The sequence below is a fragment of the Shewanella putrefaciens genome (assembly GCF_016406325.1).
Taxonomy (GTDB): Bacteria; Pseudomonadota; Gammaproteobacteria; order Enterobacterales; family Shewanellaceae; genus Shewanella; species Shewanella putrefaciens.
The window spans coordinates 922,743-1,038,085 of the sequence record NZ_CP066370.1 but is presented as its reverse complement, the minus strand read 5'-3'; the positions used below and the strand labels follow the sequence as shown (position 1 = coordinate 1,038,085).

100 protein-coding genes, 3 tRNA genes, 2 rRNA genes and 1 pseudogene (2 of these 106 cut by a window edge) are annotated in these 115,343 nt (G+C 45.0%); 53 read left to right on the top strand and 53 right to left on the bottom strand.

Annotation, left to right across the window (positions count from 1 at the left end):
• The 3 genes from JEZ96_RS04745 to pssA all read right to left on the bottom strand — a co-directional run.
• Window positions 1-2,035 (bottom strand): 23S ribosomal RNA (locus JEZ96_RS04745) (it extends 858 nt beyond the left edge of the window).
• A gap of 326 nt (window positions 2,036-2,361) precedes the next feature.
• Window positions 2,362-3,904 (bottom strand): 16S ribosomal RNA (locus JEZ96_RS04740).
• The 16S and 23S rRNA genes sit together here, the layout of an rRNA operon.
• A 777-nt stretch (window positions 3,905-4,681) precedes the next feature.
• Window positions 4,682-5,500 carry a CDP-diacylglycerol--serine O-phosphatidyltransferase gene (gene pssA, locus JEZ96_RS04735; RefSeq protein ID WP_128090153.1) on the bottom strand — a complete coding sequence of 273 codons (819 nt, stop codon included), beginning with the start codon at window positions 5,498-5,500 and terminating at the stop codon, window positions 4,682-4,684.
• A 95-nt stretch (window positions 5,501-5,595) separates the two neighbouring features.
• Here pssA and JEZ96_RS04730 point away from each other — a divergent pair, with 95 nt between their 5' ends.
• Window positions 5,596-6,063, top strand: coding sequence for a DUF4124 domain-containing protein (locus JEZ96_RS04730; RefSeq protein ID WP_011790405.1), 468 nt, complete (start codon window positions 5,596-5,598; stop codon window positions 6,061-6,063).
• Window positions 6,064-6,166: 103 nt separating this feature from the next.
• Here the strand turns inward: JEZ96_RS04730 and clpB are convergent, their stop codons facing one another.
• The 3 genes from clpB to rluD form a co-directional block, all read right to left on the bottom strand.
• The gene (gene clpB, locus JEZ96_RS04725; RefSeq protein WP_011790406.1) at window positions 6,167-8,740 is read right to left on the bottom strand and encodes an ATP-dependent chaperone ClpB; all 2,574 of its coding nucleotides are present in this window, start codon (window positions 8,738-8,740) and stop codon (window positions 6,167-6,169) included.
• A 198-nt stretch (window positions 8,741-8,938) separates the two neighbouring features.
• On the bottom strand, window positions 8,939-9,673 hold the full coding sequence (gene pgeF / locus JEZ96_RS04720; protein ID WP_025008580.1) for a peptidoglycan editing factor PgeF: 735 nt from the start codon (window positions 9,671-9,673) through the stop codon (window positions 8,939-8,941).
• Window positions 9,674-10,648 (bottom strand): 23S rRNA pseudouridine(1911/1915/1917) synthase RluD, encoded by a 975-nt coding sequence (rluD, locus tag JEZ96_RS04715; protein ID WP_011790408.1) that lies wholly within the window; start codon window positions 10,646-10,648, stop codon window positions 9,674-9,676.
• A 122-nt stretch (window positions 10,649-10,770) separates the two neighbouring features.
• Here rluD and JEZ96_RS04710 point away from each other — a divergent pair, with 122 nt between their 5' ends.
• The 5 genes from JEZ96_RS04710 (at window position 10,771) to JEZ96_RS04690 (ending at window position 13,909) form a co-directional block, all read left to right on the top strand.
• Window positions 10,771-11,532, top strand: coding sequence for an outer membrane protein assembly factor BamD (locus JEZ96_RS04710; protein ID WP_061783010.1), 762 nt, complete (start codon window positions 10,771-10,773; stop codon window positions 11,530-11,532).
• A 218-nt stretch (window positions 11,533-11,750) separates the two neighbouring features.
• Window positions 11,751-11,826: transfer RNA gene (locus JEZ96_RS04705), tRNA-Phe, on the top strand.
• Window positions 11,827-11,880: 54 nt separating this feature from the next.
• Window positions 11,881-11,967: transfer RNA gene (locus JEZ96_RS04700), tRNA-Leu, on the top strand.
• Window positions 11,968-12,035: 68 nt separating this feature from the next.
• Window positions 12,036-12,122, top strand: a tRNA-Leu gene (locus JEZ96_RS04695).
• A gap of 161 nt (window positions 12,123-12,283) precedes the next feature.
• Entirely contained in the window at window positions 12,284-13,909 is a 1,626-nt protein-coding gene (locus JEZ96_RS04690; protein WP_061783011.1) for a methyl-accepting chemotaxis protein, read from the top strand.
• A gap of 21 nt (window positions 13,910-13,930) precedes the next feature.
• On the opposite strand, the gene JEZ96_RS04685 is transcribed toward JEZ96_RS04690, so the two are convergent.
• Together JEZ96_RS04685 and JEZ96_RS04680 are read right to left on the bottom strand one after the other, a co-directional pair.
• On the bottom strand, window positions 13,931-14,641 hold the full coding sequence (locus tag JEZ96_RS04685; protein ID WP_025008578.1) for a pseudouridine synthase: 711 nt from the start codon (window positions 14,639-14,641) through the stop codon (window positions 13,931-13,933).
• Window positions 14,642-14,702: 61 nt separating this feature from the next.
• The gene (locus JEZ96_RS04680; protein WP_025008577.1) at window positions 14,703-15,335 is read right to left on the bottom strand and encodes a helix-turn-helix transcriptional regulator; all 633 of its coding nucleotides are present in this window, start codon (window positions 15,333-15,335) and stop codon (window positions 14,703-14,705) included.
• A 146-nt stretch (window positions 15,336-15,481) separates the two neighbouring features.
• Between JEZ96_RS04680 and JEZ96_RS04675 the strand changes: the two genes are divergently transcribed.
• From JEZ96_RS04675 to JEZ96_RS04665, 3 genes are all read left to right on the top strand, one after another.
• Window positions 15,482-16,096 carry an NADPH-dependent FMN reductase gene (locus JEZ96_RS04675; protein WP_128090154.1) on the top strand — a complete coding sequence of 205 codons (615 nt, stop codon included), beginning with the start codon at window positions 15,482-15,484 and terminating at the stop codon, window positions 16,094-16,096.
• A 56-nt stretch (window positions 16,097-16,152) separates the two neighbouring features.
• Window positions 16,153-16,569, top strand: a complete 417-nt coding sequence (locus JEZ96_RS04670; protein ID WP_011790414.1) for a VOC family protein — start codon at window positions 16,153-16,155, stop codon at window positions 16,567-16,569.
• Between the two features lie 194 nt (window positions 16,570-16,763).
• Entirely contained in the window at window positions 16,764-17,234 is a 471-nt protein-coding gene (locus tag JEZ96_RS04665; protein WP_025008576.1) for a YcxB family protein, read from the top strand.
• 53 nt (window positions 17,235-17,287) lie between these two features.
• Here JEZ96_RS04665 and JEZ96_RS04660 read toward each other — a convergent pair whose 3' ends face one another.
• Window positions 17,288-17,851 carry an acetate uptake transporter gene (locus tag JEZ96_RS04660; RefSeq protein ID WP_011790416.1) on the bottom strand — a complete coding sequence of 188 codons (564 nt, stop codon included), beginning with the start codon at window positions 17,849-17,851 and terminating at the stop codon, window positions 17,288-17,290.
• Window positions 17,852-18,613: 762 nt separating this feature from the next.
• Here JEZ96_RS04660 and JEZ96_RS04655 point away from each other — a divergent pair.
• The 5 genes from JEZ96_RS04655 (at window position 18,614) to JEZ96_RS04635 (ending at window position 22,503) form a co-directional block, all read left to right on the top strand.
• Window positions 18,614-18,850, top strand: coding sequence for a hypothetical protein (locus JEZ96_RS04655; protein ID WP_011790417.1), 237 nt, complete (start codon window positions 18,614-18,616; stop codon window positions 18,848-18,850).
• Between the two features lie 376 nt (window positions 18,851-19,226).
• Complete coding sequence (locus JEZ96_RS04650; RefSeq protein WP_128090155.1) at window positions 19,227-20,093, top strand: MipA/OmpV family protein; 867 nt, start codon at window positions 19,227-19,229, stop codon at window positions 20,091-20,093.
• 5 nt (window positions 20,094-20,098) lie between these two features.
• Window positions 20,099-20,512 (top strand): DUF3019 domain-containing protein, encoded by a 414-nt coding sequence (locus tag JEZ96_RS04645; RefSeq protein ID WP_011790419.1) that lies wholly within the window; start codon window positions 20,099-20,101, stop codon window positions 20,510-20,512.
• Complete coding sequence (locus JEZ96_RS04640) at window positions 20,512-21,225, top strand: response regulator (RefSeq protein WP_011790420.1); 714 nt, start codon at window positions 20,512-20,514, stop codon at window positions 21,223-21,225. The genes JEZ96_RS04645 and JEZ96_RS04640 overlap by 1 nt, the downstream gene beginning before the upstream one ends.
• 9 nt (window positions 21,226-21,234) lie before the next feature.
• Window positions 21,235-22,503, top strand: a complete 1,269-nt coding sequence (locus tag JEZ96_RS04635; RefSeq protein ID WP_025008575.1) for an ATP-binding protein — start codon at window positions 21,235-21,237, stop codon at window positions 22,501-22,503.
• A gap of 86 nt (window positions 22,504-22,589) precedes the next feature.
• Here the strand turns inward: JEZ96_RS04635 and JEZ96_RS04630 are convergent, their stop codons facing one another.
• Window positions 22,590-22,895 (bottom strand): DUF1289 domain-containing protein, encoded by a 306-nt coding sequence (locus JEZ96_RS04630; protein WP_025008574.1) that lies wholly within the window; start codon window positions 22,893-22,895, stop codon window positions 22,590-22,592.
• A gap of 174 nt (window positions 22,896-23,069) precedes the next feature.
• Between JEZ96_RS04630 and JEZ96_RS04625 the strand changes: the two genes are divergently transcribed.
• A complete protein-coding gene (locus tag JEZ96_RS04625; protein ID WP_014610043.1) occupies window positions 23,070-23,606 on the top strand; it encodes a DUF4136 domain-containing protein in 537 nt (178 codons plus the stop codon).
• A gap of 75 nt (window positions 23,607-23,681) precedes the next feature.
• On the opposite strand, the gene cysM is transcribed toward JEZ96_RS04625, so the two are convergent.
• Window positions 23,682-24,560, bottom strand: coding sequence for a cysteine synthase CysM (cysM, locus tag JEZ96_RS04620; RefSeq protein ID WP_128090156.1), 879 nt, complete (start codon window positions 24,558-24,560; stop codon window positions 23,682-23,684).
• A gap of 211 nt (window positions 24,561-24,771) precedes the next feature.
• Here cysM and cysP point away from each other — a divergent pair, with 211 nt between their 5' ends.
• The 8 genes from cysP to JEZ96_RS04580 all read left to right on the top strand — a co-directional run bounded on the left by cysP (window position 24,772) and on the right by JEZ96_RS04580 (window position 36,188).
• A complete protein-coding gene (gene cysP / locus JEZ96_RS04615; RefSeq protein WP_011918827.1) occupies window positions 24,772-25,779 on the top strand; it encodes a thiosulfate ABC transporter substrate-binding protein CysP in 1,008 nt (335 codons plus the stop codon).
• A 186-nt stretch (window positions 25,780-25,965) separates the two neighbouring features.
• Window positions 25,966-26,811, top strand: coding sequence for a sulfate/thiosulfate ABC transporter permease CysT (gene cysT / locus JEZ96_RS04610; RefSeq protein ID WP_025008573.1), 846 nt, complete (start codon window positions 25,966-25,968; stop codon window positions 26,809-26,811).
• Window positions 26,812-26,820: 9 nt separating this feature from the next.
• Window positions 26,821-27,687 carry a sulfate ABC transporter permease subunit CysW gene (gene cysW / locus JEZ96_RS04605; RefSeq protein WP_014610041.1) on the top strand — a complete coding sequence of 289 codons (867 nt, stop codon included), beginning with the start codon at window positions 26,821-26,823 and terminating at the stop codon, window positions 27,685-27,687.
• The gene (locus tag JEZ96_RS04600) at window positions 27,684-28,814 is read left to right on the top strand and encodes a sulfate/molybdate ABC transporter ATP-binding protein (protein WP_011790428.1); all 1,131 of its coding nucleotides are present in this window, start codon (window positions 27,684-27,686) and stop codon (window positions 28,812-28,814) included. Before cysW ends, JEZ96_RS04600 begins: the two co-directional genes overlap by 4 nt.
• Before the next feature lie 324 nt (window positions 28,815-29,138).
• Window positions 29,139-30,314, top strand: a complete 1,176-nt coding sequence (gene purT, locus JEZ96_RS04595; protein WP_061783014.1) for a formate-dependent phosphoribosylglycinamide formyltransferase — start codon at window positions 29,139-29,141, stop codon at window positions 30,312-30,314.
• 250 nt (window positions 30,315-30,564) lie between these two features.
• Window positions 30,565-32,289: an RluA family pseudouridine synthase gene (locus JEZ96_RS04590; RefSeq protein ID WP_061783015.1), complete on the top strand. Its 1,725-nt coding sequence runs from the start codon at window positions 30,565-30,567 to the stop codon at window positions 32,287-32,289.
• Between the two features lie 154 nt (window positions 32,290-32,443).
• Window positions 32,444-33,925, top strand: coding sequence for a DUF3142 domain-containing protein (locus tag JEZ96_RS04585; RefSeq protein WP_128090157.1), 1,482 nt, complete (start codon window positions 32,444-32,446; stop codon window positions 33,923-33,925).
• The gene (locus JEZ96_RS04580) at window positions 33,915-36,188 is read left to right on the top strand and encodes a hypothetical protein (RefSeq protein ID WP_025008570.1); all 2,274 of its coding nucleotides are present in this window, start codon (window positions 33,915-33,917) and stop codon (window positions 36,186-36,188) included. Before JEZ96_RS04585 ends, JEZ96_RS04580 begins: the two co-directional genes overlap by 11 nt.
• 69 nt (window positions 36,189-36,257) lie before the next feature.
• Here JEZ96_RS04580 and JEZ96_RS04575 read toward each other — a convergent pair whose 3' ends face one another.
• From JEZ96_RS04575 to JEZ96_RS04555, 5 genes are all read right to left on the bottom strand, one after another.
• Window positions 36,258-37,211, bottom strand: a complete 954-nt coding sequence (locus JEZ96_RS04575) for a D-2-hydroxyacid dehydrogenase (protein WP_061783017.1) — start codon at window positions 37,209-37,211, stop codon at window positions 36,258-36,260.
• Between the two features lie 24 nt (window positions 37,212-37,235).
• Entirely contained in the window at window positions 37,236-37,874 is a 639-nt protein-coding gene (locus tag JEZ96_RS04570; protein ID WP_011790436.1) for an outer membrane beta-barrel protein, read from the bottom strand.
• Window positions 37,875-37,915: 41 nt separating this feature from the next.
• Window positions 37,916-38,704 (bottom strand): co-chaperone DjlA, encoded by a 789-nt coding sequence (gene djlA, locus JEZ96_RS04565; protein ID WP_061783018.1) that lies wholly within the window; start codon window positions 38,702-38,704, stop codon window positions 37,916-37,918.
• 66 nt (window positions 38,705-38,770) lie between these two features.
• Window positions 38,771-39,448: an N-acetylmuramate alpha-1-phosphate uridylyltransferase MurU gene (murU, locus tag JEZ96_RS04560; RefSeq protein WP_011790438.1), complete on the bottom strand. Its 678-nt coding sequence runs from the start codon at window positions 39,446-39,448 to the stop codon at window positions 38,771-38,773.
• Window positions 39,449-40,528 (bottom strand): aminoglycoside phosphotransferase family protein, encoded by a 1,080-nt coding sequence (locus JEZ96_RS04555; RefSeq protein WP_025008568.1) that lies wholly within the window; start codon window positions 40,526-40,528, stop codon window positions 39,449-39,451.
• A gap of 116 nt (window positions 40,529-40,644) precedes the next feature.
• Between JEZ96_RS04555 and lptD the strand changes: the two genes are divergently transcribed.
• The 7 genes from lptD to JEZ96_RS04520 all read left to right on the top strand — a co-directional run bounded on the left by lptD (window position 40,645) and on the right by JEZ96_RS04520 (window position 49,700).
• Window positions 40,645-42,942, top strand: a complete 2,298-nt coding sequence (gene lptD / locus JEZ96_RS04550; protein ID WP_014610034.1) for an LPS assembly protein LptD — start codon at window positions 40,645-40,647, stop codon at window positions 42,940-42,942.
• A 243-nt stretch (window positions 42,943-43,185) separates the two neighbouring features.
• Window positions 43,186-44,490, top strand: coding sequence for a peptidylprolyl isomerase SurA (surA, locus tag JEZ96_RS04545; protein ID WP_011790441.1), 1,305 nt, complete (start codon window positions 43,186-43,188; stop codon window positions 44,488-44,490).
• 6 nt (window positions 44,491-44,496) lie between these two features.
• Window positions 44,497-45,483 (top strand): 4-hydroxythreonine-4-phosphate dehydrogenase PdxA, encoded by a 987-nt coding sequence (pdxA, locus tag JEZ96_RS04540; RefSeq protein ID WP_011790442.1) that lies wholly within the window; start codon window positions 44,497-44,499, stop codon window positions 45,481-45,483.
• Window positions 45,484-45,498: 15 nt separating this feature from the next.
• Window positions 45,499-46,305 carry a 16S rRNA (adenine(1518)-N(6)/adenine(1519)-N(6))-dimethyltransferase RsmA gene (gene rsmA, locus JEZ96_RS04535; protein WP_011790443.1) on the top strand — a complete coding sequence of 269 codons (807 nt, stop codon included), beginning with the start codon at window positions 45,499-45,501 and terminating at the stop codon, window positions 46,303-46,305.
• Between the two features lie 51 nt (window positions 46,306-46,356).
• Window positions 46,357-46,737 carry a Co2+/Mg2+ efflux protein ApaG gene (gene apaG / locus JEZ96_RS04530; RefSeq protein ID WP_025008566.1) on the top strand — a complete coding sequence of 127 codons (381 nt, stop codon included), beginning with the start codon at window positions 46,357-46,359 and terminating at the stop codon, window positions 46,735-46,737.
• Between the two features lie 21 nt (window positions 46,738-46,758).
• Entirely contained in the window at window positions 46,759-47,583 is an 825-nt protein-coding gene (locus JEZ96_RS04525) for a symmetrical bis(5'-nucleosyl)-tetraphosphatase (RefSeq protein WP_011918815.1), read from the top strand.
• Window positions 47,584-47,678: 95 nt separating this feature from the next.
• On the top strand, window positions 47,679-49,700 hold the full coding sequence (locus JEZ96_RS04520) for a methyl-accepting chemotaxis protein (protein WP_128090158.1): 2,022 nt from the start codon (window positions 47,679-47,681) through the stop codon (window positions 49,698-49,700).
• Between the two features lie 183 nt (window positions 49,701-49,883).
• Here JEZ96_RS04520 and JEZ96_RS04515 read toward each other — a convergent pair whose 3' ends face one another.
• The 7 genes from JEZ96_RS04515 to rplU all read right to left on the bottom strand — a co-directional run bounded on the left by JEZ96_RS04515 (window position 49,884) and on the right by rplU (window position 54,249).
• The gene (locus JEZ96_RS04515) at window positions 49,884-50,300 is read right to left on the bottom strand and encodes a DUF3718 domain-containing protein (protein ID WP_011790447.1); all 417 of its coding nucleotides are present in this window, start codon (window positions 50,298-50,300) and stop codon (window positions 49,884-49,886) included.
• Window positions 50,301-50,515: 215 nt separating this feature from the next.
• On the bottom strand, window positions 50,516-50,998 hold the full coding sequence (gene folA, locus JEZ96_RS04510; RefSeq protein WP_061783020.1) for a type 3 dihydrofolate reductase: 483 nt from the start codon (window positions 50,996-50,998) through the stop codon (window positions 50,516-50,518).
• A gap of 29 nt (window positions 50,999-51,027) precedes the next feature.
• Entirely contained in the window at window positions 51,028-51,501 is a 474-nt protein-coding gene (locus tag JEZ96_RS04505; protein WP_011790449.1) for a threonine/serine exporter family protein, read from the bottom strand.
• The gene (locus JEZ96_RS04500) at window positions 51,498-52,259 is read right to left on the bottom strand and encodes a threonine/serine exporter family protein (RefSeq protein WP_011790450.1); all 762 of its coding nucleotides are present in this window, start codon (window positions 52,257-52,259) and stop codon (window positions 51,498-51,500) included. The genes JEZ96_RS04505 and JEZ96_RS04500 overlap by 4 nt, the downstream gene beginning before the upstream one ends.
• Window positions 52,260-52,286: 27 nt before the next feature.
• The gene (gene cgtA, locus JEZ96_RS04495) at window positions 52,287-53,453 is read right to left on the bottom strand and encodes an Obg family GTPase CgtA (protein WP_128090159.1); all 1,167 of its coding nucleotides are present in this window, start codon (window positions 53,451-53,453) and stop codon (window positions 52,287-52,289) included.
• A 215-nt stretch (window positions 53,454-53,668) separates the two neighbouring features.
• Window positions 53,669-53,923 (bottom strand): 50S ribosomal protein L27, encoded by a 255-nt coding sequence (gene rpmA, locus JEZ96_RS04490; RefSeq protein ID WP_007650346.1) that lies wholly within the window; start codon window positions 53,921-53,923, stop codon window positions 53,669-53,671.
• A gap of 14 nt (window positions 53,924-53,937) precedes the next feature.
• A complete protein-coding gene (gene rplU / locus JEZ96_RS04485; RefSeq protein ID WP_011790452.1) occupies window positions 53,938-54,249 on the bottom strand; it encodes a 50S ribosomal protein L21 in 312 nt (103 codons plus the stop codon).
• 275 nt (window positions 54,250-54,524) lie between these two features.
• On the opposite strand from rplU, the gene ispB reads away from it, so the two are divergent.
• Window positions 54,525-55,496 carry an octaprenyl diphosphate synthase gene (ispB, locus tag JEZ96_RS04480; protein ID WP_041408450.1) on the top strand — a complete coding sequence of 324 codons (972 nt, stop codon included), beginning with the start codon at window positions 54,525-54,527 and terminating at the stop codon, window positions 55,494-55,496.
• Between the two features lie 62 nt (window positions 55,497-55,558).
• On the opposite strand, the gene ung is transcribed toward ispB, so the two are convergent.
• Window positions 55,559-56,224 carry a uracil-DNA glycosylase gene (gene ung, locus JEZ96_RS04475; protein ID WP_011790454.1) on the bottom strand — a complete coding sequence of 222 codons (666 nt, stop codon included), beginning with the start codon at window positions 56,222-56,224 and terminating at the stop codon, window positions 55,559-55,561.
• A 183-nt stretch (window positions 56,225-56,407) separates the two neighbouring features.
• Here ung and JEZ96_RS04470 point away from each other — a divergent pair, with 183 nt between their 5' ends.
• Together JEZ96_RS04470 and JEZ96_RS04465 are read left to right on the top strand one after the other, a co-directional pair.
• Window positions 56,408-56,950: a pilus assembly FimT family protein gene (locus JEZ96_RS04470; protein WP_011790455.1), complete on the top strand. Its 543-nt coding sequence runs from the start codon at window positions 56,408-56,410 to the stop codon at window positions 56,948-56,950.
• A gap of 73 nt (window positions 56,951-57,023) precedes the next feature.
• Complete coding sequence (locus JEZ96_RS04465; RefSeq protein ID WP_011790456.1) at window positions 57,024-57,347, top strand: DUF3144 domain-containing protein; 324 nt, start codon at window positions 57,024-57,026, stop codon at window positions 57,345-57,347.
• A gap of 65 nt (window positions 57,348-57,412) precedes the next feature.
• Here the strand turns inward: JEZ96_RS04465 and JEZ96_RS04460 are convergent, their stop codons facing one another.
• Window positions 57,413-58,027, bottom strand: a complete 615-nt coding sequence (locus tag JEZ96_RS04460) for a LysE family translocator (RefSeq protein ID WP_011790457.1) — start codon at window positions 58,025-58,027, stop codon at window positions 57,413-57,415.
• Window positions 58,028-58,248: 221 nt separating this feature from the next.
• Here JEZ96_RS04460 and JEZ96_RS04455 point away from each other — a divergent pair, with 221 nt between their 5' ends.
• The 4 genes from JEZ96_RS04455 to JEZ96_RS04440 all read left to right on the top strand — a co-directional run bounded on the left by JEZ96_RS04455 (window position 58,249) and on the right by JEZ96_RS04440 (window position 64,217).
• Complete coding sequence (locus JEZ96_RS04455) at window positions 58,249-58,809, top strand: thioredoxin family protein (RefSeq protein WP_025008563.1); 561 nt, start codon at window positions 58,249-58,251, stop codon at window positions 58,807-58,809.
• A gap of 214 nt (window positions 58,810-59,023) precedes the next feature.
• On the top strand, window positions 59,024-60,490 hold the full coding sequence (locus JEZ96_RS04450) for a sigma-54 interaction domain-containing protein (protein ID WP_011790459.1): 1,467 nt from the start codon (window positions 59,024-59,026) through the stop codon (window positions 60,488-60,490).
• Window positions 60,491-60,660: 170 nt separating this feature from the next.
• Complete coding sequence (gene ccoG, locus JEZ96_RS04445) at window positions 60,661-62,124, top strand: cytochrome c oxidase accessory protein CcoG (RefSeq protein WP_011918812.1); 1,464 nt, start codon at window positions 60,661-60,663, stop codon at window positions 62,122-62,124.
• 491 nt (window positions 62,125-62,615) lie between these two features.
• Window positions 62,616-64,217 carry an AMP-binding protein gene (locus tag JEZ96_RS04440; protein ID WP_025008562.1) on the top strand — a complete coding sequence of 534 codons (1,602 nt, stop codon included), beginning with the start codon at window positions 62,616-62,618 and terminating at the stop codon, window positions 64,215-64,217.
• Window positions 64,218-64,317: 100 nt separating this feature from the next.
• Here the strand turns inward: JEZ96_RS04440 and JEZ96_RS04435 are convergent, their stop codons facing one another.
• From JEZ96_RS04435 to JEZ96_RS04420, 4 genes are all read right to left on the bottom strand, one after another.
• Window positions 64,318-66,168, bottom strand: coding sequence for an ABC transporter transmembrane domain-containing protein (locus JEZ96_RS04435; RefSeq protein ID WP_049789522.1), 1,851 nt, complete (start codon window positions 66,166-66,168; stop codon window positions 64,318-64,320).
• 182 nt (window positions 66,169-66,350) lie between these two features.
• Window positions 66,351-66,908 (bottom strand): heme utilization protein HutZ, encoded by a 558-nt coding sequence (gene hutZ / locus JEZ96_RS04430; RefSeq protein ID WP_011790463.1) that lies wholly within the window; start codon window positions 66,906-66,908, stop codon window positions 66,351-66,353.
• 35 nt (window positions 66,909-66,943) lie between these two features.
• Window positions 66,944-67,495 (bottom strand): heme utilization cystosolic carrier protein HutX, encoded by a 552-nt coding sequence (gene hutX / locus JEZ96_RS04425; protein ID WP_082785950.1) that lies wholly within the window; start codon window positions 67,493-67,495, stop codon window positions 66,944-66,946.
• A 47-nt stretch (window positions 67,496-67,542) separates the two neighbouring features.
• A complete protein-coding gene (locus JEZ96_RS04420) occupies window positions 67,543-69,633 on the bottom strand; it encodes a TonB-dependent hemoglobin/transferrin/lactoferrin family receptor (RefSeq protein ID WP_025008560.1) in 2,091 nt (696 codons plus the stop codon).
• Between the two features lie 232 nt (window positions 69,634-69,865).
• On the opposite strand from JEZ96_RS04420, the gene JEZ96_RS04415 reads away from it, so the two are divergent.
• The 7 genes from JEZ96_RS04415 (at window position 69,866) to JEZ96_RS04385 (ending at window position 75,420) form a co-directional block, all read left to right on the top strand.
• Entirely contained in the window at window positions 69,866-70,717 is an 852-nt protein-coding gene (locus JEZ96_RS04415) for an energy transducer TonB (RefSeq protein ID WP_061783023.1), read from the top strand.
• Between the two features lie 62 nt (window positions 70,718-70,779).
• Complete coding sequence (locus tag JEZ96_RS04410; protein WP_025008558.1) at window positions 70,780-71,514, top strand: MotA/TolQ/ExbB proton channel family protein; 735 nt, start codon at window positions 70,780-70,782, stop codon at window positions 71,512-71,514.
• Entirely contained in the window at window positions 71,514-71,948 is a 435-nt protein-coding gene (locus JEZ96_RS04405) for an ExbD/TolR family protein (protein ID WP_041420639.1), read from the top strand. The genes JEZ96_RS04410 and JEZ96_RS04405 overlap by 1 nt, the downstream gene beginning before the upstream one ends.
• Before the next feature lie 85 nt (window positions 71,949-72,033).
• Entirely contained in the window at window positions 72,034-73,080 is a 1,047-nt protein-coding gene (locus JEZ96_RS04400; RefSeq protein WP_025008557.1) for a hemin ABC transporter substrate-binding protein, read from the top strand.
• Window positions 73,081-73,091: 11 nt separating this feature from the next.
• Window positions 73,092-74,123 carry a FecCD family ABC transporter permease gene (locus JEZ96_RS04395; protein WP_128090160.1) on the top strand — a complete coding sequence of 344 codons (1,032 nt, stop codon included), beginning with the start codon at window positions 73,092-73,094 and terminating at the stop codon, window positions 74,121-74,123.
• 12 nt (window positions 74,124-74,135) lie between these two features.
• Window positions 74,136-74,960: a heme ABC transporter ATP-binding protein gene (locus JEZ96_RS04390; RefSeq protein ID WP_011790480.1), complete on the top strand. Its 825-nt coding sequence runs from the start codon at window positions 74,136-74,138 to the stop codon at window positions 74,958-74,960.
• A 115-nt stretch (window positions 74,961-75,075) separates the two neighbouring features.
• A complete protein-coding gene (locus JEZ96_RS04385) occupies window positions 75,076-75,420 on the top strand; it encodes a DUF2956 domain-containing protein (protein ID WP_025008555.1) in 345 nt (114 codons plus the stop codon).
• A 462-nt stretch (window positions 75,421-75,882) separates the two neighbouring features.
• Here the strand turns inward: JEZ96_RS04385 and JEZ96_RS04380 are convergent, their stop codons facing one another.
• The 4 genes and pseudogenes from JEZ96_RS04380 to JEZ96_RS04365 all read right to left on the bottom strand — a co-directional run bounded on the left by JEZ96_RS04380 (window position 75,883) and on the right by JEZ96_RS04365 (window position 81,218).
• On the bottom strand, window positions 75,883-76,392 hold the full coding sequence (locus tag JEZ96_RS04380) for an SF0329 family protein (protein ID WP_025008818.1): 510 nt from the start codon (window positions 76,390-76,392) through the stop codon (window positions 75,883-75,885).
• 378 nt (window positions 76,393-76,770) lie between these two features.
• Window positions 76,771-77,559 (bottom strand): annotated as a pseudogene (locus tag JEZ96_RS04375) (transposase); the annotation flags it as partial.
• A 278-nt stretch (window positions 77,560-77,837) separates the two neighbouring features.
• Window positions 77,838-78,815, bottom strand: coding sequence for a hypothetical protein (locus JEZ96_RS04370; RefSeq protein ID WP_025008817.1), 978 nt, complete (start codon window positions 78,813-78,815; stop codon window positions 77,838-77,840).
• Between the two features lie 864 nt (window positions 78,816-79,679).
• Entirely contained in the window at window positions 79,680-81,218 is a 1,539-nt protein-coding gene (locus JEZ96_RS04365; protein WP_025008816.1) for a M17 family metallopeptidase, read from the bottom strand.
• A 219-nt stretch (window positions 81,219-81,437) separates the two neighbouring features.
• Here JEZ96_RS04365 and JEZ96_RS04360 point away from each other — a divergent pair, with 219 nt between their 5' ends.
• The 3 genes from JEZ96_RS04360 (at window position 81,438) to JEZ96_RS04350 (ending at window position 85,436) form a co-directional block, all read left to right on the top strand.
• The gene (locus JEZ96_RS04360; RefSeq protein WP_061783027.1) at window positions 81,438-82,898 is read left to right on the top strand and encodes an aminoacyl-histidine dipeptidase; all 1,461 of its coding nucleotides are present in this window, start codon (window positions 81,438-81,440) and stop codon (window positions 82,896-82,898) included.
• A 241-nt stretch (window positions 82,899-83,139) separates the two neighbouring features.
• Complete coding sequence (locus JEZ96_RS04355) at window positions 83,140-83,694, top strand: cache domain-containing protein (protein WP_025008815.1); 555 nt, start codon at window positions 83,140-83,142, stop codon at window positions 83,692-83,694.
• Window positions 83,695-83,789: 95 nt separating this feature from the next.
• Window positions 83,790-85,436: a methyl-accepting chemotaxis protein gene (locus JEZ96_RS04350; RefSeq protein ID WP_025008814.1), complete on the top strand. Its 1,647-nt coding sequence runs from the start codon at window positions 83,790-83,792 to the stop codon at window positions 85,434-85,436.
• A gap of 103 nt (window positions 85,437-85,539) precedes the next feature.
• Here the strand turns inward: JEZ96_RS04350 and JEZ96_RS04345 are convergent, their stop codons facing one another.
• Window positions 85,540-86,472 carry a DMT family transporter gene (locus tag JEZ96_RS04345; protein WP_025008813.1) on the bottom strand — a complete coding sequence of 311 codons (933 nt, stop codon included), beginning with the start codon at window positions 86,470-86,472 and terminating at the stop codon, window positions 85,540-85,542.
• Window positions 86,473-86,564: 92 nt separating this feature from the next.
• Between JEZ96_RS04345 and JEZ96_RS04340 the strand changes: the two genes are divergently transcribed.
• Window positions 86,565-87,464, top strand: a complete 900-nt coding sequence (locus JEZ96_RS04340) for a LysR family transcriptional regulator (protein WP_025008812.1) — start codon at window positions 86,565-86,567, stop codon at window positions 87,462-87,464.
• Window positions 87,465-87,506: 42 nt separating this feature from the next.
• On the opposite strand, the gene dinB is transcribed toward JEZ96_RS04340, so the two are convergent.
• The 17 genes from dinB to JEZ96_RS04255 form a co-directional block, all read right to left on the bottom strand.
• Window positions 87,507-88,583: a DNA polymerase IV gene (dinB, locus tag JEZ96_RS04335; protein WP_011790489.1), complete on the bottom strand. Its 1,077-nt coding sequence runs from the start codon at window positions 88,581-88,583 to the stop codon at window positions 87,507-87,509.
• A 133-nt stretch (window positions 88,584-88,716) separates the two neighbouring features.
• Window positions 88,717-90,720: a methyl-accepting chemotaxis protein gene (locus JEZ96_RS04330; protein WP_014610006.1), complete on the bottom strand. Its 2,004-nt coding sequence runs from the start codon at window positions 90,718-90,720 to the stop codon at window positions 88,717-88,719.
• 295 nt (window positions 90,721-91,015) lie between these two features.
• Entirely contained in the window at window positions 91,016-91,483 is a 468-nt protein-coding gene (bfr, locus tag JEZ96_RS04325; RefSeq protein ID WP_011918791.1) for a bacterioferritin, read from the bottom strand.
• A 9-nt stretch (window positions 91,484-91,492) separates the two neighbouring features.
• On the bottom strand, window positions 91,493-91,966 hold the full coding sequence (bfr, locus tag JEZ96_RS04320) for a bacterioferritin (protein ID WP_011790492.1): 474 nt from the start codon (window positions 91,964-91,966) through the stop codon (window positions 91,493-91,495).
• Between the two features lie 244 nt (window positions 91,967-92,210).
• Window positions 92,211-92,435: a (Na+)-NQR maturation NqrM gene (gene nqrM, locus JEZ96_RS04315; RefSeq protein WP_007645837.1), complete on the bottom strand. Its 225-nt coding sequence runs from the start codon at window positions 92,433-92,435 to the stop codon at window positions 92,211-92,213.
• Window positions 92,436-92,446: 11 nt separating this feature from the next.
• Window positions 92,447-93,490: an FAD:protein FMN transferase gene (locus JEZ96_RS04310; RefSeq protein WP_011918790.1), complete on the bottom strand. Its 1,044-nt coding sequence runs from the start codon at window positions 93,488-93,490 to the stop codon at window positions 92,447-92,449.
• A gap of 99 nt (window positions 93,491-93,589) precedes the next feature.
• Window positions 93,590-94,846, bottom strand: a complete 1,257-nt coding sequence (gene nqrF / locus JEZ96_RS04305; protein ID WP_011790494.1) for an NADH:ubiquinone reductase (Na(+)-transporting) subunit F — start codon at window positions 94,844-94,846, stop codon at window positions 93,590-93,592.
• 46 nt (window positions 94,847-94,892) lie between these two features.
• A complete protein-coding gene (gene nqrE, locus JEZ96_RS04300; RefSeq protein ID WP_011790495.1) occupies window positions 94,893-95,501 on the bottom strand; it encodes an NADH:ubiquinone reductase (Na(+)-transporting) subunit E in 609 nt (202 codons plus the stop codon).
• Between the two features lie 5 nt (window positions 95,502-95,506).
• On the bottom strand, window positions 95,507-96,139 hold the full coding sequence (locus JEZ96_RS04295; RefSeq protein ID WP_011790496.1) for an NADH:ubiquinone reductase (Na(+)-transporting) subunit D: 633 nt from the start codon (window positions 96,137-96,139) through the stop codon (window positions 95,507-95,509).
• Window positions 96,139-96,927, bottom strand: a complete 789-nt coding sequence (locus JEZ96_RS04290; protein WP_011790497.1) for a Na(+)-translocating NADH-quinone reductase subunit C — start codon at window positions 96,925-96,927, stop codon at window positions 96,139-96,141. The genes JEZ96_RS04295 and JEZ96_RS04290 overlap by 1 nt, the downstream gene beginning before the upstream one ends.
• Complete coding sequence (locus tag JEZ96_RS04285) at window positions 96,920-98,119, bottom strand: NADH:ubiquinone reductase (Na(+)-transporting) subunit B (RefSeq protein WP_011790498.1); 1,200 nt, start codon at window positions 98,117-98,119, stop codon at window positions 96,920-96,922. The genes JEZ96_RS04290 and JEZ96_RS04285 overlap by 8 nt, the downstream gene beginning before the upstream one ends.
• Complete coding sequence (locus JEZ96_RS04280) at window positions 98,119-99,453, bottom strand: Na(+)-translocating NADH-quinone reductase subunit A (protein ID WP_011790499.1); 1,335 nt, start codon at window positions 99,451-99,453, stop codon at window positions 98,119-98,121. Before JEZ96_RS04280 ends, JEZ96_RS04285 begins: the two co-directional genes overlap by 1 nt.
• Window positions 99,454-99,854: 401 nt before the next feature.
• Window positions 99,855-101,906: a TonB-dependent receptor gene (locus JEZ96_RS04275; RefSeq protein ID WP_025008810.1), complete on the bottom strand. Its 2,052-nt coding sequence runs from the start codon at window positions 101,904-101,906 to the stop codon at window positions 99,855-99,857.
• A gap of 165 nt (window positions 101,907-102,071) precedes the next feature.
• The gene (gene luxS, locus JEZ96_RS04270; RefSeq protein WP_011790501.1) at window positions 102,072-102,581 is read right to left on the bottom strand and encodes an S-ribosylhomocysteine lyase; all 510 of its coding nucleotides are present in this window, start codon (window positions 102,579-102,581) and stop codon (window positions 102,072-102,074) included.
• A gap of 131 nt (window positions 102,582-102,712) precedes the next feature.
• Window positions 102,713-103,822, bottom strand: a complete 1,110-nt coding sequence (locus JEZ96_RS04265; protein ID WP_128090161.1) for a TRAP transporter substrate-binding protein — start codon at window positions 103,820-103,822, stop codon at window positions 102,713-102,715.
• A gap of 198 nt (window positions 103,823-104,020) precedes the next feature.
• The gene (locus JEZ96_RS04260) at window positions 104,021-104,341 is read right to left on the bottom strand and encodes a BolA family protein (protein WP_011790503.1); all 321 of its coding nucleotides are present in this window, start codon (window positions 104,339-104,341) and stop codon (window positions 104,021-104,023) included.
• A 125-nt stretch (window positions 104,342-104,466) separates the two neighbouring features.
• Complete coding sequence (locus JEZ96_RS04255; RefSeq protein ID WP_011918786.1) at window positions 104,467-105,081, bottom strand: alpha-ketoglutarate-dependent dioxygenase AlkB family protein; 615 nt, start codon at window positions 105,079-105,081, stop codon at window positions 104,467-104,469.
• Between the two features lie 83 nt (window positions 105,082-105,164).
• Here JEZ96_RS04255 and JEZ96_RS04250 point away from each other — a divergent pair, with 83 nt between their 5' ends.
• Together JEZ96_RS04250 and JEZ96_RS04245 are read left to right on the top strand one after the other, a co-directional pair.
• Window positions 105,165-106,301 (top strand): methyltransferase, encoded by a 1,137-nt coding sequence (locus JEZ96_RS04250; protein ID WP_041412309.1) that lies wholly within the window; start codon window positions 105,165-105,167, stop codon window positions 106,299-106,301.
• A gap of 204 nt (window positions 106,302-106,505) precedes the next feature.
• The gene (locus JEZ96_RS04245) at window positions 106,506-109,697 is read left to right on the top strand and encodes a DUF2339 domain-containing protein (protein ID WP_061783029.1); all 3,192 of its coding nucleotides are present in this window, start codon (window positions 106,506-106,508) and stop codon (window positions 109,695-109,697) included.
• A 119-nt stretch (window positions 109,698-109,816) separates the two neighbouring features.
• Here the strand turns inward: JEZ96_RS04245 and JEZ96_RS04240 are convergent, their stop codons facing one another.
• On the bottom strand, window positions 109,817-111,115 hold the full coding sequence (locus JEZ96_RS04240; protein WP_011790507.1) for an O-acetylhomoserine aminocarboxypropyltransferase/cysteine synthase family protein: 1,299 nt from the start codon (window positions 111,113-111,115) through the stop codon (window positions 109,817-109,819).
• A gap of 123 nt (window positions 111,116-111,238) precedes the next feature.
• The gene (locus JEZ96_RS04235) at window positions 111,239-112,678 is read right to left on the bottom strand and encodes an aminotransferase-like domain-containing protein (RefSeq protein WP_014610000.1); all 1,440 of its coding nucleotides are present in this window, start codon (window positions 112,676-112,678) and stop codon (window positions 111,239-111,241) included.
• Between the two features lie 158 nt (window positions 112,679-112,836).
• Here JEZ96_RS04235 and JEZ96_RS04230 point away from each other — a divergent pair, with 158 nt between their 5' ends.
• From JEZ96_RS04230 to JEZ96_RS04220, 3 genes are all read left to right on the top strand, one after another.
• Window positions 112,837-114,171: a cytochrome ubiquinol oxidase subunit I gene (locus JEZ96_RS04230; protein ID WP_025008452.1), complete on the top strand. Its 1,335-nt coding sequence runs from the start codon at window positions 112,837-112,839 to the stop codon at window positions 114,169-114,171.
• Between the two features lie 60 nt (window positions 114,172-114,231).
• Entirely contained in the window at window positions 114,232-115,239 is a 1,008-nt protein-coding gene (cydB, locus tag JEZ96_RS04225) for a cytochrome d ubiquinol oxidase subunit II (RefSeq protein WP_011790510.1), read from the top strand.
• A 101-nt stretch (window positions 115,240-115,340) separates the two neighbouring features.
• Window positions 115,341-115,343, top strand: the start of a protein-coding gene (locus JEZ96_RS04220) for a DUF2474 domain-containing protein (RefSeq protein WP_014609997.1). Its footprint extends 132 nt past the window's final position; only the first 3 of its 135 coding nucleotides appear in the window; the start codon lies at window positions 115,341-115,343; the stop codon falls past the right edge of the window.

The following is a 115,343-nucleotide window of genomic DNA, read 5'->3' as shown; positions in this document are numbered from 1 at the left end:
CGGGTATACGGCATCTTCACCGCAATTTCAACTTCACTGAGTCTCGGCTGGAGACAGCGTGGCCATCATTACGCCATTCGTGCAGGTCGGAACTTACCCGACAAGGAATTTCGCTACCTTAGGACCGTTATAGTTACGGCCGCCGTTTACCGGGGCTTCGATCATGAGCTTCTCTTGCGATAACCCAATCAATTAACCTTCCGGCACCGGGCAGGCGTCACACCGTATACTTCCTCTTGCGAGTTTGCACAGTGCTGTGTTTTTGATAAACAGTTGCAGCCACCTGGTATCTGCGACTCCCGTCAGCTTAGAGAGCAAGTCTCATCACCAACAGGAGCGTACCTTCTCCCGAAGTTACGGTACCATTTTGCCTAGTTCCTTCAGCCGAGTTCTCTCAAGCGCCTTGGTATTCTCTACCCGACCACCTGTGTCGGTTTGGGGTACGATTCCCACTAACCTGAAGCTTAGAAGATTTTCCTGGAAGCATGGCATCAACTACTTCAGTCCCTTAGGACCTCGTCATCAGCTCTCAGTGTATAGCAACCCGGATTTGCCTAAGTCACCCACCTACCACCTTAAACGCGGACTACCAACGCCGCGCTAGCCTAGCCTTCTCCGTCTCTCCATCGCAGTTAGCGGAAGTACAGAAATATTAATCTGTTTCCCATCGATTACGCCTTTCGGCCTCACCTTAGGGGTCGACTCACCCTGCCCCGATTAACGTTGGACAGGAACCCTTGGTCTTTCGGCGAGGGGGTTTTTCACCCCCTTTATCGTTACTCATGTCAGCATTCGCACTTCTGATACCTCCAGCGTGGGTTACCCCTTCACCTTCAACGGCTTACAGAACGCTCCTCTACCGCGCAACCCTAATGGGCTGCACCCGTAGCTTCGGTGGTATGTTTAGCCCCGTTACATCTTCCGCGCAGGCCGACTCGACTAGTGAGCTATTACGCTTTCTTTAAATGATGGCTGCTTCTAAGCCAACATCCTAGCTGTCTAAGCCTTCCCACATCGTTTCCCACTTAACATACACTTTGGGACCTTAGCTGACGGTCTGGGTTGTTTCCCTTTTGACGACGGACGTTAGCACCCGCCGTCTGTCTCCCGAGTAGTACTCATTGGTATTCGGAGTTTGCAAAGGGTTGGTAAGTCGGGATGACCCCCTAGCCTTAACAGTGCTCTACCCCCAATGGTATTCGCTCGAGGCGCTACCTAAATAGCTTTCGAGGAGAACCAGATATCTCCCGGTTTGATTGGCCTTTCACCCCCAGCCACAAGTCATCCGCTAATTTTTCAACATTAGTCGGTTCGGTCCTCCAGTTGATGTTACTCAACCTTCAACCTGCCCATGGCTAGATCACCGGGTTTCGGGTCTACACCTTGCAACTAAACGCGCAGTTAACACTCGGTTTCCCTACGGCTCCGCTATTCGCTTAACCTCGCTACAAAATGTAAGTCGCTGACCCATTATACAAAAGGTACGCAGTCACGGTCTCAAGAACCGCTCCCACTGCTTGTACGTATACGGTTTCAGGTTCTATTTCACTCCCCTCACAGGGGTTCTTTTCGCCTTTCCCTCACGGTACTGGTTCACTATCGGTCAGTCAGGAGTATTTAGCCTTGGAGGATGGTCCCCCCATATTCAAACAGGATGTCACGTGTCCCGCCTTACTCGTTTTCATCTACGGTTAGTTTTCGTGTACGGGGCTATCACCCTGTGCCGCTGGACTTTCCAGACCATTCCACTAACACCCCATAGACTTAAGGGCTAATCCCCGTTCGCTCGCCGCTACTAGGGGAATCTCGGTTGATTTCTTTTCCTAAGGGTACTTAGATGTTTCAGTTCCCCTCGTTCGCCTCATGTAGCTATGTATTCACTACATGATGACCGCTTATGCGGCCGGGTTCCCCCATTCGGACATCGTTAGCTCAAATGCTTGTTACTAGCTCGCCAACGCTTTTCGCAAGTTACTACGTCCTTCATCGCCTCTGACTGCCAAGGCATCCACCGTATACGCTTAGTCGCTTAACCATACAACCCAAATGAGTTTCACTTGAATTGTTGCGACCAGCTGGTTTTACTTGTCTCACTTCTGACCAAAGAAGTGGACGCGCCTTAGACTTGAATATTCAAGACACTTAATAAAGTGTTTGAGAACTCAATGTTTAATGCTTTCGCATTAAACTTTTTTCGTATCAACACAACGACAGACATCATTGTGTTTAATACTATCAGCTTTCCAAATTGTTAAAGAACTACATCGACCTGCTAGAGGGATGTTTCGCTCTACCCGTCCTAAGACAGGATAAACAAGCAATCTGTGTGAACACTCAAAAGCATCGAGCTAGTCGTATAGGTAAGGAGGTGATCCAGCCCCAGGTTCCCCTAGGGCTACCTTGTTACGACTTCACCCCAGTCATGAACCACAAAGTGGTGAGCGCCCCCCCGAAGGTTAAGCTACCCACTTCTTTTGCAGCCCACTCCCATGGTGTGACGGGCGGTGTGTACAAGGCCCGGGAACGTATTCACCGTGGCATTCTGATCCACGATTACTAGCGATTCCGACTTCATGGAGTCGAGTTGCAGACTCCAATCCGGACTACGACGAGCTTTGTGAGATTAGCTCCACCTCGCGGCTTTGCAACCCTCTGTACTCGCCATTGTAGCACGTGTGTAGCCCTACTCGTAAGGGCCATGATGACTTGACGTCGTCCCCACCTTCCTCCGGTTTATCACCGGCAGTCTCCCTAGAGTTCCCACCATTACGTGCTGGCAAATAAGGATAGGGGTTGCGCTCGTTGCGGGACTTAACCCAACATTTCACAACACGAGCTGACGACAGCCATGCAGCACCTGTCTCACAGTTCCCGAAGGCACCAATCCATCTCTGGAAAGTTCTGTGGATGTCAAGAGTAGGTAAGGTTCTTCGCGTTGCATCGAATTAAACCACATGCTCCACCGCTTGTGCGGGCCCCCGTCAATTCATTTGAGTTTTAACCTTGCGGCCGTACTCCCCAGGCGGTCTACTTAATGCGTTAGCTTGAGAGCCCAGTGTTCAAGACACCAAACTCCGAGTAGACATCGTTTACGGCGTGGACTACCAGGGTATCTAATCCTGTTTGCTCCCCACGCTTTCGTGCATGAGCGTCAGTCTTTGTCCAGGGGGCCGCCTTCGCCACCGGTATTCCTCCAGATCTCTACGCATTTCACCGCTACACCTGGAATTCTACCCCCCTCTACAAGACTCTAGTTCGCCAGTTCGAAATGCTATTCCTAGGTTGAGCCCAGGGCTTTCACATCTCGCTTAACAAACCGCCTGCGCACGCTTTACGCCCAGTAATTCCGATTAACGCTCGGACCCTCCGTATTACCGCGGCTGCTGGCACGGAGTTAGCCGGTCCTTCTTCTGTAGGTAACGTCACAGATATAGCGTATTAAACTACACCCTTTCCTCCCTACTGAAAGTGCTTTACAACCCGAAGGCCTTCTTCACACACGCGGCATGGCTGCATCAGGGTTTCCCCCATTGTGCAATATTCCCCACTGCTGCCTCCCGTAGGAGTCTGGGCCGTGTCTCAGTCCCAGTGTGGCTGATCATCCTCTCAGAACAGCTAGGGATCGTCGCCTTGGTGAGCCATTACCTCACCAACTAGCTAATCCCACCTAGGTTCATCCAATCGCGGAAGGCCCGAAGGTCCCCTCCTTTCCCCCGTAGGGCGTATGCGGTATTAGCAGTCGTTTCCAACTGTTATCCCCCTCGACTGGGCAGATCCCTAGGCATTACTCACCCGTCCGCCGCTCGCCACCTCAGAAGTAAACTCCCTTGTGCTGCCGCTCGACTTGCATGTGTTAGGCCTGCCGCCAGCGTTCAATCTGAGCCATGATCAAACTCTTCAATTAAAGTTTTGTTGCTTCCGTCTTACGACTTCAGCTGCTCAATGAATTCTGATTTTTTGTTTCTCGCACTCCTTATAAAAGAAGCACTGAAACAAACTGTACATATTGCTATGAACACTCATTGTTACATTGATTTAATTCTTTGACTGCCAACCCTAAAGCTAAGCAGTTTCGATTAACTCAACACCTGTGAGTGTCCACACAGATTTCTTGTTTTATCTTGTTAAAGAGCAACTCAACCTCGTAAGAGAAGTTGAGTACCACACTGAGCATCGAACGCTTCCAGTTGGCTAGGGCTGCGTATTTTACGCATTTCCCGTTTCGCGTCAAGGAGTATTTTTCAACTTCTTGCTGCGCTTGAATTAAGTGCTTAAAAGCTACTTAATCCAACCTAACTCGTCAGCTTGCTTTCGCTGCCAGCCGTGTCAGTGGATGCGCATTATAGGCAGCAGAAGATTTTGTGCAAGGGCTTTTTTAACAATCTCCGCCAAGCGAACAAATAACCACCCAAAAGAGGAGGAGTGCTGCAATATCCTACTATTTTACCTCTTTGGGTTGATAAGTTTGGCAGAAGAAATCATCTATTGCAGAAATTTGGATAGATCGAATGGGTATAAACAGAAGTTGATAAATGTTTTTCGCTATATCATCAAACGTTCATAAGTGGTTATGGACTGTGTGACGCTTCACTGGTTACCCAATTCGCTATGATAACCAATGGCAGATAGTCAATAACAACAGATAAGCAATAATGAGTCGGGCGGTTTAACGCACTAGCAACTAAGATTTATCTTCTTGCTTCTCTGTATCAGTGCTGATCTCAATTTTGGCAGTGACTTCAGTAGCAACATCATCCCCTACAACATGTGCGACTTTCAGTTTTCTCACGGTTCGGATTGTAATTATCGGGCCTGAAATCGCATATAAGTAAAAGCCGACACATAAGATCAAAGCAGGTTGAACAGACACCACCACAAACACACCGACGACCAGTAAGATCACGATAAAGTTAACCTTGCCACGCCAGTCAATTTCTTTAAAAGAGTGATAGCGGAAATTGCTGACCATCAATAGACCCGTTGCCGCAGTCACAAGGGCTGCAATCCAACTGATATTTTTTCCATCGAGACTGTATTGATTACCAAGCCAGATACTGCCAGCAATAACAGCCGCGGCGGCCGGACTTGCGAGTCCCTGAAAATAGCGCTTATCGGCAACGCCAACTTGTGTGTTAAACCGAGCAAGTCTTAATGCGGCACCAGCACAGTAAATAAATGCCGCTAGCCAGCCTATTTTACCTAAATCAGCTAGTGCCCAATTATAGGCAAGTAATGCTGGCGCCATCCCAAAGGACACCATATCTGCCATACTGTCGTACTCGGCCCCAAAATCACTTTGGGTATTGGTCAGTCTTGCGACTCGACCATCGAGACCATCACAGATCATGGCTATAAAAATGGCTATTGCAGCAGCTTCAAAGTTAGCATTCATGGAAGCAATCACGGCATAAAAGCCAGAAAATAATCCTGCTGTCGTAAAAAGATTAGGTAGTAAATAGATACCTTTATTCTTTACTGCTTGATTTGAAGAATTTTGCATACACTTAATTACGCTAGTTCAGTGAAGAGAAGTTAGCTTTCAAGATAACATATTTTATTATCATGTCGATGAGAGACCAGTTAGGGATAATTTCGATGTTAAAAGTGAACATGTTCAGAACAATACTGTATCGATGGCTCTGGCTCGGTCTTTTCATTGGCCCCGTTTCTGCGGGCGTTATCTATACTTGGGTCGATGAAAATGGGGTAACGCATTACAGTCAACAAGCACCACAACAAGAAAAAATCAAAGCAGAAAAACTCTACAGTGAAGATTTAGAGCAAGCGAAAGTCGGTTTTATCGGGCCGATAAAAAAAGCAGATCCCACTTCTGAAGCCAATGAATTAGAAAAGTCAGCGGCGCTGATTAAAGAAAAAGACGTCAAACAGGCTAAATCCATTTGTGAGAGTGCAAAACACAATTTAGAAATACTCACAACGCATACTAAGCTTATCCGCCAAACTTCAGACTCGGGTGAATCTGTCGCTATGACTGAGGAAGACCGCCAAGCCTCGATTGCCCAGCAGCAGGAAAGAATCAAACTCTTCTGTGATAAGAAATAGCCATTAACGAAGAATGATTAATGCTAATGCAATAAAAAGAGCCGAGTTTTTAACTCGGCTCTTTTCGTTTAGTGCTTGAAGCGGGAACGATACTGACTACTGGTTATTGCTCGAACACTAACTCGCCACCCGCACAGCTGACCTTGATCGGTTTACCCGGCAACAAGTCACCACGCAGTAATTTCTGCGCCAGCGGGTTTTCGACTTCTTGCTGCAATGCCCGTTTCAACGGTCTTGCACCATACACAGGATCGAAACCAATTTCCGCAATCAATGATAATGCCTCGTCGGTGATCTCCAATGTATAGTCCTTTTCAGCCAAACGTTGGCGTAAGGAAGCAATTTGTATCGAAGCAATACGCTTGATATTGGCAGCATCCAATGGATGGAACACCACAGATTCATCGATGCGGTTTAAAAACTCGGGTCTGAAACTGTGAGTCACCACATTCATTACCGCTGCTTTCATCTCTGCATAGGTCACTTGACCAAATCCTTCTTGGATAATGTCGGAGCCTAAGTTCGAGGTCATGATGATCACTGTATTTCTAAAATCGACAGTACGACCTTGACCATCGGTTAAGCGTCCATCATCAAGCACTTGCAGTAAAATGTTAAACACATCGGGATGCGCTTTCTCGACTTCGTCGAGCAATATCACCGAATAAGGTTTACGACGAACGGCTTCCGTTAAATAACCGCCCTCTTCATAACCCACGTATCCTGGAGGCGCACCCACTAAACGCGATACTGAGTGTTTCTCCATAAACTCAGACATATCAATGCGCACTAAAGCCGATTCGGTATCAAATAAGAACCTCGCCAGTGATTTACACAGCTCAGTTTTACCTACACCCGTTGGGCCTAAGAACAGGAACGAGCCAATCGGGCGATTTGGATCCGCCAGACCCGCGCGGCTACGACGAATCGCATTCGCGACCGCATCGACGGCTTCGTTTTGGCCGATCACTCGTTCATGCAGCGCCACTTCCATTTGCAGTAATTTTTCGCGCTCGCCTTCAAGCATTTTCGATACGGGTATTCCCGTCGCTTTCGACAATACTTCGGCGATTTCGAACTCAGTAACCTTGTTACGCAATAACGTCATATCCTGCATTTCAGCTTGTGACGCCAAATCGAGCTGTTTTTCAAGCTCAGGAATACGACCGTATTGCAACTCAGACATCCGGGTTAAATCACCCGCACGACGCGCCACTTCTAAGTCCATTCGAGCCTGTTCGAGATCGGCTTTAATATGCTGAGTGCCCGCTAATGCGGCTTTTTCAGTACGCCAGATTTCGTTCAACTCTGACGCTTTCGCTTCAACGTCACGCAATTCCTCTTGCAGATGGTCAAGCCTGCGACGACTCGCCTCATCATTTTCTTTGGCTAACGCTTGCTCCTCCAGTTTGAGCTGGATAGCACGACGTTCGAGCCTGTCGAGTGACTCAGGTTTTGAGTCCATCTGCATACGGATGCTCGAGGCCGCTTCGTCGATCAAATCGATCGCTTTATCGGGTAACTTACGGTCCGACACATAACGGTGCGACATAGTCGCTGCGGCCACAATCGCCGGATCGGTAATTTCCACATGGTGATGCAGCTCGTAACGTTCTTTCAGTCCACGCAAAATGGCGATAGTGTCTTCAACGCTTGGTTCATCCACCAGCACTTTTTGGAAACGTCGTTCAAGCGCCGCATCTTTTTCAATATACTGACGATACTCATCGAGCGTTGTCGCACCCACACAGTGCAAGTCACCACGCGCTAACGCAGGTTTGAGCATGTTACCCGCATCCATTGCGCCTTCACCTTTACCGGCGCCGACCATAGTATGCAGTTCGTCGATAAAGAGGATCACTTGACCTTCTTCCTGTGACAACTCATTAAGTACCGCTTTTAAACGCTCTTCGAACTCACCACGATATTTAGCGCCCGCAATCAATGAGCCCATATCGAGGGATAAGACACGCTTATTTTTAATCCCCTCAGGGACTTCACCATTAACGATACGCTGGGCAAGTCCTTCAACAATCGCCGTTTTACCCACGCCTGGTTCACCGATAAGAACGGGGTTGTTTTTACTGCGACGTTGTAACACTTGGATCGTGCGGCGAATTTCATCGTCACGGCCAATCACTGGATCTAACTTGCCTTGTTCGGCTCGCTCAGTGAGATCGATAGTAAACTTCTTCAACGCTTGGCGTTGATCTTCGGCATTGGGATCATCGACATTTTGGCCGCCACGCACTTGTTCAATGGTTTGCTCCATTAACTCTTTCGTTGCTCCGGCTTTTTTCAACGCCTGAGCAAGGGCATCGCTGCCTTCTAATGCCGCCAACACAAATAGCTCGCTAGAGATATATTTGTCTTTACGCTTTTGCGCTAACTTATCACACAGGTTTAATAAACGGATTAACCCTTGGGATAACTGCACATCGCCGCCAGTTCCTTCGACTTGAGGTAAGCGTTCTAACTCTTGACTCAAGAGCGATCGCAGCGCACTGACACGAATACCCGCTTGGGTTAATAAGGGATGGATTGAACCAGAATCCTGGTTAAGCAGTGCCATCATCAAATGTAGCGGTTCGATAAACTGATGATCACGCCCAAGAGCAAGTGATTGGGCATCTGAGATGGCAAGCTGGAATTTATTGGTCATACGATCGAGTCGCATACAGCCTCCTAAAACTCACATATTAGATATATGCCAATCCACCAGATACCTTACCAAATGAACGGCTTTGAATTAGCGTGTCAAATGGAGAGTTCAAAATAGGATTGGTATTACATTTCGTTAGTTAAAAGATGGGGGCTATTTAGCCAAATTCAAGCGAATAACACGCAAATAAATAGAAGCTGTAAGGGAATTAGCTTAAGACTTAAGCCAGATCAATGAAGCCATGCGTCCCGTCACCTTATCGCGACGATAAGAAAAGTAATCCGTGTCGCTGACTGTGCAGATATCTGCGCTATAAATAGGGTTTATCCCGAGTAAACTCAAGCGTAATTTAGCCAAGCCAATAATATCGGCAAGATACTTGTTACCACTTGGAATAAAACACGCTGCCGCCTGTGGATGCAAAGCACAGAATGCTTGCTTTACTTCAACACCGACTTCAAATTTTTGTGGACCAATAGCCGGGCCGAGGTAGGCAATCAACTCATCCATAGGTGAACTAAACTGCGCCGCAGTGGCCTCAATCACGCCATCACACAAACCACGCCAACCAGCATGAGCCGCAGCCACTTCGGTTCCCGCTTGATTACACAGCAACACAGGCAAACAATCGGCGGTCATCACTGCGCAAACTCGTCCAGCGGTTCGGCTGTAACTAGCATCGGCAATCGGTGTATCCGCAGTATGAGCTAAGCTCAGCGCGTCTAAATTAAGCACATGAGTACCATGCACTTGCTCGAGCCAGACAGGCTCGGCGGTTAACGCTAATTGTTTGCAGAGTAAGTCACGATTAGCCATCACCCGCTCTTCAACATCACCGACATGCAGCCCAAGATTGAGACTATCATAGGGATGTACGCTCACACCGCCATGACGATTTGTCATTGCGATGCCAACATTAGCAGGAACAGGCCAATCGTGATTAAACATTTACAAATACTCGATCGGATGTTCGACCGTGTCTTGACGCAGTGCTTTCGTTAAAATCACCATGTCTTCAGGAATTGGCGCTTGCCAACTCATGATTTCACAGCTCACTGGGTGCGCTAATTCAAGACGCACAGCGTGTAGCGCTTGGCGTTTAAAGTTTTTCAAAATTTCAAAAAACTCTGGGCTCGCGGCCTTTGGTGGTTTTGGACGACCGCCATAAACAGGATCGCCCACTAATACGTGGCCAATGTATTCCATGTGCACACGAATTTGATGCGTACGACCCGATTCAAGGCGCAATCTTAAACGCGTGTGATTACGGAACTTTTCGGCAACCCGATAATGGGTAACGGCTGGTTTGCCAGAGTGATGCACCGCCATATGAGTGCGTTTGGTTGGATGACGGCCAATCGGCTCATCAACAGTACCGCCACCTGTCATAGTCCCCATCACAATCGCTTCGTATTCACGAGTGATTTCACGGGCCTGCAAAGCAGCCACTAAATGGGTTTGTGCTTCAACCGTTTTGGCCACTACCATCAAACCAGTCGTGTCTTTATCGAGACGGTGCACAATACCCGCACGCGGCACATGCTCAATATCGGGACAATGGTGTAAAAGCGCATTCATTAGCGTACCATCAGCATTACCAGCACCAGGGTGCACAACTAATCCTGCTTGCTTATTGATAACAAGGATATGATCGTCCTCATAGACAATATTTAGCTCGATGGCCTGTGCTGCTGCATGCACTTCTTCCTCAAGAGTTGCAGCAATTTCAATCTGTTGTAGCTCGAATACTTTCTCGCGAGGCTTATTAACAATTACCCCGTCAACATAAACTGCATCAGATAGGATCCATTCCTTGATGCGCGTGCGCGAGTAATCTGGGAACAACTCAGCTAGTGCCTGATCTAATCTCAGGCCAGTTTGTGTTGCCGAAATCTCGCTTTTTAGATTAATCTCTTGTGTCATAGGAACCGTATCCCCATTTAGGGGTCAAAAAATGTGTGCTATCTGTTACAATCGGATGTTTTCTATTTTATAGTGAAATGGAAAAATTCTTAACTACAACTTAAAAAGAATTGAATTCAAGTATGTATAAATTTTCCAAAGGCGTTACCTTAGTCCTATTTTCACTAGCGTTATCAGCCTGTAGCAGCAGCCCTGATGATAGCGATATTGCAGCCAAAACCTCACCTGATGTGCTTTATTCTCAGGCAAGAACCTCCATGGAGCTTGGTAATTACGCTAAAGCTGTCCGTTCTTTGGAAGCGCTAGACTCTCGCTTCCCTTTCGGACCGCATAAAACCCAAGTCCAATTAGACTTGATTTATGCTTATTACAAAATGGATGATGTCGCTTCTGGTATCGCCAATATAGACAGATTTATCCGTCTTAACCCAACCCATCCTAATATCGACTATGTCTACTATATGCGAGGACTGGTCAACATGCAGGCTGATAACTATCTATTCCATGATATGTTGAGTATTGATAGAACTGACCGCGATCCTAAAAATGCCCAAGATGCCTTTAAAGATTTTGACCGTTTAATCAAAACCTATCCTAACAGCAAATATGCTGCTGATGCACAAAAGCGCATGTTATCGCTGAAAAATCGCTTGGCAAAATATTCCATTCAAGTTGCCGAATATTATCTCAAAATGAACGCTTGGAGCGCCGCGGCAATCCGAGCTCAATCAGTACTAGAAACATATCCTGGCACCCCTTCAACAGAGCGGGCCTTAGAAATAATGATAGAAGCTTACGGCGAATTAGGTCAGAACCAGCTGAAGCAAAACGTGCTCATGGTAATGCAAGCTAACTTCCCAAACAATGAAATCTTATCAAACTAGTTAAGAATGCCCCTTTGAAGGGGCATTCTTTTTAGATATGTTCATCCTTTCTAACTAACGAAGTCTTGCGTCTTTATCGATTTTTAATCGGCCCGAATGAGTAATAGTACAGCGTAATCCCTTATTCGAGTAAAACTTATGCAACTACACCCATTTTTAGGTTATTTAGTAAAAATCTATTGACTCAAAACCCGAAAAGCCTTTAAATTGCGCCCGTCGCCCGAATAGCTCAGTCGGTAGAGCAGAGGATTGAAAATCCTCGTGTCCCTGGTTCGATTCCGGGTTCGGGCACCATCTTTAAATAGGTTGCGATAGCGACTTATGTTAGAGAACTGCGATAGATACAGTGCAGGTGTGGTGGAATTGGTAGACACGCCAGCTTCAGGTGCTGGTGCTCGCAAGGGCGTGGAGGTTCAAGTCCTCTCACCTGTACCAAATTGCAGTTCAAAAGTTAAGATTCACAGTGTTAAGATTGTCAATTCGATGAAATATCGAATAGCCATGCAGATGTGGTGGAATTGGTAGACACGCCAGCTTCAGGTGCTGGTGCTCGCAAGGGCGTGGAGGTTCAAGTCCTCTCATCTGTACCAACATTAAACCTCGCTAAGCGAGGTTTTTTTGTATCTAAAATAAAATTTTCCTCCATTTCTCTTTAACTCCCGCAAGTTTGCTATAACTAATCTTACAGACTCATCATAGGGATAGCTTGAGCTCTGCCCAAAGGACTCATTTAGTTCACAGAGGCATCCATATGAACGGCCTACAAATTAAACAAAAAATGTTTATCGGTATTTTAGTTCCACTAATCATGCTCCTTATGATCGGTTTTATTGCCGTAAATATGATGGGAAAAATTGAGGTTGGTGTCGAACGTATCTACAACGACAGAGTGGTTCCACTTGATGACTTAAAAGTCATTGCTGATAAATATTCGGTAGATGTAATTGATGCCGTCAATAAGACCAATGCTGGCGGTTTGAGCGCATCGGATGGTGCAAGTGCACTTGAAAATGCAAAATCAACCATTACTCAATATTGGCAAAAATATTTAGCGACGGAGCTTACTTCAGAAGAATCAGTCTTAGCAAAACAAGCTGAGGCACTCTTTGCGCCTGCAAACCAACAGATAAATACCCTTACTGCACGCTTAAGAAGTTTAAACGGTAATATCACAGGCCAACTGAACGACAATATTATGCCGCTCTACCACGCGATAGACCCCATCAGTGGCAAAATATCGGAGCTAATTGCACTACAGATCAAAATTGCAGGACAGGAAAAAAATACCGTTAAAGACATTTATCAATCGTCTATTACGATTTTCATCATCTTATCGGCTATTGCCATGTTAATCAGTATTTTAATTGGCCTATGGGTTAACCGCAGTGTCATGAACCCTATCAGCGATATAGTAAATAAGTTAAGGACCATCCATCAACATTCCGATCTCACCATTAAGTTTAAGACCTTCAATAATGATGAACTTGGGCAAATCTCAACTAGCCTAAGCCAAGTGATTGAGCACTTAAGAGGTATTTTGAATTCCATTGCCGAAGCGGCAAATACCGTTAATCACTCAGCAACCGATCTTAGTAGTTTTACTCAAGCAACCAATAAACGTATGCAACAGCAACAAGCGGAGACAGAGCAAACTGCCACAGCAATGAACGAAATGACGGCAACCGTTGCAGAAGTCGCCCAAAGTGCGGCTGCAGCAGCCGATTCAGCCAAAGATGCAGATACCTATGCTGCCAACGGTAATAGTATTGTGATGCAATCCATTGACAGTATGTCGCAGCTTTCCGATCAAATTCAAAAAACGGCAAAAGTTATCGGCTTTTTGGCTAATGAAAGCCAAAATATTGGCCGAGTGCTCGATGTGATTAAAAGTATTGCGGAGCAAACTAATCTACTGGCATTAAACGCCGCCATTGAAGCCGCTCGCGCGGGGGAACAAGGTAGAGGCTTTGCTGTCGTGGCCGATGAAGTAAGAACTCTTGCCCAACGTACCCAAAAATCAACCCAAGAAATTGAAGCCATGATAGCGACACTACAGCAAGGCGTAAAAGAAGCGGTAAGTGCCATGGAAATAGGTATTCATCAGGTGGATGATGCCAATGATAAAGCTAATCAAGCAGGTCAAGCGCTCAAAGAAATTGTCACTTCTGTTGATAGCATCACAGAATTAAATACCCACATAGCGACCGCAGCAGAAGAGCAAAGCAGTGTAGCAGAGAGCATTAATCGCAGCATTATTGCCATTAGCGATATTGCCGAACACTCTACAACGTCGGCGGCTGAGTTAAGTGAGTCGGTGATAAATTTAACAAAACTCGCCAGCAGTATGCGCAATCAAGTCAGTGCCTTTAAACTCTAATTTAGAGAACAGTCTCTGAGTTTAGATTTTTATGCAAGCAATCTCAGCCGCGGTGAGAGTTCGACTCTCACCAGGTTGAAGCTGTTCATCTAACACTATGTCACCAATGGATAACCGATGTAGACCAATCACAGGATTACGAAATCGGCCAAACATACGCTTTATTTGATGGTATTTACCTTCTTTTAACGTCACTTCAGCCAAATGGGAATCGAGGATAACCAGTTTTGCGGGTTGAGTCGTGATATTTTCAAAACCAAAATACATACCTTCAGCAAATGCTGTTACATAATCATGTGTTAGTGGATTTGCAAGCGTCACACGATACACTTTATCGACTTTTTCTGTTGGTGACATAAGCGCCTCGGACCATCGACTATCGTTAGTCAGGAGCAATAATCCAGAAGAATTTAAATCCAGTCGACCCGCGATATGCAATTCGTGCCGATATTCATTATCAAGTAGGTCGATTACCGTCTTATGTTGGTTATCCTTAGTCGCACTCACCACGCCAACAGGCTTATGTAACATCATATAAACCGGAGTATTGGCCTGTAAAACTTGATCATCGAGTTGGATATGGGAAAACTCATCCACTTGTCTGTCCATCTCTTTAACAATCTGCCCATCCACTTGCACACGCCCAGATAGCAGTAAATCACGCACTAATTTGCGGGGCATCTGCATCTTCGCGCTTAAATATCTATCGAGTCGACCACGTTTAGATTGCATGTTGCCTCAAACATCATAAAAAGAACAAACGCTCACTGAGTATACCGTCTTAACAAGGCGTTTATGGTACTTGTGGGGTGAGTGACACAATTCGATATGCACAACGGCGTGCACCTTCGATAATATGCTCTTCTCGATTCACGGTGGCGATATCTGCAAATAGTTGCTGAAATAATTGCAACTCTGAGCGGCAAAAATTTAAACAATGTGTTGCAGCAGCGCAGATAGGACAATGATTTTCGAGTAGAAAATACACTCCATCGATTTGCTCCATCGTCGCCATATAACCTTCGTTCGAGCGTAATTTCGCAAGTATGGCCAAACGTGTCGGAATATCAGTAGCACCTTCCATTGTGGCACGATATTGGACTAACGCACTTTGCTCCCTGTGACCGATAAGCTTATCCAAGCCTTGGTCGCCAAAGATCATTTTTACCGAGTCAATCAGCTGTACCGTTAATTCCTCATGGCGATCGGCAAAGTGAGTGCGGCTTTGCTCAGTCAAGCCCCAGTAACGTGTTGGGCGACCGCGACCTTCAACTCTATCCTCAATATCCACATCACCCATATCTTCCAAAGCCTGAAGATGTTGACGCACCCCCATAGTTGTTAACGCCAATTCCTCCGCTAAGGTTTTAGCGGTGAGCGGGCCATGCAACTTGAGTAGTTGAATAATCTTATCAGTGGTTTTCATTTGAAATCTCCAGTCTTCGCAACGGATTATCCCCCATTCGCCCGCTCTTTAACAGATTAAATAAACTTTTTTATTTACTTTATCCTTTACAAGATTAAATAAAGCAATTACCTTACAAATAATTTATAAACAAATAGGTTTACTTAATGAAGTTACTCATCATCAGCACCAGCCAAAGACCCGATTCACAAAGTGCTAAAGTCGGTCGTTATATCGCGGAAAGCAGTTTCTCATCGCCCCATACTATGGGTTACGACACGATACATCACTTAGAACTATGCCTGTTTAATCTGCCCTTTTGGGACGGAGAAGAAAACAACAAAGGTGAACACTGGCCCGAAATAGAGCACAGAGTCGATGAAGCCAATGCGCTAGTGCTGATCACCCCGGAATGGGGCGGTATGGCATCACCATTACTGAAGAACTTTTTGTTGATGTGTACTCGTGAAGAAACCGCCCATAAACCCACCTTGTTAGTCTCAATATCGGATGGTATTAGCGGTACCTACCCTATCGTTGAACTAAAAATGAATGCACTTAAAAACAATAAATTAGTGCCCATCCCCGATCACTTAATCATTCGCAATGTCAGCCATGTACTCAATGCCATCCCTGAGAGTGCCCGCGATATCGCGCTTAGGGAAAGAGTGCAATACAGCTTATATATGCTGCATCAATACGCCCAAGCATTAGCCCCCATTCGTGAACAACATGCCAATCAAGCGTACCCCAAACAGCAGGAATACTGTTACGGTATGTAAGCGGCTTGAGATTTTAACCACCAACGACAGACTAAAATCATTACAAGGAACGCATTATGATCCATTTAGAGCATATCAATTTAGTGGTAGACGACATCCCTGCAGCACTTCGCTTTTATCAAGCGGCTTTTCCCCACTGGCGCGTACGCGGGGGTGATAAAGGCACTTGGTACGGCAAACCGCGTAATTGGATTCATTTTGGCGATGATTATCAATACATTGCTTTTAGTGACAATGGTGAAGGTGAAAACCGCGATTTAACGGGTCACCAAATAGGCCTAGCGCATTTTGCCTTTGTGACCGACGACTTAGATGCTGTGATAGCAAGACTGACCCAGGCAGGTTTCCCTATTGCCAAAGATGGCATGGAAGACCCCTATCGACGCAATATTTACTTCTTCGACGCCCATGGGTTTGAAGTGGAATTTGTGGAGTATTTAAGCGATATCCCTGCAGAGCGCAATCGTTATTGATGCATAACAGCGGAGGATCTATATCAACTTTCGGCTCAAATCATAAATAATTTATCGATATGATTGGGCTTTATCGGCATAAGTGGATAAAAAGGTCCACTTTGCCATCATGCACTCACGCTTAAAGTCGTTACTTTGAAAGCGGAAATCGCTACACTAGCCGCCACAAAGCGAGTTTCTAATTAGATAACACTATGCCTACGCCTTATTCCTATTCCACAACTTATATCCTAGATAAAGCGCATTTTGATGAATGTTATACTCAATCTGTCACCCCAGCTCCCACACTTAAACCCTATTACAAAGGGATTGGGCTGGTACTCATAGGTATCGCGCTTATCTTCACCGACATTAGCCTGTATTTAGCTTACTTCTTCGTAGGGTTAGGCGTTATTGAGGCGCTGAATGTGAAATACCATAAAGCTTGGTGGCTGATGCGGCAAATGATGAGTAAAGCGGCCAGTAATGACGTTACCCTAACCATTGATGAACAGGGTATTCGCACTCAATCACAATATGTTAATAGCCAAATACTGTGGACGGATATATACCGTATTAACGAAACTGAAAAAGGTTTTTTGATCACCCATAAAGCAGGCACCAGTTATATCTCTTCAAGCTGTTTAGATGACTCAGCTATCGCCTACATAAAAGCCAAAAACTGAACAAAAAAGGCTGATTTTCATCAGCCTTTTGTCGATAGCCTCGGATCGAAATATTATTTTCTCAACTCACCAATCGGCAATATAGTACGGCCATATTCATTGTTCAGTACTTGTGCCATCGCAAAATAAATCGCGCTAGCACCACAAATAATGCCCTCAAACCCTGCAATAGTGCCAATTAGGGCATTACCCGTAAAATCTCGAGCGGCGAGTAGGAAGAACAATACCGTGAGTGAAGCAAAAACAAATTGCTTAGCCCTTGGGTATCGTAATGAACCCACAAACATAAACGCTGTAAAAATGCCCCAAAGCGTCAGATACCATCCCATAAAATAGGTTGGGCTCGCCGCAACGCCCGCATTCGGCATCAAAATTAATCCAACAAGGGTTAACCAAAACAAGCCATAGGATGTAAAAGCCGTGGTCCCAAAGGTATCCCCACGCATAAAACACATAATGCCAACAATGACTTGACCAATACCACCATAGAATATTCCCATGGCTAAGATCATAGAGTCTATCGGGAAATATCCCGCATTATGAATATTTAACAGAATCGTCGTCATACCAAAACCCATTAAACCTAATGGGGCTGGATTAGCCAGTTTTGTCGACACTACCGTTCTCCTAGAGAGTCACTAAATTGATTAAAATCAAAATATTAATAAAATACATCACACTTATCTGTTTCTGTGAGCGGCGCATTTTAGTAGACATAAACATGACTCGCAACGTAAAGTTTAAAACATCAAGAAAATCAAAAATAATCAATAAATATCAATCAATTACGAAATAAATAAAATAAAAATTAGCATTTCAACATTCTAATTAATAAATATTCTTTTTAGATTCAAATAACTACCGTAAACCCTAGTCAGAACGTGCTTTAGATCGCGATTATTACGCAATATTTGCATTGGTTCAAAATTTACTTTTTTAGCGATACCAAATATAAGATCAAGCGTTTCTATAAACAGGGATATTTATTAACTTCATCCCAATAAAGTAAGAAAAACGACATAAACCGCACTTTTGACAAAATAGTAACCATTGAATAACGAGTGCAGATGGAACTTTTCGCATGCTACTAACTCAATAGCTTAAAGACAGCGAATGCATAAAAATGAATTATGGGTATAGTCAATTGGAATAAGGTAGATGTGGCAGTATGATGACAACAGCCTGTAAATAGTCTGAGAAATACCCCAAAGTATGATATCGACTTACGAGCACAGCACGGAAAAATTCACTCACCAAATTAGCTAAAAATTATTTATATCTAAAAAATAATAGCAGTGATAAATTGCTGCTGTTGGCACATTGAATTAAGAGAACAAATCTTAGTCTGTTGTTAACAATCAATAACTAAAGGAAATAAAATGAAGAAGTTATCAGCTCTTATCACTCTTTCGGTATTCGTTAGTTTTGCACCATTTGCCAATGAATCCCCGCTCCCCCCAGCCCCTGCGTCCGACGTTGCCCAGTTGACAGAGGTATGTCAACAGATGGCATCTGAAGATCAAATAGACAATGCTGAATTACCACAATATGTGCTCGATTGTGTAAACGATCAATTGACTGAAATGGGCTATCAAACGATTAAAGAACTCAACTAAACTTGACTCATTCGCTTCCTTTAGCGTGATCCTATACATTTAGCTTTCACTGCTTACTACCGTGCCATTCATCCTATTGAATGGCACAATATTTTGTGAAACAGGCGCATTTTACACAATTATCACATCAATAACGCCTCGAAAAGACACAAAACAACAACAAAAATTAACATTCAGGGCTAACGACATCACCACGTAAAAATGGGTGGGGTTATATTTTTACATTTATATACAGTGAGTTACAAAAATTTCATTGCTACTATTCATCTGACATCTGTATCATTTTGCATCCATACTAGCTAAACCTCTGTCGAATGAAGCATAAAATGCTAATCTCTTTTCTACTTATCACGACTTCGACCCATAACGCTTAATCATGTATCGTATTTTACTTATCCTGCTAATCACCCTCGGCATCCCCTTAGTAGGAATGGCGAAAGAGACATGCTCTACGAAACATGAGTGTATCGAAATGCGGAATTGGGATTTAGGCATAGCTATCGGATGGGGGCAAAAAACCAATCCATTAAAGGATTTTGACGATATCCCAGCATTTTTCATCCCAACAGTCGCTTACTACGGCGAGCGTTGGTTTTTCGATAATGGCAATATTGGCTACAGTTTAACTGAACAAGAATATTTTAGTGTTAATGTAGTGACAAGTTATAGCTTGGACAGAGCCTATTTTTATCGCTGGGATCCTTCAAATGTCTTTCTTGCTCGCAGCTCGCAAACTGCAACCAATTTTACAGATCGTCCTGCACTGAGTATTAGCAGTGAGCCTGAGCCTGTCTTTAATTCATTAGAATCGCGCCACTTTACTATGCTCGGTGGTATAGAAGCCTTTATTTATAGTCAATTAGGTACAATCAGATTGGCATATTCCCACGATATGTTCAGTGTGCACTCTGGCTCAGAGGCACAAGTAAAGTGGACTTATGGTTGGCATGTAAATCAATGGATTCTCGATTTATCCTTAGTCTTGGATTGGAAAAGTCAAAATGTCGTGGATTATTACTATGGTATCCGTCCAAGCGAAAATGCCTATTGGAGCCAGAAATATCAAGCCAGTTCAGGTTGGAATAAAGGTGCTGAAGCCACGGTACGCTATATATTAACAGATAATTGGGATCTGCTATTGGCAGTTCGTTATACTCAAATTTCCGATGAAATTGCCGCCAGTCCCTTGCTTGATAAAGACTACAGCAGCACGTATTTTGTTGGCGCAGCCTATAGGTTTTAACATTAGTGACTCCCCCTCAGATTAACTTGCTTTGTGTGTTAACTCTCTGCTTGGGTTTAATTGGGAGTAATAACGCACAGGCAAAATCTGATAAGCACAATAATCTGAAAGTGACACCAGAAATTTGTATTACCAGCAATGATGAGCAAACTTGTGAGATCACGCTGGAATTACAGTGGGAACTCTCTAACGATGAGCTCGTTTGCATTTTATCCGACAATCCAGCTTATCCAAAATGGTGTAATGATTCGCTCAATCAGCGCACTGTCAATATTAAGGTAAGCACCTCGACTGATATTCAATTTGTCATGGTGAGTAAAGAGAGCAATCAAACCTTGGCAGGTGCCAAACTTAAAATCACGTCAGCTTCACAGCCTCAGGTGCGCAGACGTTACCGTAACCCTTGGAGTTTATTTTAATGACCAGCCCACAAGCATCCCACAGAGTGTTATTGGTTGAAGACGATGTCCGTCTGGCAAATTTAATCGTCGATTACTTAAAATCCCACGGCATGCATGTCGAAGTGGAACGCCGCGGCGATACTGTTTTAACGCGTTTAATCAACTATAAGCCCGATATCATACTGTTAGATATTATGCTGCCAGGCATGGATGGCCTGAGCCTGTGTGAAAAATTACCTGACTATTTTGCAGGTCCAATACTGTTGATGAGCGCGCTTGGTTCGACTGAAGATCAAATCAAAGGATTAGAATTGGGTGCCGATGATTATGTGGTCAAGCCCGTTGATCCTGCACTATTAGTGGCAAGAATTCACAACTTACTACGCCGTCAAAATCAACCACCACAGGCCGAATCCCATTGTTTAACCTTTGGCAAACTCAGTATCGATCCGCATACCCATGCCATTAGACTTGACGATAAAGAAGTCGATTTAACCAGCCACGAATTTGAGCTGCTATGGTTGCTGGCCTCACAGGCGGGACAAGTGCTAAGTCGCCAGTACATATACCAGCTACTGCTCAATATTGACTTTGACGGTAAAGATCGAAAAATCGATGTTCGGATCTCAAGACTTCGTAAAAAACTCAACGATAATATTGAGACACCTTTTAGAATTAAAACCGTTTGGGGACAAGGTTATCTATTTGCCCCAGAAGCTTGGAATAACTAAGTTACTACAGTGAAACGTCTCTTTATCAGCTTATATTTATTATTAAGCCTGAGCATTCTTGGCATCGGCTGGACACTCGACAGTCTGTGGCAAAAAAATGTGGATGACAATAATGCCCTCGATGCGCCGTTAGTGGCATTAGCGCAATTATTAGCTCAATTGCCTCCCGATACCCGCCAACGGTATCTGGAGGCGATCCCAGCGAATCCGGTGATGCCACTGCAATTACTCAATGCAGATCAAGTCGCGCTGGCAGATAATCAAGCGTTAAGCACAAGCAAGGTGTTCACCACCACGGCCAATGATGATAGCTTGCTGCAATTTATTCGAGTAGACGATCAAGTCTTAATGGCGGGGCCGCTGGACATCGATCCCAGAGCCAACCTTCGCAGCCTGTTCACTCTGTTCTTTTATTTATCACTCGCCCTTGTTGCGCTAATTTGGGTCGGCCCGCTTTCACGGGATTTGAGCATACTGCGTAAGGCCACCAAAGAATTTGGCGAAGCCAAATGGAACACTCAGATTAGCCTGTCAAATCGATCACAAGTCAAACCATTAGCCGATACATTTAACGAAATGGCGCGCCATATCAGCGCCTTGATTGAGAACCAAAAACACCTCTCTAATGCGGTTTCCCATGAGATCCGCACGCCTCTGGCGAGGCTCAAATTCGCTCTTGCACTTATGCCTATGTATTGCCAGCCAGATTCGGACGAACAGAAGCGACAAGACTTTCTCGACGAAATGCAGCTCGACATCAAAGAAATGGAAGACTTACTTCAAGAACTGCTAACCTACGCCAGCTTAGAGTCCCAGCGAGAAGGAATTCAATTAGACGAATACGATTTAATTAATCTTATTAATCAAAGTATTAAGCGTCTAGAAACCTTAAGTCCAACGCCTATAACGCTCAAGGCCGAAGTCGAAAAACTCCCCTTATTCGGAGAACCCGCATTAATCGAACGGGCGCTACAGAATTTACTGACCAATGCACAACGCTTTGCCCGCACTGAAATCATCATTGAGGTTAAGCAGACCCTGCATAGGGTCAATTTAAGTGTGAGTAACGATGGCGAATCTATCCCTGCGGTGGATTTACCCAAAGTGTTCGAGCCATTTTATCGCAGCCAATCGGTGCAGAATGGTAATAAAGGGCACGGTTTGGGACTGGCGATCATCAAACGTATTATGCAGCGCCATCAAGGGGATGTAAGCGTCGTCAGCGATACGCAACATACCCGCTTTAGTTTAATCTGGCCAAAGAAACGTAAGCAGTGATAAGCAATAGGATTAGATAAACAAAAGTCACTCATGCATCTCACTCGCAAATGTAAAAAGCGAGTTAAACAAGTTAATTCAACCTATTAGTCTAGCTCGATGTCCCCAAAATCCAGATCGGCTTCGGGTTCAGGCTCAAAATTCAACTGTGGGTTTAACACTGCCCTTTCTTGCTCTATTTGTGCTTGCCTTGCTTTCATCATCGCTAACTGGCGACGGCGTTTACGTTGAGTACACAGGCGAATGACATCATACTTTTGCGCATCTGAAAAGGTTAACCAATTGAATCTTTCGTCACGGCTTCGCAGGCAACCATTACAGTAACCGCGCGCATCGGTGGCACACACTCCGATACAAGGACTGGGGATATCAAAAAAGGCTAACTGTTCCATCACCTGCTGCGATTCCTCACTAAAAATCAACCATACTCAACACAGCGCGCTAAGACGATGCCGTTTTATTGCATTCAAAGCGATTCAAATACAACATGCTTATCTAAAAGTACTTGCAGTAACAACCTTAATCAAGGCACATTGAACAGAGTTTGTACAACTTGGAGTTCTATCATGGGATACCGTTACCTTGCCATACTATTGAGTGCTTTAGTGTTATTAAGCGCTTGTAGCAGTAAACCGAAAAACGATTACGATCTCAATTACGACTTCGCCGCACTACGCAGCTTTACCCAGCTCACACCACAGCCAACGGACGATCCGCTAAGTGCCCAGCGTATTCAAACAGAAATCAATGATCAATTGACTCAAAAGGGTTTTGTTGAAAATACAACATCACCCGATTTTAATGTCACCTACGCCTTACTGACCCAAGATAAGCCCAAAGATTCAGGACTATCCATTGGATTAGGCACAGGTACATTCGGAAGTTCGGGCGGGATTGGAATAGGTACCAGTGTTGGCGTTCCACTGGGGAGTGATACTGCTAAAATTCAAACCATTCAGATAGATATTGTGGACCCTAAGACAAAAAAGTTGATTTGGCGTGGGAGCGATAGTTTTGATTTTGATACTGGTGGCGATAAAAAAGCTCAAGATACGGCCAAAGCCGTCAGCCGAATTTTGGCGCAGTTCCCACCCCAAAAATAATCAGGTTAAAATGGGCGTATCTCCGCCCATTTTTATTTCATATCACTTAATATTTTTGGAGTAAAAGTCTAGAACTCAGGAAAAAAGCCCTGACGAAAGATAACGATCGCCCCTGTCACAAACAATCGCTACGACTACAGAATCCGGATATTGTTTAGCTATCTCCAGTGCTGCAAACACAGCACCGCCCGAACTGACCCCTGCACAAATCCCTTCTTCCCGCGCTAAAGTCCTCGCCATGGCTTTTGCATCTTGCTCTTCAATATCCATGACGACATCAACACGGGATGCATCAAAAATACCCGGCAAATACGCCTGCGGCCAACACCTAATCCCAGGAATAGCACTGCCATCGGCGGGCTGAAGGCCGACGATAGTGATATCAGGATTACAAGTTTTAAGGTATTTAGACACGCCCATTATGGTGCCCGTTGTCCCCATGCTGGACACAAAATGGGTAATCTTGCCTTGGCTTTGTTGCCAAATCTCAGGGCCTGTCGTGAGGAAATGCGCATTAGCGTTATCTTGGTTATTAAATTGATCCAGCACCTTACCTTTACCCTCGGTTTGTAACCGCAATGCCAAATCCCGCGCGGTTTCCATATTATCCACCAGCATGAGTTCTGCGCCATAGGCTTGCATCGCATCCTTACGCTCCTGAGTCGAGTTTTCCGGCATAATCAGGATCATCTTGTATCCTTTGATGGCCGCCGCCATCGCGAGCGCAATACCTGTATTACCACTCGTTGCCTCAATAAGCGTATCACCAGGGCTTATCTCTTGGCGAAGTTCGGCCTGAATAATCATATTAAGTGCAGCGCGATCTTTTACCGAACCTGCGGGGTTATTGCCTTCCAACTTTAACAACACAGTGGAAGTACCACAGTCAAGCCGCTGCAAGCGAACTAACGGAGTTTGCCCAATACAGGCTTCAATTGTCGGGAAGTCAGACACAAGGGTTATCCTTTACTTGATAAAACAGCTAAGCAATAGCCTATTCTAAGTGGGTTATCTCTCACAAACACGGTGAATATTGTTTATAGCATAAAATAAATCGCTCATAGTTATTCAAAAAAGTTCTATATGAATGGCTTTTTATAATTAATTAATTCTACTAATCTACAAGTCATCACGCTGATCAAGTTGCCAGATTAAGGAGTTTAAAATGTCCGTAAAATTGATAAAGGCCCTGCTGGGGACCCTCGTTCTGGGAACCTCGCTCAATGTAACCGCCGCAGATCAAACCCTGCTTAATTCCTCTTATGATATCGCACGGGAATTATTCAATGCCTACAATCCCGTTTTTGCCAAACATTGGGAAGAGAAAACAGGTAAAACCATCGAGATTAAACAATCCCATGCAGGATCATCTGCACAGGCACGCTCGATTCTGCAGGGATTACCCGCAGATGTGGTGACCTTTAATCAAGTGACAGACGTACAAGTGCTACACGATCGCGGTAAATTGATCCCCGAAAATTGGCAACAATTACTGCCTAATGCCAGTTCACCTTACTATTCCACCATTGCCTTTTTGGTGCGTAAGGGTAACCCAAAGCAAATCAGCGACTGGGGCGATTTAGCGAAAGATGACGTTAAGCTGGTATTTCCTAACCCAAAAACCTCTGGTAATGCTCGCTACACTTATCTAGCCGCATTAGGTTATGCCCAGAAAAGCCATGGTAAGGATAATCAGGCGGAACTGGATCAATTCCTGAAAAAGTTCCTCGGCAATGTGGCTGTATTTGATACTGGCGGCCGCGGTGCAACCACTTCCTTTGTTGAACGTGGGATCGGTGATGTATTAATTACCTTTGAATCGGAAGTGAACAATATTCGTCAGCAATATGGTACGGATGATTACCAAGTGGTTGTACCCAAAACCTCAATTCTGGCAGAGTTTCCCGTTGCTGTGGTTGAAAAAAATGCTAAGCGTAACGGTACATTAGAGATAGCAACTGAGTATTTGAACTATCTCTATAGTGAAGAAGCACAGCGACTACTGGCAGGATTCAACTATCGCGTACACAACGAAAAGGTTCAGGCAGAATTTGCTAAGCAGTTCCCTACGGTTGACCTTTTAACCGTTGAGCAAATCATCGGTGGTTGGGATAATGCAATGGAGACTCAATTTGCCAATGGTGCCAAACTGGATCAGTTATTAAAGCGTTGATATCACCTTTAATATAGTAAGATATCAACCTAGAACCCGGGCAAAGTCCCGGGTTTATCGCTAATTGGCATTTATCAATCAGTGTTAGCCGTAAAATAGTGGCTTACATATGGCTTGAGCCAGTAATGAGCGAACACTATATAGAATATTGGTTTAACGCGATTAACCTTTTCGGGTGATTATTCTGTGATTTTTAATAACGGGCGTTTACGCCATAAGCGGGTTCTTCCCGGTTTTACCATCAGCCTAGGTGTATCCCTACTGTTTGTCAGCCTGATCCTATTATTGCCGACCACAGGCCTAATCATGCAGACCAGTTCAATGAGCTGGTCCGAATACTGGGGCGTGATTGCCGATCCCAGGGTGGTTGCCAGTTACCGAGTCACCATACTATCGGCACTCACGGCATCATTATTTAACTGCCTTTTCGGATTATTACTCGCATGGGTACTCGTGCGTTATGAATTTCCCGGCAAACGCATTTTAGATGCCTTGGTAGACTTGCCCTTTGCCTTGCCGACCGCCGTTGCCGGTATCACCTTAGCGACCCTTTATGCGGAAAATGGCCAAATCGGTAGTCTATTAGCAGAATGGGGCATAAAAGTTGCCTACACCCCGCTAGGCATAGTGGTCGCGATGATTTTCACCAGCATTCCCTTTGTGGTTCGTACAGTACAACCCGTTCTCGAAGAGTTATCCCACGAGGAAGAAGAAGCGGGAATGACGCTTGGCGCCTCGGATATTTCGGTATTCTGGCGGGTTATTTTACCCTCCCTTTGGCCAGCATTAATGATTGGAACGGCACTGTCTTTTACCCGCAGTCTAGGTGAGTTTGGTGCAGTGATCTTTATCGCTGGAAATATGCCCTATATCAGCGAAATCACTTCGTTAATGATCTTTGTCCGCCTGCAAGAGTTTGATTTTGCAGGTGCCAGCGCCATTGCATCAGTGGTTCTGATGACCTCACTATTGCTATTACTGCTGATAAACCTGTGGCAGGCGCGTTACCTGCGCCGCATTCATGGGCGATAAGGAGCGAATATGAACTCATTTAAACCCTTAAGAGTCGGTGAAGCGCCCCTAATCAAATGGAGCCTTATTACCCTCGCCGTGCTCTTAGGCTTGCTATTGTTACTATTGCCGCTGGTGAGTATTTTTCAGCAGGCGTTTGCTGGAGGTTTGGAGCGCTATATTGGGCACCTAACTCAGCCGGATTCGCTACATGCGATTGGTTTAACGCTGATGGTGGCAGCACTGACAGTGCCCATCAATTTAGTGTTTGGCGTCATGCTGGCGTGGAGTGTGACTCGCTTTGAATTCCCCGGTCGCAAGTTACTGATCACGCTAATTGATATTCCATTTGCGGTCTCCCCTGTCGTCGCAGGTTTGCTCTATTTGCTGCTCTATGGCAACAGTGGCTGGCTGGGCGAATGGCTATATGAGCACGATCTGCAGATCATGTTTGCTTGGCCGGGAATACTATTAGTGACCATTTTTGTCACTTGCCCCTTTGTAGCCAGAGAACTGATCCCATTGATGCAACAACAGGGCGCATCGGAAGAAGAAGCCGCAGTGATCCTCGGCGCGTCATGGTGGCAACTCTTTCGCCGCGTGACCTTGCCCAATATCAAATGGGCACTGATTTACGGTGTGATCCTCACCAATGCCAGAGCCGTAGGAGAATTTGGTGCTGTTGCTGTAGTATCAGGTAACATTCGCGGCGAAACCAATACCTTACCTTTACATGTGCAATTACTGTACGAAGATTATCAGGCCGAAGCCGCCTTCGCGAGCGCGTCACTACTGGCCCTGATCGCCCTATTTACCCTAATGCTAAAAGCCGTAGTGGAATGGCGGCAACAACGCAGTTTAACCGCCAATGACAATAAAGAGCAGAGCCAATTATGAGTATTCGTCTTACTAATATTTCCAAGAAATTTGGCCAATTTCAGGCGCTTTCCCCCCTTAATCTCGATATTCAAGAAGGGGAAATGATAGGTCTACTGGGGCCATCTGGTTCAGGCAAAACCACACTGCTGCGGATTATTGCTGGTCTTGAAGGAGCCGATAGCGGACAAATTCAATTCGGCAACCGAGATGTCACCCAAGTGCATGTGCGTGAAAGACGCGTGGGTTTTGTGTTTCAAAACTATGCGCTGTTTCGCCATATGACGGTCGCCGATAACGTCGCCTTTGGGCTCGAAGTTATTCCTAAAAAACAAAGACCTTCGGCGGCAGAAATCCAAAAACGGGTCAGTCATTTACTCGAGATGGTACAACTCGGTCACTTGGCACAGCGCTATCCCGAACAACTTTCGGGTGGACAAAAACAGCGCATTGCGTTGGCCCGTGCATTAGCAACCCAGCCAGAAGTCTTGCTACTGGATGAACCCTTTGGCGCTTTAGATGCTAAAGTGCGTAAAGAACTACGCCGCTGGCTACGCAGCCTGCATGACGAATTAAAATTCACCAGCGTGTTTGTAACCCACGATCAGGATGAGGCGCTTGAGCTTTCAGATAGAGTGGTTGTGATGAGCAATGGTCATATAGAACAGATTAATACACCTGCTGAGCTATACTCGCACCCCAATAGCCGCTTTGTGTTTGATTTTCTGGGTAACGTCAATGTCTTTGAAGCCAGTTGGCAACAAAAACGCTGGGAAAATGGTCAAGCATTTTTAACACCTCCAGAACAGCAAGCACTGCAGCAAGATGGCGCGCTCTATGTCCGCAGTCACGAATTGGCGCTATCAGACAAGCCTAACAGTCAGGCCAATTTGCCGTTCAATATTGTTGCCATGACCCCCATTGGCGCCGAAGTGAGACTGGAATTAGCCCCACTCGGCTGGCATAGCGAAGAACCATGGGAAGCCAAATTTACCCACCATCATCTGCAGGAACTCGGGTTGCAAAAAGGCAGTGTGGTTTACGCTACCCCAAGAACAGGTTACTTCTTTGGCGCGCAGGGTGAGAGTTCACCTATTCGTCAAAGCTGGCCATTCCTACCACCAGGTAGCCTTGCTTTTGATATCTAAGCCTTTATAGCCATATTCATTCGATGACCGCGTTGGTCTATCACAGTGTTATGATGCGACCAACGCCATCGGTATTAGTTAATATAATGCCTATGTGTTTTCGGTTTTCATTATCTGTTATGAAACGAAAAGTGAACATAAACAGCCCAGTGAATCAGATTCTTACGACTTCCCCCCCAAATAAGCCCGCCGTTAATCCCTTAAATAGCTTGATCAAAAACACAGTTGTCAATTTCAGTCTCATGTTTTGCCAGCAATCGAGGTAAACTATGGCGCAAGAACGTCCTCAGGCGTCAATTATCCCAATATGAAAGGTACCCACACATGATAGGCACTCCCTACACAGAGGGCGCACGACGCGCCATGTTGCTCGGCTGCGGTGAACTTGGCAAAGAAGTCGCCATTGAACTGCAACGCTTAGGCGTTGAAGTAATTGGTGTTGACCGTTACGCCAACGCCCCTGCCATGCAAGTCGCCCATCGATCCCATGTGATCAATATGCTCGATGCTAAAGCGCTGCGTGCAATCATCGAATTAGAAAAACCACACTTAGTCATCCCAGAGATTGAAGCCATCGCCACCCAAACCTTAGTGGAAATGGAAGCCGAAGGCGTGAATATTATCCCCACTGCCCGCGCAACTAAACTCACGATGGACAGAGAAGGTATTCGCCGCCTCGCCGCCGAAACCTTAGGTTTACCGACTTCACCCTACTTTTTCTGTGATACCGAAACCGAATTTAATCAAGCCATTCGCGAAATTGGTGTGCCTTGTGTGGTTAAGCCGGTCATGAGCTCATCGGGCAAAGGCCAGAGCGTTATTCGCGATATCGCCCTAAGCCATAAAGCGTGGCAATATGCCCAAGAAGGCGGCCGCGCTGGCGGTGGTCGTGTGATAGTCGAAGGCTTTGTTCCCTTCGATTATGAAATCACCCTGTTAACGGTCAGCGCTGTGAACGGCATTCACTTTTGTGCCCCCATTGGTCACAGACAGGAAGATGGCGATTACCGTGAGTCATGGCAGCCACAAGCCATGTCCGATGAAGTGTTAGCAAAATCCCAAGCGATTGCGAGCAAAGTCGTCGAAGCCCTTGGCGGTTATGGATTATTTGGCGTAGAGCTATTTGTTAAGGGCCATGAAGTGTATTTTTCTGAGGTCTCACCAAGACCCCACGACACAGGCCTAGTCACACTCATCAGCCAAGATTTATCGGAATTTGCCCTGCATGTTAGAGCGATTCTCGGCCTGCCTATTCCCAATATCCACCAGCATGGCCCAAGCGCCTCGGCGGTGATTTTGGCCGAAGGCACCTCAAGCAATATTCGCTATCAAGGGATTGGTGCGGCATTAGAAGCGGTCAACACTCAGCTTAGATTATTCGCCAAACCCGATATTGATGGTCGCCGCCGTTTAGGTGTCGCGCTTGCCCGTGATATCGATATCGACAGCGCAATCTGCAAAGCACTCGATAGCGCCAGTAAAGTGAAAGTCATCTTTTAAGCGGGTTTAACCGTTTAAAATTGGCTTTAAGCACAAGCGACACATCAAAGGGAAATGCGCTTTAATGCCATTTCCCTTTTTCAACACAGAGCCGCACTAATAAAAAGTGACGGCCCAAAATCGACAGTCCCAAATCGACAGAGTAAACTAACGCCCTTTCTTGCTAGCCCTCATCTTAAGTTGTGGCTTAACTCAGATAATTAACTCCGATAATTAACCCAGACAAGTAAAACCAACAGTAGACCCCAATATGCATCTTCAGCCTTCTTGCTTTACCTCTTTCACACAAGCCATTGATGCCTATGCCCTACCGCAGCGTTTTACCTTTCCTTTCTATTACGAACCGCATCCACTGTGCGTGATCGCTGCCAACGAATTACAACGCCACCTTGAGACGCAAAACGACTGGCAACATAACTTTGGCCTCACGGGTGAGTTAACCGGTGCCATAGGTAAAATGTTTGGTGTGCTTTTAGTACAAGATCCGCAGGGCGAAGTAGGCTATTTGTCGGCATTTTCGGGTAAGTTAGCCGAGCAAAACCATTGGCCACGCTTCGTCCCACCCGTGTTTGATATGCTGGCTAAGGATAATTTTTTCCACGCCGAAAATCTGCAAATCAACCAAATTAACGAGCAGCTACTTGCAGTAGAAAATCACCCCGATATTCCTCGGCTATCGAGCGAACTCAACGCTGAGCAAGCTCAAGCACAAGCCAAGCTTGCCGCCCACAGGCAAGTGATGATCGACGGCCGTCAATCGCGCAAGACGCAACGCCATCAACTCGCAGTGCAATGGGCTGCCAATCCAACTGATGAGACATTGCGTGAAAACGCAGTAACTGAAGCCAAGCTCAGCCAAGAAAGTATCAATGAAAAGAATCAGTTAAGAGATATTAAACACTATTGGGATGAACGCATTAATGCCGTTAGCCAAGCGTTAACTCAACTCACAGATAAACGTGACGCATTAAGACTACAGCGTAAACAGCTCTCGGCGGCGCTGCAGCAAAAGCTGTTTGAGCAGTATCGTTTTTTGAATATTCGCGGCGCAGAAAAAAGCCTTAACGGCATATTTAACGGGACGGTTGAGTTAACCCCGCCCGCAGGCTCGGGAGAATGTGCTGCCCCTAAGTTGCTACATTACGCTTTTAAACATGGTCTTAAACCATTGGCGATTGCCGAATTTTGGTGGGGCGCACCGCCAAAATCAGAAATTCGCCAACACAAACAGTTTTATCCCGCCTGCCTGCGTAAATGCCAACCTATCTTGGGGCATATGCTCGACGGGCTCGTCGTCGATGATAATCCTCTACTGACGAACCCCGCCGAAGGCAAAACCTTAAGCATCCTCTACCAAGACGAGGCGATGGCGATTGTGAACAAACCCGCCGAGTTTTTATCCGTGCCCGGAAAAGAGATTGAAGACTCAGTGTATTCGCGCATGCGGCAAACCTTTCCTAATGCCACCGGGCCGCTTATCGTCCACAGGCTCGATATGTCGACCTCGGGATTAATGGTGATCGCACTGACAAAAGACGCCCATAAACAGCTGCAAAAACAGTTTATCCAGCGCACAGTGACTAAGCGTTATGTGGCACTTTTAGCAGGAATTCCTACAGCAATGGCAGATAAGCAGGCTGCGGGACAAATCTCTTTACCCCTACGTGGCGATTTAGACGATAGACCGAGGCAACTGGTTTGCCATGAGTTTGGCAAAGCGGCCCAAACCCATTGGGAATTAAGCCATATCGATGAAATGGCATGTACAGCCCGCGTGTATCTATTTCCTAAAACAGGCCGAACCCATCAACTCAGAGTGCACTGCGCCCACTCTGAGGGGCTAAATACCCCCATTGTGGGTGATGATCTCTATGGCACGCGTGCTAATCGGCTGCATCTCCATGCGGATTTATTGATGCTTCAACATCCCGTCACCCGTGAACAGATGCGCTTTCAAGTCGATCCCGAGTTCTGATTTTTACCTTACGAGAAAACCAAGCTTAAGATGTGATATCAAATGATTGAAGTTTAAGATTTGATGTTTAATGCAGGATCTTTGACCACAATGTACAAGCGGCATTTTTCAGGCATAGTAATGCCTCATTCAACATGGAATTCATAGCAGTAGCATGGAATATCTGATTAAAAAAATTAAGCAAAATCAGTGGCTATTATGTGCTTTGTTGTGCGCTTCAGTATTTGTAAGCGCCTGCCAGCCTACATCGAACTCCAATGAAATCACGGCTAGCCCAAATACTAGTGCCGCAGCAAAAGCCGCTGCAGAAGCAACAACGCTTCGAGCGCCACTTTCGCAGGAAGTCTATATCTGGCAGCGCCAATGGCGCCCCGCCAATCAAACGGCATTAGTGCAAAGCCAAGGTATATTCCAAGGATTACGTATTTTAGCATTGCAGGCACACCCTAAACCCAATGGCGCAGATATTTGGTTTGAAGTCGCGGTCAACCATGCTTGGCTGCAAGCCGATCCTAGGCCTAAAATCGCTGTGGTGCGTTTAGATGGCCAATTCATCCATTTAAATGATGAAGAAGTGATTAATAAAATCACCCAAGTACTCGCAAATTGGCAGGCAAAAGGTACGCACATCGCGGGCGTTGAAATCGACCACGACAGTGCCAGTAGCAAACTCCCCGCTTATCACTACTTTCTTAAAAAGCTGAAAGCGCAGCTACCCGCAAAACTCAAACTCAGTATTACCGCTTTGCCCGCTTGGCTCAGTAGTGCCGATTTCCCCGCATTATTCAGCAGTATTGATGAACTGGTGCTGCAAATTCATAGCGTAAGCGACCCTCGTTTGGGATTATTTGATGCTGAACAAGGTTGGCAATGGGTACAACAACTGTCAAAAATTAGCGCTGTGCCTTACCTTATTGCACTGCCCGCCTATGGTTCTGCTGTCATCAGCACAGCTTCTGGTTATAAAGTTGAGAGTGAAACACCACTGCGCGATCAACGCCAATCAGCCAATGCAGTACAGGAACTGATGGCCGATCCTCAAATGTTACAAGCCTTTGTGCAAAAGCTTCAAAACCAAACAGATGAAAAGCTCAAAGGCATTATCTGGTTTCGCTTACCGCTCGAAGGGGATAAAAGAGTCTGGCCACTTAGCACCTTAATCGCCGTTGCACAGCAAGGTGTACTTACACCTAATATTGAGCTTGAGATCAGAGGGAAAACCACGGCATCCAACTTCATGGAGCCTAACCTTAATGATGGGAACACGCCCAATAAAGACGAAGCGCAGTTATATCAACTGATCCTGATTAACAAAGGAAATATTGCCGGCTCGCTCCCTCGTATTTTGTCTCTAGCGGCGCAAGCTTGCAGCGGGTATGATGCGCAAAATGGCTACAGTGTCAGCAAGATGCAAGGACAACTCTCATGGCAGTTAACAACTGAGCTTGCAGAAACGCCTAAAAATAAAAGTTCGCCAATCGAGAGTGCTGCGCCTTCAATATCAACACAAGCCCACTCACTCTCTAAAATACCTAATACAGAAATTCAACAGTACATGCTCAATCCTGGCGGCCAAAAAGTGATCGGTTGGGCACGTTGTGAGTCATTACATTTACAGGGAATTTATGCGCCATAAGCTAAATACATCATCTAAAGTGGCAAAACAAAACCGCGCTTTTATGCTAAAAAAAACCACACTCCTGTGCTTGAGCCTGTTTTCTCCTATGCTCTTGGCCTGCGGCCCCGATTTTCCTTTGCAATTAACGCAGGACAGACAGGGGAATTTAATTTATCTACCGCAAACCTCTTTTAGCCAACAACTAACATCGCTTGCTAAGCCTTTACCTTGGCAGTATCAAGATGCCGCAGCATCGCAAGAGTATCTCTGGGATGAGGTTAATCATCGCTACCTATCTCAAACTCGCGCCTTTGAACATACCGAGTTAAGCGAGGCCCACTTAGCCCAAGTAAACACGCTACGTAATGCACAAGGTCCTGTAGAAGCGGAGCAAATGGCGACAGAGCTAGATCAAATGCTGCCTCAAGCACTCATCTGGTACACCTTAGGTGCAGTGGCATTTGATGCAAAAGATTATGATCGAGCGAGCCGTTATTTTACCAAAGTGATTGAGTTGCCGGAGCAAGAACGTGCCTCACGAAGCCTATGGGCGCTCTACTCCCTTTCACGGATAGAGCTTATCTTAAGTAAAACCTCGTCCGATCCTGAGCATTTTAATCGTGCTAACGCTTACCTGATGCAATTGCAAACCGAAGTGGCCCAAGGCGCTGCCGATCCGCTTCGTTTAAGTTTATCGAGCCTAGGTGAGCAGGCCTATATTTTACTGCATCAAGGCCAAGCCTTATCCCAAAGTGCAGATACTGATGAACCCCATACGACTCGACAAGTCACCCTTGATCCTGCGGCCTTGGATAAGGCCATTGCGCTTTATGCAACACAATCGGCGCAAGGTGATAGCAGCGGTTATGATTCATTATTGATGCTAAGCCGTACACTGATGACTAAGGAAACGGCAGAACTTAAACCACTCTTACAACAAGCTAGTATTCAGCAATTATTGATTGCCTACTGGCAAAGCAGCACCAATGAATTTGCCTATGATGGGCAATTGTCTGAGATGGGATTAAAGATAGCGAGCATCCTTAAAGTCTTTCCAACGGATGGATTACAACTGACTCAGGGCGATAAATTAGCGGCGATTTATTACCAACTAGGTGACTATGCAAGTGCCGAACGTTTATTGGGGCTTGCCCCCAAAAGTGGTCTCAGTTGGTGGCTCACGGCAAAATTAATGCTGCAAAAAGGCGATAAAACTGAAGCGGCTAAAGCCTATGCTCAAGCTGTACACCACTTCCCAGCGCAAAACACGCCAATAGCGACGGATACCCAAGAGACTCAGCAGCAAGCCATTCATGCCGATGAAGAGCAAGCCACTTATTGCCGAATTCGTGCAGAACAAGGGGTATTATCGCTAGAGCGCGGTGAATATATCGATGCCTTACAACAACTGCTCGCAAGTGGTAACGAATACTGGCAAGACATTGCCTATGTCGCCGAGCGTGTGCTGACCACGGCTGAACTTAAACAATTTATCGATAAACAAGTGCCGTCTATCGCATTCGACTATCCCAAAGATAGCGACTGGTACGACAGTATAGAGCCGATTAATAACCAATTACGTTATTTACTTGGTCGCCGCTTATTACGTGAGGGTGCACTAAAAGAAGCACCTGCTTATTTCCCAAATCCCAATATGAATGCGAGCGCGCAAGCCTATGGCAAGGCACTCACGACAGCCCAACATGCAAAAGGGATAGAAAGTGCTAAAGCCTACTGGACAGCGGCAGAACTTGCTCGCCACCAAGGGATGGAAATCTTAGGATTTGAATTAGCACCAGACTACGCTATTTACCAAGGTATGTTTGACTTAACAGGTTGGAATGAGGCCGCAAAACTGGCTGAGCAAGAACAACAACGCATCAATGCCAGCCAAGCGATTCCCGATAAACGCTTCCATTATCGTTATCAGGCCGCAGAGCTGGCAAACAAAGCTGCAGACTTAGTGCCCCATAACAGCCAAGCCTATGCCGCACTGCTTTGCCAAGCCACAGGTTGGATATTGTATCGGGATAATGAACTGGCCCTGCGCTACTACCAAAAGTACGTCGCCAATGGCCCCTTTGTACCTTGGGCTGAGAACTTTGGTTTACAGTGCCAAACGCCCGATTTCGACAGTGCCATAAAACGAGAACAAGCGAATCAAGCCGCCAAATGGAATGCGCTGTACCACAAACTGAAAAAGCCAGTCGTATTTGGTCTATTGACAATCACAGGCTTGATGGGTGTTTGGTGGATACGTAGAAGAAAGACGAAACACTAAAAGTTTATTGACGTCTTTCTCTCTTTAAATGCCGAGCTCATGGCAAAAGAGAGAAAGACGTATATTGCTTTACCTGTTTACACAGTTAATCACTTCACCCTTTAAAAAACCGTTCACATTCGCCACGGCAATATTGAGTAGATTTTGCCGTGCTTCTTTTGTTGCCCAAGCATTATGCGGACTGATGCTGATATTAGGCACATGCAACAATGGATTATCTGCGCTGGGTGGCTCAGTCGATAACACATCGACACCTGCAAATAACTTGCCTTGCATCAGTGCATTAGCCAGTGCAGGCTCATCAATTAATCCGCCGCGCGCTGTATTAATCAGCAGTGCTTTAGGTTTCATCAAGGCGAGAGTTTGCTGATTGATAAATTGCTCAGTTTGCGGCGTGAGCGGACAATGGAGCGAAACAATATCAGACTCACTAAGGACGGTATCACGTTCTGCCCACATGACACCTAAAGGTAAATCCTCACGCACCGTTCGGGTATGCACGAGCACTTTCATACCAAACGCAAGGGCAATTTCCCCAACCTGCTGACCTATATCCCCATAACCTATCAAGCCTAAGGTTTTACCCTTTAAGGATTGCAGCGGCATTAAGGTAAAGCAAAAATCCTGACAATTTGCCCACTGACCATCGACCACTGCCTGATGATGAGCCGCTACCGCTTGGGTATGGTGCAATATATGGGCAAAAACCATTTGGGCTACTGCATCAGGCCCATAGGCTGGCACGTTAGTCACCACTATGCCTTGCGCCTTTGCAGCGGCTAAATCCACTACATTTGTGCCCGTTGCCAACACTCCGATATATTTAAGCGCTGGAAGCTGCGCAAGAATATCGGCATTGAGCGGGGTTTTATTCGTCAACACCACCTCGGCATCTTTAGCCCTTGCGACTATATCTTGTCTCGCTGTACGAGGAAAACATGTCAACTCACCTAATTCACTTAAGGCATGCCAGCTCAAGTCGCCAGGATTAAGGGTTTCACCATCAAGTACGACTATCTTCATAGCGCTCTCCTATTAAATCTGTTTTTAAAAACTCACTTTTATGCCCAAGTTAGCTTGCACTTGCCACATCACATCCGAGGTAATATGCCAAAGGCATTCATCTTCATTACAAAAAAGTGACGAATCACTGTCGATAAACGTCGCATAGCCACGCACATCGGCAAATAATCCCAAATGTGATGTGACTTTATATTCAACTCCGCCGCCAATTCCCATCGAAAAACGCGTCTCAGTCGACCAACCATCAGGCATCATGCGGGTAATACCAGCACTGGCGGTAATGTAGGGCTGAACATCGCCACGGGGAAAATATAAAGTCCCCCCTAAATGGATGTAATCTAAATCGAGTGATGTTAGATAGTCAGGGCTAAATAGACCGCCACTTTTTAATTCAGAGGCTTGGCGGCTATATAAGAGATAAATATTACCAGGATCATTCGTGCCAATACCGAGCATGAGGCCGTAATGACTAGACTCTTCAATGCGAACACTCCGCTTATCTCCCGTCTGGTCTTTATTAACGTCAATTTGATTAACATCAAATTGACCACCACCGAGGCTATACCCACCATAGGGAGCAACAAACATGTCAGTATCAGCCTTAGCAGATAAGGCCATAGGTAATAAGCTTGCCAACAGCAACACACTACGAGTGTTTATCATTATGAATTCCTTATCTTTTATAAAACCGAATTCAATCAAGGCTAACGCATACCACGCTCAGTCTTGACTCTGTCATACGCTGCCTGAATATCCTGCGCCTTACGGTTTGCCAACTCCATCATCTCAGGGGGTAAACCTTTGGCTATCAACTTGTCAGGGTGATGTTCATTCATCAATTTACGATAAGCCCGTTTTACCTCTTGATCACTGGCCTCTTGGGTGATGCCAAGCAAATGATAGGCATCGGTGATAGAGGTTTTATTGCCATTTGAGGTTTGATGGAAACGATATTCCGCCTGCCAACGCTTTAATAATTCATCTAATTGTCCACGACCATAACCGAGTTCTTGGGCGAGTGTCATCAAAATCCCATGTTCTGCGGCATCCAATTCACCATCTGATAACGCAGTTTGAATTTGGATTTCCATAAACATCTGTACCAACTCTTTGCGTCCCATGGTCACAGCACGGAAAGCTTGTAGGCTGCTACGTAAATCAAAATCGGCGGCCTTACCCTCACGAAACGATTGCTGAGCCTCCTTACGCGCTTCCCCCGTAAGACGTAATTGATCCATCAATAATGTGGCAATACGAATATCGGTTTCAGTCACATGACCAGAAGCCTTAGCCACATGCCCCATCACCGCGAAGGTAGTATTAAAGAAGATACTTTGCCGGTTTTTGGCTTGCCCAAGGATCTGGCTTAAACTTCCCCCAGAACTGGCACGTTTATCATAAAGATGACCAAGCCATAGACCGAGCAGCGCACCGAAGAACCGACCAAACATAAATCCAATCACAAACCCAAAAAACTTACCCCAAAGACGCATCTTATTTCCTGATCTTAATAATATATTTTTGTGTCAGCCTGCACCAAAGGAGCAAAGCCTATTAATTTACTTGCTATCCAGCAAGGTTAACTCGAGGGCTTGTAAACGCGGCACAGTGCCTACATCACACCAAAATCCTTCGAACATAGCACCACTCACTCGGCCTTGGGCCATATGTGATCGCAATAACGGTCCTAAAGCAAAGGCCCCTTCTGGGGTCCCATTAAATAAGCTAGGACGATAAATACCTAGGCCAGAAAAAGTGAACTTTGTGCTCCCTTGTTCACTGACCCTATTCCCACTTAAAACAAAATCACCTTGGGGGTGCTGCTCAGGATTGGGGACTAGCCATAGGTGAGCAAAAATATCGTTCTCAAGCACTGGTAAAGGCGGTAAAGCATCGATAAATACATCACCGTTAATCACTAAAAAGGGCGCATCACTTCCGTCTTCGCACAAAAAAGGTAAAGCGCGTTTAATACCGCCTCCCGTTTCAAGTGCATTATCTTCCGCGCTATAACGGATATTGGCGCCAAGGGCACTCCCATCCCCCAGCGCTTCAACTAATTTATGTCCGAGCCAAGCATGATTAATCACTATATCGGTAATCCCCAACGCTACCAATTTTTCAATGTGATAAACAATGAGAGGCTTACCTAATACTGGCACTAATGGTTTAGGTACAGTGTCAGTTAATGGTCTTAAGCGCTCGCCCCTTCCTGCCGCTAGGATCATGGCTTTCATTCATTGCTCTCTCTTAGAATAAGCCGCATCGAATGCAGGTAAAACTCGCGCCTGCAGCCATAGTGCAAAGGGCGTTAGTTCAGGATAAATATTTGCAATGTCAACGATGTAGGTAAGTGTTAATGGAATATCTGCCATATAAGCAGGTTTATTATCACGATAATGTAAGCGAGCAAATATTCCCACCGCTTTGATATGGCGTTGCAACCCCATCAAATCAAACCAGCGTTGGTACTGACTCAAAGGTGTACCAACAGGTATAAACCCGTGCGCTAAGGCTTGCTGATAATGCTGCACCATTAACTCTGCCACTAAGGTCTGTGGCCAGCGAATATAACAATCACGCAGGAGTGAAACAGCATCATAGGTCACAGGGCCTATAACGGCATCTTGAAAGTCGATAACAGACAATGCCTCACCTTGGAGCATTAAATTGCGGCTATGGAAATCACGGTGCATCCCCACCTTAGGTTGAGATAAAGCATTGTCCACTAGAATATCAAAGCTTTTATTGAGTAATAGAACCTCATCATCATTGAGTGAAAGCTGTAGATGAGTCCCAAATAACCATTCAGTGAAAATATGTAATTCCCGACGTACAAAAGCCTCGTCATACAGCGGTAAGGGTTGAGTTAACCTCGTATCAGGACAGGTACATTCAACCACCGTCGCAATCTTTGGTAATAAACTAAGTGCACTCTGGTAATAATCACTCACATTATCCAATGTAAGTACCGATAACAGTTGGATATCCCCAAGATCGCTCAATAACATAAACCCTTGAGTTTCATCAGCGACAATCACTTTTGGAACTGTCAATCCCACTGCACTGTAGGCCTGCGATAACGCAATAAAAGGGGCAATAGGCACAAGATTTGGTGGAGAATCGGCGGCAATAAAGCTCGCGTCTGCGGTTGTTACCCGAAAGTAACGTCGAAAACTCGCATCACCAGAAATCAACACAGGTGTGACATCATAGGAAAAATAACGATTCAGCCACTGATTAAGGGAAATAAATCTCGGATCGGATAAAGTCATTTCATGGCTCTTAAAGAAAAATTGCTTTATTATAGCTGGCATATAATTTGGAAACAGCTAAGAAATTGAGAGATTTATTTAGCCGTGTTGCACTTGTACTTTGCAACTTTCCCCATCGATACTTGTCCAGACTAAGAAATCATTATTATTGACCTAAGATGCAGATCCGTTACTTTCTGGCCCTGAGCCTGTTACCGCAATTAGTCCTGGCAGACGAATCTCCTACTACGACCGCATCCCAATGCGTCATTGAACCGCCAGTACCAAGAATTGAATCCCACACTGAGGGAATGAGTGCGGCTGAACTCAATAAAATTCGTATTATTTCTGACAGTTCCAATGCAGAAATGAACAAACAAGCCATTTTTAGTGGCAATGTCGTCTTTAGCCAAGGAGACCGACATATCGCTGCTGATGAAGCGATTCTGAACCAAGAGACTCAGCAATTTGATGCCAATGGCAATCTCGTGTTTCAAGACAGTAACTTCACTGTTACAGCACAGTCCCTACAAGCTCAGATGCGCTCTAATCGCGCCACGTTGGAAGGCGCTAAATACTGGCTACATGGACAACAAGTGAATGGTGATGCTGAAAAATTGCAAATCACCATCAACAATAATCTTATTTTAACCAATACTAATTTTACCACTTGCCCTCCTGACAATGTATCTTGGCTGCTTGAGGCCGAGAAAATCAAAATCAACAGTGAAGAAGAGTGGGGGGAAATTTGGAATGCCAAAGTAAGAATCGCGGGGGTACCTGTATTCTACATTCCCTACATGACAATCCCTGTTTCTGATAAACGTAAATCGGGTTTTCTCTATCCTAGCTTTAGTACAAGTACGACGAGCGGTTTTGAAGTTTCAGCCCCTTATTACTGGAACATTGCGCCAGAATACGATCTCACATTCACGCCTAATTATATGTCTAACAGAGGGATATTCACTAAGACTGAGTTCCGCTATCTGGCCGGAGATGCTCAAAATGGCCGCTTAAACTTAGAATATTTAGGCAATGACCAATTACTCAGTAGCCGACCTAATCGTTATTTATACAACTGGCAGCACCAAGGCGCTATTGATAAGCATTGGCGGGTAATGAGTAACTTTACTGAGGTGTCAGATAACAACTATTTTAATGATTTGAAGTCAGATGTTAACCGTGCGACCGATAATCAACTATCCCGAATTGGGGAAGTGAGTTACTTTGAAAACAATTGGGATTTAAGTACCCGAGTCCAAGATATTAAAGTCCTTGGTGAAGAAGAAAAGCCTTATCAAGTCATGCCACAGGTTAACTTTAACTTCAGAGCGGCTGATTTTTGGAGCAACCTAGATTTTGGTTTTAATTCTGAATTAACTAATTTTGCCCATCAGGATAATGACGTTAACACCGCGACACGTTTGCATATGGCCCCCAGTATCACCTTACCTATCCATGGTCCCTCTGGCTCACTGACTAGCCAAGTCAAATTAATGCAAACCAATTATTGGCAAACGAATCTCGATCCAAATAAAAATCTGGATGACAGTATTAATCGAACCATTCCACAGGTACGGATTAATGGTCAGATCAACTTTGAACGTTTTACTGAGTTATTTGAGCAAAATTATCGCCAAACACTTGAACCACAATTTCAATACCTCTATGTAGGATATGAAGATCAACGAAATATCGGCATTTACGATACTGCCCAATTGCAAGACGACTACTATGGTCTATTCCGTGATCGCCGCTTCTCAGGCCTTGATCGCATCGCAGATGCCAATCAGATGACGCTCGGTGTGACCACCCGTCTCTTTGATGACCACAACCAAGAAGTCACTAAATTCAGCCTTGGGCAAATTTTTTATTTAGAAGACAGTAAACTCGGCCACGAAGATAGTATTTTTGAGCAAAATCAATCGACTTCTATACTTGCTGCCGAATTAGATACTCGTCTCACTCAAGACTGGTACTTAGGTGCTGCAATTCAGTACGATACCAATACCAGCGATAATAAAAAAACAGAGGCAACCCTAGACTTTAGGCCCGAAGCCAACAAATTACTGCAGCTTAGTTACCGCTACGTACCCGATTTGCTGAACTCAAATACCAACGATCTCGCCAATATCTCCCAAGCGGGAGTACGTGCAGCTTGGCCCATCAATGACAGTCTCTATTTTGTGGGTAACTGGTACTATGATCTCAATGAAAACCGCAGCGTCGAAACCTACACAGGTTTTCAATATGAGTCTTGCTGCTATGCACTTCGACTCAGCTACCACTATCGAATAAAAACTAATTACGACGACAATATAGGCTCATCTGCTATCGACAGTCGCGAACTGTTTGAAAGTGGTGTGTATTTTAATGTCATCATTAAAGGACTCGGAGGCTCTGGCCCACTCGGTGTCACCGATATGCTCAATGATGGCCTGTTTAACTACAGAAAACCGCTTTACCTGAGGAATTAGCAAAGAATTGTGATAGATTGCTGAACCTCAACAAGGACTGAGAGTCCAACTAGGTTACTAAGAGATAGCGACGGTATTAGTCAAGCTTGGCCTAGCGCCAATTTCAGCAGACAATGTCGTACTCTTTATCGAGTTGTCAGCAGATAAACATTTAGGCAACTCAATGTAATTTCGATATAAATGGTAAAGTTAACCCAAATAAGTTGTCGAACCTGACTTTAGAACGTGCCAAGGATTTTGTGGATGAAACCCAGTAAACATCTGATTTTTGCTTTATTTGCACTTGCGATTAGCCAACCTACATTGGCCGCACCTCAACCACTCGATCGTGTCGCAGTCCAAATTAACGATGGAATTGTGCTCGAAAGTGAAATCGTCAGCATGATTGGCACAGTAAAAGCCAATGCCAAAGCGGCAAATCAATCGTTACCTTCTGATAGTGCACTGCGTACTCAGGTTATTGAACGCTTGATTTTAACCCGTCTACAACTGCAAATGGCCGATCGTATTGGCTTACATATCGGTGACTTACAATTAGATCAAGCGATTGAAAACATCGCTCGTGAACAGAAAATGTCAGTCGCGCAAATGCAACAAAAAATTGAAAGTGAAGGCTTAAGTTTTAGTCAGTACCGTGAACAGCTACGTGAAGAAATCACCCTAGGTGAGATTCAACGCATTCAAGTACAACGCCGTATTCAAGTATCACCGCAAGAAATATCCAGCTTAGTGAAACTGATCCAAGAACAAGGTATGAAAGATGTGGAATATCAAATTGGCCATATCCTAATTGACGTACCCAACAACCCGACAAGTGAACAACTCGAAGCATCCAGCAAACGAGCCAATATCGTCCTTGAGCGTTTGAAAAATGGGGAAGATTTTCGCCGTACCGCTATCGCATCATCATCAGGGCCTAAAGCCCTTGAAGGCGGTATCTGGGATTATATGAACATCAACGAAATGCCAACGCTTTTCGCCGAAGTCCTTAGCGGAGCGAAAACCGGTGACATTATCGGCCCAATTAAAAGTGGCGCGGGGTTTCACATCATTAAGATCATGGATTCCCGCGGTTTACAAACGAAAGAAATAGAAGAAGTCAGAGCGCGACATATTCTGCTTAAGCCATCGCCAATTTTATCCGATGACCGTGCAAAAGCGATGCTTGAACAATTCCTAAAACAAATTCGTGCTGGAGAAGCTAAATTTGAAGATCTCGCCCGCCAGTATTCAGAGGATCCGGGCTCTGCGGCTAAAGGAGGCGAATTAGGTTGGGCGGATCCCAATATCTATGTGCCAGAATTTGCTCAAACGCTTAGCAGTTTAGCCATAGATCAAATCAGTGAACCTTTCCGCACAACCCACGGTTGGCATATCACTCAATTAGAAGAAAGAAGAAAAACCGATGCAACGGATCAGTTCAATAGCAACCGCGCGCACCAGTTGATCTTCCGTCGCAAATTTAATGAAGAACTGCAAAACTGGCTAGACGAAATGCGTTCAGACGCATACATTGAAGTCTTTCAGCCTGAGACTAACCGAGGTTAAGTAAAATTGACCACTAAACGCATTGCCGTTACCCCAGGAGAACCTGCAGGTATCGGCCCCGATTTAGTCGTACAACTCGCTCAACAGGCTTGGCCTGTTGAGTTAGTCGTTTGTGCCGACCCAGAATTACTCGCTAGCCGTGCAAAGCAGCTCGGTCTAACGGTCTCTTTTCGACCGTATCTACCAGATCAGGCTCCCCAACCTCAAGAAGCAGGCACGTTAACCATAGCCCCATTCAAATTGGTGAGTGCTGCGGTATGTGGCAAACTTGATGAACAGAATAGTCCTTATGTAGTCGAAACCTTGCGCTATGCGGGCGAAAGAAACATGAGCGGTGAATTCGATGCCGTAGTCACAGGCCCTGTACACAAAGGGATTATCAACCAAGCGGGTATTTCTTTTAGCGGACATACGGAATTTTTTGCCCATCAAGCCAACTGCCCAGATGTCGTGATGATGCTAGCAACACCCGGGTTACAAGTGGCGCTAGTCACCACCCACATCCCACTTGCCTATGTAGCAAAAGCCATTACTCGCCAACGGTTACAGCATATTATCAAGATTTTACATGCTGACCTTATCAGTAAATTTGGTATTGTTTCACCGAAAATTTATGTGTGCGGTTTAAACCCACATGCAGGTGAAGATGGACATTTAGGACGGGAAGAAATTGATGTGATCATTCCTGCACTTAACGAGTTGCGCGAAGAATATCAGATGAATATTGTCGGTCCATTACCAGCGGACACACTGTTCCAACCCAAATATTTACAGGACGCAGATGTCGTCTTGGCCATGTACCATGACCAAGGACTTCCCGTTCTCAAGTCACAAGGATTTGGCAAATCGGTAAACATTACGTTAGGTTTACCCTATATCCGTACCTCGGTTGACCATGGTACAGCGCTCGATCTCGCGGGCACAGGCAAGGCCGATATCGGCAGTTTTGTCTGCGCTCTGAATAAAGCCATTGAGTTATCCTCAAAAAACTAAACGATTACATTATTAATGAGCAACAAAGTACATTTAGGCCACACGGCCAGAAAGCGTTTTGGACAAAACTTTTTAACCGACGGCAATGTGATTAATCGTATTGTCGGCGCAATTGCACCTGATAATAACCATGTCATGGTGGAAATTGGTCCCGGTTTAGGCGCCTTAACCGAGCCCGTTGCAATGGCGGTCGATAATCTCACCGTAGTAGAACTGGATCGTGATCTGGTTGAACGCTTACATAAACACCCCGTCCTCAAAGACAAACTGACCATTCATCAGGGTGATGCCCTGCAATTTGATTTTAGTCAGCTCGTTGTTCCGGGTAAAAAGCTCAAAGTATTCGGTAATTTGCCCTATAACATTTCGACGCCATTAATGTTCCATCTGTTCGAGTTTGCCGAACAGATTGAAACGATGCACTTTATGCTACAAAAAGAAGTCGTCCTGCGTCTATCGGCAAGTCCGGGTTGCAAAGCCTATGGCCGTTTAACCGTTATGGCGCAATATTTTTGCCAAGTTGTCCCTGTACTCGAGGTTCCCCCCCATAGCTTTACGCCAGCCCCTAAAGTTGACTCTGCGGTTGTGCGTCTTTTACCCTATGCGGAAAAGCCATTCCCCTGTAAAGATGTTAATGTACTACGCCAACTCTGTACCACCGCCTTTAACATGCGCCGTAAAACGCTGCGTAACAATCTCAAGCATATGCTGAGCGATGCCGAGTTCGAACAGTTAGGGATTGATCAAAGCCAACGTCCTGAACAAATCAGTGTCGAGCAATATGTTGCAATGGCAAATATGATCTGCGATAGAAAGGCTTAGTAGTGTTATGTGTGGGCACACCCTGTGCCCAATATCATTGTAGGAATAAGAATGAGCGCATTGGACGCCTCAATTCGAGTTGAAGTTAAAACTGAATATATTGAGCAGCAATCCTCCCCCGAGGATGAAAAATACTTATTTAGCTACACTATCACGATTATCAATTTGGGCGAGCAAGCGGCAAAACTCGAGACTCGTCACTGGATAATTACAGATGCAAATGGCAATACCAGCGAGGTTCAAGGTGCAGGTGTCGTTGGCGAAACGCCCACCATTCCTCCCAATACGGCTTATCAATATACCAGTGGTACCCTACTTGATACTCCTCTTGGCATCATGCACGGTACTTATGGTATGGTCAGCGAGTCAGGGGAACGCTTTGAAGCGATAATAAAACCCTTCCGCTTAGCGACTCCAGGTTTATTACATTGATTTAACTGTAGAAAGGATATTGTGGCTCATTATTTTGTTGGTGATGTTCAAGGCTGTTTTACCGAATTACAAAAGGTACTTGAAAAAGTTGATTTTAATCCATCCCAAGATGAACTCTGGGCGGTGGGAGATCTTGTTGCTCGAGGCCCCGATTCTTTAGCCACATTAAGATTCTTCAAATCACTTGGTGATTCGGCTAAGACCGTATTGGGTAATCATGATCTGCATTTGATGGCAATTCACGGTAAGCTTAAACGTGATAAACCAAGTGACAATCTGAAAGCCCTTCTAAAAGCTGATGATATTAATGAGTTAATTGATTGGCTCAGGCAACAGCCGCTCATGCGTGAATTACCTGAGCAACAACTGATTATGACCCATGCTGGTGTGCCTCCGCAGTGGTCATTAGAAACACTGAGACAAGAATCAGCACTCGTTAGTCATGCACTCAAGCAAGATGACTATCTAGAGGCTTTAATAAGCCAAATGTACACAGATAGCGCAGAGCGTTGGGAACCAACGGCATTAGGCATAGCTCGATTACGTTTTTGCATTAATGCTCTGACTCGAATGCGTTATCTCTATGTCGATGGCCACCTCAATTTTGATTGTAAACAACCACCACAGGATTGTACTGATCCACAGTTACGCCCATGGTATGAATACACTTCTCCATTACGTCAAAGCCACACTCTAGTCTTCGGCCATTGGGCTGCACTGATGGGAAATGTCAACGATAAAAAATTAAAGGCTTTAGATACAGGGTGTTGCTGGGGCGAACACTTAACCCTATGGCATCTTGAAAAAGACCAAAAAATTACCCAAAAAAGGTTAAAAAAGAGTTAAACTAAAACGGCCTATGGTCGATAAACGATTGTGCACAGCCCTGAATTTAATCCCCTTTTCATTTGGAAAAAATATAATAATAATTGGAGTATCCTATGAAAGTTAATGTAGCCACCAGAGTTATTGGCGGATTTAGCATTGTTACACTTTTACTTTTATTGCTAGGATTTACCTCCTACTTAACGAATACCAGCCTTAAAGATAGTTCAGCGTTGATGCAAGAGTTAAGCTTACCAGCACTCAAAGCAACCAATCGTTTAACAGAAAGTTTAAGTGAGCAACAACGCCAAGTGTTAATCGCTTTTCATACTCAAAAATCAACGAACATCCCCAATATTCATAAAATCTTTGATGGTCATAGTACCCAATTTAAAAGTGAAATTAGCAATCTCACTCAATTAGTTCAAAGGCAAACCAATCTATCATCACTGATAACTCAACTGAGTAGTAGCTTCTCAACCTTCGAACATAACAGTTTAGCGATGTTTTCTGAGCGAGAGTCAGCTCTGAGTAAACAAGAGTTGCTTATCAACCTAAAGAAAAAACTCGAAAATGCGGCAGATGACGCTTCATCGACGCTACTCGATGTGATTGACCTTGAGAGCAGCCAAAATCCAGATATGCAAAGTATTGCAGCCTCTGCCAGCGCCATAGACACTAGCCTAGGCAATATTATTACCACCATCGCAGATTTAGTCACGAATGAAGAAACAAGTAAGCATGAGCTTATAGCTAAAGAACTCGATTACATTATCAGTGAAACAAAAAATAAACTTGAATATGTTAATCGTCACGCTCAAGGCATAGTCGAAGCCGATACATTACAATCCATAAATAATGATATTGGCAAAGTCTTAGCATTAGTCGAAGGCAAAGATTCAATGGTGGATCTTAAATCTAGCCAGTTAATTCATACTCAAGAGTCAATTAATAAACTCGCGATTATTGAAAAAGATGGAAAGATCATTGATGCCAATATGGAAGACGTTAGCAATAATATCGAACTTATCGCTACCAATACGAGTCAAGCAACGATGGCAGAAATTGATGCTGCCAGCCTGCGTATTGTTATCGTTGTGTTAATCGCTATAGTGGCAGCAATTATTATTAGCTTCGCTGTAGTCAATCCATTGAAACGCTCACTTCAGCAAGTTAATCATGCACTTAATGTCTTAGCCTCTGGCAATTTAACCCATAAATTGGACGATTCCGGCCACGATGAATTTGCAGAGCTGGCTAAAAACTGTAATAGACTTGTCGACAGCCTACGTAGTTTGATCATTGGTATTTTGGACCGTTCGAACCAACTTGCAGCAGCAGCGGAGCAAACATCAGCCATCACAGCGCAAACAACTTCGGGCATACAAGAACAAAAAAGTCAGGTTGATCAAGTTGCTACCGCAACTACTGAACTTAGTTCTAGTGCCCAACAAGTATCACAAAGTGCCGATGAAGCACTTGAGCAAATCAAACAGGCAGATCTAGAAACCCAACATATGCGCGCTATTGCGCAAGAGAATAAATTAACTATCTTAGCCTTAGCTGATGAGGTATCTAAAGCGGGATTAGTCATCAATAAAGTGCAATCGGATAGCGCCTCTATTGGCTCCATTCTTGATGTGATCCGTGGCATCGCAGAGCAAACCAACCTATTAGCGTTAAATGCGGCTATTGAAGCGGCAAGGGCTGGTGAACAAGGGCGCGGGTTTGCGGTTGTTGCCGACGAAGTGCGTAACCTAGCCTCTCGAACTCAAGTCTCTACCCGTGAAATTCAACAAATGATAGAAGTGTTACAACAGGGCGCGGAGCAGGCTGTAGCAGCCATGGATATGGGTCGTGCCCAAGCTAATGCTTGTGTTGAAAAAACCGAACAAGCAAATTTGGCATTAGAAACGATAAGTCAGTCTGTTCATAAAGCCTATGACTCTGGCACCCATATCGCGCATGCCGCACAGGAGCAAAATTTAGTCAGCCAACAAGTATCAGAAAAACTAGAACATATTGCTGCAATATCTGAAGAAACCGCTATCGGGGCAGATCAAACGGCTCAATCTAGCCACCAAGTCGCAAAATTAGCTGAGGAGCTTCAAGCTTCAGTGGGTGAGTTTAGAGTGTAACTAAGTCAGCCTTAATAAGGGTCGCACAAGCGACCTTTAATATTGCAGCCAACATAAAGCCTCAAAAATACACTATAACGGTTAATCCGCTACATGTTTAAGTAACAAAAATGCCGAATTGTAGTTCGGCATTTTTGCTTTAACACTCGTCAATCAGAATTCAAATTCAGCTAGTTAAGAGAATTAATCCTCTTCACCACCCGCTGAACCACCAAGACGATCTTTTACTGCAGCAGTGATAGGGCTTGCACTATGCCCATTAGCCTCTGCCCAAGCATGAATAGTCATACCGTCTGATTCTGGCACACTTAACTCAGTCACAGACAAACGCTTAGCGACAAATTCTCCTGCATCGCTTGCATTGGCGCTATAAGCCGTTCGTAACAGACTTTGACCATCACAATTAATACCGCTGTAGATCTGACGTAATTTAACGCGACTCTCTTTCAATTTCTTACGTAAGCGGTTTTTATCATTCGCTTTCACATAATCACAAATACTTGCTACAAGTGGATCTGCATCAGCCGCAGCAGCTTGTGTTGGAACAGAAACATAACTAAAACCGATTAACGCAGCCAAAGCCACAGGCATAAGACGCATCCGATACTCCTTAATACTTTCTTATAGTTTTATTATCAATTTTGTATGGGATGCAGCAATATCTAAAGGATACTAGCCACTATGGCCTTAGTTTTCGGCTAGATTTTGCAACGCCATCTGGGTTAGCTCACATCACCACTAAGTCGCCAAAATGATCAATACTTTAGACATATTGACAATCCATACGCACAGGATACACAACTGAACAACCTAATTTAACATTTTTTTGTCAAATTGATAAAGCGATATTCCAGTCCATCGGCATTTATACAGGATAGTGATTCGGTTTCTTGCCAATCACGAGCGTCCCATTCAGGAAAATAGGTATCACCTTCAACATCAAGGTTAATTTGGGTTAAATAGAGGATATCGGCCTGAGGTAATAGTTCCCGATAAAGCTGACCACCACCCATAATCACTAACTCTTCACACTCACCAGCAGCTTGTTTGGCTGCATCAAATGAGGTCACACTGGTCACACCTTCAATCACAAGATCAGCTTGGCGGGATATCACAATGTTATGACGACCAGGGAGAGGGCGACCGATTGACTCAAAGGTCTTACGTCCCATCACGACTGGCTTGCCTAAAGTCATCGCCTTAAAGTGTTTAAGATCCTCAGGAAGATGCCACGGCATTTTATTATCTTTTCCGATGACTCGATTATTTGCCATCGCGGCTATCATAGCAATGCGCATGCTCACTCCAGTGTTGTAGATATAAAGAATTACCGAATAACGGGGCGGGTTCTAAAATACAATAGACTCGGCAATGCAAGCCCAACCGCTAATGCTCCAAGAATAAAGACGGTTTTTAAACCATTGCTGATCACTTGGCCGGTTAACTCTTGGCTCACCTGAGACTGAGCAGTTAACTGCACTAAAGCAATCACAGTATTAAATGCGTAAGTACCGGGTATCATCGGAATAATAGCGGCCACAGCATACATTAAAGGTGGCGCTAAATGGCGCTTCGCAAACCCTATTGTTATCATCCCCACTAAAGCTGCAGCAGCAAATGTCGCCCATTCGATAGGAAGGCCAAAGTGAAGCATCAAGGTACGCGAGCTATGCCCTATCGCGCCAGCTAAAGCGCAGTAAGGTAAAAAACGCTTGGGCACATTAAACACCATGGCAAAACCAACGGCAGGAATTGCTGAAAAAAATGCATCATGTAAAAGCATATTCAGTAGTTCTATCATAGAAAGATACCACCGAGCTGCATGGCAATGGTTATGCCAATCACAGACGATACAGTCAACAGTGTTGCATGTCCCCAGCGTGAAATCCCCACGTTCATATGGCCTTTCACCATATCGGAAATCGCATTAATCATAGGGAAACCGGGCACCAACATGAGCACACTCGCCGCCATTGCCGACTGTGGTGTTTCACTGAGTGAAAATACGTAACCTGTTTGCGCAATCATACTAATCACAAATGCAGTCGTAGCAAAATTCACCAATAAATTAAAATGGCGTTTGGCAATCGCTAAACGAACGGACATGCCTACCGCAGAAGCAAAAAAAGTGATCACACACGCGGCTAAATCGCCATTAAAGAGATGGCAAAAACTGGCACAGGACAGCCCTATCATTAACACAACTAAAGCAGGTGGATAGGTTTTAGGCTCAATACGAGCGAGACGTTTACGAACTTCATTAGGTCCATAAAGCCCTTTTTCAGCTAATAAGCAGATCCGCTGCAATTCACACACTATGGTCATATTGATGCCATGTTCACGAATTCGACGGGTAGTGGTAATACAGCGGCCATGAACCAAACTGGTCAAGACGAGGGAATTTGAGGAAATAGAAAGCTCTACGCTAGCAAGGCCTAAAGCCTGGCCTAAACGCTGACTGATTTCTTCAACGAGATCAGATTCAGCGCCATAGGCCAGTAGCAGTTGTGCAACACGCACAACCTGCCGAGTAATATCATTTTGAGTATCAGCGTACACGGGACTCTCAAAACTCAGACATTAATATTATCTTTGGTAAATGACTTCTACGTCGTAGTCATCATCATCAAAGTCGTCGTCGAAATCATCATCATAATCTTCATTGACTGAATCAAGATTAGCTTGATGATAATTGTCCCATTTGAATTCCACTTCATCGTCTGGATTAACAACATTGTCTTCTGGTGGCAGACTCGCAATGTAATCCAATAACTTCAGAGCTAATTCTTTAGTGCCTTCGCGATTATAGGCGGAGATAGTATACACATCTCCTTCCCATTCTAGCTCTTTAACAATGCACTCAACTTTTTCTTGCAACTCTTCTTCAAGTAACAAGTCGGTTTTGTTAAAGACTAGCCAACGAGGCTTACTCGCCAATTTAGGAGAATACTTTTCAAGTTCACCAACAATAGCGCGCGCAGATTCAACTGGATCGGTTCCATCGATAGGTTCAATATCAATGATGTGCAATAAAATACGGCAACGCTCAAGATGCTTTAAGAAGCGAATACCTAAACCCGCACCTTCAGCTGCACCTTCGATCAAACCGGGAATATCGGCAATGACGAAACTCTGGCCAGGACGCGGATTGACCACACCTAAATTGGGGACCAAAGTTGTGAAGGGATAATCAGCAACTTTAGGCGTTGCGCGGGATACAGCACGAATAAAGGTCGATTTACCCGCATTTGGCATACCGAGTAAACCCACATCGGCAAGCAGTAATAGCTCAAGCTTCAGGCTACGAACTTCGCCGGGCGTCCCTAGGGTTTTCTGACGTGGTGCACGGTTAGTACTGCTCTTAAAACGGGTGTTACCTAAACCATGGAAACCACCCTTAGCCACCAATAGCTTTTGACCGTGGGTTGTCAGATCACCAAGTACTTCCTCGGTATCATGATCAATCGCGCGTGTTCCAACAGGCACCTTTAAAATCAAATCCTTACCACTATGACCAGTACAGTCACGGCCACGACCATTTTCACCGCGCTCAGCCATGTGAAAACGCTCAAAGCGAAATTCAATCAAAGTGTTGAAGTTTTCGTCGGCCTGCAGATACACACTGCCGCCGTCGCCACCATCACCACCATCAGGACCACCATCAGGTACATATTTTTCGCGTCTAAAACTGACACAACCGCTACCGCCGTCGCCCGCTTCGACCCTAATTACTGCCTCATCGACAAACTTCATACTTACTCCTGGCATCACTGAATGAAGGAATTATACCGTCTAACTTCATCGGTCGCCAAAAAACTCGAGATACTTTGCTCCCAATCTTACCTGCCAACGCCCTCAATTTGGTAAAAATTTACCAAACTCATCATTGATACAGCGTAAATAGAAGCATAAAAAACAGAAAGCCCCACCAAAGGCGGGGCTTTAACAGTATAAGCTAGATTCGAAAATTAAGCTTCGATGCTAATAAACTTGCGGTTATTAGGACCTTTAACTTCGAATTTAACTTTACCGTCAGTCAATGCAAACAGAGTGTGGTCACGACCAATACCCACGTTTACACCAGCGTGGAATTTAGTACCACGTTGACGAACGATAATGTTACCAGCTAGAACTGATTCACCGCCAAAGCGCTTAACACCTAGACGTTTACTTTCTGAATCGCGGCCGTTACGAGTAGAACCGCCAGCTTTTTTATGTGCCATGAGTTAGACTCCTATTATGCGTTGATAGCAGTAATTTTAACTTCAGTGAACCACTGACGGTGGCCCATTTTCTTGTCGTGGTGCTTACGACGACGGAACTTAACGATAGTTACTTTCTCGCCACGACCATGACTCACTACTTCAGCAACGACTTTACCGCCAGCTACTAAAGGAGCACCAACGTGCACTGTTTCACCATCAGCGATCAGTAAAACTTGATCGAACTCAACAGTTGAACCAGTAGCAACTTCTAATTTTTCTAAACGAACTGTGTGGCCTTCAGCTACACGGTGTTGTTTACCACCACTTTGAAAAACAGCGTACATAGCTATTTTACTCCGATATTCCTAACACGCTGGCTCGCACTTTTGGGGAGGCAGGGTGCTACAAAAACTTTATTGACAATGGGCGCGGAGTTTACGCGAAGAATCCATTTCTGACAAGCCCTAATTAGGAAAGAATAAAAAAAGGCCGGAATAACTCGCACATTAGTTGTCCGAGTGCTGTCATATGTCAGAATTTTAGGTAAAATTCATTCTATATAACACGTGAGCCTAAAATAGAGGCCGGGTACGTAATGGCCCCACAACCAGAGTCTATTATGGATTTAAACGCTATTCGTCAACTGGCTGACACTGATATGCAAGCAGTCAATCAGCTGATATATAAACAGCTTGAGTCAGATGTCGCCCTGATCAACCAGCTAGGTTTCTACATTATCAATGGTGGCGGTAAGCGTCTTCGTCCTTTACTGTCAGTGCTTGCTGCACGTACGGTAAGCTACGAAGGTGATGCACACCTCAAGCTCGCGGCTATCATTGAGTTTATCCATACCGCCTCATTACTCCATGATGATGTTGTTGATGAATCGACACTTCGCCGTGGGCGCGAAACCGCGAACGCCCTATTTGGAAACAGTGCAAGTGTGCTTGTGGGTGATTTCCTTTACACGCGCTCATTTCAGATGATGACAGAACTCGATAATATGAGAGTGCTGCGGGTCTTAGCGGATACGACCAACGTACTGGCTGAGGGTGAAGTATTGCAATTAATGAATTGCAACGATCCTGACACCACTGAAGAAAGCTATATGCGTGTCATTTACTGTAAAACAGCTAAGTTATTTGAAGCGGCGACCTTGCTTGCAGCAGTATTAGCGGGAGCAAGCACTGAGCAGGAAACCGCTCTTGGTAATTATGGGAAATATCTCGGAACCGCTTTTCAATTAACTGATGATTTGCTCGATTACACCGCTGATACTGAAGAGTTAGGAAAGAATATTGGTGATGATCTCGCCGAGGGCAAACCGACGCTACCTTTAATCTACGCCATCGCCCACGGCACCAATGAGGAAAGGCAACTTATTCGCCAAGCCATTGAGCAAGGTGATGGTACGCAGGCAATTGATAAAATTGTGGCCGCATTACATCACTGTGGTGCATTAACCTACACTCAGCAAAAAGCGATTGAAGAATCGGAAAAAGCCATTGCAGCACTGGATGTATTGCCAGATAGCGAATTTAAAGAGGCTTTAGTGTCACTGGCTAAAATATCAGTTGATCGCAATCATTAATTGTTTGCACTCAACTTAGAATAAAAAAGGTCTTACTATGTAAGACCTTTTTTATTGAGTCATTAAACTTGCCACTGTATAGGGATTTCACCCCGCGCTGTCAGCAATTGGTTCACCTTTGAAAAATGCCCACAACCAAAAAATCCACGATAGGCGGATAAAGGGGATGGATGCGGCCCACACAACACTTGATGCTGCGGCGCAGTAATGACTGCACCTTTCTTTATTGCATGGCTACCCCACAGCACAAAAATAATCGGCCTAGATTGCTCGTTTAACAATTTTAATACTGCGGTAGTAAATATCTCCCAGCCAGCATTGGCATGTGAGTGAGCTTGGCCTTGCTCAACTGTTAATACCGTATTGAGCATTAAGATCCCTTGTTCGGCCCAGTAGCTTAAATCACCATGGTCAGGAATATGGAAACCAGGAATATCATTAACCAGTTCTTTATACATATTAGCCAATGATGGTGGTGGCTTAATACCACGCCTAACGGAGAAGCATAATCCATGCGCCTGATTTGGGCCATGGTAAGGATCTTGTCCAATGAGTACGACTCGAACATTTTCAAGGGGAGTCATCTTGAAAGCGTTAAAAACATCCTCTTTAGGAGGATAAATGACTTTGCCCAATTGTCGTTCTTTGTTCACAAATGCGATTAACTCTTGGTAGTAAGTTTGTGCACGCTGGTTATCAATAAAATCCTGCCAAGTTGAAAAAGTCACAATAATTATCCTCAAATTACAATGTGGCTAGCTTAAAAGTCATGGCTAACATTCACAAGCCAAGTGTGAGATTAATGTGCTCACTCGGCCCACAATAAAACCATTTTAAGTTAATTAGGCCGATTTTAAATGTTATAGTGCCTACACATTTTAAACTCACCTCGTCGCTTCATATTCACCATAATGAGATCAAAATACCCACAAGCAGGTTTTACCTTAATAGAACTCGTGGTCGTAATCCTATTGCTTGGCATTCTCGCTGTCGTGGCGTTACCCAAATTCGTTAACATACAACAGGACGCACAAATAGCCAGCGTAAAAGCGAGTGCCGGAGGTTTTAAAACGGGGCTCAATTTGGCTCGTTCTGTATGGGCAGTAAAAGTAGGTTCAGGTCCAAGCGAAGATTTACCAGTATTTGGTACAGCACAGTCTGAACAAGTTGATTTCAACGCTTTTGGCTGGCCTGCCCAGCACTATATTTACGGCAATGAAGCCTCACCCGTATTGGATAACGTAGAAGACTGCGTTTCTGTATGGCAAGTGCTGTTTCAGAATGCACTACCTAGCGTTTCGCGTTTAAATATTGATGCCGATGACACCGATTATAAAGCCAGTTACATCTCCCCTAGTCAGTGTAAATATTCCTATCGAGCTAATGACAAATTGGCCGTTTACTATGACTCCCGCGATGGAACCGTTACGACCGACTTAGATCCCAATAGTTGATGTTTAACGATTCCTTCTTAAGCTAATTAGGATAGAATCGGCCATTGATTTGTTATTTTCCAGAGTGAGCACCATGACCGAAACGAGCAACACCACCATTTTTGAACTTGCCGATCAATTTATTGCTTTAGCCAATCAGCTAAGCCAGCAAGAAGGCGATGTCGGTAAAGTCGGTACAGCCCTGCGTTTTGCAGCAGCACGTTTTAATGCCTTTGAAGCAGCCATAAAATCTGCTGATTTAGGCGCAGAAAAAGATAGCGCCCTAGAATGGTTTAGTTCTGAATATCGTGAAATGCTGAATGATAATTTAGAAGATCATATCGCTAATCCCCCGGTTATTCAGGAAGAATCAGCGCCAGCAGAAGCGGATGACTCCGTGCAAATATTTAAAAGCTAATTAAACCGCGATCCTAAAATCCGAATAATAACGCCATCAACTGATGGCGTTATTATTCATGCGGTTTAAAGCGTATAAATCACTCGAATAGCTAACAGTATTAAGACGATACCAGTTAATTTATCAATCAAACCCGCCTTTTCTCGAAGTTTAGGTAACACCCGCGAATGAGACAACATTAACGCAACTAAGCTATACCAGAGACCGTCCACGATTAAAGGGGTCAAAACAATCAAGGCCTGCCCTGTCATGCTATCTGCCACCATGACAAACTGGCTAAACAGCGCCAAAAAAAACAGTAGGATTTTGGGGTTAAAAAGAGAGATAGCTAATCCATCCCTCGCCGCAGTGAATGTATCAGTTGCTTCTCCGGCGGCAAGTTTTGCTTGCACACCACCATTTGAGCGCAGCGACTGAATACCAATCCAGGCTAGATATAAAGCCCCCATAATTGCAATTCCATTAAATAGTAAAGGGGCTTTTTTTAGGGCTACGGCTAGACCCAATAACGTGATCAAGGCATAAAAACCGATCCCGATAGAATGCGCCCATGCACAAACAATCCCTTTACTACGTCCACCCCCTAACGTATGACGTACCACCATGGCTAAACTTAGCCCCGGAGACATAGCTCCCAAACAACAAATTGCCAATAAACCAAACCAAGTACTCAAACTCATGTATATGTCCTAAAAGGGATAAATAAACTCAACGGGTTTTCGCATAGCGACATTCTAACATCGGCAGAGTAAGGCGTTAATGTTAATACTCGGCTTTAGAGCATGGAGCAGCAACTAACATGATACAAGTGGGATAAATATCCTAAATTCACGTAGTTTTAAGCTGTTAGCGACTAAGATAAATACCAACTTGTTTTAGATATTCTCAAGCGGAAGCGTTTATGGGCACAATCACCCTCATCAGTTTTATTCTTCTTAGTTTACTAATCGGTGTCATTCTGCTTTTGTTATGGCAAAAGAGAAAAGGTAAAAACATCCCATTATCAGTGATTTTTACCTTAGGATTTTTTGCATTAGGTTTAGGCAGTATTATCGGATTTGTACACAAAGGAGAAGATTATCAGGCTTACCAAAAACTCCAATGGCATACCTTAGCACCCGCCGAAATTGCTCCTCTGGTCGCACAGGGTTATACGGTTTTTGTCGATATCACTTCAGATTGGTGCACGATTTGCCAAACGAATAAAGCCGATGTGACCCACAGAGAACAAATTGTAAATGCCCTAATGGCAGAAAATATTATTTTAATGCAAGGCAATTGGAGTGAAGCCAACAGCACAATTGAATCATATATGCGCCATGAGGGAGTACCAGGCACGCCTTACAATAAAATCTATGGGCCAAGTTTACCTAAAGGCATTGTGTTACCAGCAAAATTGAGTATCAATGATGTGCTTAATGGCCTTGCAGCGGCCCAAGGTCGTCCAGCATACTCATACTGAATTCTAATCAAAGCATCTTTAAAGGCGTTTTAATTCATACGTATCACATCGATGACTACAACAAAATATCTAACAAACTGCATCTCACGCTAAGAAAGAGCATTGAATGTAAGATACCGAATCATGCTGTAAGCCAAACATCAAAGTCACGATATATCGCCAAGATATAAAGTGTATAATCAAGCTATCTGCTTGCTACCTCGGTAATCTGTGTATGACTAAGACCCCCTCCCCTAAAGAACCATTAGACAAACATTTTCTGCCGGAAAATCAGTTGCTACTCAATGCCGTGGGTGAAGGTATTTATGGTTTTGATTTAAATGGAAATGCCGTTTTTATCAATCCAGCAGCTGAACGGATGACAGGCTGGAAAAATGCAGAGTTACTGGGCAAAAATATCCATAATTGCCACCATCATAGCCATGCGGATGGCAGCCATTATCCCCAAGAAGATTGTCCAATTTACAATACCTTAAAGGATGGTATCACCCGCGAGATCACCCACGATGTGTTTTGGCGTAAAGATGGTAGCAGCTTCCCAGTGCATTACAGCTCTACTCCTGTTTATCGAGACAATCAACTTATTGGCGTAGTCGCGATATTTCGTGACATTAGTATTCAAAAACAAACTGAGCACTCATTACGCCAAGCCTTAATCCAAGTGCAAGCACTATCCGAACGTCTTGCATCAGAAAATCACTACCTGCAAGCCGAATTAGCAGATAAAACAGGTGATGTGGATATTTCTGGTAATAGCAGTGTTATCCGCCACATGATCCAGCAACTACACATGGTTGCCAACACCGACAGTACAGTGTTGATTTGTGGTGAAAATGGCACAGGAAAAGAATTAGTTGCCCGCAACTTACACAAACTCAGTCACCGCAAAGATAAACCTATGATCAGCGTTAACTGTGCCGCCTTCTCAGCCTCTTTACTGGAAAGTGAACTCTTTGGTCACGAAAAAGGAGCATTTACCGGTGCCACCAGCCGCCGAAAAGGTCGATTTGAACTTGCACATCAGGGAACGCTGTTCCTCGATGAAGTCGCAGAACTCAGTTTGGAAGCCCAATCAAAATTACTACGAGTTATTCAAGAGCAATCCTTTGAACGTCTCGGCGGTAGTGAAACCATCCAAGTGGATATTCGCTTAGTCGCAGCCAGCCACCATGATTTACTCAAACGAGTCGAGCTGGGATTATTTCGTATGGATCTCTATTACCGTTTGAATGTATTCCCAATTAAAGTTCCGCCACTCCGATCGAGGCTGGATGATATCCCCGAACTAGTCAGCCATATACTCCATAACTTGAATCGAAAACTGGGTAAAAAAATCCGCGGGGTCAGTCAAAAAGGCCTACAAAAACTGATGGCCTACACTTGGCCCGGCAATGTACGTGAGCTACAAAATATCCTTGAGCGTGAAGCAATTCTTACCCAAGGAGATATTTTACACATCCATGCAATGCCAACCGATAACCTAAATGCGCCACATTTATCACTGCAGCATCAAACCCTAGCTGAAGCAGAAGCATGGCATATAGAACAAACACTTAAACGCTTAAATTGGCGTATATCAGGGCCTTCTGGCGCAGCTAATATCTTAGGGGTACCGCCGAGCACGCTCAGATCGCGGATGAAAAAATTGGGGATCCAACGTCAAATGAATGAAACGAATTAGCGCCCTACTATCTAAATTACACGATATATCGCCAATTCGCGATATATCGTGAGAATGCATAATCAGTTCATTAATTTTAACCATAAATATCAGTACATTAAACTCACAACATATTGGCCTAACGCTTGCTAATAGGGGATAAATCTTATTAAAGCCGTTAGGACTCTCTTATGCCAAAGAGCGACATAACCCCAATTACAAACGCAAAACCTGCCTTAGCAGAGCAATTTATCCCCATTAAAAATATTTCAACCGCCCCGAAAGCAAACTCCTCGCTCGAAAATGCCACTGCCTCAAGCAAAATTCATTTTCGTGAACAAAAGGGGTATTTCCAACGCTTAAGAACCATGATGAATAGCCTGTTAATTGTGCTATTTTTCGCCCTGCCGTTTATATCTGTTAATGGCCGCCAAGCAATATTGTTGGATGTCAGTCAGCAGCAATTTTTCTTTTTTGGGTTAACGCTCTGGCCGCAGGATTTTACGCTATTAGCATGGATTTTTATCGCAGCGGCTTTTGGTTTGTTTTTTGTCACCGTATTCTGGGGACGCGTTTGGTGTGGCTATCTTTGTCCGCAAACTGCATGGACCTTTATCTATGTATGGATAGAAAACCGTATCGAAGGTAATAGCAACAAACGTAAATTACTCGACAAAGCCCCTTGGACAGCAAATAAAATCGGCAAAAGAACCGTAAAACATAGCCTATGGGGACTCGCAGCCTTACTTACTGGTTGCGGTTTTATTGGCTATTTTATCCCCGCACGCGAACTCTATTTAGATATATTCACAGGTAATGCTAGCTTCTGGGTGACTTGTTGGGTCTGGTTCTTCGCCATTTGTACCTATCTCAATGCGGGTTGGATGCGCGAGCAAATGTGTCTGCATTGCTGCCCTTATTCCCGTTTCCAAGCGGTAATGTTCGATGCCAATACTAAAACAGTAACCTACGATGCACAGCGTGGTGAATCCCGCGGTCCACGTAAACGTAAGCAAGCAACGAATCTAGCTGACCCTACTTTGGGCGACTGTGTTGATTGCCATTTATGTGTCGAAGTGTGCCCAACGGGGATCGATATTCGTAACGGCTTACAATATGAGTGCATCAACTGCGGTGCCTGTGTTGATGCTTGTAACGAAACTATGTTGAAATTCGATTACAAACAAAATCTTATCGGCTATATGAGTGAAAATGATCTCAAAGGAATATCCCATTCCTATTGGCGATCTCCCCGTTTCTTAGGCTACGGTGCAGCGGTCATTATTATGTTCATCGTCATAGGCTTAGATCTAAATAACCGCAGCGAAATTCAGCTTAACGTGATACGCGATCGCCAAAGCCTGTACCGTGAAACCTCGGATAATAAAGTTGAAAATACCTATCAACTGAAGATCCGCAACAAGACACAAGACACTAAGCAATATCAACTTGCCGTTGACAGTGAAATGCCTTTTAGCTTGATTGCGGCTCCCATTATCACCTTAGCCGCGGGCGAACAAATTGACTATCCCGTAACGGTTCTTGCCGATAAAGATAATGTCCCTTCAGGGCGAAAATTGATCCGATTTTCAGTCACAGATATTAAAGAACCAAGGCAGCAAGTAAGCCAAGAAACAGGATTCTTTAGCCCTTAGAGTGATAATTTAACTTCTATATTTAAGACTTAATTGACGCTTGAAACATAACACCACGCGTCAATTTAAGTCTTACATTCATCAACAAAATAACTGACACTCCTTGCAACAGCTTTATCTATTCATCCGCCGAACTCAGTTCCTAAAATCGCGGCAAGAAAATTCATCATCGAAATGCACTGATACTAAGTACACTGGCACTCAGTAAACAAAGAGCAGTCAACCACATAATAAATACATAACACTAACAAAATCTAAATCACTTTCTAATTTACGTTTATTCCGCTTTATAAATGATAGGGTAGTTAAGCTATAGTTAAGTCCTATGGTTTACAGTAAAAAGACTTTTGTTACATAAAGATACCCTTATTGACGTTGTGATGTTTTTCACGATAAGCATTGACCTCTAGTGCTCACACCCTCTAATCTAAACATATGTTTGATTTCAAAATAATAACAACGAATAAACATCATCTTTGAGGTAGTTCAGCATGGCATACGATCAAGACTCCCAACTCAAACTAGGCTACTCATCATTGGTCGATCTTATTGAGAAAACCAGCTTACGTTATGGTGATAAACCCGCCTATGCTTGCTTGGGTAAAACCAGCAGTTTTAACGAGATAGAGCGAGACTCCCGTTACTTTGCCGCCTATTTGCAAAACAAGACCCAACTCAAACCTGGCGATCGTATTGCAATTCAATTACCCAATATCACGCAATTTGTTATTGCAGCCTATGGTGCTATTAGGGCTGGGCTCATTCTAGTCAACACCAACCCTCTCTATACAGAGCGCGAACTTATCCATCAGTTTAATGATTCAGGAGCCAAAGCCTTAGTTGTACTATCGGATTTGCTGCCAACCTTAGCAAAAGTGGTCGCCACTACCGAGATTGAATTAGTTATCTCAACCCATGCTCTGGATTTAATAGAGCCTCAAATTCAGCCTAAAACGGGCCTGAAAAATATCGCGTTCTGCGATATTTTAAAGCAAGGCGCAGAACTGACCTTTACCCGCCTAGCGCCCACACTCAATGATCTCTGTGCATTGCAATATACAGGCGGTACAACGGGATTATCTAAAGGAGCCATGTTGACCCACGGCAATATGCTCGCCAATGCCGCGCAGGTAAAATCCCGCATTGGTAGCGTGATATCTGAAGGCGAAGATATCTTCGTTGCGCCATTACCGATTTACCATATTTATGCTTTTATGGTGAACCTAGTGCTGTATTTTGAGTGCGGAGGTTGCTCTGTTCTGATCCCTAATCCGCGGGATATCAGCGGCTTGATAAAAACCTTAGCTAAATACCCTTTTACTGGCTTTGCCGGACTGAACACGCTATTTGTCGCCCTGTGCCATCAACCCGAATTTAAAGCACTCGACTTTAGTCACTTAAAAATTACTATCTCTGGCGGTACAGCACTCACCGCCGCGGCGGCCAATATTTGGCAGCAAACCACGGGTAATATGATCAGCGAAGGTTATGGATTATCTGAAACCTCCCCTGTCATTTCACTCAATGCGCCCGGTTATCAAAAGCTCGGCACTATTGGTAAACCTGTGATTGGTACTGAGGTCAAACTATTAGATGAAAATAACATTGAAGTACCTTTAGGGACTGCAGGAGAATTAGCGGCGCGCGGCCCGCAGGTGATGCGAGGATATTGGAATAACCCACAAGAAACCGCCAATGTGATGACACCAGAGGGCTTCTTTAAAACAGGCGATATTGCCATAGCAACGGCGGAAGGTTTCCATCAAATTGTTGATCGCAAAAAAGATATGATCATCGTGTCAGGCTTTAACGTCTACCCTAATGAAGTTGAAAATGTGCTTGCCAGTCATCCCGATATCATTGAGTGCGCGGTTGTTGGTGTACAAGATGAACACTCGGGGGAAGCGGTCAAAGCCTTTATCGTCCTCAAGGACAATAACCTCAATCATGAACAGGCTAAAAGTACAATTTTGCAGTATTGCCGCGAGCAATTAACGGGTTATAAATTACCTAAAATCATTGAGTTTATGACGCAATTACCTAAAAGCACCGTCGGTAAAATTCTGCGCCGCGAACTTAAAAATAAGGCTTAAAGTCAGGACATAAAAACCGCTTTTACAAACAAAACTTAAAAACCAACGCACCATAACATGCCCAGTAAGCTAGATTAACTAGCGACTGGGTTTTATTTCCCTAAGTGGTCTCATTGATTGCGCAGGCATTGGCATCTTCGGTTAACAATTGCAAACTGGCAAATTCACGATATAGCGCATTAGATTGCATCAAGGCTTGATGGCGGCCGCTGGCGACAATCTCGCCCTTATCGAACACAAAAATCCTATCCGCATTGATGACCGTCGATAGGCGATGGGCAATAATCAAGGTGGTTTTATTCGCCATCAATACATCCAGCGCTTGCTTTACTTTCTGCTCACTGACGGCATCTAAGGCGCTGGTCGCCTCATCGAGTAACAATATTGGTCTGTCAGCTAGAATCGCCCGCGCAATAGCGATCCGCTGCTTTTGCCCACCTGAAAGTCGCACTCCACGCTCGCCTAAATAGGTTTGATAACCCTCAGTAAATTCACTAATAAACTCATGGGCACGGGCTGCAATACAAGCATCTATCACTTCTTGTTCGGTGGCATCGACTCTTCCATAACGTACGTTTTCAAGCACGCTAGTGGCAAAGATCACAGAGTCCTGCGGCACTAAGGCAAACTGTGCACGCAAATCCTGTGGTAAAAGATTCGCAATATCAATCCCTTCGAGCCGAATACTGCCTTCGCTAGGCACATAAAAGCGCTGTAATAACTGGAATAAGGTGCTTTTACCCGCGCCACTCGGCCCCACTAAGGCTACCCGCTCACCGGCGGTAATCGTCATATTAACGTCTTTAAGCACTAAGGTGTCCTGCTCAGGATAAGCAAAACTGAGTCCCTCAATAACTAGCTCACCACTAACATCGGCAGGTAAACTCACTGGATGAGTTGCAACGGGAATATCTACTTGCGTTTCAGCCAGTTCAATTAATCGTTCGGCGGCACCAGATGCCCGTTGAATCTCACCTATCACTTCACTGATCGTTGCCACGGCGCCCGCCACCATCACTGCGTAAAACATAAAGGCCGACAACTCACCTCCTGTCATCCTACCGGCCATCACATCATGGGCGCCTACCCAAGTCACCATAGCAATCGCTGCGATACTTAAAAACATCACGGATGAAATAAGCAGTGCACGATATCGAATTCTACCGCTGGCCGCCGACATCACATCTTCAACGCGGGTATGAAATAAACTGCGATCTTTATCCTCATGTCCATAGGCTTGCACTGTGTGGATTTCATGGAGTGTTTCATCCACATAAGCGCCAAGATCGGCAACCCTGTCTTGGCTTTCCCGCGCTAAGACTCGCACTTTTCGACCAAAAAAGATCACTGGCCCTAGCACTAAAGGCACAGCCAATAGCACCAGCAAGGTCATCTTTACGCTAGTGATACCCATCATCACTAAACCACCAAGGACAGTCACGCCAGAGCGCAGTGCCATCGAAAGGCTTGAACCTACGACAGTTTGAAGCAAGGTAGAATCGGCGGTAAAACGGGAGATCACCTCACCAGTTCGCACCTTAGCGTAAAACGCCGGAGAGAGTTTAAGGAGTTGATTATAAACGGTAAGGCGAATATCGGCGCTAACGCGTTCACCAAGCCAAGTCATTAAATAAAAACGGCAAAACACCGCCGTGCCACTGATGGCGGTAATCCCAAGCACTAACAGTATGATTTCATTTAATCGCTGTGCATTATCACGCACAAAGCCCTCGTCCACCATCAAGCGCACTCCTTGGCCGAGTGACAACCAAGCGAGTGAACCTATCATCAAAAAGATAATCGCGGCGACCACTTTAAACTGATATGGCTTAAGGAAACCCGCAATCCAAGGTAATACCGATCGTTGCCGTATCTTTGAGGTTGGATTTTTAGCTATGTCAGTTTTAATGGATTCAGATGATTTAGCAATAGGCTCATGCACGCGAGGCATCCTTCGGGTAGGGAACTGTCATTCAGGCATAATAGAAATGCTGCCTATTCGAGAAGAATTCAAGGGGGAATCTGTACTATTGCGATATTAACTTAAAAACGCAAATGCCAAATTCGCAGGAATGACGAATTTGGCATTGTTGAATGGGCTTACATTAGGTTGGCAAATAACCAGACAAAAGCCTAAGCGACTTGCATACTTTCTGGCGTTTTGGGAGTGCCATGGTGACCATCGCGCTTCCAATCCACATCTAAGAGTTCTGCACCACTTAAAGTAAATGCCTGACCAAAACCCTTCACATATAACCCTTGATGGGGCGCAAGTTTATATAAATTAAAATCCGTCAAGGCCGCAAGATTATCCGACATTTCGCCAAAACGAGCGGATAACACGGCAACACCTTTGCTAAAAGCAGGGGTATCACGGGGCACGGCCTCGGCAATTGCATCAAAGGTTAAACGCTTACGGGCAAAGACAGATTTTGCGGCAGCTTCATCTTCAACCAACATAACTGACACTTTGGTTGAATGTTTTAGATTATGGCCATGTCTGGCGAGATCACTGACCAAAATATAAAATCCATCATCGGCCAGTGCAAAGGGAGCATAACTAGCATTGGGCTGACCATGAATATCAACGGTTGCTAATTGCAGGGTTTCCTTTTGCTGCTTAAAGGCTTCAATTTCGGGTAATAATTTGTCCCTTAAACGCTGTTCTTGCTCAGTCATTTCAGTTTTCATTGACCTTGCTCCTTTTATTCAAATTTGGTTAATTTTTACACATTCGAGCTTAAATCTGACAATACAAAACGGGCCGCTAATGCTTTAAATTGTCGCACTTGCTCAGGAAATAGCGCCCTTTGTTTATCACGGCCGAGATACACCTTAAACACAACCTCCCCCTCGCTACCGAAGAAGTTGATCGAATGGCTCTCACTCCCCCTAAAAGGACGGCTAATAAGTGCAATACCACGCATGGTATCTAACTTGAGGTGCCCATGTAGCCCATCTCCCTTACTGTAGAGGTTGTAGTAACCGTGGGCATATTTACCCTGAGGAAAGTCACCTTTAAATTCAAATACACTGCCAGAAAGCATCACAATCGTGGTTAAGTTTCCCCACTCTGGCAGCATTTGTAGCAAAGTATCGAGCTGCGTTAGTGGCACAAAAACCACTTGTTCTGGCGGTAATGCAGCTACCACTTCCATTTCTGCAATGCCTAATTCACTCGCAAGTTGCGCTGGCATTAAATCGGCTTGCTGTTCAAATCGCTGTCTAAGCATGCTATGCCGCGCGACCTGTTCTGTATCGGGTTCGATACTTGCCATGATATGGGTATCAAGGGTCATCTTTATCTTGCTCCTCAAACCGGCATTTAGAACATGTAACGCGCCGATAACTTCATATTTCGCCCTGGCTGATACAAGGTTTGCCATGCCTGTTGATACTGTTCATCACCGATATTTTCAACGGCAAAATCCACTCTCACACCCGACATCACCCCCATAGTAGGCTCCCATGCAACGTAGATATCCCACAGTTTGTAATCATCGTATTTCGCCACACTGTATCCATCAGGTGTATTTGACTGACTGGCGACATAGGTGACTCGGGTGCCCAGTTTCATATCGCCATCCATAATGCCTTGAGATAAGTCGACATTGAATTTATTGGCAGGTATTCCTTCAATATATTCCCCTGTCTTACGATCTTCGCCATGGGTTTGACCATAATTCATGGCTAAACGAGTTTGACCAATGCGATAACGGCCACTAATTTCAAAACCCGTTAAACGAGCATCTTCGACGTTATTCCATGACGTGGTTTGCTCAAATCCTGGAATACCACGCCAAGGGTTAGAAACCTGCTGCACAATAAAGTCGTCAACATCGTTACGGAAGACGTTTAAGGTCACCGCCAGTTCATCATCACCCGCCAAGTCACTAAAACGTAAGTCCGCTTTAATTTCTTTATTACGAGCGGTTTCAGGCTTTAAATTCGGATTGGTCGCAAAGGTGTTACACAGACCTTGGGGTAAGAATCCTGGGATAGGCGGAATACAATAATGCGTCCCGCTGGAATACATTTCCTCCACCGTAGGCGCGCGGAACGCTTGGTCATAGCGGGCACTTAATGTTAACCAAGGTTGAGTCTGCCAGCTCAAACCAAGAGAAGGTGATAATTCATTATCATCCGATGACATGTTGAGGTTATTACTGTCATTTTTAAAGTTGTCATAGCGCAGGGCGGCATCTAAGTTGAGGGTCTTAATCAACTCAATATCTGCACGGGTAAAAGCTCCCCAAACAGTGCTTTCACCATCAATGTTTCCGGGGCGCTGCCCGACTTGTCCGCTATCGTCACGAACGGTTTCGATGGTATCGCGGTAACCATCAACGCCATAGGTCAACTTGGTATTGCCTAAGCGCGAACTGTTATTCAGATTTACGCCTACGGTTCTAAACTCAGTGCTATCCTTTTGACCCTTAGTCACGCGGTCTTCGTCGTAGTCCGTACTATTCCAATACACTTGTACTTTAGTGTCCAAATAAGGGTTATTAGTAGGGTTAAGGCTATAATTTAACGTGATATTTTGATCATCCGTTTGGCGACGAACTAAGGGAACTGAACTGCTGACCACAGTAGAGGGATTACTTGGTACTAATTCGTTGGTTTTATTAACCCTTGCTGATAATTCTAACCGTGATGCCTCGTCAGCTTGCCAACCTAGTTTAGCCAAACCACTGCCACCATCGGATGCACTATTGATCAGGGTTTCATCGTTACCAGTTTTAATATTATTTGAATCGAAATAGGAACCATTGAGTAACCAATCAATCGTGCCTTCTTGTCCATAAACGGCACCACTGGTTTTAACGCGATCGCCATTGGTTTCATATCCCTGCTGAAGATAACCACCAAATTTCTCATTTGGGGCTAAAAAGTCTTTTGCGGACTTAGTATTCTGGGCGACTACACCACCTAAGGCACCGCTCCCCCACAAACTACTCGCGGGTCCACGCAATACCTCAATCGATTTGAGTAGTTCAGGATCCATAAAATATGTTCCCCTATGACCTGAACTGGTATTTTGCCTTGCACCATCGATCGTTTGCAGAATTCTATCGCCACTTAAACCACGGATTTCAACCCCTTGCGATGAAGCTCTTGGGCCATTAGTCAGCGAAATATTGGCCTCATGTTTAAGCGCATTTGCCACAGAAGAAGCTTGCGCAATCGCAAGCTGTTCTTCACCCACAACGGCCACGCTACGGCTAGTTTCGGAGGCTTTTTCACTGATGCGTGTCGCACTCACAAGGACTTCATCAAACTCAGTAGTAATCAGTTTTTTATCGGCACTCTCTTGAATCTCTGCCTTAGTAACGTCTTCGGCAGCTAATGTAAAACTCAGCGTCGAACTACTCAGCGCTACCGCCATCGCGATGACTAATGGCTTTTTTTTCATCTCTTTATCCTCAAGTGATATCTCGTTATATCCATTCAATTCCCCTGACTCAACACTCAATAAAAAGTGTAAATGGGTATCATTGGCGAGATAGCTGCTTTTTTGAGCACCTATTCAAGCAATTGCTGGCACTCTACCTGAGATAATAAAATAGATCAAATGGTAATCATTATCATTTGCGATCTTATTTATATTGCAGTATCTTAATTAGCGAAAATGCTTAAACGCTGGGATGTATTTCTTTTTAGGAGGTGAGATTACTGTGACACCAAAACGATATTTGGCCTTTGGCGCGTTAACTATCGCTATCCAATCTGGGGTTATTGCCTCACAGCCGTCTATCGTCCCACAGCAATTGAATGCAATATCGATGACATCTGCCTCCACACTAAACCGTGGTGCAAATCATGTGAGCCTAAGTTTAGCGATACCGGTGAAAAACCTTGCTAACCCTGACGTGGCGAAAACTGACGTGGCAAAAACTAAGGCTACTGAACCTATTATCACGCCACCCAAAAGCACGGAATCAAATACAGAACAAACCATCACCGCAAAAGTTGAAAACCACAGCATTAAATCAACATCAGTTGATACGCCTATGCTCAAACCTTCTTCAGCTAAAACGGCAAGCCAAGCTAAAACCGTTAATCCACCCACAGAGGCTGAACCGAGGTTAGCCGATGCCACCTTATCTCAGCTTTCTGAAATAACAACAGCAAATCATATAGAAAAAAAACAAGCAAAGACTGAAATGGCGGCTGAGTTAACTCAATCAACTCACCAAACCACCAGCATTAAAACCAATATAGTGGAATTAGAAAAACCGCTTTTTACTACGCCACCACCTCGACCCAATTATCCACGCATTGCACGTAAAAAAGGGTTAGAAGGCACAGCAATGGTAGAAGTCATGTTTAACGAATGGGGTGAGCAATTAGCACTTACCCTAGTGAAAAGTTCAGGATTTAGCTTGTTAGACAAGGCCGCACTTGAAGCCGTTGAGACTTGGCAATTTGAAGCGCCACCCCAAAAACTGGCAAGTCATTATAAGGTCAGAGTCCCAATCCGTTTTGCACTCAATTAACCATTTATGGCGACCGTTAAACAAACCGCTCAAATGATAATTATCATGATTATAGAGACTTAATGCCCATGACCGACTTTTCAACTTTACAGACACAGCTTGGCGTACTGACTTGGCCATTGTTGTTATGCGCTTTTCTCGCGTTAATGATCTGTCTTGAACGTAGTGCCTTATTTTTACATCAAACCTTGTTATCTATCCTGCCGCAAAAACAGGCATGGATAAAAAATCTTCGTCGTTCAACCTCAACGGCAACAACAGAAAACATTAATACTTTGCTCGCACAAACAAGTGTGCAAAACGATTTACTTGCCCGCGGTGCCACCTTACTGCTCAAGCAAGTTCACCAACCTAAAACACTCAGGGAAGAATTACTGAGTCTGTGGCTCAATAAGCAGCAGCGTGACCTACAGGCAGGGCTAAAGGTACTACAAGTGATTGGCATTATTAACCCTTTACTTGGATTACTTGGCACAGTTTTAGGATTGATTGATATGTTTGCAGAACTCGGTCAATCCCAAGGCCCAGTGACGCCAGCGCAACTCAGCGCCGGTTTAGGACTTGCGATGAACACCACGGCAGCCGGACTCATTATTGCCGTACCCGCCATTACCGCGGCCCATCTTTTTGGAATTTGGGCACAAGGGCAATGCCTACGCACTAGCCATATATTGAATCAACTTAATCTTTGGTTAGCAGGTATCGAAGATATCTCTATCAATGCCAATGCATATCAAGCGTTTGAGCGAGCTAATAACCCTATTAAGCCGCTCAATACCCACGCAGAGCCTCAATGATGATCACCCCTGATAAATCCATCACTCCCAATGGGATATCCACACCCGATCAGCTACCAAATATCGATTTAACGGCACTCATCGACATTATTTTTATCGTGTTGGTGTTTCTGCTACTCACGGCAAATAGTCAACTACTCAGCTTGCCAGTAGACGTGCCTCAGAGCCCAAGTTCTGCCATTAGCGTGGTAGAAAACAAACCTACGATTGCCATCAATATCATGGCAATCGCCCCTTATTGGGCTATTGATGGTGAACCATTTACTGACTTAACGACTTTTAGCACCGCCTTTACCGCGCGTTTTCAGACGATGCCTGAAGCAACCGTGATTATTGCGGCCGACAAAGCCGCGCCCGTAGAACCTTTAATGCAACTACTGGCGCTTCTGCAAGCACAATCCATCAGCCAGACTCAAATCTTGATGGAACAATAATCCCGAGAACGAGCAATAGTGCACGTTAACAAGTAGCAAACCGCGCATCGCAATCGGCGGAGAATAAATGAATAAGGAGTTTATTATGTTGTACCAAACCGCGAGTGTTATCAGCACTATCACGTTAAAATGCATCACTCAATTGAGATATAACAATGGATTAAATCACCTCAATAATCGGCTACAACGTCATGCACATAAATCACTATCACGTTTTGTAACCACGGCATTTTTTTCATCGACACTGGTTTTTTCCGCTATAGGTTTCCCACCTAATGCCGTGAGCGCCGAGCAAGATATCAGGTTAGTGAGTGCGGGGGCGGGTGTCACTGAACTGGTACTTGCACTTGATGCTGGTGATAAATTAGTTGCCATCGACTCCACCAGCTATCTCCCTGAACAATTGAGCCATGTTGCTAAATTGGGCTACCACAGAATGCTCTCCGCTGAGGGGATTATCGCGCTTTCCCCCACACTGGTTATCGGCTCAGATGTGATGGGGCCTGACACTACGCTTAAGGTACTCAAACAGGCCAATATTAAAGTGGTGCAATTACCCGCAACAACCGATGAATCACAGTTAATGGACAATGTGGATAGATTAGGTCTGTTACTTGATCGCCAAGATAATGCAACTAAATTAAAACAGGATTTACATATACAGCTTCAAAACTTACACGCTAAAAAACAGCAAATTCACCATGCTACTACCCCACCTAAAATTCTGTTTATGTTATTGCAAGAAGGGCGCGGTGCACGGGTTGGCGGAAAAGGTACCGCGGCAGATATCATTATTGAGTTATCCGGCGCGACGAATATCGCCGACTTTGAGGGTTATAAGACCCTGTCTCAAGAGGGAATTTTATCTTTACAACCCGACATTATCCTATTGTCAAAACGAAGCGATACCCCCGATGAAAAAACCAATGAGCAAATTACCCAAGAGTTGCTGCAAGAAATGCCCCTAATCGCTCATACACCTGCAGGTAAAAACGGACACATTCAAAATCTTGCCGCACAAGCACTGCTCGGAGGGCTCGGATTAAGTGCAATAAATGCAGCAGATACACTTGCTACGACACTCATCAATAATAGTCAACAGTCCCTATCGTTAATAACACCTTCAAAATAGGAATAGTCGCGATGCAGCTTAATCGCTGGCAAGTAACCCATTGGCTCTGGCTTGGCCTAACCATACTGTTAGGCTTAAGCTGCTTACTCTCAGTGAGCACAGGCCCTGTCAGTATCAGTTTAATCGATGCCCTGCGTGCAGTGGTCAATTGGGCGACCCAGCAGAATATTGGCAATATTGCGCCACATGAACAACTTGTCATCAATAATGTGCGCCTGCCACGGACATTACTGGCATTAGCCGTGGGAGCAATACTTGCCCAATGTGGAGCTGTGATGCAGGGGTTATTCCGTAACCCCTTGGCGGATCCCGGCATTATCGGCGTATCGCCTGGCGCAGCGCTTGGTGCCGCCATTTGTATTGTGCTATTACCCAACACCCATCCCTTAATGATCCCAATAAGTGCCTTTGTTGCTGGCTTAATAACAACGCTTGTTGTCTATCGCCTTGCCAGTAGCCCAACGGGAACCTCAGTCGTGCTCCTATTGCTTTCAGGTGTTGCAATAGCCGCACTGGCTGGAGCGGGGATTGGTGTGCTCACCTACCTTGCAAATGATATGGCATTGAGGGATCTCACCCTCTGGCAAATGGGCTCGATTGCAGGAGCACAATGGATATATGTCAGCCTGTGTGTGGCGACCTTAGTTTTTATCAGTTGGCGATTTTATCAAGATGCGAGGGCGCTAAATGCCTTGCTACTGGGGGAGGCTGAGGCTCGTCATCTTGGGATCGATGTTGATAGGCTCAAACTTAGGTTGATTTTACTCTGCGCACTCGGTGTGGGAGTTAGCGTCGCAGCAACAGGCATTATTGGCTTTATCGGTTTAGTGGTACCTCACTTGGTACGCATGATACTCGGCCCAGATCATAGACAACTCCTCCCGCTCAGCGCACTTTTAGGCGCCACCTTACTGGCACTTGCCGATATTGGTGCCAGAGCGTTTTTACCACCAGCAGAATTACCCGTAGGGCTGGTCACAGCATTGCTTGGCGCGCCTTTCTTTATCTTTTTATTACTGCAACAACGCAGTAAGTTAACCTAAACGAGCCCTTTTATGTTGACTAGCCATCTTTCAGAAACGCGTTATTCCAGCACAGTAGATGCAACGCGTACTCAGTTGAATATTTGCCAGCTAAATGTATCCATTGGACAAAAAGCCGTATTACGGGACATAAATGTGCAATTTCAATCAGGCGCAGTTACGGCATTACTCGGCCCTAATGGTGCAGGAAAATCAACCTTGCTTAAAGCACTTTGCCAAGAAATCAGCACGCCTAGGCAATGCATACAACTCGGTCATAGCCAACTAGTGGATTGGCCAAGGAGCGATCTGGCAAAATCCTTAGCGGTACTGCCACAACACGCGAGTTTAACGTTTCCCTTTAGTGTGACTGAAGTCGTTGCTATGGGGTTATACCCCTTAACTCTCAGTAAAAAAGAAGGGGATATTCTTGTTGAGCAAAAACTAGCTGAAGTCGGTTTAACTCATCTGGCTAAGCGCAGCTATCCAACCCTTTCGGGTGGTGAAAAACAGCGAGTCCAACTCGCCCGCGTGTTAACTCAGCTCAGTCAATCGCCCTTTCCTCCCATACTGTTATTAGATGAACCGACATCGGCATTAGATCTCGCCCAGCAGCATAGAGTGCTTGAGTTAGCGCAAAACTTAGCTCACCAACAAGCCTACACTGTGATAGTAGTACTGCATGACCTAAACCAAGCGGCTCGCTATAGCGACCAATTAATCGTATTAAAACAAGGAGAAATAGTAAGCCAAGGTACACCAACTGAAGCGCTATCGGTAGATATCATTCGAGAAGTATGGGACTACGAGCCTATATATGTCCCCGCCCCACAGGGGGGACATCCACTGATTTTTTAATGAAATCAGGATAATCAACTTACGTTTTTGCAGTCCAATGTGGGTATAATCGCTACGTTTACACTTTTAGCGATAATGTTTTAGCCACCGCCGCGTTAACTTAGGCAGAATCCAGATGAAACCCACTATCTCGACAGAAACCCAGCAAGAAGCAATGATTGCAGCAAAAGCCACCCAAAAACCGGGACAAACCAAAGAGCAAACAAAACTCATCGCCCAAGGGATTGAAAAAGGCATCGCCGAGTATAAAAAGCTTCAAAAAGCCAAAGCTCGTGAACGGGATAAAGCACGTAAACAAGAGTTGAGAGCAAAATCTCGCGCAGTGAATAACATGGATGAACAAGAGGACTCAGAGGAATTATTTGTATCTCAACGTCAATTCACCACCGCCACTTGGGTTGCCATAACACTCTTACTATTAAGTTGGGCAGGGTTTGCCGCGTATTTTTTCAGGGCTTAATGACGAGTTAATTAAGCCTCATTATCTTAGACTGATTAGATTTAAGCTAAGTCATTCGATTAAACATAAACTCACTTTGGGACAGAAGTACTTTAAGAATTTCTGGATAGCACTGCTGAGGATCAAACTTGGTCATTTAATTCTTTAAGTGCTGGCTTATGATGAGCCATGGCATTCGCTCACCGACACGCAGCGAGTCCATCCGTGGATGCTCGACCGCCCCGTCCATGGGGCGGACGGTCGTCTCGCCAATCACCATGGCTCACCTGTTTAACATCGGTGTAGCCTGTTTGTTTTAAAGTAGATATGCGACTTGTTTTTGGACAAAAGTGAGCTAGGTTCTAAGCTCTAACACATAAATTTCGGATAAAAATTTCTATGGGTTAACACCCCAAATGGGAGCACACTAAAATAATAGCAAAGTGAAGGAAGCCTGCATGTTTGTTCGAGCAAGAGTGGTTGTTATGTGCTTACCACTCGAACACCTTCGGATTCTAGACGCACAGTTAGTAGCTTTTTTGCTAAAGAGTGCAACTTAGCTTGATCTATAGATTTTAATCTGCGTTTCCCCAAGCGTTTATCAAGCATAGCAAGTGACTGAATTAAAGGATCTTCAGAAGATATAGACTCATCAATGGTAAGATCGTGCACGAAACTCCAGCAAGCCTCATAAACATCTTGCCTTGATAGTTCACCGTACTCCATTTCGCCGTAAAACTTTTTCTGGTGTGCAGATATATGCTCAGGAACTGGTGAGTCTGTAACCCACCGTCCATCCTTAAAATGGTAATCGCCAGCAGCGCGATTCCAGAATGCTCTTGTACAGAAATTAGCGATAACTTCCTTATCAAGTGTCAGCCAAGCGTGACCACAAGTACAATTACCATATCTTGTGCTGAAAATAGCAACTCTCCCACTAAGGGATTGAGAAAACTTGTCTTCTACCAGCGATTTCAACTTACTCCATTTCACCAATAAAACTCCTTTAAGCACACAGCGTTAAGCACACAACGACAGAATTAAGCCGCGACGCGAAGCGGCGTCTGCTTGAATGAATTGTCAGAGGTAAAAAATCTGACCATCTAAAAAATCTAAAAAATCTAAAAAATCTAAAAAATCTAAAAAATCTAAAAATCTGGCCATCCATTTTAGATCAACAACATAATGCACTTTCGGTTTGTCTACAACTTGTACTAACTAAAATGGAGTAAATGAGAGTCATCAAAAGTTGAAGAGCTAAAGCTAAGGCATGAAAATGAGCTAACTCATTAAAAATGGTGTATTTAAGACATGCTAATCCACCCAATAAAACAAATGGGTAGTGATGGGTTTGGTTAAGCAGGATTACAGTTAGTTGCTGTGAAAGTGCTGACAGCTTGCGGCAAAGTGCCGTCGTCGCTTTTCTAGATGTTCGCAGTAATCAGTGAGTTCTTGCAGCGTACCCACCGGACCGCGAAATAGCTTGCCAAACTCAGTAGTGAGCTTGAGCCAATTGTCATGTGAGATATTTAATCTTGCCAGTAACTTAGCACTATTCTCACTGATTGCCCCACGTTTGTCGCTTCGAATAATTCGGCCTGTATCATCGACCAATTCAAGGTAGTCCGATAATAAAAACGCAATGCCATTGGGCTGGTTGTCGCGCTCATTAACGATAAAAGGCAGTAGATTTTTAGGCTGCTCACCTTTCAATGCGGCCCGAATACGCAGTTGAATACTGGTATGGTCGGATTGTTCTGGTGTATCAGCCAGTTGGGCTCTAATGGGATTCAAATCAACGTAGGCCATGCAGGTTAACATTGCGGCTTCATCGAGTAGAGCTTGATTCTCTATAAAAGAAATAGGTAAATCGCCCTTCCCAGAAACGACCTGTACAGTTATCTTCTTGATTCGTTTGTCTTGCGATGGGTTCGTTGAGGCAGCGCATAAACCAACTGATATCACATAATCGACTGCGATAAATGGCAATTGCATGCCTTAACCTGTTGACCTCATGGCCTCAACCAACTCACCTTTAGCGAATTTTTGTGTTAATTCATCGCCTTTAAACTACTTATGCCACTGCTCAAGTACTTCGTGGTCAGTCCAACGATTCGCGCTGTCGATATCGACCCGCAGCACCACATGGAGATGATTCGACCCTCCCGTTCATTTACAAGAGTGCAAAGGCGGCCACATCAATAGCAAACATGAATTAGGCCACCCAAGTTAAAACAACAACATAATGCACTCTGGGCTTGGCTTCAAGCAACGGAAAGTCACTTAGTCGCAAAAAGACTGACAAGGTATGCTTCAAATGGATGATGATCGACTAAATCGGGCAATTTGATGGAAAAATAGTGATTTTTAGCAAGAGTCACCCAACCCATTGTCTGGTTGGCCGTTTTAAAAGGTAAAGCCGATGAATAGGCTCGAAGTCAGCCAGCTTTGAGGTGCTGGCAGCAAGACGCAAAGTGCCGTCGTCGCTTCTCTAAATGCTCACAGTAATCGGTAAGTTCTTGCAATGTTCCCACAGGGCCATGAAACAACTTGCCAAACTCTGTGGTGAGCTTGAGCCAGTTGTCTTGTTGGATATTCAAACTCGTCAGTAGCTTAGCGCTATTGTCACTGATAGCACCACATCTGTCATTTCGAATAATTCGACCTGTATCCTCCACCAATTGAAGATAATCTACTAATGAAAACGCAATGCCATTGGGCTGGTTTTCGCGTTCATTACCAATAAAAGGCAGTAGATTTTTGGGCTGCTCACCTTTCAATGCTGCCCGAATACGCAGTTGAATACTGGTGTGATCTGATTGCTCCAGTGTATTGGCCATTTTAGCTCTGATAGGATTCAAATCAACATACGCCATACAGGCTAAAACTGCGGTCTCATCGAGTAAGGCCTGCGATTTAAAACGGCCTTCCCAGAAACGACCTGTACAGTTATCTTCTTGATTTGCTTGCCTTGCTATCGGCTCATTTAAGCAACGCATGAACCAACTGATGTCACATAAACGGCTTCGATACGTCGCGATGCTATGTTTTAATCTGTTGACCTCATGGGCCTCGACCAACTCACCTTTAGCGAATTTTTGCGTTAATTCATTGCCTTTAAATAACTTATGCCATTGCTCAAGCACCTCCCTATCGCTCCAGCGGTTTGCTGTCTCTACATCAATGCGTAAAACCACATGTAGATGATTGGACATCACCGCAAAGGCAACCACATCTATCGCAAAAATCGCTTCAAGTTTAAACAATAACGACTCAACCCAAGCTCGGCGATGGTCATAGTTTTTACCTGAGTAATCATCATCGCCACATAAAAAAGCACGTCGAACGACACGACTGCAACAATGGTAGAAAGGCGTGTCCTCAACACTGATCTGAGTTCTTCTTGGGCGCGGCATAGCAAATCCTCCCATCAACACTTTTACTGAGTCTAGTAGAGGATCCTAAATCATGCGATTTACCATGGGTGGCTCGATTTTACCCGATTTTAGCTTGTGACCGTTGGTGGCATGGATGCCGCCGTCGAGCCTATAGGGATAGTTTTTTAAAATGAAAGGACGATGGATCACTAGTAAATAGTAACAATTAATCCAGCACAACAAACGACAGGCAAAAAAAAGCCTGCTCAATGAGCAGGCAAAGACATATTTCAAGCGTCCCTTTCGGGGAAGTACATTACCGCGCTAGCGGGAAAAACCTGGCATACCCATGCAAAAACACCGATATGCTACTTGAGTCTAAACACGCCAAAAAAGGCGATACAAAGGTTGATGGATGATGGAAACTTACACTTTAAGGAGGGTTAGGCCTTAAAGCTCATGGCGAATAAACCGCCACGCAAAACATCAGTGTTAAACCAAGTGTTTTGCCAATAAAAATGGTTGTTGCCTGTATAAGACATAGTCAATGCTCCTAAATTAGTTGTGATTAAGTACTCTAGTGAAGCTTGGCTCGGTTCCTTGGAACTAGAGATTCTCAAATCCGTTGAGACGACTTGTCACTCGGGTCCTTGGAGAAAAATATCCATCCTGGATAGACTAGAGAGGAAAGACGTAGTGCCTAATCCACGGAAGCAATTATATGGTTTTGTAGTTTTATTACAACCTTTATTTGTATTTTTTTTCATTAAGGCTTTTTAATGTAATTAAATTACACAATTATACTGGGGTTAATGGCGATCTGCTTCACATAAAAACAGAAATAATCCTGTAACCACCTAATAAGTAAAATATTACAGAATTATTTCTATTTGTTGCGACCCGTTATCGATTGATCACATATTGATACAGCGCCACGAGTGGACTGGCCGTCGGTTTACCATACAGCGGATCCCCTTCGGTCGCACTGCCGGCAATATCTAAGTGAGTATAAGCTAAGGGAATAGGTGCATTTATCCCGTGATCAAATAGCCCCGACGCCTTCAATAAAAACGCTGCAGGATATTGATGTCCACGGGCTGTCACCGATGACGGCGCATTATTGGAAGATAAGATGTCAGCAGCGCCAGAGACATCGCGGATTTTGGCAAAATCTTCACGGCGTAAGGTCGACACTTCGAAGGGTTCGCCCCACTGACTCGCCTGCTGTTGTAAAGTCATGGCACATTGCTGCAAACTTGCTACTGAGTTTTCTACCGCCGCGGGATAACCGCCATAACAACGCACAACATGGCCTGTGAGTGTTGCAACCGAAAATAGTTCAGGCTGCACCGCCGACACGGCTTTAATCCGTAAATGGCTCAGTAAATCCGCCAGCACTAAACGCCCTTCGGCATCCGTATTACCAATGCGTACCCGTACGCCTGCATGGCTCGTAATAATTTCATCGGTCACAAAGGCTTCGCTGCCTATGCTGTTACGCACTAAGCCCAACTCGGCAATCACTCGAATACCTTTAGGTTTAAGCATTGATAGGGTTTTAAATAGCCCCGCCACGGCAGAAGCGCCGCCTTTATCGCGACTCATGCCCGCCATAGCACCACCGACTTTCAGATCGGCACCGCCCGTATCGTAAATCACACCCTTACCCGCAAACAAGAAAGTGCGAGTCACCTTCCCTTCTGGCTGATATTCTAATTTAACCACGCGAGGTTGATGACGACTAACGGCAAAAGAAGAACGTGCCACAGCACTGAGCAGCGGATAATCACGCTCTAAAATATCTCTATCTTCCACTACCGAAGTTTTGATCACGCTGCCTTTAAAGGATTGCAGGCAATAATCGGCAAAGGCTTTAGCCGACATACGCTCTGGCTCAGTACCACATAAATCCCGCGCTAATACCCGCCCTGCTTCTAAGGCATTGAGTAAATTGCTGTTATGGGTTGCTGAAGATAATAGGCCTATGGCCTCAAATGCCGGCATTAAGCCCGTCGCCTCACGCAGTTCTAAGGTTTGCCATAATTCTTGACCGCAAGCTAACGCCGCGACTTCAGAGGCAAAACCAAAACGCGCGTCCTTCGATGGCACCACATAGAGCAGCGGACGTTGTGCGCCTGCCTCTTTTGCAATGGCAATCGCCGCTCTTGCAGCATCGGCGTACACTCGCACATCAACATACTCATCGCTCACTTGGGTAATAGGCGCGATAATTAAGCGACCTCCCGCCAGCCCTGGGGCAAACAGTAATGTCGGGCTCTTACCGACACGTTTATCCACATGGGCACCGTGCTGAGCCAATAAGCCTATCTCATCAAAACCGATAGAATCCAGATCGGGCGTCACCACCACAACTGCATCCCAGCCTTCACCATCAAAAATGGCACTTTCTGCTTTTACATCAACGAAGTTAACTTGAAACATGACCCATCCTTTTTCATTATTGTGCCTGCATTATTCCCGCTCTATCGCCTAATTACCAATCTAAAAATGGTATCGACACTCCCAGAAAAAGCCGAACTGGCAACTTTGGCTGCCAGCTCAGCAAAAGCCTGTGACGCTGTGATTATTTGGCTGCACAGAATGTGCTAGAATGGCCGCAAATTTGCCCTATACCCACAAGACCTTATGAGGGACACTCAAGTGACAGCCTTAAGTCAGTTATACCCACAACCATTATGGCAATGGTTTGAACAGATCTGCGCGATTCCCCACCCTTCTAAACACGAGCAAGCCTTAAGCCAGCACATCCAAGCGTGGGCTAAAGATAAGCAACTCGCCGTAGTCGAAGATGCCGTTGGCAACTTAATCATCCGTAAACCTGCGACGCCCGGTATGGAAAATCGTAAGACCGTGGTAATTCAAGCCCATATCGATATGGTGCCACAGAAGAATGCCGATAAAGTGCATGACTTTACTAAAGATCCTATCGAAGCCTATGTGGATGGCGACTGGGTTAAAGCCAAAGGCACCACCTTAGGTGCCGACAACGGTATTGGTATGGCATCGGCTTTAGCCATTTTAGGCTCAGATGATATCAAACACGGCCCATTAGAAGTGCTGCTGACGATAGATGAAGAAGCAGGCATGACAGGTGCTTTTGGTTTACAAGCGGGTATGTTAGATGCGGAGATCCTCATCAATACCGATTCAGAGCAAGAAGGTGAAATCTATATGGGCTGCGCCGGTGGCGTCGATGCTCAAATCACCCTGCCTATGGTGTGGCAAGCGTCTGAGCAAAGTTACTCGGCCTTTAGCCTACACTTATCAGGCTTAAAAGGGGGTCACTCTGGGGTGAACATTCACTTAGGTCGTGGCAATGCCAACAAACTATTGGCCCGTTTTCTGTTTGAAAATGCCGATGAGTTAGCGTTAGAACTCACCCAATTTAGCGGCGGTTCACTGCGTAATGCTATTCCACGGGAAGCCAATATCAGCTTTATGTTGCCAGAAGAAAACGTCAGCGCCTTAAACGAAAAAGTCGCAGAGTTTGAAGCGCTTATCCGTACCGAATTAGCCATTGCCGACCCAGATATGCGTTTAGTGTTAAACACTATCCCAACGCCCAAACGCGTCATGAGCGAAAACAGCCAAAATACCCTGATCGATTTGCTGCATGTGTGCCCAAATGGCGTGATCCGCATGAGTGATGAAGTTGAAGGTGTGGTTGAAACTTCACTCAACGTAGGTGTTATCAGTACAGACGATGAACAAGTCACTATCCTGTGCCTTATCCGCTCACTGATCGATTCTGGTCGCACTCAGGTCGAAGGTATGTTAACTGCGTTAACTAACTTAGCCGGAGCCGATATTGATTTAAGCGGCGCTTACCCAGGTTGGAAACCAGATAACAGTTCACCTGTAATGGCGATAGTACGTGAAACCTATCAAGACATTTACCACAAAGAGCCTGTGATTATGGTGATCCATGCGGGCCTCGAGTGCGGTCTATTCAAGAAACCCTATCCAGAAATGGACATGGTCTCGATTGGCCCCACCATTCGCTATCCACACGGCCCAGACGAAATGGTAAATATCACCACTGTCGGCCAATATTGGACATTGCTACTGGCAGTGTTAGAGCGAATCCCAGTTAAAGCTTAGCGATTATCATTAATCGATTCACCCCAATCGAAGGGCCATATCTGCAAAACTCAGATATGGCCTTATTTTTATCACTGATTTAATTTATCCAATTACCGCAGATAAAATTTTCTGCAAATAAGCCGAGTAACTTGAATTTTCTACTATAGTTGTTCTATCTGACCCGAATCATTTCTTGCTTTTCCCCTTTAAGAGATAACGACTTCCCCCTTACATACAATGAGCTTAAGGAATAGAGATCATGAAACTTGCTAAAATATTGTCAGCCGCCGCACTAGTGCTCAGCAGTAATTTCAGTTTTGCCGAAGAAGTCCCCCAAGCCGTTATTGACCTAGCCGATTCACTGATGCCATTGGGCAGAGAAGTGGTATTGGTGAATGCCGTTAAAGCACAAAATGCCCAAGATAAAAGTTTAGAGTCAATCAAAACATTAGATGAAAAATGGATTGCCACCGAAGGTATTGATGACTTTATGTCATCATTAATGAACAACGAAGCGGCAAAATTTCTCACCACTTACGAAGCAAGTAAACCTTACTACCAAGAAATTTTCCTGATGGACAACCAAGGTGCTAACGTCGCTATGACCAGTAAAACATCAGACTACTGGCAGGGTGATGAGGATAAATGGCAAAAATCCTTCGCAGATGGCAAAGGGGATAAACACATAGGTCCAGTCAAATTTGACACTAGCTCCCAAGCCTATCTGGTGCAAATTTCGGTTCCCGTTATGGATGGAGATACTGCAATAGGTGCCATCACAATTGGGATTAACTTAGATCAATTTGGACTCTAATCACCAAAGTGCGCTAATGATGGGCCGTATATACTCACCTTTTAAAGGTTATCGCGGCCCTCGTATTTCAATGTCTCAATCAAGGAAGTGTGACAATGGAATGGTATAAAGATCTTTCCGTTAATCAGAAATTGACTTACCCAAGTTTACTACTCGCTGGCGTAGTCATCTTCGCCTCCGCAACAGGCATCTTAGGGCTTAAAGCATTAAATAACAGCGCAAACACACTGGCACTGGAATTCCTACCTAGCCAATTTGAACTGCTACAGGCAGACAAAGAGCTGTACCAAGCTCAAGTAGCCGAACGTAGCTTGATGTTCGTTGAGGTGGGTTCAGACTCATACAATAATTTGTTGAAACAGCACACTAACAGTATCTCTCTCGTAAAAGAGCACCTTAATAAATTTGCCGATGTGACCACAAGTTCCCTCGCGAAAGAGACACTCAATGAATTACACCGCCGTTTTGAACTTTGGCGAAACACCACCACAGAAATAAGCACTCAGCGCACCCAAAATGGTCGTAATGGCCGAACCACCGCCATAGATCTGAGCTTCGGCCAAGCCGCTACTCAATTCGAGCAACTGCGTCAAACTATCAATCAATTAATTGATGACTTAAATAGCAATACTACCGCAGCAGTAACCCAAGTGAATGATGATGCCAACTATGGGCAGCAGATGCAGTTAATTGCCTTAACTATTAGTATCCTGATCTGCATTCTCTTTATCGTTACGCTGCCCAAACTCATCAGTAAACCGCTCGCTGTACTGCTGGCAAAAATTCACGACATTACTGATGGCGATGGCGATTTAACTGAACGAATTCACTTAGCCTCTAAGGACGAACTGGGTGAACTCGCCAAGGCATTCAATCATTTCCTCGATAACTTACACGGCATTATCGCGCAATTTAAACAATCTACATCAGCGCTTAATATCGCCGCAGAAGGATTGGCTAAAACCAGCGCAAGAGCAAAACACACCTTAATGGATCAGCAGGCATCCACACACAGAGTTGCCGATGCCAGCGATCATATTGCAGCCTCAGTACAAGAAGTGTCGGTTAGCGCTGGTCATGCGGCTGATGCAGCAAAGCAAGCAGATGTGTTTACCGCCGATGGTCAAGAGAGGGTCAAAAAAACTATCGATGTTATCCGTGAACTCGCAGAAGATGTAAGTTCTGCAGAAATACAGATCAATAAACTCGAACAGGAGGGCCAACATATCGGCCGCGTACTCGAGGTAATCCAAGCCATTGCCGAACAAACTAATCTTTTAGCTCTTAATGCAGCAATTGAAGCTGCGCGAGCTGGCGAGCAAGGCCGTGGTTTTGCAGTGGTTGCCGATGAAGTTCGCTCCCTTGCCTCCAAGACCCACCAATCTACCGAAGAAATAAAATTGATGATCGCCAATGTGCAAAATGGCACGCAAAGCGCTGTAGCCGCAATTAATATCGGTAATGAAAAAGCCATTTCGAGTGTAGAAGCGGCCAGTAATGCTGGCGAAGCCCTCGCTCATATTGCCGAAATGGTCAGTCAAATTAGTGACATGAATAATCAAATTGCCCTCGCAGCCAAAGCACAAACCACGATGGCGAATGAAAGCCATCAAAATATTCAACATATTGCCGAACAATCAGAAGACAGTTTACGAACCACAGATGAAATCTATGCTGCAAGCGTACAACTCTCATCAATGGCGAGTAACCTTACGGCTCTGGTCAGTCGTTTTAAACTGTAAGTTATTGAAAATAAAAACTGCAACTAATTGATATGTTGAAATTTTTATCTAACGAATAAGAGGGGCCACCCTGTCACAAATTATGTGCCCTTATTTTAATCGATTAACAACGCTTAACCACTAAGCCCCTTGTTGCACGTAGATTAACCAGCATAGGTAACATCAACGCGAGGATCACTATCGCCATACCCACCAATTGAATTTCCGTCACCGCCTGCCCCATAGCTAAAGCGGTTAATGCAGCAAAGACAGGCACTAGATTGAAAAAGACCGATGCCTTAGCGGGGCCAAGCGCTTTAACGCCGTTAATCCAAAACAGATAACCGAGCACAGTGGCGAACAAACCTATGTAGAGCACGCTAGACAAAGCCGTCGTCGACAGTCCCATCAACTCCTGCCAAGGGTGAAACTCACCACGACCAAGCCCAACCACGGACATAGATACACTTGCCGCAATCATACTCAGCAAGGTAAATGGCAGCACTGGTAACCAATGCCCAACCCGTTGCGAACAGATAGTATAACCACTCCAAGCGAACATCCCCGCAGCAACCATCAAGTCACCTTGGTTAACACTAAAATTGAGCAATTGCTGCAAACTGCCGTTAGTGATAACCAGTAGCACGCCAGCCAAACCACCCACTAAGCTAAACACTTGTTGCCTGCTGAGCCATTCACGTTGCAATAGTGCGTTGACGATTGAAGTCACCAGCGGGCTGAGTGCCATAATCAAGGCGCCATTGGCCGCAGAGGTGTGTTGTAGACCATTAAATAAGGCGAGGTTTAAACCACCAACACCAATCACGCCCACCAACGCGATGACTGTGTATTGCCCCAAGCTCAATTTGGGCCAAGCTTGACGCGTAAAAGCGATATATAACGCCAGCGTGACTGCGGCGATAGTAAACCGCCAGAAAACGAGGGATTCTCCCGACATCTCCTCCAGCACTCGCTTAGCAATGGGAAACACACTGCCCCAGCTAAAAACACAAATCAGTAGACAAACGAATGTCAGGTAAGGGGTATGGGATTTCATATCTGCCTCTTGGGAGGGAATTGGGATTGAGCTTAGTTTATAAGTTTCATATATTATTAAAACCAGCAAGATTGAGAGCTTAAATTCCAAATATGAAACTTAATTATTCCCTAGACGATATGCGTTTATTTTGGGTTGTGGCACAGCAGGGCAGTTTTAAGCTCGCGGCTGAGCATTTAGGTATTCCACCGTCTACCTTAAGTCGTCGAATCAATCTATTAGAACAGTCTTTAGGGTTGCGCTTACTGCACCGAGACGCCCATAGGGTAAATCTTACCGCCACAGGTCAGCGTTATCTCGAACGTTGCGGCCCACTGTTTATCGAGTTAAACCAAGTATCGGGTGAGCTGCATGCGGATAAACATCAAGCGGTTGGAAAACTGCGGATCTCGGCGCCCATCAACACCACCTACCTTTGGTTGGGGGAATCACTCAACGCCTTTCAATTACGCTATCCTAATATCGATATCGATTTAAGCCTGTCGAATATGAATATCGATGTGAGTGAAAACGCGATTGATATCGCCTTTCGGGTTGGCGAACCTAAAGATCCTGATTGGATTGCAAGGCCACTCACTACCATTAGCTTTGTCCTTTGCGCCAGTAGTTCGGCAACGCAATGGCATTCTCTGCAATCTATAGAGGAGCTCGAACAACATCCGGTTATTATCGCAAAACCAGCTAAAACATGGCGCTTACAGCATAATATCACTAGGCAAGATTTCGAATTTGAGCCAAGGAGTAATATCAAACTAGCCGTCGATGATATGGCTATCGCCAGTCAAGCTGTGATGGCAGGGCTCGGTATTGGACTATTACCAATTAGCATGGCGAGTGAACGAATACAAAGCGGCAAGCTTATTCAAATACTGCCCGAGTGGAAAGGTGCTCCGCGTACCGCTTACTTGATGTATCGCGATCGCGATAATCTTCCTCTACGGGTTAGGCTCTTGATTGATTTTATGCTGGAAAACCCACCCTCAGCTTATTAAGCGATTCGAGTTGGTGATGAAATTGATCGACTCAATAAATGCCTAGAGCGCTAAATCAAGCTGAGTCTGGGTGTTTAATGTTGATGCGACATAAAGTGTTGAATCGGCTAATCCTACAGAAATACCCACAAGCCGGATCCCCCGAGCATCCTGCCTAGCTAATGCCTGAGTAAGAAGATCATAAAACAGGTTCACAGAAACCTCCTCAGTGCGATGCTCTATGGTGGTTTGTTTAAAATCGCTAAATTTAAGTTTAACGACTTGCTTATGGATCTTTCGATCCTTAGCGCTGCGGCTTAAACGCAACGCCAACTCTTGGATTAATCCCGGCATCACTTGCTGGCACTGTTCTAAGGTATAAATATCCTTGGCGAGAGTGGTCTCAACGCCAACGGACTTACGCTCACGATCGATGGAAATTCCCCGTCCGTCAATGCCATGGGCGCGCTCAATTAGCACTGCACCCAATTTACCAAAACGGGAGAGCAACTCTTGTTTTGAATAAACCTGCACATCACCACAAGTGTTTAACCCAAGGGATGTTAACTTTTCAGCGGTGACTTTACCCACTCCGGGAATTTTACGTAGCGATAAGGTCTTAACAAACTCAGGAAGCATCTCTGGTGTGATCACATATTGCCCGTTAGGCTTATTCAGATCCGAGGCAACCTTTGCCAAAAACTTCACTGGTGCTATCCCCGCCGAAGCCGTTAAACCCGTTTCGGCTAAGATATCACGGCGAATAGCCTCAGCAATTAAGGTTGCAGAACCCTTATATTGTTGGCACTCACTCACATCTAAATAGGCTTCATCTAAGGAAAGCGGTTCAATCAATGGCGTGTAGCGGGAGAAGATTTCACGAATGTGTAGCGATACTTCTTTGTAAACCTGCATCCGACCGGGAACCAAAATAAGATTGGGACACAGCTTAAAGGCATAGGAAGTCGCCATCGCCGAACGTACCCCAAATTTACGCGCCTCGTAACTACAAGTGCTGATCACACCGCGACGTTCACGACTGCCACCCACGGCTAAAGGCTTGCCACGGTACTCGGGAAAGTCACGCATTTCTACTGCTGCAAAATAGCAGTCCATATCGATGTGAATAATTTTTCGCACGTTGAATTCCTCCAACGTCAAAATACTGTATATAAAACCAGTAATCAAGTGCTCTATACACACTTATTCTCTTACCCACAGATAAAACAAAAGGAGCCGAAGCTCCTTTTATTGATGACGCGTCTACCTGAGATCAGATTTTGAATTGCCCAATATTTAAGGTGAGTTTACGGGTTACATGTTCAAAGCCCTGTAGACTTTGCGATAGATCTTGGCTGGATAACAAAGATTGATCCGATAAACCACGAACATTCTCAACGTTTTGCGCCACTTCCTCGGCGACTACCGCCTGTTGACCAATTGCCACGGTAATTTCTACGGTTTGTTGCTGAATAGACACAATGGCATTTGCGATATCATTTAATGCTTGCTCCACTTGAGTCGTCAGATCCTGACCTGCTTTTGCCTGCTCAACGCCAGACTCCATCACTTGTTCTGCCTGTAATGCACTTTGTTGTAATGTCTGAATAATGCCCTGAATATTAGCGGTAGAATCTTGGGTTCGCGATGCCAACGTACGCACTTCATCTGCCACCACAGCAAAGCCACGGCCTTGTTCACCCGCACGGGCCGCTTCGATAGCCGCATTGAGCGCCAGTAGATTAGTTTGCTCGGCAATATGACGAATAACACTCAATACCTCACCGATTTGTTCTGAGCTATTACGTAAGTGTTTAATCACTTTTGCAGCCTCAATAACTTGCAGAGATAGCGCTTTCATCCCTTCTGTCGCACGTGAAACAATCTGAGTACCATCGTGGGCTTGTGTTTGTGCTTTCTGTGCAAAATCATTTGCTCTTTGGGCACTCACCGCCATCTCTTGGCTCGTCTGTGCCATTTGTGTCGCTGCGGTTGCCACAGAATCGATTTGCTGTTTCTGAGATGACACTGAAGATACGGCTAATTCACACACTTGCCGAGCATCTTCCACCCCTGTACCGACTTCCTGCGTTAGCGTGCGGGTATGCAATAACATATGCTGAACTTTTTCAGCAAAGCGGTTAAAGGCATCACCCAGTTTGCCTAATTCATCTTCTCGATCCATTAGAATACGTTGAGAAAGATCGCTATCACCTTCAGCAATATCCTCCATCGCATCCAATAGCTTAGATAACTGACGTCTAAAGGGCAGCAACATTAACCAAACCGTTATTCCGACTAACAGCATAATGCCGATAGCAACTAAACACGCATTCCAAAAGGCCGCTGTCACAGGCGCTTCTATTACCTCATGGGGTAACATAAAGGCTAGGTGCCATTTTTGCTTAGGATAATCCCCTCCGACAGATACAAAAGTGACTCTCTGTGGCACGCCATTAAACGTCACTTCAGCAAAGCCTTGCGCTTCCCGTTGCATCTGTTGTCTTAGTAAGGCGAATCCAGACGTATTTTCAAACTGACTGTCGACTTGACTAGCTAAAGAACCCGGTGGAAAACGCTCAGAAAATCCAGGGAAATAAACCAGCTTGCCGTCATCGGTCATCAGGAAAGCTTGACCAAAATTGCGATATTTGATCGGTGCTAACAGGGATTTACCAATGGTATCGATCAAAATATCCATACCACCGATACCAATCAATTCACCATTTGCCCCATAGACAGGAGTTTTAACCGTCGCAGAGATAGAGCCATCGTTAGCATCCACGGCAGGATCGCCCACAAAGAGTCCACGTTGGTCGATAGCCTCCTGCCACCAAGGTCGTTTATTAGTGTAGTAATTGGGGTCGCCATCGAAACGACCATTGAGATCAAAATATTCAAACGTATTAGCCGAACCAAAAAATACGGATTTTATATCGGGATCGCGCTCAGAAAAGGATTTGAAATAACGAATAATATTTTGATATTGGCTATCAGCGGCAAGATTGCTGCCACGGGCATGATACTGGCTAAACCAACTCACCAAACCCGGTTCAGCAAATATGGAGTGGATGACCTGACCCTTAGCAATAAAATATCCACTGATTTCATTGGCTTTTAATGCAACAAGTGCCGAAATATCCTCATCGACTTGCTTACGAGTATTATTACTTTCTTTCGTTACCAACAAAACGGCAACTAAGGTAAGGAGTACTGCTAAGGCGCTGACAATCGTCACAACCAACTGCAAACTTAGAGAACGTTTTATATATCCCATCTATATCCCCGTCAGACTGACAACATTTAACAATATAAGGCGTAAAAACAGTTTTACACGTTAACAATTTTTACGGGGCAACAACAGATGAAATTCATATAAAAAACGTAAACAACTATTTGTAAAGAAAGGACATTACACATATAACAGAATTAGCTGAATTTAATAAAGATGGCAGAGGATGAATTTGTGAGGGCGGATTTTTATAGTTAGATAGACTGTATAAAAGATTAAGTATATGTACAAAAGTAGAAATAAGATCAGCGAGGCAAACCCGCTGATCTTCATGTAGACGTTACATCTTAGTTTGCAGATAGTTTTGCAGTCCAACACGGTCAATAAGTCCAAGTTGTTTTTCGAGCCAATACATATGATCAGACTCAGTATCGTCAAGCAACACTTCAAGTATTTCTCGAGTCTGGTAATCTTGCTTCTGCTCACATAGGGCAATCACTTTACGTAAATCATCCGCGACCTTGTATTCGTAGGCGAGATCATTACGTAGCATTTCTTCTACATCTTTACCTATATTCAATGCCTCACGGGCAGCAACATTAGGCGTACCTTCGAGGAATAAAATACGCTGCACGAGTTTTGCTGCATGGGCTTTCTCATCATCTGACTCATGGGCGATACGTTCATAGAGTTCATTCAAGCCCCAATCTTCGTACATATGGGCATGGACAAAATACTGATCCATTGCCGAGAGTTCTCCCGTTAGGAGTCGATTTAACGCATCGATGACATCTTTATCGCCTTTCATATTTCGCTCCTATGATTCACTGATTTGTGATTGCAGATAATTTTGGATACCCGTTAACGAGATCAACTCCTGCTGAGACTCGAGCCAATCTAAATGCTCTTCTTCATCTTCAAGAATATCTTCTAATAAATCTCGGCTCACATAGTCTTGCTCAGCTTCACACAGGGTAATGGCATCACGTAGCAGCGTTAACTGCTCTTGCACCATCGCATAATCACAATCGAGCATTTCTTGGCTGTGCTCACCGATGCGCAATTTTTCAAGTTGCTGCAGATTGGGCAATCCTTCCAGAAACAACACGCGTTCAATAAGCTTATCGGCGTGCTTCATATCCTGAATAGATTTTTTATATTCGACGTGGTTTAGCTTCTCAAAACCCCAATGCTTAAACATTCTGGCATGGAGAAAATATTGGTTGATGGCCGTCAACTCACAGGTAAGCACCCGATTCAGTTGTCCCACCACTTTTGGATGACCTTTCATAAGTTACGATCCTTGGTAAACGTGAAAAGATTGATCTAAATCAAGCTTCTAGCCTAGTACAGTTTAGCTGCAAACTCAAATTATCTTTATATTTCATCTATTTAATTATAAAAACCATTCTCATTTCCGCTTAGATTAACGTCCTATCCCACTCAAATACCAAGGATAAATCTCAAATGAGTAATAAAATATAAGCAAAAAAATAGCCTCCGATGTAGGGAGGCTATTGTCGATTCGAGATGTTCTAAATAATCCGGTCTTTCGTTAACTTCTCACGGCGAGCTTCTTCAGCCGCCATTCGACGCTTACGTTTGTCACAGGGATCATCACAATCACAGGCTTTTTCAATCCCTAATACACCTAAACCGCCACAACTTCCCTCAACGGCTTTGCGCTTGATAAGATAACCTATCGACATCAGCAAAAAGAACAGTAATAAAATCACAAATGCCGCGATAAAAGTGCTCATGTTAACTCCAACTACTTAAGGAAAGGCTTGAAGGCGTCACTGTAGTAAACTTTAAATCCTTCGCCTTGCTTTTCTATTAGCATTATCGCCAAGTGTTCTTTCTTGGCAAGCTCCAATGATGCTTCTGTACCCAAAACAATCATTGCCGTCGCAAAACCGTCCGCGGTCATACAATCTTTATGCAAAACGGTCACAGAGGCTAGCTTATGATTAACAGGTAAACCAGTGCGGGGATCAATAATATGGGTAAAACGTTGGCCATCTTCCTCGTAGTAATTACGATAATCACCAGAGGTCGCCATTGCCATAGTGCCTGGCTCAATCACCTGTTGTACTGCCACACCCTCATCGGTTGGCTGCTCTATAGCCACGCGCCAAGAGCTACCATCTCCCTTGGTTCCTTTAATACTCAGCTCGCCGCCAATTTCCACTAGATAACCGCTAGCATGATATTTATCTAAAATAGAAGCCACTTTATCAACACCAAAGCCTTTAGCTATCGATGAAAGATCAACATATAAATGGGCATTGTGCTTTCTTAAACGGTTACCTTCAACAGAGAGTTCACTAATTCCCGTTTTCGCTTTCGCTGCATCAATATCAGCTTGAGTGGGGACTTTAGTGGGGCGCTTGTCTGGCCCAAATCCCCACAGATTAACCAAAGGACCTAAGGTAATATCAAGTGCCTTATCCGTCACTTGATATAAACGTATTCCCTCTTGCACCACTTTAATGGTATCTGGTGAGACTTCAACGCTTTGTTCTAATGGCAATTGGTTGAAACGGGATAATTCTGAATGAGGTCGATACGTCGACATCTGGTCATTGACTAGCTCAAGGGCTAAATCAATTTCCGCTTGAAGTAACTGCGCCGTTGGCATCTGCTCATTCGGGACGACTTTAATATGATAAGTCGTGCCCATAGTACTGCCAGCTAACGAAATGACTTCATTTTGCTTTGAACAGGCTGAAACAAAAAAGGCCAGCCCTACGAGGACTAGCCAGTTCACTGAATACTTTAATGCTGAGGTATTGATCTTTAAGGTCTGAAACATAGTGACCTACTACTCTTATTTGTGCCCTTAAATGCAAAAGTTGCAGATGAAAGATTAACCTCAACATCTGCAACTTTTCTCATCCTAGGCTAATGAACATTAGCCGCCGAAGTCATCCAACAGGATGTTTTCGTCTTCGACACCAAGATTTTTCAACATACCAATGACGGCAGCGTTCATCATTGGAGGTCCACACATGTAGAACTCACAATCTTCAGGCGCTTCGTGGTCTTTCAGATAGTTTTCATACAGTACGTTATGGATGAAACCAGTATAACCATCCCAGTTATCCTCAGGTTGAGGATCGGACAGCGCCACATGCCATACGAAGTTATCATTCTCAGCCGCGAGACCATCGAAATCTTCAACATAGAACATTTCACGCTTAGAACGCGCACCGTACCAGAAGCTCATCTTACGCTTAGATTTAAGACGCTTAAGTTGGTCGAAAATGTGCGAACGCATTGGTGCCATACCCGCGCCACCACCGATAAACACCATTTCTGCATCGGTATCTTTCGCGAAGAACTCACCAAATGGACCAGAAATCGTCACTTTATCACCCGCTTTTAAGCTCCATATGTAAGATGACATCTTACCGCAAGGCAGTGTCAAGTTACGTGGTGGAGGCGTAGCAATACGCACGTTCAGCATGATAATACCGAACTCTTCTGGGTAGTTAGCCATTGAGTATGCACGAATCGTTTCTTCATCAACCTTAGATTCAAGATTGAAGAAACCAAAGTGCTCCCAGTCACCACGGTATTGTGCAGGTACGTCGAAATCTGCATATTTAATGTGATGAGCTGGCGCTTCGATTTGGATATAGCCACCCGCACGGAATGGTACAGACTCGCCATCAGGAATTTGTAGCTTCAGTTCTTTAATGAAAGTGGCTTTATTATCATTAGAGATAACAGTACATTCCCATTTTTTGATACCGAAGATTTCTTCGTCAAGCTCGATTTCCATATCGTTTTTGACGTTAACCTGACAAGAAAGACGACAACCTTTACGGGCATCACCTTTGCTGATGTGGTCAAGTTCAGTCGGCAGAATATCACCGCCGCCAGACTTAATCACCACACGGCATTGGCCGCAAGAACCACCACCACCACATGCACTCGATACGAAAATACCGTTATTGGCAAGAGCGCCTAATAACTTGCCGCCCGCACCGGTTTTTATCGCTTTTTCAGGATCGTCATTAATACCGATCGTGATGTCACCGCTCGCCACTAACTTAGATTTAGCGAATAAAATCACTAATACCAAGATCAGGACGATAGCAGTAAACATACTCACACCGAGGTAAACCTCAAGTGGAGTAGATTTAAAAATACCAAGAATATCCATTAACTTATCCTTAGAAGGTCCAATTCAAGAAGCCGTTGAGTGTCTTTTACAGGGACACACCTGAAAACGACATGAAACCTAAGGCCATTAAACCAGCGGTAATAAAGGTAATCCCTAAACCACGCAGGCCATTAGGCACATCGGCATACTTCAGCTTCTCACGGATACCGGCCATCAATACGATAGCTAATGCCCAACCTATTCCAGAGCCGAAACCAAATACCACACTTTCGCCCAGTTTGTAGTCACGCTCAACCATGAATGATACCGCACCGAAAATCGCACAGTTCACAGTGATCAAAGGTAAGAAAATACCTAACGCGTTGTACAAAGGTGGAAAATATTTATCCAGTGCCATTTCTAGTATTTGAACTAAAGCAGCAATCACACCGATAAAGGTAATGAATTTCAAGAAGCTTAAGTCAGCTTCAGGTGCGCCAGCCCAAGCAAGTGCACCAGGAGCTAACAGCCCTTGATAGATAACTTGGTTCGCAGGAACAGAGATAGTTAACACTACAACTACCGCAATCCCTAGGCCCATGGCAGTAGTCACTTTCTTAGAAACGGCCAAGAAAGTACACATACCAAGGAAGAAGGCCAGTGCCATGTTTTCAATGAAAACAGAGCGAATTAACAGGCTAATATAATGTTCCATCGCACTTACCCTTTTGCTTCAACTTGCTCTGGCTTATAGGTACGAATAATCCAAATTAGAATACCAATTAGGAAGAACGCACTCGGAGGCAGTAATAACATACCGTTAGGTTGATACCAGCCACCCTCAGAGATCTTGTGCAGGATTTGGACACCGAATAGCGAACCGTTACCAAACAGTTCACGTACGAAGCCAACGGCTAATAGAATCACACCGTAACCTAAACCGTTGCCGATACCATCCATAAAGCTCATCATTGGCGGTGTTTTCATCGCATAGGCTTCAGCGCGGCCCATTACGATACAGTTGGTAATAATTAAACCAACAAATACCGACAATTGCTTAGAGATCTGGTAAGCATAAGCTTGCAGCAATTGGTCAACCACGATAACCAAAGAGGCAATAATGGTCATCTGTACGATAATACGCACACTGCTTGGAATGTGATTACGAATTAACGAGATAAACAGGTTCGAAAACGCAGTTACCGCAGTTAATGCCAACGCCATTACCAGTGCAGTCTCGAGCTTACTCGTTACTGCTAGCGCACTACATACACCAAGAATTTGGAGTGCAATTGGGTTGTTGTTGACTATAGGTCCAGTCAGAACCTGTTTCAGTTCTTTAGCGTCAGACATTAGCTGAGACCTCCATTGCGTGCTTTTTCAATGAAACTCGCAAAACCTTCTTTACCCAACCAGAATGTCAGTGAATGTTGCACACCGTTACTGGTTAATGTCGCGCCAGACAATGCGTCTACACCAAACTCAGTGCTGGCCACTGCGGGATTTTTGGTTATGCTGATAGCGAGTTTACCTTGCTCATCAAATAACTTCTTACCCTGCCACTTAGCTTTCCACTGTGCGTTTTGCACTTCGCCACCTAAGCCCGGTGTTTCACCGTGCTCGTAGTAGACTAAGCTTTGCACTGTATTTAAGTCTGCATCCATCGCAAGGAAGGCATACATAGTCGACCATAGGCCATAACCATGAACGGGCAGGATCACGCTCGTTAATTTACCTTGATCATCACGCACCAGATAAACCACAGCATTCTCAGCAACACGTTTGATAGAAGCAATATCGTGCTCAGGTACAAATGAAGTTTTCACATCCCGAGACGCTTTGCGTTGATCAAATTTATCAGCGTCAACACCATCAACCCAATCACCGGTTTTCAAGTTAACGAGTTTAGCTTCGATATGTTTGCTATAAGTTTCCAAAATTTGCGCTTTGGTCACTTTGCCCGCTTTAGTATCGATAAGACCAGCGGCTTCCAGAATGTACTTTTGCTTATCAAGTAGTTTATTTTCTGCTTGAGTCGGGCGCAGTAACACTGCTGCAGTAGACACAAATATCGCACAAATTAGACATAAGCCGACGACGATAAATAACGTTCTGCCGAACGAATCTTTATTACTAGCCACGGGCAATCCTCCGCTTGATATTTGCCTGAACCACAAAGTGGTCGAACAATGGCGCGAACAAGTTAGCAAACAAAATTGCCAACATCATGCCTTCTGGGAATGCAGGGTTAATCACGCGGATAAACACAGCCATTGCACCAATCAAGATACCGTATGCCCATTTAGCTTGGTTAGTAAATGACGCTGACACTGGGTCTGTCGCCATAAACATCATGCCAAATGCAAAGCCACCTAACACTAAGTGCCAGTACCAAGGCATTGCAAACATTTGATTAGTATCGCTACCAATCAGGTTCAGCAAGGTTGAAATGGCAATCATACCGACCATCACACCGCCAACGATGCGCCATGAAGCAATACGGGTATAGATGATGACCAAACCACCTAATAGAATCGCTAATGTAGACACTTCACCGACAGAACCTGGGATGAAACCGAAGAAGGCATCCCACCAGTTTTGGTTGAAGGCATAATCTAAACTGCCCGCAGCTGCTTGGCTCAGCGCTGTCGCACCTGAATAACCATCTGCCACAACCCATGTAGTGTCACCTGACATGTTCAGCGGATAAGCAAAGAACAGAAAAGCACGACCAGCAAGGGCAGGGTTTAAGAAGTTACGACCAGTACCACCGAACACTTCCTTAGCCACGACCACACCAAAGGTGATACCTAGTGCCACCATCCATAATGGAATCGTCGCTGGTAGCGTTAAGGCAAACAGGATAGAGGTTACGAAGAAACCTTCGTTGACTTCATGGCCACGGATAGCCGCAAACAACACTTCCCAAATACCACCGATGGCGAATGTCACCGCATAGATAGGCAGGAAGAAACAGGCGCCATACCACATTAATGCTGGCCAGCCAGAATTTGCCGTCAGTTCAGTACCGAACATGCCAAACAAACTCACTTGCCATACATCTGGGGTCGCAAAACCAGCGATTAACGCTAATTGTGCTTGTAAACCTACGTTGTACATACCCACAAACATCGCGGGGAATGCACAGGCCCAAACCGTAATCATCATACGTTTTAGGTCAAGGTTATCGCGAACATGGGTTTTACCTTTGTTCACTTTACCTGGCGTATAAAAAATCGTGTATGCCGCTTCGAATAGGGCATAAAACTTTTCGTATTTACCGCCTTTTTCAAAGTCGGGTTCAATACGTTCGAAAAAATCTTTCAAGCTCATTAGCCTTCCCTCTCGATCGTATCTAGACAGTCACGCAGATATGAACCGTAGTCATATTTGCCTGGACATACGAACGTACACAGTGCGAGATCTTCTTCATCCAACTCTAACGCGCCTAACGTAGCAGCGCCGTCAAAATCACCTGAAACTAAGTCACGCAGCAACATAGTAGGAAGAATATCCAATGGCATCACACGCTCGTAGTTACCAATTGGCACCATAGCGCGATCTGAACCGCCCGTGCTCGTTGTCATACTGAACAAACGAGAAGGTGTCAGATGCCCAAGGAATGCACGAGTAATAGAGAATTTGTTTGAGCCTGGTAATACCCAACCTAAAAACTCTTTCTCAGTACCTTCTTCTAGCAAACTCACTTGAACATGGTAGCGGCCTAAGTATCCTTGAGGACCCACAGCAGTACGACCGTTCAGTACAGAGCCTGAAATCAGACGCACATTACCCGCTAAGGTTTCACCTGCAGTTAATTCCGCCATGCTCGCACCCAAAACTGTACGTACCAATCTTGGTTTAGCCGCTTTAGGACCCGCTATAGCAACCACACGTTCAGTATTGAGTTCACCCGTCGTAAATAGCTGACCAATTGCTATTACATCTTGGTAACCAATATGCCAAACGGTACGTTTTGCAGATGCAGGTAATAAGAAATGGATATGAGTACCCACTAAACCCGCAGGATGAACGCCAGCAAATTCTTCAACTTGGGCGTTTGCGGCAGGAATATCGGCGCCTGGTGCTTTACAAAGGTAAACTTTACCTTCGGTGAGTCGTGCTAAGATCTTAAGACCATTAGCAAAATCTTCTTTATGCTCACGGATCACTACAACAGGATCAGCGGCAAGAGGTTGAGTATCAATTGCGGTTACAAAAATACCAGCGGCAGATGAATCTACAGCAGGAACTTTGCTGAAAGGACGTGTACGCAAAGCAGTCCATAAACCTGATTCAATCAGATTATCACGGACCAGTTGCGAGTCGAGCGTATCGAGAGCAGTGGCGTCATACTTAGCAAAGGAAACGCTGTCGTTTCCTTCCACTTGAATAACAACAGACTGCAACACACGCTGGGCGCCCCGGTTAATGTCTAATATAGTACCACTGGCTAAAGCCGTATATTTAACGCCTAAATTCTTCTTATCTTCAAAAAGAACCTGGCCTTTTTGTACTTTATCGCCCACTTTAATCTTCATTGTAGGACGTAAGCCAATATACTCTTCACCCAAAGTAGCTACATGTTTAATGGCTGGGCCATTATGGATAACTTGCTCTGGTCCGCCTGCTATAGGCAGTTCCAATCCTTTCTTAATTGTAATCATATCCACAAGCACTACGTTTTGAAGGAAAGACAATGCGCCGCGTTCCTGCTAAATACTGAGGTTTTAAACAAAACCCACTGCATTGAGCTAGCGCAGATTTATCACGGAAATGCGATCGCAATCACGCTGGTCGCGCGCATTTTACCCCAATTGACTTGGCATCGCCACGAAAATTATAGGTGTTTTCAAACCTAAAATACGGATTTAAAAGAATCATGCGCTACGGCGTTCACCTTCCGGCCGAGTGAATGGCCAGAAAGAGACAATATTCCGGTCGGGAGGTACTATAACATTAATTTTTAAAGAGTTAATTTAGCGAAAGGTCGATGTTAGTCAAAAACACCCACTAAGGAGTGTTATCGTGATCACGCTGCATTATCCCAGACAAGATATCCTGTAGCTTAGAAACGCCATTGATACCCCAAATAGCTGATACGTCCATTTTCAACTCGAATTCCGCTATTTGATGCTGTTGTTACCAAAGACTCATCCAACAGATTTTCGACTCTAAAATAAAATCGATGATGGCGATCAAATTGATAACTTGCGGCTAAATCTACCCTTAGCTGCCCAGCAATGGGGGTTAATTCAGCACCAAACTGACTCAACTCCCTTTCCGATTGGTAAAACGCATTGACATTAACTTCATACGCTTCGTATTTCATTCCTGCGCTAAATTGCAGTTGCTGTTCGGGTAGCCACGCCATTTTATCACCCGCGAACACACAACCTTGGATCTCGGTACAAGTATTGGTTTGGTATTCTGAATTGATATATTGGTAATTCAGTGAGAGGGGAAACGTCAGATGTTCAACATTCCACAAATAGCCCAGACTCACTTCAATGCCATAGGTCTGCACATCAGGAATATTCTCTTGGGTGAATAAACGCGCATCAGCACATAAAGAATAAGCGTTGCAATCCACATGCAGATTATCAAACTCCTGCATGTAGGCTTTAAGATTGGCATTAAACCCCTCAAGGGCATATTGCATACTCACTTGGTAATGGAGTGAGACCTGTGCTTCCTGTTCAAGATTTCCCGCACTCGCGGCCGTCCAAGCCCGTCGAATATCCGTACTAAAACGCCAATTCCCCGCATCGTAGAAAACCCCCAACTGCGGCATCCAATCACTGTCAGAAAAATCAACAGCATCGAGTCCGGCATAGGCTGAATGCACCTCACGATTAACATCAACATGCTCATAGGTAACGCCCAGCTTAAACTGTAATCCTTCCCATTTAAGTAATGAATCAACTGATGAAGTCAATGCCGTTGCATCATCTGTATAGGCCAATATCGAAGATGATGCAGCCTTGACAATACTTCTATCTGGCAGCCACATTGATTGCTGCTCTGCAAATCGCATTTCAGCTTTATCCGTATGATAACGAGCACTGTAAATAATTTGATGTTCACCATACTGATTTACAGATTGGGTCTGCGCGCCAAAAGCGCTGTAATCATTATCCTGCTCAAGGGCGGCAAGTTCAGCACCACTATTCCAAGGCTGGCGATCAAATGCGGCGATCTCGGCAAGACTTTGCCTATCTATCACGAGCCCATTGAATTGGTTCACTTGGCTTAACTGTTGGGCATAGGAGTGATAATAAAAGTCCGTGATAAATTGGCTATTACCGAGGTTAACCTGATGGGAAAGTTGATATTTATGGTATCGACCTATGGCTTGGTCTTCCGCGCTAGCGGAATACTGCATCATGGGATTTTTCAACCAGTCGGCGCCAGTCACCCCCAAGAGTGAGCGATAACTATCAACATCGAAAAACTGATAGGTAAACTCGGTCATCTGAGGGTTTCTAGCCCCTAATAGACTCGATGCATTAATCTTAAAAAGAATGTCAGTGCTTGTTCTATCCGTATCGCGGCCAGTGAAAAAATCACCCTCACCTTTATTCTTTTCATAGTTAACCGCCAATATCGTGCCATATTCTTTCTGCTTAACCCCCCAATTCATTTCAGCACTCATATCGGAGTCAGTCGAACCTTCAACTGTGATTTTGCTCTCTTGTGCTTGATCTAGCATCGCAAGGCTCTGATAGCTGATCACCCCAAATGCCCCCTGCCCACCAACAGTCATCTCCGATAATGGCGTAACTGTCACACTTTGCTGTTGCAGTAGATTAGGCAATAACTGTAATTGTGGTGCTGAATAAGGTGCCGGTGAGAAGTAAACGCGGTCCTGCAACACGGCCACACCTTGGCTAACTGAGCGCATACTGATATTTGCAGGATTGCCACTGTGATCGGCTGGTAATATTGTCAAGGTTTTCAAGCGACTCAGCGCTATCACATCATCGCTACTGTGGTAAATATCATTCACTTCATAAAGATTGATGGTTTGAGAGTCGAGAGGATTCGCAAAAAGATGACTTGAATAGTGAACAGAAACCGCAACGGCACAAAACGATAGGATAAAGTAACGACTAGACATGCCAAGCTCCCAAAATAATGTTGGTTAGCGCACGATTTGTTATTAAGTTGTAAAATAACTGAATTTATTTGAAAAAAAAAGCGACTACGGTCGCTTTCTTCATATCACTAGGACATTGTGAGTCGTTAAGCCCGTTAAGGATGGCTTTCCCCTACGAATGATGGCTTATAGCTTACCTAATATCTCATCACTTAATTTTAAATCATCATTACGATTCACACTCACACCTGCTGCGATGATATTACGGGCGATCTCTTGCGCCTGCTCTAATGAATGCATCTCATAGGTTCCGCACTGGTACTCATTGAGCTCTGGAATTTCGGATTGCTCAACGACTTTTAATACATCTTCCATCGCCGCTAACCATGCCACAGCAACTTGATGCTCGGTTGGCTCTCCAATTAAGCTCATATAAAAGCCTGTACGGCATCCCATTGGAGAAATATCAATAATTTCAACATTGCTGCTGTTTAAGTGATCACGCATAAAGCCTGCAAATAAATGTTCCAGCGTATGAATGCCACGCTCGCTCAGGATTTCTTTATTCGGCGTACAAAAACGTAGGTCAAATACGGTAATGGCATCACCCTTTGGTGTACTCATATGTTTCGCAACACGTACCGCAGGAGCATTCATTCGAGTATGGTCAACGGTAAAGCTATCAAGTAATGGCATGGGGATCTCCAAATTCTCAGGGCGACATCAACGCCACTGCAACAATCTATTTATATTATAGACGGCAAGCATAACACTAAATAAATTAGGCCGATAATAAGTTAATTAAAGATAAAATCACAAATCAAATACTAATGCTGACGATACTGACTATAGGCATCTTCTGATATTTTGTGATATTGGCGCACACCTCTCTCATAGGTTCGGTAGGCATCATGGACAATCTTCATCAAAGGATCTTGATTTGCTTGGTCCCCAATAACTTGACTTGAAATTTTCTCAAGCTCGGACAACACCGCAGGGGGAAATTCTTTCAATACCACCCCTTTATCTTTGACCAATGTATCAAGTGCTAACACATTGCGGGAAGTATATTCATCGAGCATATCTTGATTAATGGCTCGGGCAGCAACCTTGACTATAGCCTTAAGATCGGCGGGCAAATTCTCAAATGCCGCTTTATTAATCAAAAATTCCATATTTGAACCAGGTTCATGCCAGCCGGGGTAATAGTAAAACTTAGCCACTTTATGCAAGCCAAAAGCAAGATCATTGACGGGTCCAACCCATTCTGCCGCATCGATTGAACCTGTTTGCAACGCTGTATAGATCTCACGCCCCGCCATATTAACAGGTACAGCGCCAACACGTTTTAAGACTTCCCCACCCAATCCCGGCATACGGACCCTCAATCCTTTAAAATCGGCAATGGTATTAATGGGCTTATTAAACCAACCGCCCATTTGCATCCCCGTATTGCCCCCCGCCAGCGGAATAACCCCAAAGGGTCGATAGACCTCTTCCCACAGTGCCATACCGCCACCATAGTGAAGCCAACCATTCATTTCTTGTGCAGTCATACCAAAGGGAATCGATGAAAAAAACTGCGCCGCAGGAGATTTACCTTTCCAGTAGAAGGAAGTCGCGTGGGCCATTTGAATTTTGCCCTGACTCACGCCATCAAAAACAGCAAAAGCGGGCATAAGCTCACCCGCACCATAGACAGTGATTTTTAAACGGCCATTGGACATCTCATCAACTAAACGTGCAAATCGTTCGGGAGCCATACCTAAGCCAGGAAAGTTTTTAGGCCAAGAGGTCGCGAGTTTCCATTCAATAATCTGCGCATCGGCTCTAAGTGCAATGTCTGGTGTTGCCTTTTCTGTATTGCTGGATGGTGGCTTACAACCACCTAATCCTAAAAGTAATACCGCTAAAAGCAGGCTACCAAACTTATGCATCGAGTTTCTCCCACACTGCGCATCGAGTCTTATCAAATACTCACATTTACGCGATCGCAAAGTGCTTAACGCCTTTAAAAATAAAACATATTGTTAACACAGAAAATTCGACAGGGAAACTAAAGAATGCCCTTCATTTGACCTAAAACAAAAAGCCACTCCCATGGAGTGGCTCAAGATGCGCAGCAGGTTAATAGCTTAACCACGACAATTAGGCGTCTTTGGCACTTCGACGTTAGCATCCCATTCGCTCTGGGTGAACGTATGTATAGATAAAGCATGCACTCCCGTTGCCAATTCATGGGCTAAGCAGCTATTGACTAAACGATGGCGAGCCAATAAGCGTAACCCATCAAACAGTTCACTGACCAACACCACTTTAAAGTGGGTTTCGGAATTGGGTGGCACATGGTGGCGATAGCTTTCGTTAAGGACTTCTAAGTGGGTCGGTGAGAAGTTTTCTGTTAACTTATGGGTGATAATATTAGCCACTGTGACTGGCTCTTGGGTATTGGACATATTCGAGTCTCAGAATGGGAAAATCCAGTGGGCGCAGAGTACTGCTTCAAGTGCAAAAGATCAAATTCACTCATCAAGATTGCTTACTTTATTTTATTACCATTGCCACATTTCGATTACAGATCTTAGCCATGATAATTTACAACTAATTGCCTAAAGGTGTAGTTCCAACGTGGCTCTTTTACTTTCAACCGTTTAGGGAGGCTATGCAGCCAATCACTTTGCATGGGCCAATGCATGATCAGTAGATCGCCACTGTTCAAACTGATGCTGTACTTGGTTTGGCTGTGCTTATGCTTAAGCACAAAATCCCGCGTGGCGCCTAAGGTAATAGAAGCAATATGACTCCCCTGAGCAATTTCAGGTTCATCATCACTGTGGGCGCCCATACAATCTTTACCATCGGCGTAGCGATTCACTAATACCCCGTTGCTCTCCAAGCCATAATCCCGCGCTAACTTATCCCTCAACTTGTGAGCATATTTAGGCCAAGGTAGGGCGCGGATAAACAGTCCTGAATATAAATAGTCGCAGCCCAGATCGCCAAACCACACTTGCTGGCGAGGGATCGCGTGAAACTGACCGAAGACTTGGATTTCGGGGCGACTTAAGGGATAGGTCTGCGCTTCTTTCATTAGCGCCGCTTGCTGCTCAGTATTAAGATAACCCCGCACTAAGGTGATGGGCGGTTTAATTTGAGCCTCACCCTCTGTATCAAACCCTAACTTACCTTGTTGCATTGACGTCCTCCATGCGAGCCGTCGCACTCAACCATGAAATCTGCGATAATCTGCGCCTTAAATTTATTGGCGCAGTGTGGCACATGACAACACAATTTTCAGTAGCGGGTGTTGAACTCGAACTCTTACGGTATCCAGCTCAGCAGGAATCCAATCTTCAAGCTTGGGATGCCGCCGATGAACACTTACTCAAAAGCCTTATTGAGTCAGAGCAAGCCGCCGTGCCAACCGCTATTGTCAACGACAGTTTCGGCGCCTTAAGCTGCGGTTTATCTAAATTGCATCCAAGTTGGCCACTATTTGTTGAAACCGATGCTAGAACCAGCTTTTTAGGCACAGAGCAAAATCATGGCCGCAATCAGTTGCCGATGGATAATCTGCAGTGGTTTACCAGCCGCGATACCTTGCCGGAAAACTTAGCCTTAGTATTGATGAAGTTGCCTAAGAACTTAAGCTACTTTGCCCACCAGCTAACGCGCTTGTCGCAAGTGTTACCTGCAGGCACTCGTGTATTAGTGGCCGCCAAAGCCAAATCGATCAATAGCGCCTTACTCGACATCTTTGCTAAACATTTAGGCCCCGCAAGCGCCAGTTTAGCGTGGAAAAACACGCGAGTGATCACCTGTGTCAGCGATGGCAAACCAAGACCATTAGCCAAAGAAGTGACTTGGGCCGTACCCGAATATCAACTTGAGATCAGCAATTTAAGTAATGTGTTTGCCGCCAACAAACTCGATATTGGCGCACGCATCATGCTAGAGAATCTGCCCAAAGGGAATTTTAAGTCGATTGTTGATCTCGGCTGTGGCAATGGCGTGCTGGGGTTACGCACCGCCCAGTTATTCCCAGAGGCTGACATCCACTTTATCGACGATTCTGAAATGGCAGTCGCATCAGCCAAGGCAAACTGGGCACGCAACCAATTGCCCGCAGACAAAGGCCACTTTTATTGGGACGATTGCATGACGCATCTGCCAGAAGAAGTTCAACCGGATCTGGTACTGTGTAATCCGCCGTTCCATCAAGGTGAAGCCATTACCGATCATATTGCCTGGCAGATGTTTTTAGATGCCCGCCGCCGCTTAAAAGAGGGGGGGATCTTACATATCGTCGGCAACCGTCATCTGGCTTACCATGTAAAATTACAGCGCTTATTTAAGAACTGCACCACAGTCGCCTCCAACGGTAAATTTGTGATCCTACAGGCACAGAAAAAATAAACTCATCGAAATTGACACGTTAAATGAGAGCCAGCAATATCTGGCTCTTTTTTATACAGGGCTCTTTTTATGCTGAGCAATGACATGTTGGAAAAGTCGCAGTCGGAGATTTCCTAAAAATCAACAAAAACTAGCCGAAAAATACACATACAAGTACAATTCTTGCCGACAAAGGTTTATGAGTTAAACACTTAGGAATGAGATATGCCGTTAAAGGATGACGTTGCCCAATTAAAAGCTGAGCTGGCACAGCTACAATCGCTGCATTTATCGCAGCAATCTTCGCTCAGTCGTCAATTAGCAGAATTCTCCACTAAGCTCGAGACCTTAAGTCAGCAAATTGCGACTGAAGACGCCACTGAAACCACTCTGAATATGGCAGCGAGTGCTTCATCGATTGCATCTGTGCTCACCGCCGCCGATAACGCGCCTACATTAACCTATGCGGCACAAACACCAACCCTTGAGCCAGCTTCCGTAGCGCCAGCTCCCGCAGAACCCAACCCATGGCAGCAAAACGCTTGGCAAGAAGACCCTTGGCAAATAAAAACGAAAAATACCTCGACAGAACAAACCGCTAAAACCGAACACCAAGCGCAAGATCAACAACTGAGTGATGAAGTCAAATTGCAGGCAAGCGTGCAAGTGGCGAGTCAATTTGATGAGTTGTTATCCCAAGGACTCGCGGCCGTCATGGCCCCCTTTGCGGCAGTCAACGAGCAAGTCAAATCTTTCTACCATCATTATCAGGCCAAGGGATTAGGACCTGTCTTTTTGATGACTGTCGCAGGCATTATCACCCTGACCTTAGGCTTTGGGTATTTACTGCAATATTCAATCAACCATTGGTTTTCAGAACTTGGCAAAGCGCTACTCGGGTTTGCCAGCGCGAACGCTATCATAGTGGGCGGGATTTTTATTCGCCAAAAACGCGCGGGTATGGCTGATTTTGGCTCAGGTATTGTCGGACTCGGACTCATACTTAATTATCTCTGCGCGTACTTTATTGGGCCGTATTTTGAGTTAATACCTAATAGCGCGAGTTTTATCTTACTGTTATTGATCACTTTGGCAGGTTATGGCCTGTCGATGCGCTTAGATGCCAAAGTGATCGCCGTGATCGCCTTAGTCGGTGGTTCGACTGCACCTATGATGCTGTTATCCCAAAGCTATGCGCCGCTTTTGTATCTGCCTTATTTACTGCTTATTGGTGCCGGCGCCCTTGCCCAGAGTCGCAAACTTAAGTGGCCGCTATTACTGGAAATCACCGCCCTGTTGCACATAGGCTGCATCGAAGCCTTTAGCTACTTCATTGAATTGCCACTCAGGGGTTTTGGCGGCATCAGTCTGCTGGCGCTTATCAGTATTAATGCAACCTTTTATCTCTACGGCATCACCAGCCTACTATTTACCAAGCCGTTTACCCATCATGATGAAAAACATAATGCACTGAGCCATCGCATACTCGCCCTACCGATAGTATTGCTCGCCTTTGTGTTATTAGAGTTAACGCAATTTACTGAGTTCGCAGGGGAAATTTTTGCAATCAACGCTCTGATTTGCGCAGCCCTCTATTGGAAACTAACTTGGAAGCGCACAGGCAACCTAGAAAAAGCCCGCAGCGGCTTATTGTTAGTCTTTGCAGGGAGTTTTGCGGGATTTGCCGCACTGTATTTACTCAGCCACGATTTCCTCGGATTAGTCTTACTGCTCGAAGCCTTATTACTCTTGTGGATTGGCACCAAAGAAGAACTGATTTCCGTTCGCGCCGAAGCCTATGTATTGCTGCTGATGGGATTAGGGCTCAATGCGTCTAGTGTACTGACGGGCATGAGCCTTTTAGAATCAAGCTTTATCGATGGGGCGCCAATTTCTCCCTTATCAGCTTTTGGCTTTCCACTGTTAGCACTGGCCTTAAGTTGCGCCGCCTTAGTCTTTGTTATTCGGCTTTTAACACTCCACCATACATTGCTTTCGGCCCTAGAAAGTCAGCTAAACAGATTGTTAAAAGAGCTATTAAGCGGTTTTTATGTGGCGACAATTATCCTCGTGGCTTACCTTTTAAGCAGCGATTACTACCTCGCCATCTTGCCACTGGTCAGCCTATTACTGCTGTATTTAAGCGAAAAGGACAGACTCGTTATCAGTGAATTTGCTGCTTGGCTCTTACTATTGCCGCTGCTGTTTAAGGTTGTTGAAGGTATAATGCTCACAGGCAGTTTTAGCTTTAGTGCCCAACCGCTCATGGCAAAACTGGCACGGATTGAGTTATTTATCGCCCTACTCTTGGCCCATTATTGGTATCGTCGCCACTATAAAGATGCCTTATTTGCCAAAGCCGCTTATACGATGCAAATCTTCTGCTATTTGCTGCTACCGCTTATTCTGCTGCCCAAAGTCATCCGCAACCATTGGGAATATACCGCTATCGCACTCTGGCTGAGCACCTTTATGAGCCTAGGTTTAGCCTACTTTGTTAAACATAAGAGTTTGAACATAGAAGCCAAAATCCTCACTTGGCTAGCGGTTCTGATGACCGCCTCGCTCTGCCTTATTCACGCTTGGCAAGGACTCGCGGCGCTGGCTGTTGGCGCCCTCTTTATGGGCTTCACCCTGCTCCGCTACCGCCAATTACCCGAGCGTTGGCGCCCCTTGCTGCAACTACAATGGCAATTAAGCCCTTATTACTTTGCACTGGTATTGGCCGTGATCGTTTATGGCTTTAATCATTCAGAGCTAGTAGGAATAGCGATGACGGCGTTAGCCTTAAGTGGTTATTTTGCCTTGCTAATCCAAAGAGGTGTAAGCCAAGCCTCACATAGCATGAAGTTAACCCTCGCCGCTGAAATCCAAGCCGCAATAAAGGAAAGCTACCATCTCGCCTATGGCCTCACTTTAGGCTTAGCCCTGTTGCCCATCATGTTGCATTTTGAGCTAACACTCGGGCTTAATCGTGATAATGCCTCGTTTGTGTTAATCGAGTTTTTATCACTGGCACTCCTAGCAAGGCTTATCTTGCAGCACGGCGCAGCAATACGCTTGCATAGACGCATCTTACCTTTACAAGGACTTAAGTGGAGTTGGCATCTGTTACTCGCCTTGAGTTACTTTATGTGGAGTTATAGCTTCGATAACATTATTGCCGCACCGCTCAGCGCGATTTTATTGGTTATCCATGGCAGTGTGTTGATGTTTATCAGCTTAAAACCACAAAATGCCGATATGATCCGCCTCGCCGCAGGGCTATTTACCTTATCGACACTTAAGGTGCTATTACTGGATATGGCTTCATTCGAGCTAGTGCAAAAGGTGATTGCCTTTATGCTGATCGGAGTCATTTTGCTGACTGTATCTTACTTCTATCAAAAGGCGAGAAATCGACTGCAGCAAGATTAACATCGTTTTAAAGCACTAAAAAAGCCGCCATCAAATTGAATCGATGGCGGCTTTTTACTGTTAACGATTTAATAAAGCGATGAGGTATCGGCTATTTAATATGGGCTATTCGATACGAGCTATTTGCTCGCCAGTGCCTTATCGAGCGCCTGCGACACATCGGCAATAATATCGTCTATATGCTCAATCCCAACCGAGATACGGATAAGATCCTCAGACACGCCCGCCCGTGCCAGTTCATCGGCATCGAGCTGTCTGTGCGTAGTGCTCGCAGGGTGGCAGGCCAAGGATTTCGCATCCCCAATGTTCACTAAACGCAGGATCATCTGCAGTGCATCGATAAAACGTCCGCCAGCAAGCTTACCTTCTTCTGCTGTGGCAGCTTTAATCCCAAAGCTGATGATCCCAGAAGCTTTTCCGCCAGTGATCTTGTGGCAATTATCCTGATAAGGGCTGCTCGGCAAGGCGCCATAGTTCACCCAACTGACCGCCGGATGCAACACCAGATATTCAGCTAATGCCAAGGCATTCGAGCAATGGCGCTCCATTCGAAGGCTTAAGGTTTCAAGGCCTTGCAACAGTAAAAATGCACTGTGCGGTGACAGTGCGGCGCCGGTATTACGCAGCGGTACCACACGGCAACGACCAATAAATGCAGCAGGACCAAAGGCTTCTGTGTAGACCACGCCGTGATAAGAAGGATCGGCTTGGTTGAGTAAGGCAAATCTTTCCTTATTTGCCACCCAATCGAACTTGCCTGAATCAATAATCACTCCACCGATTGTCGTGCCATGGCCACCAATGTATTTAGTTAAAGAATGAATAACGATATCGGCGCCATGCTCAAAGGGGCGACATAACACTGGAGTCGCGACCGTATTATCGACAATTAAAGGCACGCCATGCTTATGGGCAATCTCGGCTAAACGTTGTAAATCGACAATATTGCCCGCCGGATTACCAATCGATTCGCAGAACAAGGCCTTAGTTTTGTCATCGATCAGCTCATCGAGGCCTTCAAAATCATCGAAGGCCGCCATACGCACTTCAACGCCTTGGCGCGGCAGCGTATGGGCAAACAGATTGTAAGTGCCACCATAGAGCTGACTGGTGCTGACGATGTTATCGCCAACTTGAGTCAAGGCTTGAATCGCATAGGTAATCGCCGCCATACCTGATGCTACGGCCAGCGCACCTATGCCACCTTCAATGGCCGCCAGACGTTGCTCTAGCACGCTAGTAGTAGGATTCATTATCCGAGTATAAATATTGCCAGCGACTTTTAAGTCAAATAAATCAGCACCATGCTGGGTATCGTCGAAGGTATAAGAGGTCGTTTGATAGATAGGTACAGCGGCCGCCTTCGTGGTCGCTTCTGACTCATAACCGTGGTGTAATGCCAGTGACTCTAATTTCATTTTCCCTTCCTTATCCGTAGCAGCCCAGTATTCAATCGACATAGAGAATTGCACAAGATTTGTGCATGCTCAACAAGCTAACAGATAGACATCTAGAAGTCTAAAAATTTTTAGCCACAGCCTTTAACTTCGGCGCGAATAGTTACGGATAAGTTCGGCCAGTACCACGACCGCTGAGACTATCTCTGGCGAGCACTCGTATGAGGCATTCAAACGCATAAAATGGCGGAATTCGACCTGATTACTAAAGAGATTTCCGGGTGCAATACTGATCCCACGCTCAATCGCCTGATAATAAATTTGTGTAGCGTCCATATGTGCTGGCAGCGCTAACCAGAGAAAATAGCCGCCCTGCGCAAAGTTGACCCCCACAGATTCGGGCAGATGCGCGCACAATAATTGATACATAGCCAATTTACGGCTGGCTAACTTTTTACGTAACTGTTTCAAATGCCGTTCATATTGCGCCGACTGAATAAAATCGGCGATGGCGAGCTGCATCGGCGCACTGGTCGATAACGTCGACATGACTTGTAAGCGTTGTAACTGCGGTGCATGGCATCCCGCCGCCACCCAGCCGACACGATAACCAGCAATCAAAGACTTAGAAAATGAGCCGCAGTGCAACACCCGTCCTTCGGTATCGAAGGCTTTTACTGGCCTTGGCGCGCTGGAATCGACATAGAGTTCTTGATAAACATCATCCTCAATCAGACTGACCTTATGCTCGTTTAGTAGCTGATAAAGCGCTTGTTTTTTAGTATCCGATAAACTGCAACCTAAGGGATTTTGATGTTGGCTCATCAACCAGCAGGCTTTCACTGGATAGGTTTTCAACACTTCTGCCAGCGCCTCGAGATCAATCCCCTGTTGTGGATCGGTAGCAACCGCAATGGCCTTAAGCTTAAGCCGCTCAATCGCTTGCATCGCACCATAAAAGGTCGGTGATTCAATGACAACCCAATCCCCCGCTTGAGTCAGCGTCGCTAAACTCAAGTTGAGCGCCTCCATGGCACCCGAGGTAATGATGATTTCGTCGGGCGAAATGCTCATGCCTAATTTGGCATAACGTTGGGAGATCGCCTTACGCAGTCCCGCATTGCCTGGCGGTAAATTATCGGCGGCAAAAGAAGGTGACATGTGCCGAGTGACCTTAACCAAAGATCGCGCCAGTGCTTGTTGCGGAAATAAACTAGGATCGGGAAATCCTGAGCCAAAGGGCACTATGTCCGCCTGCTTTGAAGCCTGCAGAACATTGAATACAAACTCATTAATATCCACGCTATCGGAAAGATAAATCGGCTTTTGTCGCTCGGGATAACGAAAAGCTTCTCCCTGGCGCGCGATTAATTCCGGCTTTGGCGCCACTAAATAGCCAGACTTAGCCTGCGCCGAGATCACGCCTTGGCTTTCCAATAACTGATAGGCATTGAGCACTGTCATCAGACTCAAGCCCGAATCGGCCACAGTCTGGCGCAGCGATGGCAATTTGTCCCCCGCCTGCCAGACACCTTGGGCTATTCGTGTCTTTAATTCCTGCGCTAACTGTTCGTACTTCGCCATCTGTTATAGCCCAATCAATATATTCTGTGTCTGTTATAGCCAGCTTATCCCATGGTCTAATAGCACACAAGCTTTCACCGTTGAGCCAATTTAGGGCTCAGTGTACGCGACTAGATCAATGCCTTTGTAACGAGAAATGCCTATCGCTCGAGGAAATTATGTTTGATTTTGATGCCACTGTACTCGCTAGGATCCAATTTGCTTTTACCATCTCTTTTCACATTATTTTCCCTGCCATCACTATCGGCCTCGCCACCTATCTGGCGGTATTAGAAGGCTTATGGCTGAAAACTGCGAATGAGGTTTACCAACAACTCTATCAATTTTGGTCGAAGATTTTTGCCATAAACTTTGGCATGGGCGTGGTCTCAGGCATAGTGATGGCCTATCAATTTGGTACCCATTGGAGCGCGTTTTCCGCCTTCGCGGGCAGCGTGACGGGGCCGCTACTCACCTATGAAGTCCTCACCGCCTTCTTTCTCGAAGCGGGTTTTCTGGGGGTCATGCTATTTGGTCAGCAGAAGGTAGGCAAAAACCTGCATTTCTTCGCCACTTGTATGGTCGCCACGGGCACGATTATCTCAACTTTCTGGATCTTAGCTTCAAACAGCTGGATGCAGACGCCCCAAGGTTTTGAAATCGTGAACAATCGCGTCATTCCTGTGGATTGGTTTCAGATAGTGTTTAATCCGTCATTCCCCTATCGTTTAGCCCATATGACAGTGGCAGCCTTTATTTCGTCGGCTTTCTTTGTGGGCGCATCGGCGGCTTGGCATTTACTCAAAGGTAACGACACGCCCGCTATCCGTAAGATGTTGTCTATGGCGATGTGGATGGCGTTAATCGTCGCGCCGCTGCAAGCGGTAATTGGTGATTTTCATGGTTTAAATACCCTTGAATATCAACCTGTAAAAGTCGCGGCAATGGAAGGCCATTGGCGTAATGAGGGTGATAAACCCACACCGCTTATCTTGTTTGCGATTCCCGATATGGACGCAGAGAAAAACCACTTCAGCCTCGAAATCCCAGGGCTCGCGAGCCTGATCTTAAAGCATGATTTAAGCAAACAAGTGCCAGCCTTGACTGAGTATCCCGCCAAGGACAGACCCAATGTGTTGTTAGTGTTCTGGAGTTTTAGGCTCATGGTTGGCTTAGGTCTATTGATGATTGTTGCCGGACTGTGGAGCGCTTATCTCAGACGCAAAAACAAACTCTACAGCAACAAACACTTTCTGCGATTTGTATTGGTGCTCGGCCCCGCCGGATTGCTCGCCACACTAGCGGGTTGGTTTACCACCGAGCTTGGCCGTCAACCTTGGGTGATCCAAGGATTGATGCGCACTCAGGATGCCGTGTCTTCCCACAGCGTTACCCACCTGAGTATCAGCCTAGGAATTTTTATCGTCAGTTACTGTGGCATCTTCGGCATTGGTTATCGCTATATGATGCGACTCATCCGCAAAGGGCCAGATATCGCGGCAACAAGCCATTAATTTTAAAGTAAATGAATCTAGTTTTACTTATTCAATCTTAAACATATTTAAGGGCTCACCATGGAATTCGATCTACCCTTGATTTGGTTCGGGATCATCATTTTTGCCACCTTAATGTATATCGTGATGGATGGCTTTGATCTCGGCATCGGCATACTGTTTCCCTTTATTCACGATGAGGACGACAGGGATATTATGGTCAATACCGTCGCCCCCGTTTGGGATGGAAACGAAACTTGGTTAGTGCTCGGCGGCGCTAGTCTGCTCGGTGCCTTTCCCCTCGCCTATGCCATAGTACTCGAAGCGCTGACCATACCGCTGCTTATCATGCTGCTGGCATTGATTTTTCGCGGCGTGGCATTTGAGTTTAGATTTAAGTCGGGCGCAGAAGCTAAACCATTCTGGGATAAAGCGTTTATGTTCGGTTCTATCACGGCCACCTTTTCACAGGGCGTAGTACTGGGGGCGTTTATCTCTGGCATTTCGGTCAGCGAGCAACAATTTAGCGGCAGTAGTTTCGATTGGTTAACGCCCTTCTCACTTTTCTGCGGTTTTGGCCTTATGCTGGCCTATGCTTTGCTCGGCGCAACTTGGTTGGTGAAAAAATGCCAAGGTGAGCTTAAAACGACCATGCAACAACTCGGCAGAGTCCTGACCTTATGCCTGCTGATGACCATAGGTTTAGTCAGTTTATGGACGCCTTTTGTGCAACCCAATATTGCCCTGCGCTGGTTTAGTTTACCGAATTTATTCTACTTCGCCCCAGTGCCAATACTGGTATTAGCCTGCAGTTGGGCCTTGATAAAATCCCTAAATCGTGATGATAACTATCAGCCATTCCTACTCACGCTATGCCTGGTTTTTTTAGGTTTTAGTGGACTCGGGATCAGTATCTGGCCACACATTATTCCGCCCAATATCAGCCTTTGGCAGGCGGCCGCGCCCGATAGCAGCTTAAGCTTTATGCTCGTCGGCGCCCTGATGATCATCCCGCTGATTTTGGTTTATACCTTTTGGAGCTACTACGTATTCCGCGGCAAAGTAACCAAGGATGCAGGCTATCACTAGCCATGACTCAGGTAAAAGAGGCTTCCCAAAACGCGACCTAAGCTAACTTGGCTTAGGTCGCTGATTCACTTTAGATGACTTTACATATGCAGGAGATCAACATG

Excerpts from the sequence above, each read along its gene's own strand:
- pssA (WP_128090153.1), bottom strand. The coding sequence starts at position 5,500 with ATGCAAAATTCTTCAAATCAAGCAGTAAAGAATAAAGGTATCTATTTA.
- JEZ96_RS04730 (WP_011790405.1), top strand. The coding sequence starts at position 5,596 with ATGTTAAAAGTGAACATGTTCAGAACAATACTGTATCGATGGCTCTGG.
- clpB (WP_011790406.1), bottom strand. The coding sequence starts at position 8,740 with ATGCGACTCGATCGTATGACCAATAAATTCCAGCTTGCCATCTCAGAT.
- pgeF (WP_025008580.1), bottom strand. The coding sequence starts at position 9,673 with ATGTTTAATCACGATTGGCCTGTTCCTGCTAATGTTGGCATCGCAATG.
- rluD (WP_011790408.1), bottom strand. The coding sequence starts at position 10,648 with ATGACACAAGAGATTAATCTAAAAAGCGAGATTTCGGCAACACAAACT.
- JEZ96_RS04710 (WP_061783010.1), top strand. The coding sequence starts at position 10,771 with ATGTATAAATTTTCCAAAGGCGTTACCTTAGTCCTATTTTCACTAGCG.
- JEZ96_RS04690 (WP_061783011.1), top strand. The coding sequence starts at position 12,284 with ATGAACGGCCTACAAATTAAACAAAAAATGTTTATCGGTATTTTAGTT.
- JEZ96_RS04685 (WP_025008578.1), bottom strand. The coding sequence starts at position 14,641 with ATGCAATCTAAACGTGGTCGACTCGATAGATATTTAAGCGCGAAGATG.
- JEZ96_RS04680 (WP_025008577.1), bottom strand. The coding sequence starts at position 15,335 with ATGAAAACCACTGATAAGATTATTCAACTACTCAAGTTGCATGGCCCG.
- JEZ96_RS04675 (WP_128090154.1), top strand. The coding sequence starts at position 15,482 with ATGAAGTTACTCATCATCAGCACCAGCCAAAGACCCGATTCACAAAGT.
- JEZ96_RS04670 (WP_011790414.1), top strand. The coding sequence starts at position 16,153 with ATGATCCATTTAGAGCATATCAATTTAGTGGTAGACGACATCCCTGCA.
- JEZ96_RS04665 (WP_025008576.1), top strand. The coding sequence starts at position 16,764 with ATGCCTACGCCTTATTCCTATTCCACAACTTATATCCTAGATAAAGCG.
- JEZ96_RS04655 (WP_011790417.1), top strand. The coding sequence starts at position 18,614 with ATGAAGAAGTTATCAGCTCTTATCACTCTTTCGGTATTCGTTAGTTTT.
- JEZ96_RS04650 (WP_128090155.1), top strand. The coding sequence starts at position 19,227 with ATGTATCGTATTTTACTTATCCTGCTAATCACCCTCGGCATCCCCTTA.
- JEZ96_RS04640 (WP_011790420.1), top strand. The coding sequence starts at position 20,512 with ATGACCAGCCCACAAGCATCCCACAGAGTGTTATTGGTTGAAGACGAT.
- JEZ96_RS04630 (WP_025008574.1), bottom strand. The coding sequence starts at position 22,895 with ATGGAACAGTTAGCCTTTTTTGATATCCCCAGTCCTTGTATCGGAGTG.
- JEZ96_RS04625 (WP_014610043.1), top strand. The coding sequence starts at position 23,070 with ATGGGATACCGTTACCTTGCCATACTATTGAGTGCTTTAGTGTTATTA.
- cysP (WP_011918827.1), top strand. The coding sequence starts at position 24,772 with ATGTCCGTAAAATTGATAAAGGCCCTGCTGGGGACCCTCGTTCTGGGA.
- cysW (WP_014610041.1), top strand. The coding sequence starts at position 26,821 with ATGAACTCATTTAAACCCTTAAGAGTCGGTGAAGCGCCCCTAATCAAA.
- JEZ96_RS04600 (WP_011790428.1), top strand. The coding sequence starts at position 27,684 with ATGAGTATTCGTCTTACTAATATTTCCAAGAAATTTGGCCAATTTCAG.
- purT (WP_061783014.1), top strand. The coding sequence starts at position 29,139 with ATGATAGGCACTCCCTACACAGAGGGCGCACGACGCGCCATGTTGCTC.
- JEZ96_RS04590 (WP_061783015.1), top strand. The coding sequence starts at position 30,565 with ATGCATCTTCAGCCTTCTTGCTTTACCTCTTTCACACAAGCCATTGAT.
- JEZ96_RS04585 (WP_128090157.1), top strand. The coding sequence starts at position 32,444 with ATGGAATATCTGATTAAAAAAATTAAGCAAAATCAGTGGCTATTATGT.
- JEZ96_RS04580 (WP_025008570.1), top strand. The coding sequence starts at position 33,915 with ATGCGCCATAAGCTAAATACATCATCTAAAGTGGCAAAACAAAACCGC.
- JEZ96_RS04575 (WP_061783017.1), bottom strand. The coding sequence starts at position 37,211 with ATGAAGATAGTCGTACTTGATGGTGAAACCCTTAATCCTGGCGACTTG.
- JEZ96_RS04570 (WP_011790436.1), bottom strand. The coding sequence starts at position 37,874 with ATGATAAACACTCGTAGTGTGTTGCTGTTGGCAAGCTTATTACCTATG.
- djlA (WP_061783018.1), bottom strand. The coding sequence starts at position 38,704 with ATGCGTCTTTGGGGTAAGTTTTTTGGGTTTGTGATTGGATTTATGTTT.
- murU (WP_011790438.1), bottom strand. The coding sequence starts at position 39,448 with ATGAAAGCCATGATCCTAGCGGCAGGAAGGGGCGAGCGCTTAAGACCA.
- JEZ96_RS04555 (WP_025008568.1), bottom strand. The coding sequence starts at position 40,528 with ATGCCAGCTATAATAAAGCAATTTTTCTTTAAGAGCCATGAAATGACT.
- lptD (WP_014610034.1), top strand. The coding sequence starts at position 40,645 with ATGCAGATCCGTTACTTTCTGGCCCTGAGCCTGTTACCGCAATTAGTC.
- surA (WP_011790441.1), top strand. The coding sequence starts at position 43,186 with ATGAAACCCAGTAAACATCTGATTTTTGCTTTATTTGCACTTGCGATT.
- rsmA (WP_011790443.1), top strand. The coding sequence starts at position 45,499 with ATGAGCAACAAAGTACATTTAGGCCACACGGCCAGAAAGCGTTTTGGA.
- apaG (WP_025008566.1), top strand. The coding sequence starts at position 46,357 with ATGAGCGCATTGGACGCCTCAATTCGAGTTGAAGTTAAAACTGAATAT.
- JEZ96_RS04520 (WP_128090158.1), top strand. The coding sequence starts at position 47,679 with ATGAAAGTTAATGTAGCCACCAGAGTTATTGGCGGATTTAGCATTGTT.
- JEZ96_RS04515 (WP_011790447.1), bottom strand. The coding sequence starts at position 50,300 with ATGCGTCTTATGCCTGTGGCTTTGGCTGCGTTAATCGGTTTTAGTTAT.
- folA (WP_061783020.1), bottom strand. The coding sequence starts at position 50,998 with ATGCGCATTGCTATGATAGCCGCGATGGCAAATAATCGAGTCATCGGA.
- JEZ96_RS04505 (WP_011790449.1), bottom strand. The coding sequence starts at position 51,501 with ATGATAGAACTACTGAATATGCTTTTACATGATGCATTTTTTTCAGCA.
- cgtA (WP_128090159.1), bottom strand. The coding sequence starts at position 53,453 with ATGAAGTTTGTCGATGAGGCAGTAATTAGGGTCGAAGCGGGCGACGGC.
- rpmA (WP_007650346.1), bottom strand. The coding sequence starts at position 53,923 with ATGGCACATAAAAAAGCTGGCGGTTCTACTCGTAACGGCCGCGATTCA.
- rplU (WP_011790452.1), bottom strand. The coding sequence starts at position 54,249 with ATGTACGCTGTTTTTCAAAGTGGTGGTAAACAACACCGTGTAGCTGAA.
- ispB (WP_041408450.1), top strand. The coding sequence starts at position 54,525 with ATGGATTTAAACGCTATTCGTCAACTGGCTGACACTGATATGCAAGCA.
- JEZ96_RS04470 (WP_011790455.1), top strand. The coding sequence starts at position 56,408 with ATGAGATCAAAATACCCACAAGCAGGTTTTACCTTAATAGAACTCGTG.
- JEZ96_RS04465 (WP_011790456.1), top strand. The coding sequence starts at position 57,024 with ATGACCGAAACGAGCAACACCACCATTTTTGAACTTGCCGATCAATTT.
- JEZ96_RS04460 (WP_011790457.1), bottom strand. The coding sequence starts at position 58,027 with ATGAGTTTGAGTACTTGGTTTGGTTTATTGGCAATTTGTTGTTTGGGA.
- JEZ96_RS04455 (WP_025008563.1), top strand. The coding sequence starts at position 58,249 with ATGGGCACAATCACCCTCATCAGTTTTATTCTTCTTAGTTTACTAATC.
- JEZ96_RS04450 (WP_011790459.1), top strand. The coding sequence starts at position 59,024 with ATGACTAAGACCCCCTCCCCTAAAGAACCATTAGACAAACATTTTCTG.
- ccoG (WP_011918812.1), top strand. The coding sequence starts at position 60,661 with ATGCCAAAGAGCGACATAACCCCAATTACAAACGCAAAACCTGCCTTA.
- JEZ96_RS04440 (WP_025008562.1), top strand. The coding sequence starts at position 62,616 with ATGGCATACGATCAAGACTCCCAACTCAAACTAGGCTACTCATCATTG.
- JEZ96_RS04435 (WP_049789522.1), bottom strand. The coding sequence starts at position 66,168 with ATGCCTCGCGTGCATGAGCCTATTGCTAAATCATCTGAATCCATTAAA.
- hutZ (WP_011790463.1), bottom strand. The coding sequence starts at position 66,908 with ATGAAAACTGAAATGACTGAGCAAGAACAGCGTTTAAGGGACAAATTA.
- hutX (WP_082785950.1), bottom strand. The coding sequence starts at position 67,495 with ATGGCAAGTATCGAACCCGATACAGAACAGGTCGCGCGGCATAGCATG.
- JEZ96_RS04420 (WP_025008560.1), bottom strand. The coding sequence starts at position 69,633 with ATGAAAAAAAAGCCATTAGTCATCGCGATGGCGGTAGCGCTGAGTAGT.
- JEZ96_RS04415 (WP_061783023.1), top strand. The coding sequence starts at position 69,866 with ATGTATTTCTTTTTAGGAGGTGAGATTACTGTGACACCAAAACGATAT.
- JEZ96_RS04410 (WP_025008558.1), top strand. The coding sequence starts at position 70,780 with ATGCCCATGACCGACTTTTCAACTTTACAGACACAGCTTGGCGTACTG.
- JEZ96_RS04405 (WP_041420639.1), top strand. The coding sequence starts at position 71,514 with ATGATCACCCCTGATAAATCCATCACTCCCAATGGGATATCCACACCC.
- JEZ96_RS04400 (WP_025008557.1), top strand. The coding sequence starts at position 72,034 with ATGTTGTACCAAACCGCGAGTGTTATCAGCACTATCACGTTAAAATGC.
- JEZ96_RS04395 (WP_128090160.1), top strand. The coding sequence starts at position 73,092 with ATGCAGCTTAATCGCTGGCAAGTAACCCATTGGCTCTGGCTTGGCCTA.
- JEZ96_RS04390 (WP_011790480.1), top strand. The coding sequence starts at position 74,136 with ATGTTGACTAGCCATCTTTCAGAAACGCGTTATTCCAGCACAGTAGAT.
- JEZ96_RS04385 (WP_025008555.1), top strand. The coding sequence starts at position 75,076 with ATGAAACCCACTATCTCGACAGAAACCCAGCAAGAAGCAATGATTGCA.
- JEZ96_RS04370 (WP_025008817.1), bottom strand. The coding sequence starts at position 78,815 with ATGCCGCGCCCAAGAAGAACTCAGATCAGTGTTGAGGACACGCCTTTC.
- JEZ96_RS04365 (WP_025008816.1), bottom strand. The coding sequence starts at position 81,218 with ATGTTTCAAGTTAACTTCGTTGATGTAAAAGCAGAAAGTGCCATTTTT.
- JEZ96_RS04355 (WP_025008815.1), top strand. The coding sequence starts at position 83,140 with ATGAAACTTGCTAAAATATTGTCAGCCGCCGCACTAGTGCTCAGCAGT.
- JEZ96_RS04350 (WP_025008814.1), top strand. The coding sequence starts at position 83,790 with ATGGAATGGTATAAAGATCTTTCCGTTAATCAGAAATTGACTTACCCA.
- JEZ96_RS04345 (WP_025008813.1), bottom strand. The coding sequence starts at position 86,472 with ATGAAATCCCATACCCCTTACCTGACATTCGTTTGTCTACTGATTTGT.
- JEZ96_RS04340 (WP_025008812.1), top strand. The coding sequence starts at position 86,565 with ATGAAACTTAATTATTCCCTAGACGATATGCGTTTATTTTGGGTTGTG.
- JEZ96_RS04330 (WP_014610006.1), bottom strand. The coding sequence starts at position 90,720 with ATGGGATATATAAAACGTTCTCTAAGTTTGCAGTTGGTTGTGACGATT.
- bfr (WP_011918791.1), bottom strand. The coding sequence starts at position 91,483 with ATGAAAGGCGATAAAGATGTCATCGATGCGTTAAATCGACTCCTAACG.
- bfr (WP_011790492.1), bottom strand. The coding sequence starts at position 91,966 with ATGAAAGGTCATCCAAAAGTGGTGGGACAACTGAATCGGGTGCTTACC.
- nqrM (WP_007645837.1), bottom strand. The coding sequence starts at position 92,435 with ATGAGCACTTTTATCGCGGCATTTGTGATTTTATTACTGTTCTTTTTG.
- JEZ96_RS04310 (WP_011918790.1), bottom strand. The coding sequence starts at position 93,490 with ATGTTTCAGACCTTAAAGATCAATACCTCAGCATTAAAGTATTCAGTG.
- nqrF (WP_011790494.1), bottom strand. The coding sequence starts at position 94,846 with ATGGATATTCTTGGTATTTTTAAATCTACTCCACTTGAGGTTTACCTC.
- nqrE (WP_011790495.1), bottom strand. The coding sequence starts at position 95,501 with ATGGAACATTATATTAGCCTGTTAATTCGCTCTGTTTTCATTGAAAAC.
- JEZ96_RS04295 (WP_011790496.1), bottom strand. The coding sequence starts at position 96,139 with ATGTCTGACGCTAAAGAACTGAAACAGGTTCTGACTGGACCTATAGTC.
- JEZ96_RS04285 (WP_011790498.1), bottom strand. The coding sequence starts at position 98,119 with ATGAGCTTGAAAGATTTTTTCGAACGTATTGAACCCGACTTTGAAAAA.
- JEZ96_RS04280 (WP_011790499.1), bottom strand. The coding sequence starts at position 99,453 with ATGATTACAATTAAGAAAGGATTGGAACTGCCTATAGCAGGCGGACCA.
- JEZ96_RS04275 (WP_025008810.1), bottom strand. The coding sequence starts at position 101,906 with ATGTCTAGTCGTTACTTTATCCTATCGTTTTGTGCCGTTGCGGTTTCT.
- luxS (WP_011790501.1), bottom strand. The coding sequence starts at position 102,581 with ATGCCATTACTTGATAGCTTTACCGTTGACCATACTCGAATGAATGCT.
- JEZ96_RS04265 (WP_128090161.1), bottom strand. The coding sequence starts at position 103,822 with ATGCATAAGTTTGGTAGCCTGCTTTTAGCGGTATTACTTTTAGGATTA.
- JEZ96_RS04260 (WP_011790503.1), bottom strand. The coding sequence starts at position 104,341 with ATGTCCAATACCCAAGAGCCAGTCACAGTGGCTAATATTATCACCCAT.
- JEZ96_RS04255 (WP_011918786.1), bottom strand. The coding sequence starts at position 105,081 with ATGCAACAAGGTAAGTTAGGGTTTGATACAGAGGGTGAGGCTCAAATT.
- JEZ96_RS04250 (WP_041412309.1), top strand. The coding sequence starts at position 105,165 with ATGACAACACAATTTTCAGTAGCGGGTGTTGAACTCGAACTCTTACGG.
- JEZ96_RS04245 (WP_061783029.1), top strand. The coding sequence starts at position 106,506 with ATGCCGTTAAAGGATGACGTTGCCCAATTAAAAGCTGAGCTGGCACAG.
- JEZ96_RS04240 (WP_011790507.1), bottom strand. The coding sequence starts at position 111,115 with ATGAAATTAGAGTCACTGGCATTACACCACGGTTATGAGTCAGAAGCG.
- JEZ96_RS04235 (WP_014610000.1), bottom strand. The coding sequence starts at position 112,678 with ATGGCGAAGTACGAACAGTTAGCGCAGGAATTAAAGACACGAATAGCC.
- JEZ96_RS04230 (WP_025008452.1), top strand. The coding sequence starts at position 112,837 with ATGTTTGATTTTGATGCCACTGTACTCGCTAGGATCCAATTTGCTTTT.
- cydB (WP_011790510.1), top strand. The coding sequence starts at position 114,232 with ATGGAATTCGATCTACCCTTGATTTGGTTCGGGATCATCATTTTTGCC.